The organism is Actinomycetospora rhizophila (assembly GCF_042657905.1).
GTDB lineage: Bacteria > Actinomycetota > Actinomycetes > Mycobacteriales > Pseudonocardiaceae > Actinomycetospora > Actinomycetospora rhizophila.
Genome location: NZ_JBHSKG010000002.1, coordinates 1 through 110,954, shown reverse-complemented (window position 1 = coordinate 110,954; position 110,954 = coordinate 1). Strand labels below are relative to the sequence as shown.

The following is a 110,954-nucleotide window of genomic DNA, read 5'->3' as shown; positions in this document are numbered from 1 at the left end:
CGAGCAGGCAGACCCAGCCCGCGAGGTGGGGCACGGCGGGCGTCAGCGCGCCGCGCAGCCCCTCGGAGACGTAGGTGATCGGGTTGAGCGCACAGATCACCTGGAACCAGCGCAGGTTCTCGAGCTGGAGGAACGGGAACTGCGTCGAGCCCGTGAACAGCAGGGGCGTGACGACCAGCGCGAACACCACGTTGATCTTCCGGGGCGACACCAGCGTGCCGAGGACGAGCCCCGCGGCGCCGCCGGACAGCGAGCCGAGCACGAGCAGCAGTGCCGCGAACGGCAGGCCCGACAGCACCCAGTTGACCTCGTCGAGCACGATGTAGCCGACCGGGATCATGACGAGCGAGCCGAACAGGCCCCGCGACGCCCCGAACACGATCTTCTCGACCGCGACCAGACGGGTGGACAGGGGCGCGAGCAGGCGGTCCTCGATCTCCTTGGTGTACGAGAAGTCGATCACCAAGGGGATCGCGGTGGCCTGCACGGCGACGAAGAACGCGTTGAGCGCCAGCAGCCCGGGCAGCAGCAGCTGCGCGTAGCCCGGAGTGACGTAGCCGAGCTGCCCCAGCACCACCCCGAACACGAACAGCAGGAAGAACGGCTGCATCAGCACCTGGCTGATGAAGCTGCCGAACTCCTTGCCGGTGACCGCGATGTCGCGGCCCAGCACCCCGAGGAAGGCGCGTGCCTGGCCCGGGCCCTTCCCGCTCACCACCGTCGGCGCACTCACCGCAGCCCCCTCCCCGTCAGGTCGATGAACACGTCCTCCAGCGTCGGCTCGCCGAGCTCGACCTGGGACACCGTCGCGCCGGCGTCGGCCACGGCGCCCAGCACCGGCGCGAGCGCCGCGCCGGCCTCGCCGTCGGCACGGACCCGCAGCTGCGTGGCGGACTCGTCGGAACGGTCCTCCACCCCGGCGACGCCGCGGACCTCCTTGATGCGCCCCTGCACCGCGGCGACGTCCGCCCCGCTGAGCACGAGGTCGATGGTGGCCTCGCCGGGCAGGCCCGCGACCAGCCCGGACGGCGAGTCGAGCGCGAGCAGCTTCCCGTGGTCGACGATGCCGACCCGGTCGGCGAGCTTGGCCGCCTCGTCCATGTCGTGGGTGGTGAGCACGACCGTGACCCCGGACGCGGCGAGCTCGACGACGCGGTCGTGCACGAACAGCCGCGCCTGCGGGTCGAGCCCCGTGGAGGGTTCGTCGAGGAAGAGCACCTGCGGGGCGTGCATGAGGCCGCGGGCGATGATCAGGCGCTGGGCCTGCCCGCCGGAGAGCTCGTCGGGGTTGGTGGTGGCCTTGTCGAGCAGGCCCATCCGCTCGAGCAGCTCGTCGGCCAGCGCGCGGCGCCGCGCCCGCGGCACCCCGTGGTACGCGGCGTGCCAGACGAGGTTGCCCCGGGCGTCGAGCGAACGGTCGAGGTTGGGCCGCTGGGGGACGACGCCGAGCACCGCCCGGGCACCGACCGGGTCGGCGGCGACGTCGATGCCCGCGACCGTCGCGCGTCCCGCCGTCTTGCGCACCCGCGTGGTGAGGATGCCGACGGTCGTCGTCTTGCCCGCGCCGTTGGGGCCGAGCAGCCCGAACACCTCGCCGCGCCGGACCGCGAAGCTCAGGCCGTCGACCGCGTTGGTCGTGCTGCGGCCGTAGCGCTTGACCAGATCGGCCACCTCGACCGCCGGGGCGGCCTCGTCGGCCTCCGGCCCGCCCGACGGTCGCGTGGTGGTCTGCGTGCTCACCGATGGTCCTCCCCCGTGCGCCGAACCGTTCGGCGGACGCCATCGCGACGCTACGCCGGGGGTCCGACACGGCTCTTGTCGATTTCGGTGCTCGGTGACCGCCGCCATGGCGACCACGATCGGACCTCGAGGAAGGTCGAGGTCAAGACGACGACGGCGGCACCGGCACGTGCACCAGCCGCGGCCCCGGCCCGGCGAACCCGCGGCGCACGGCCGCGCGCAGCTCCTCGACGCTGCCGACGCTCTCGGCCGGGACGCCGTAGGCCTGCGCGAGCGCGAGGTGGTCGATCGCGGGCAGGTCGAGCCCGGGCACCTTCGGCGTCTGCTCGCGCGACGCGAACCACTTGAGGATCGCGTACTCGCGGTTGTCCAGGACGAGCACGGTGACCGGGACCTGCAGCGCCGCCGCGGTCGCGAGCGCCTGCACGGAGTACTGCAGCGAGCCGTCGCCGATCGCGGCGAGCACCGGGCGCGACGGCTCCGCGAGCCCCACGCCGACCGCGGCCGGGAGCCCGAAGCCCAGCCCGCCCGAGGCGGTGAAGTACGAGCTGCCCGGCCGGCTGACGGGCAGGCGCGCCTGCTGCGTGCCGCGGTGCGACGGCGCCTCGCTGACGAGCACGCCGTCCTCGGGCCACTCCTGCGCGAGGACGCTGAACACCTCCTCGGCGCTGAGCCGCCCGTCGCCGCCCGACCGCGGCGCCGCGAGCGCCGCCGGCCGGGGCGCCGCCGCCCGGTCGGACGGGCCCGGGCCGACGCGCTCGAGCAGCGCCCGCAGCGTGAGCGCGGGGTCGGCCACGACCGCGTCGCCCATCGGCGCCCGGGTGGCCTGGTCGGCGTCGGCGGTGACGTGCAGCAGCCGCGTGCCCGCGGGCAGGAAGGGCCCGGGCACGTACGGGTAGTAGCGGAACACCGCGGCGCCGATCACCAGGACGACGTCGAAGGGCTCGAGCGCCTGCGCGAGCGGGGCGATCGCCATCGGCAGCGCGCCCTGGAACTGCGGGTGGTCGGTGGGGAAGCCGACGCGACCCTCGACCGGCGGGGCGAACACGGCGGCGCCCGTGCGCTCGGCGAGCGCGACCGCGTCGTGGAAGCCGCCGGTGGCGTCGACGTCGCCGCCGACGACCAGCGCCGGCGCGCGGGCGCCGTCGAGGGCCAGGGCGAGGGCGTCGAGTCCGACCGGGTCGGGCGCGGCGCGCTGGTGCACCCGGCGGGCGGTGACGAGGTCGGTCGCCTCGGTGGTCGGGTCGAGCTCGGCGGACCAGTCGTCCATCGGGATCGACACGAACACCGGGCCCCACGGCGGGGTGCTCGCGGCGTGGATCGCACGGGCCAGCACGGCGGGGACGTCCTGCGGGCGGGCCGGTTCGAGGGAGAGCTTCACCGTTGGGCGCGGCAGCGTCGTCGCGTCCGGGTTGGTGAGCAGCGCCTCGAGGTTGAGCATGGGCCGGACCTGCTGTCCGGCGGTGACGACCAGCGGCGCGCCGTTGGCGGCCGCGTTGACCAGGGCCCCGATCGCGTTGCCCACGCCGGGCGCGGTGTGCAGGTTGACCAGTGCGGGACGCCCGGTGGCCTGGGCGTAGCCGTCGGCCATGCCCACGACCGCGGCCTCCTGCAGGCCGAGCACGTAGCGGAAGTCGTCGGGGAGCTCGGAGAGCATGGGGAGCTCGGTGGACCCCGGGTTGCCGAACACGGTCGTCATGCCGTGGGCCCGGAACACCTCGAGCGAGGCCTCCCGAACGGTGCGTCCCGTCGCCATCCGCGTGCTCTCCCGTCCGTCGACACCGGTGTCCGACGGACGTGTACCCCTCAGCGGGGACTGTGGAGCCGCGAGATGCGAATGACCACGTCCGGCAGGCCGTCGCCGTCGAACTCGCTGCGCATCTCCTCCGCCCGGATGGTCGCCTCGACGCCCTCGTACGGTCCGTGCGCGTCGAGCTCACCGGTCTCCGGGTCGAACACCAGCACGACGTAACCGTCGCACTCGTCCAGGTCCGCCGCCGCCGCGAGCAGAGCCGCCGATCGATCGTTCAGCACGCTGATCACCTCCACCTCGTGCATCGCCACCATGGGGCCCCGTGTGACACCTCGACGCGAAGTTGGCTCGTTCGGGTCACGAAGACCAGCCGTCGGCGTGTCGAGTCGCCATGCGTTCGGACCTGTTGATCGGGATCGTTCGGCGGGCCCGCCCGCGGATGGATACGGTGCGGTCTCGTGGCCGCTGACGCACCCGTTCCTGCCGGGAATCCGTCGAACGAGGTCGTGCCGTTCGTCCTCGACGTCCCCGAGGAGCAACTCACTGACCTGCGCGAACGCCTCCGCCGCGTCCGACTGCCGGAGCCGGCCACCGATCCCGGGCAGGGCATCGGGCTGGACGCGGTGACCGAGCTGTGCCGCGCGTGGCTCGAGGAGCACGACTGGCGCCGGGTCGAGGACGAGCTCAACCGACACGGTCAGTTCCGCACCGCGATCGATGGTCTCGGCATCCACTTCCTGCACGTTCGGTCACCGCGAAGTGACGCACAGCCACTGCTCGTCACCCACGGGTGGCCCGGGTCCGTGATCGAGTTCCTGGACGTCCTCGACGCCCTGACCGACCCCGGGGACGACACCCTGCCGGCCTTCCACGTGGTCGCGCCGTCGCTGCCCGGCTACGGGTTCAGCGACAAGCCGACCGAGGCCGGCTGGGGCGTCGACCGCATCGCCGACGCCTGGGCCGCGCTGATGTCACGCCTCGGCTACGACCGCTTCCTCGCCCAGGGCGGCGACTGGGGCGCGATGATCACCACGGCGCTCGCCGTCCGTCACCCCGACCGCGTGGCGATGATGCACACGACGATGCCCCGCGCCGCGCGCCCCGAGGGCTTCGACGACGCGCAGCTCGACGAGACCGAGCGGCGCTGGCTCGCCCAGAGCGAGGAGTTCCGCAAGCTCGGGTCGGGCTACTCGGCCCAGCAGCGCACCCGGCCCCAGACGCTGGGCTACGGGCTCGTCGACTCCCCGGCCGGCCAGCTCGCGTGGGTCGCCGAGAAGTTCGTCGCCTGGACCGACGGCGACGGCTTCGGCGGCGTGCCGCGCGACCGCGTGCTCGACAACGCGACGATCTACTGGCTGACCGGGTCCGGGGCGTCGTCGGCGCGCCTGTACTGGGAGAGCTTCGGCGGCGTCGACGTCACTGCGCCCGTCACCGTCCCGAGTGCCGTGTCGTACTTCCCCGCCGAGATGGTCAAGCTGCCCCGCGCCTGGGTCGAGGCGCGCTACACCGACCTGCGGCACTGGAACGCGCTGCCCAGCGGCGGCCACTTCGCCTCGCTCGAGGTCCCCCGCGACTTCGTCGACGAGCTGCGCGCCGCCTTCGCGCACGCGCCGTCCGGGCTCGCCTGAGTCGCAGCGAACGGGCGGTTCGCTGCTTCTACGCGCGCGAAGTCCCCGTTGATCACGGCACGACGACGATCTTGCCGACGTAGCCCGAGGCCGCGAACTCCTCCTGCGCGGCGTGGATGTCGGCGAGGGCGTAGCGGGCGGCGATGCGCGGGCGGACGCGGCCCGCGACCGCGTCGGCGACGAGCTCGGCGAAGTACGCCGGGGTGTGCATCGACGACCCGACCAGGGCGACGTTGTGCAGGTAGAGCCGGCGCAGGTCGAGGTCCACGGTGTGGCCGCCGATCGCCCCGGCGATCACCCAGCGGCCGCCGTCGCGGATGCGGTCGAGCAGGGCGGGCAGCAGCGGCCCGCCGACGACGTCGACGACGGCGTCGAGGGGGCTGCCGGCGGCGTCCGCCACGGCGTCGGCCACCGCCCGCGGCTCCGCGCCGCGCAGCACCACGTCCGCCGCGCCGGCCTCGCGCAGCGCCTCCTCCTTGCCCGGCGCGGTGAGCGCGACGACGCGCGCTCCCCGGGCCGTGGCGAGCTGCACGGCGGCGAGCCCCACGCCGCCGGAGGCTCCCGTCACCAGCACGGTCTCGCCCGCCCCGATCCGGCCGCGCGCGAGCATCCCGGCCGCCGTGCCGTAGGCGACGGGGAGGCAGGCGAGCTCCTCGTCGGTCAGCGGGGAGGCGCCGACGTCGTGGGCGCGCTCGTCGAGGCAGACGACGTACTGCGCGAAGCCGCCGTCGGCCTCGCTGCCGAGCAGCCCGATCGGGCCGGCGTCGGGGCCGTCGCCGTCGTAGAACGCGTTGTCGACGACGACCCTCCGCCCGGACCGCGCCGCGTCGACACCCTCGCCCAGCGCGACGATCTCGCCGGCGATGTCGCCGCCCTGGATGCGCGGGAAGGTGATCGGGCCCCGCCAGCCGGCGAGGGCGTCCGGGTCGCCGGGCAGCCCGTAGGCGCCGCGACGGGTCCAGAGGTCGGTGTTGTTCAGCGCGGCCGCGGTGACGCGCACCAGCACCTCGCCCCGCTCGGGCCGGGGCACCGGCACGGTCCGCAGTTCGAGCGCCTCCGGCCCGCCGTGCCGGGTCAGCACCGCGGCCTGCATCGCGTCCGGGATGGTCGACATGGCTCCTCCGACTTCACAGGTCTGTGAACTCCGGCGACCGCAGAGTATGTTCACAGACCTGTGAAGGCAAGGGAGGTCCGATGACGGCACTGACCCCCGGGGCGCGGCGCATCCTCGACGTCGCCTCGGAGCTCTTCTACGCGCACGGGATCCACGCGGTCGGGGTGGACACGATCGCCGCGGAGTCCGGCGTCACCAAGCGCACGCTCTACGACCGCTTCGGCTCCAAGGACGCGCTCGTCGCGGCGTACCTGGCGGCGCGCGACGAGCGCTGGCGCGCGCGGGTGACCGCGGCGGTCGAGGCGGAGAACGAGCCGGTGCGCCGCGCGCTGGCGCCGTTCGCGGTGCTGGCGGAGTGGGTCTCCGAGGCCCCGTCCCGGGGCTGCGCGTTCGTCAACGCCTTCGCCGAGCTCGACGAGCCCGACCACCCGGCCCGGGCCGTCATCGAGGACGAGAAGCGCTGGCTGCGCGCACTCTTCGCCGCAGAGCTCGCCCGGGCGGGCGTCGCCGACCCGGACGCGCTGGCGCTGCAGCTGCTCGTCCTGCACGAGGGCGCGCTGGTGACCCACGCCGTCGCCGCGGCGCCCGGGGCACCGGCCGCGACGGAGGGTGCGGCGCGGCTGCTGGTGGCGGCCGCGCTCAGCTGAGGCTGTCCACGGGGTCGGCGCGGGTCAGGGCCGGGTCGTCGGCGCGGAAGGTGCGCGCGCGTCCCGGCCCGCTGCTCGCGGTCTCGAAGCGCACGGTGACCCGGCCGTGCCCGCTGCCCTGCACCCAGCCGTGGCCGTGCTCGGGGTGGGCGACGTCGTCGCCGGTGCGCCACTCGCGGCTCGGGGCCGGCTCGGGGTCGCTCTCGGGCTCGGGTGCCGGCGCCGGCGCGGCGACCGGCGCCGGCGTGCCGGGGAACAGCGCCTCCTGCACCGCGGTCGTGAGCCCGGAGAACGACACGCCGACCAGGCGCACGCCGGCGTCGGGGAGGGCGGCGACGGCGAGGCGCTGGGCGGTGTCGGTGAGCGTGGCGAGGTCGGTGGTGGCGTCGGCGTGGGTCTCGGCGCGGCTCGTGGTGCCGAACGAGGCGCTGCGGATCTTCACGCTGACCGTGCGCGCGGCCCGGTGCGAGGCGACCAGGCGGCGGTGGGCGCCCTCGGCCAGCTCGGCGACCGCGGTGCGGACGGCGTCGAGGTTCGACAGGTCCTCGTCGAACGTGGTCTCCGCGCTGACCTGCTTGGCCTCGCCCCGCTCGACCAGCGGGCGGTCGTCGAGCCCGCGGGCCAGGCGGTGCAGCCCGGTGCCGACGGCGGAGCCGAGCAGCCCGGTGACGTCGGTGGCGTCCATGGCGGCCAGCGCGGCGACGGTCTCGACGCCGCTGCGGTGCAGGGTGGCCTCGGCGACCGGCCCGATCCCCCACAGCGCGCGCACCGGCAAGGGGTCGAGCAGCGCCCGCTCGCCGCCCTGGACCACGACGTGGACGCCGTCCGGCTTGGCCAGCCCGGAGGCGATCTTGGCGACCTGCTTGCCCGACCCCGCGCCGACCGACACCGCGAGCCCCGTGACCGCGCGGACCTCCGCCCGCAGCTTCTCGGCGAAGGCGCGCACGTCGTCGGCGTCCGCGTCGGCGAGGGCCTCGGGCTCGGCGAAGGTCTCGTCGTAGGCGATCTGCTCGAGCACCGGCGCCCACGCCCGCACGACGCCGAAGAAGCGCTCGGAGAGCACGCGGTAGAGCGCGGTGCGCGGGGGCAGCGCGGTGGCGTGCGGGCACAGCCGGCGCGCCTGCCCCATCGGCATCGCCGACCGGGCGCCGGACACCTTCGCCTCGCCGCTCGCGCCGGCCACGATCCCGCGCGGGCCGAGGCCGCCGACGAGCACCGGGCGCCCGCGCAGCGTCGGGCGGGTCAGCTGCTCCGCGGACGCGAAGAACGAGTCGAGGTCGAGGTGCAGGACCCAGCGGGGCACGGGTTCAGGATGCCCCGAGCGCCCACAGCTCGTCCGGGCGATGCAGCACCGCCGTGGCCCCGGCCGCGCGCAGGGCGTCCTCGCGCGCCCCGCTCCAGGCCACGCCGACGGGCACGAGGCCGTGCGCGACCGCCGCCGCCATGTCACCGGGGGCGTCGCCCAGCATCGGGGTGCCGGGCGCCGCGACGGTGAGGCCGAGCCCGAGCAGCGCCTCGCCGACCACCGCCTCCTTGCCCTCGAAGCGTCCGTCGACCCCGCGCCCGGCGACGGCGGCGAAGCACCCGCGGAGGCCGAGGTCGTCGAGGACGCGGCGCGCCACCGCGGTGCTCGCCGACGTGGCCACCGCCAGGTCGACCCCGGCGGCGTGCAGCCCCTCGACCAGCGCGACCACCCCGGGCGCCGGGCGCGAGGTGCCGGGGAGCGTCAGCGTGCCGTCGAGGTCGAACACGACGGCGGGGAACGGGGCCACGAATCGTGAGTGTGTCGGGTGGTTGTCCGGCGGGTCCGGTGGGGACCCGCGACCCATGGGTTACGACGTCACGCAGGTACAGAAGTCGCTCGCCGGTTTCGACTACCCGGGCGGCCCCCAAGAGCTGGCCGACCACGCGAGCTCGAACGGCGCCGACCAGCAGCTGGTCGACACCATCAAGGGCCTCGACAAGGACCAGTTCGACGGCCCGAACGCGGTCATGGCGAAGCTCGGCGAGGCCGGTGTCCTCGGCGGCAGCAGCAGCTGAGGGCCCTCACCCGCACGGCGAAACGAACGGCGCCGTCGCTGCTCGCGAGGCAGCGACGGCGCCGTTCTCTCGTCCCTGGCCGCGTCAGCGCGGCAGCGTCGGCAGCCCCCGCTTGACCATGTCCCGGGCACCCTCGAGCGTCCCGTCGCCGACCCAGGTGTTGGGGTCGAGCTGGGAGAGGTTCCAGCCGCCCGGGCGCACGCGGGTGCCGTAGAGGAACGTGTCCTTGTTCTCGACCCACTGGATCTCGTAGTCGATCGGATCGGGTCCGTGCGAGCTCCAGCGCCACGCGGCGCCGGACCCCCGCGACGTCTCGTGGAGCTCGACGCCGTCCACCTCGATGGCCATGCCCACCCCTTCGCGGCCCGGTGAGGGCCGATCGGAGCAGGAATCTACCGGCCGTCCGGCCCTACCAGCACGCCCGCTCAGGCGGCGGTGGCGGGAGCCCACCCCTCCCGGGTGAGAGCACCGACGATGCGCACGGCCTCGCGCCGGTGCGCGTCGGGACGGTGGGCGGTCCAGCTCCACTGCGCGCACTCGGCGTGCAGGAGGTGACAGACGACAGTGATCGCGTGCTCCCGGGCGTCGGCCGGGACGTCGGCGTGCGGTGGACGCGTGCCCGGCCGCATCAGCTGGGCGACGGGCGAGTGAGCGGGTACGGCGCTCATGACGGACCTCCCTGCGGCGGCCGGAGGTCTCCGGCCGGCCCGGGTCGTGCGCAGCGGCGACGTCGACGCGTGACCTGACCCCACCGAGAGTGACCGACGCCGGACCCCCGGCCAACAGCAGGGGGAGCCAGGCCACACGCTCCGGACGGGGACGTTCGCCACAGCGGCGGAGCCGCCGGTCCCGGCATGATGCTCCGCATGGCCACAGCAGAGCAGCCCACGGCCGGGTGGAGCGTCGAGCTCGACACGACCCCGGGGCGCCGCCAGGCGCAGGAGGAGTTCGTCCTGCACCACCCCGACGGCACCGACGAGCGGATCACGCTGCACGACTACGCCCGGGTGTACGCCGTCCCCGGGCTCTACGAGGAGGTCGTGCAGCGCCGCCTCGAGTGCGCGTCACCCGAGACGCTGGCCGCCGCCCTGGTGGAGGCCGCGTCGACCGAGGGACGCGACCCCGCCGAGCTGCGGACCTTCGACCTCGGCGCGGGCAACGGCGTCGTCGGCGACGAGCTGCGCGCGCGGGGCGTCACCGTCGTCGCGGGCGCCGACGGCATCCCGGAGGCCCGCGACGCCGCGCACCGCGACCGGCCCGGGCTCTACCAGCACTATCTCGTCGGCGAGCGCCTCGACGTCGACCAGGTGACGACGATGGTCGGTGAGGAGCGCCTGACCGCCCTCGTCGCGGCCGGCGCGGTCGGCGAGGGCCACGTGCCCGTCGACTCGCTGGCGCAGCTGTGGGACGCGTTCCCGCCCGGGTCGTTCCTCGCGCTGACCCTGGCCGGCGGCGAGAAGGACCACGACATCACCGACGTCGAGGCGATGCTCGAGGCCACCAGCGAGTCCGCGCACCGGACCCGCACGCTCGTGCGGCGCAGCTTCCGCCATCGCCGGAGCATGGCCGGCCACGACCTGACCTATCTGGTCCTGGTCGCCGTCAAGGACTGACTAGCTCGCGCCGCCGCGCACCAGCACCAGCCGCGGCCGGATCGACGGCGGCGTCACCGCGGGGCGGCTCGGCTGCGGGCCGGGCCGCGTCCCGGGGTGCGGGCTGCGCCGCGGACGGCGGGTCCGCCCGCTGCCGACGAGCCCGACGAGCTCGTTGACGAGGTCGTCGGCGAGCTCCTCGGACAGGACGTCCGCGCACGCTCCTCCGATGGCGTAGTCGTCGAGCACGTCCCGACCGTGGCGCCAGGGCGCGCCACCGGCCGGTGCGTCGTCGAGCGCGCCGTGCTCGTCGCTGATCATCGCCGGCGACGTTAGCCCTGGTGACGCCGCGATCTCGCGCTCGATGAGCCCATGGAGTGACCACTCGACCGAGGCGTGATCGAGCCACGCCCCGACTCGGGATCACCTGTCCGGCGGCGTGTCGCGCCCGGCGTGGCGAGTGGCGACCGTGTTCGGCAGGGCGTGACGGATGGGTGCGGCCTGCGTCCGGGTGGGCCACGATGATCCGGTGGAGAATCACACGACGCGACCCCACCACGTCGCCGTCGTCGGTTCCGGGCCGTCGGGGTTCTACGCCGCGGCCGCGTTGCTCGACGCGGAACCCGACGTCCGGGTGGACATGTTCGACCGGCTGGCCACGCCCTGGGGGCTGGTGCGCGCGGGGGTGGCGCCGGACCACCCGAAGATCAAGTCCGTGTCGTCCCAGTACGACAAGACGGCCGCCCGCGAGGGGTTCCGGTTCTTCGGGCACGTCTGTCTCGGCGAGGACATCACCCGCGACGAGCTGCTCGAGCGGTACGACGCGATCATCTACGCGGTCGGCTCGCAGACCGAGCGCCGCCTGGGCATCCCCGGCGAGGACCTGCCCGGCAGCATCGCCTCGGTCGACTTCGTCGGTTGGTACAACGGCCACCCCGACTACGTCGACCTCGCGCCCGCGCTGGACACCGAGCGTGCCGTCGTGATCGGCGCCGGCAACGTCGCTCTCGACGTCGCCCGCATGCTCCTGCTCCCCGAGGCCGACCTGCGCGCCACCGACACCGCCGACCACGCCCTCGACGCCCTCGTCGGCTCGAGCGTGCGCGAGGCGGTGATCTGCGGGCGGCGCGGTCCGCGCGAGGCCGCCTTCACCACCACCGAGCTGCGCGAGCTCACCGACATCGACGATCTCGCCGTCGTCGCGGACCCCGGGCAGGTCCCCGCCGACATCGCCGACGACGACACCCTCCCCAAGGCCACCCGCCGCAACCTGGAGATCCTGCGCGGGTTCGCCGCGCACGAGCCCGACCCGGGCGCGCGCCACCGCATGGAGTTCCGCTTCTACCGCTCGCCGGTGGAGATCCGCGGCGACGGGCGCGTCGAGGAGATCGTGCTGGGCGTCAACCGCCTCGAGACCGGCGAGGACGGCCGCACACGCGCCGTCGACACCGGCGAGCGCGAGACCGTCCCCACCGGCCTGGTGCTGCGCGCGGTGGGCTACCGCGGACTGGCCCTGCCCGGCGTCCCGTTCGACGACGACACCGGCACCGTCCCGCACACCGAGGGCCGCATCGACGGTGACGACCACCGGCGCGAGTACGTCGTCGGGTGGATCAAGCGCGGGCCCAGCGGGATCATCGGCACCAACAAGAAGGACGCCAACGAGACCGTCCGCCACCTGGTCGCCGACCTCGCCGAGCGGGAGCCGGTCGACCGTCCCGCGGACCACGGCGAGTCCGTCGAGACCTGGCTGCGCGACCGCTGCCCCGACCTCGTCGACCAGGCCGGCTGGCAGGCGATCGACGCCCACGAGCGCGGCCGCGGCGAGCCCGACGGGCGCCCGCGCGTCAAGGTCGTCGACCGCGAGGAGCTGCTGAAGCTCTCCCGCCCCTAGTCACGTGAGCGAACTTCGGGGCCATAGCCCCGAAGTTCGCTCACGTGACGGGCACCTCCGTGATCGCGGCCACACCACTCTCGGGCCGGACATGCTGTTACCGCTACCTTGGGTATCACTTACCTCAGGTAACGGTGACCCGAAGTCCGACTTGGAGGAACCATGACGACCGCGGAGCACAGCACGCACCGTGCGGACGTCGCCACACGGCTGCTCGACTCGTCCGACCAGCTCTCCTACGACCCCCTGCAGGAGGTCGACTGGGACGGCGAGCTCGACCCGCGCCACCACGGCGCGTCCCCGGAGTGGAGCACGCTCTTCGGCACCGCCTACTGGGACGAGATGACCGAGGAGCAGCGCGCGGCGCTGACCCGCCAGGAGGCGGCGTCGGTCGCGAGCACCGGCATCTGGTTCGAGATGATCCTGCAGCAGATGATCATCCGGGACTTCTACGCGAAGGACCCGACCGACCCGGCGTTCCAGTGGGCGCTCACCGAGATCGCCGACGAGTGCCGGCACTCGATCATGTTCGCCCGCGGCGCGAAGAAGCTCGGTGCGCCCGCGTACCGGCCGCCGCGCCACGTCATCGAGGGCGGGCGCGTCTTCAAGACACTCGCGAAGGGCGAGGCCGCCTACGCCGCGATTCTCGTGGCCGAGGAGGTCCTCGACGTCATGCAGCGCGACTGGATGCGCGACGACCGCGTCGCCCCGTTCGCGCGCACGATCAACAACATCCACGTGGTCGAGGAGGCGCGCCACATGCGCTTCGCCCGCGAGGAGACCCTCGAGCGCCTGCAGGGTGCGAGCGCGGCGCGGCGGCAGTTCAACGCGCTGGTCGTCGCCTTCGCCGGCTACTTCATCGTCACGAGCATGTGGAGCGGCAAGGTCTACGAGAACGCGGGCCTCGACCCGAAGCGCGCCCGCCGGGAGGCGCGGCGCAACCAGAACCACCGCGCGCTGCTGCGCTCGAGCTGCGCCGGGCTCATGGAGTTCCTCGACTCCGCGGGGCTGCTGACGCGTCCGGCCCGGGCGCTCTACCGCGCCGCGCACGTGCTCTAGGCGCCCGCCGTGCCGTACGCGATCACCCAGCTGTGCTGCACGGACGCCTCGTGCGTCGCGGCCTGCCCGGTCAACTGCATCCACCCGACGCCCGACGAGCCCGACTTCGGGACGACGGACATGCTCTACGTCGACCCGCGGACGTGCATCGACTGCGGGGCGTGCGCCGAGGCGTGCCCGGTCGACGCGGTGCTGCCCGTCGAGACGCTGACCGGCGCGCTCGCCGACTACCCGGCGATCAACGCCGAGTACTTCGCCGGCACCGAGCCCGCCGCCCCGGCGGCGGGCTCGCCGCTGTTCCACGACTGGGGCCCGGTGCGGTTCGACCGGGTGCTGCCGGCCGACTTCCCGCGCCTCGACGTGGCCGTGGTCGGCAGCGGTCCGGCCGGGATGTACACGGTGCAGGACCTGCTGCTGCACACCACGGCGCGCGTGACGCTCTACGACCGGCTGCCGGTCACCGGCGGGCTGGTCAACTTCGGCGTCGCGCCCGACCACGCCGACACCAAGCGGATCGGCGAGTCGTTCTCCCGCTACCTCGGCCACCACCGCCTGCGGCTGCGTCTCGACACCGAGGTGGGCCAGGACGTGGGCGTCGACGAGCTGGCGGCGCGGCACGACGCGGTGATCTACGCGGTGGGCGCGCCGACCGCGCGCGCCCTGGGCGTGCCCGGCGAGGAGCTGGCCGGTCACCTGCCCTCGACCACCGTGGTCGGCTGGTACAACGGCCACCCCGAGATCGACGCTGACGCCGTCCCGCTCGACACCGAACGGGTCGCGGTCGTCGGCACGGGCAACGTCGCGCTCGACATCGCCCGGATCCTCGCCGCCGACCCGTCGACCCTGTCCGGGTCCGCGATCGCCCCCGGCGCCCTCGAGCGGCTGCGGGTGAGCCGGGTGCGCGAGGTGGTGCTGCTCGGGCGCCGCGGCCCGGAGCACGCCGCCTACACCCGCGGCGAGCTGCACGCGCTGCGGCGCCGCGACGACCTCGAGGTGATCGTCGACGACCACGACCCGCGTGTGGCCGCGGCGATCGACGCGGCGGCGCCCGGCGAGCACGCGGCCCTGCTGCAGGGCGTGCCGCGATCCTCCGACGTGCCGGCGGGCGACGGGCGGCGACGGGTCGTCCTGCGCTTCCACGCGCCCACCGAGGCCCTGCTCGGCGACGACCGCGTGACGGCCGTGCGCGCCGGCGGCGCCGACCTGCCGGCGGGGCTCGTGGTGCGCGCGATCGGGCACCGGGGCCGGCCGACCGACGGGCTGCCGTTCGACGAGGCGACCGGGACGATCCCGCACCACGCCGGGCGCGTGGACGGGCGGCCGGGGACCTACGTGGTGGGCTGGATCAAGCGCGGCCCCGGCGGCGGGATCGGCGTCAACCGCCGCGACGCCGCCGAGACCGTGGCGTCGCTGATCGAGGACGGCAAGGACCACGTCATCGGCGCCCGTCCCCGCCGCGCGAACCTCCTGCGCCGCCTGACCTCCATGTGAGCGAACTTCGGGGCTATAGCCCCGAAGTTCGCTCACATACTCCGGTCAGGCCACCGCGATCCGGCACTCGGCGACGGCCTCGGGCGTCGCGAGCACCGTGGAGACGTAGACGCCGACGTGGTGACGGATCTCGGCATCGAGGTCGCCGAGCCGGCGCAGGAACACGCCGCCGACCCCGCGCGTGCGGACGTCGGCGTCGATGTCCTCGGGCCGCACGGGATCGACGTCGATCTCCACCGCGCCCGCGGCCGCGCGACCGGTGAGCCCGACGCGCACCACGAGGTCGACCTCGGCCGGGATGTGCCGCGAGCCCACCACGACGGTGACGTCGAGCTCCACCGGCACGCACACGACGACCCGCGTGAGCCCGTCGCGCCACGCGGTCAGGCGTCCCACCGACCCGTGCGCCGACGCGGTCGCCATGTCGTGCGGGCCGGCCGGCACGGGGCCGAAGGACACCGTGGGCCCGATGAGCCCGGCGATGACGTCGACCGCGCGCTGCGGCGACGCCACGGCCAGGACCGTGTCGAGGTCGAGCCCGTACGCCGCGGCCTCGCGCTCCGCGACGTCCCGGCCCTCCTCGCCGAGGGCCGCCATCAGCCGGCCGTCTCGAGCTCGCCCGCCGACTCCACGGCGAACGGGGGCGTCGACGTCCCCGCGAGCCGGTAGCGGCCCCAGGGGTCGACGTCGGAGAGCTCGCCGTCGGCCGCGCCCACCGGGGTGGTGACGCGCGCCGGGCGCTTCCTCCCGCCCAGTGCCGCGTGCAGCTCCTCGTGGGCCGCGACGCGCCCGTACCAGTGGTACCGGCCGTCGAGGGGTTCGAAGTGACCGACGAGGGTGACCTCGACGGCGTACTCGACGTCGTCGACCACCAGGGTCGCCGGGCCGGTCCAGCCGTCCTCGTCGTGCTCGTGCTGCGTGCCGTCGTGCTCGGGTGCTGCCACCGGCGTCATCGCTCCGGGCTCCTCACTGCTCGACTGGAACTTCCACCGACACGACCGTCGCCCGACGCGGCCGCCGGACCCCGGTCGCTGCCCGCTCGCAGCTGGACCACCTTGTTGATCTCGAGCGGGACGTTGGGGTCGATCGTGACGCCGTGCTGGCGCGCGAAGCCGTCGATGGCCGCCCACACGAGCGTCGTCAGGTACTCGACGACCGACTCGCGGCTCATGGACTGCCGGTCGAGCCACCACTCCGCGGTGTTCTGGACGAAGCCGACGACGCCGTACGCCCAGGGTTCGGCGGGCCCGGAGTCGAGACCGAAGGCGCGCAGGTAGTCGCCGAGCATCGCCGACAGCGCGGTCGCGATGATCTCCTTGTCCTCGCGCACCACGTCGGGGCCGCGGCCGTCGATCGGCGTGTGCCGCGCCAGCACCCAGTACAGGTTCGGGTAGTCGTCGAGCGTCCCGAAGAACGCGTCGATCGACTTGCGGATGCGCGGGAGCGGCGCCTCCTCGCTGTTCAGCGCCGGGATCAGCCGGTCGAGCAGGATCTCCGTGGCGCGCTCGCCCATCGCCTCGACGAGGTCGGCCTTGTCGGAGAAGTGCCGGTAGAGCACCGGCTTGGTGACGCCGGCCTCGACGGCCACCTGCTCGATCCCGAAGTCGGGACCGACGTCGGCGAGCACCCGCATCGCGGCCTCGACGAACTCCGCGCGGCGCTGCGCCCGGTGCTTCTCCCAGCGCGTGCGACGCCCGTCACGCGAGGGGGCGTTCCCGGGGCGGTTCGGCTTGACATCGTCCGGCACGGGTCCGCACGCTACCACTGGTTACAGTTACCAGCGGTAAGACGTACACCGGGTGCGGGTTACCGGATGTACGGGACACACACAGCGGCGACCGGGAGGACACCCAGCCATGAGCGCGCCCACGGCGGAACCGAAGCACGCCGACCGCCACGCGACGGCCGAGCGGCTCCTCAAGTCGTCCGCGAAGAAGTCGTACGACCCCTCGGTCGACATCGACTGGGACGCCCCGCTGCCCGCCGACAAGATCTGGGTGCCGGAGCACCGGGTGTCGCTCTACGGCACCGAGCTCTGGGAGCGGCTGACCCCCGAGCAGCGCGTCGAGCTGGGCAAGCACGAGGCGTGCAGCGTCGCCTCGGTGGGCCTGTGGTTCGAGGTCCTGCTCATGCAGCGCCTGCTCAAGGACTTCTACGCCGAGGACCCGACGACGCCGCGGGCGCAGTACGCGCTCACCGAGGTCGCCGACGAGTGCCGGCACTCGCAGATGTTCGCCCGCATGGTGCGCACCGCGGGCGTCGAGCCCTACGGGCCGCAGGAGAAGATCCGCCAGCTCGGCAAGCTGTTCTCGGTGATCAGCTGGGGCCCGGCGGCCTACGGCGCGATCCTCGTCGCCGAGGAGGTGCTCGACCGGCTGCAGCGCGAGCAGGCGAACGACGAGCACATCCAGCCGCTCATGCGCCAGGTCAACCGCATCCACATCATGGAGGAGGCGCGCCACGTCTCCTTCGCCCGCGACGAGGTCACGCGCGGGATGGCGGAGCTCTCGGGGCCCGAGAAGGCCTACCAGCGCTTCATCATCGCCTACGTCTCGATGTTCGTGGTCCGCAGCCTGATCAATCCGAAGGTCTACGCGTCGGTCGGCATCGACCCCGCCGAGGGCCGCCGCGCCGCGCTGGGGAACCCCCACCACCGGGAGATGATCCGCTGGGCCGGCGAGAAGATCATGCCGTTCCTCGACGAGGCCGGCCTGGTCGGCCGTCCGGGCATGACCTGGTGGCGCCGGTCGTTCCTCCTGGGGGACTGAGGACAGCGGGGACGAGAGGAGCGCGGCGGTGAGGGAACGGGTCGACCGCTTCACGGCGCCCGACGGCACGCGACTGCGCGTGGCCGACTCGGGTGACGGGCCGGGCCCGACGCTCGTGCTGGTGCACGGGTGGTCGCAGGACCTGCGGACCTGGGACCGGGTCGTCGACGACCTGCGCCGCACCGGCGTGACGTCGCGCGTCCTGCGCTACGACCACCGCGGCCACGGCGGCTCCGACAACGCCGCGCCGGGCACCGCGACGATCGGCACCGCCGCCGACGACCTCGCCGCGCTCCTGCGGGAGCGCGTCCCCGACGGCCCGCTCGTGCTCGCCGGCCACTCCATGGGGGGCATGACGCTCATGGCCCTGGCCGAGCGTCATCCCGAGCTGGTGGCACAGCGGGTCGTCGGGGTCGCCTTCGTCGCCACCGCGAGCGACGACATGGACCGCCTCGACCTCGGGCTGCCGGGGCGGCGCGGCCGGCTCGTGGCCCGCGGCGAGCACCTGCTCGTCCCGCTCACCGCCCGGCTCGGCCACCGCGCGCCGGCCGGCGAGATCGGCGACGTCGGGCGGGCGGGGAGCGCGCGTCCACGGGCCCGGGCGGCGGCGCTGTCCGGGGTGGTGCGCGCGCTGGTCTTCGGGCGCCACCCCCGGCGCGCCGATGTCCTCTCGGTCGCCGAGCAGGCGCTGGCCGCGCACCCGCCGAGCGTGGCGGCGTTCCGGTACTCGATCGGCGAGCACCGGCGCCGCGGCGCCCTGGACGCCCTGCGGGGCACGCCGACCGTCGTCCTCGTCGGCGACCACGACCGGCTGTGCCCGCAGCGCCACGCCCGCGCGATCGCGTCGTCGCTGCCGGACGCGCGGATCGTGCTGCTGCCCGGCGCCGGCCACATGATCAACCTGGAGCGGGCGGACGAGGTCGCGGCGCACATCGCCGGGCTGCTGGACGCGCCCGCGCCCGTCACTGACGTGATCCCGCAGGAGGAGACTGCCCGTGTCGGCGTCTGACCAGGTCCACGAGGTCCTCGTCGTCGGGTCCGGCTTCGCCGGGCTGGGTCAGCTGCTCGCGCTGCGCCGCGCCGGGATCACCGACGTCGTGCTGCTCGAGAAGGCCGACTCGCTCGGGGGCACCTGGCGCGACAACACCTATCCCGGCTGCGCGTGCGACATCCCCTCGCACATGTACTCGCTGTCCAGCGACCCCAACCCCGACTGGTCGCGCTCGTACTCGCCACAGCCGGAGATCCGCGCGTACCTCGAGCGGGTCGCCGACGAGCACGACCTGCGCCGCCACGTCCGCTTCGGCCAGGAGCTGACCGGGACGACGTGGGACGAGGAGCGCCGCACGTGGACCGTGCACACCCGCGGCGGACGCGAGTGGACCGCGCGGTTCCTCGTCTTCGGGGTCGGCGCGCTGCACCTGCCGAAGACCCCCGACCTGCCCGGCGCCGCGTCGTTCGCCGGCCCGTCGTTCCACTCCGCCCGGTGGGACCACGACGTGGACCTGCGCGGCAAGAGGGTCGCGGTGATCGGCACCGGGGCCAGCGCGATCCAGTTCGTGCCGCAGATCGCCGGGGTCGCCGCCGAGGTGCAGCTCTACCAGCGCACGCCGGCGTGGGTGCTGCCGAAGGGCGACAGGCCGCTCTCCTCGCGGCGCCGCGCGTTCTTCGCCCGGCACCCGCGGGCGCACCGCGCGTACCGGGCCGCGGTGTACGCGGCACTCGAGTCGCGCGCGGTCGGCTTCCACACGAACCCGGCGCTGCTGCGGCCCGTCGAGTGGCTCGCGACCCAGCACATCAAGGCCTCGATCGACGACCCCGAGCTCGTCGCGAAGCTGACACCGGACTACTCGATCGGCTGCAAGCGGATCCTCGTCTCCAACGACTACTACCCCGCGCTCGCGCGCCCCGACGTCGACGTGATCACGAGCGGGGTGCGGGAGGTGCGCGGGTCGTCGATCGTCGACGGGGACGGCACCGAGCGCGACGTCGACGTGATCATCTACGGCACCGGCTTCCACGTCACCGACGCCTTCGACGGCCTGGAGGTCACCGGCCGTGGAGGGCGCACGCTGCGCGAGGTCTGGGCCGCCGAGGGCATGGCGACGCACCTGGGGATGACGGTCACCGACTTCCCCAACATGTTCTTCCTGCTCGGGCCCAACACCGGACTCGGGCACAACTCGGTGGTGTTCATGATCGAGTGCCAGACGCGCTACGTCGCGCAGGCGATCTCGACGGTGCACGCCACCGGCATGGGCGGGCTTGACGTGCGCGCCGAGGTGCAGCAGCGCTCCAACGCCGCTGTGCAGCGACGCCTGGACAAGGGCATCTGGACGCGCGGCGGGTGCACGAGCTGGTACCTCGACGCGGCCGGGGTGAACCGGACGATCTGGCCGGGCTTCACGGTGCGGTACTGGTGGGAGACGCGGCGCTTCGACCCCACCGACTTCGAGTTCTTCGGCCGCGCGGCCGACGCCGCGGACACCACGGAGGTCCCCGACGCCCCCGCCGCCACGCCCACCCCGATCCCCGCCCCCGTCGGCTGAGCGTGTTGTCAGCGTGGCGGCCACGCTGACGCTCAACGTCAGTTTCTCCACCAGCTCGATGCGGCGGTGATCGTGGCGGCTTTCCTGACGTCCAACGCCAGCGTGGCCGCCAGGCTGGAACACCCCGTCGAACGCCGGGCGGGCGGCACGTCCCTCGAGCACGGTCTGACGGTCACGCCCGCCGGCGCCGGATGAGCCCTTCCTGCACGACGGAGGCCACGAGCACGCCGTCCTGGGTGTAGAAGCGCCCGCTCGCGAGGCCGCGCCCGCCGCCGGCGCTCGGCGACTCCTGGACGTAGAGCAGCCACTCGTCGGCCCGGAACGGGCGGTGGAACCAGACGGCGTGGTCGAGGCTCGCGAGGCTGACCTCGCCGGAGGTCGCGCCCCCGACCACGTGCGGGAACACCGCCGCCTCGAGCAGCGTGAGGTCGCTCGCGTAGGTCAGGACGCAGACATGCAGCAGCCGCCCGCTCGCCGACTCGGGGTCGGGCAGCTCGCCGTCGGCGCGCACCCAGACACGGTTGGTGGGGTCGCGGTCGGCGGTCTCGTCCCAGGGCGAGTGGTCGACGTAGCGCACGTCGAGCGGCCAGGTCAGCGCCCGGCCCGTGGTGGTGAAGGCCGGCTCGTCGCGCGGCACGGGGGGCATGTCACGGCGGGGGAACCCGTCGGGCGCCGGGGTGTCGGGCATCGGGGCCTGGTGCTCCACGCCCTCCTCGGGGCGCTGGAACGACGCCGACATCGTGAAGATCGTTTCGCCGTGCTGGACGGCGGTGACGCGGCGGGTGGTGAAGGAACGCCCGTCGCGGGTGCGGTCGACCTCGTACACGATCGGGGCGAACGGGTCGCCGGGCCGCAGGAAGTACCCGTGGAGCGAGTGCACGTCGCGGTCCTCGTCGACGGTGCGTCCCGCGGCCACCATCGCCTGGCCGGCCACCTGGCCCCCGAAGACCCGCAGCAGCGACTCCCGAGGGCTGCGACCTCGGAAGATGTCGCGCTCGATGCGCTCGAGGTCGAGCACGTCGTCGACGAGCTCCCGCAGCGCCTGCCCCACGTCGCCTCCCGGTCCGGCCCTTGGACCCGGACATCGTCGCGCACGGACGGACCAGCGCGCGCAGGGGCGGACGGTCACCGTTCGCGTGCATGTCCGTCGCCACATCACGCCCCCCGTTCGAGCGGCGAGATCGGCGCTCCGCGCGCACCGAGACAAATCGTTGGGCCGTCCGAGTTTGCCGAGCACCCCGTTCGGGGCACGGGCACGCTGCTCGGTTCGGCCTCCGTAACCACTGTGCGTGACTGATTCCGGCCGTTTCGATTCTCTGCGTAACCGCGCCGTGACCCCCTCGTTGAGACCTGCGACGTCACCCCCGGGGCCGATCAAGCCCGGGGCGGTGACCGCTCGGGGACACACCGTCCGCGTCCCTGCCCGCCGCAGCGGGCGGACCCAACCGGTGGTCCCGCTCCCCCGACAAAGTTCTTCGAGGAGTCCACGTGATCAAGAAGCTGGGTGTCGTGACCGTCGGTGTGGCCGCCGGTCTCATGGTCGCCGCGCCGTTCGCCTCCGCCTCCGAGGGCCACCACGGCCACGACGGTGACCACAAGAGCTCCGGCTCCTGCAACATCAACGGCGGCAACGCCCAGGCCAACGGCGGCATCGAGGGCGACGCCCTCGCGGACGCCCTGGCCCAGGCCCCGGTGGGCGCCAACGCGCTCAACCTGGTCTGCAGCCAGGTCCTGAACGACAACCTCAGCGGCAACTCGGTCGACGTCGACATCGCGGGCGGGGTCCTCCCCGAGCTGCCCATCGGGCTGCCCTCCTGAAGTCCCTGACCGCGGCGGGTCATCGACGAGGTGACCCGCCGTCGGCGGTCGGTCGTGTCGACACGGACCGCCTCGCACTGACACAGCAGTACTGACTCACCCTCTGGGAGATGCGCGTGTTCAAGAAGGTCGGCATGGTCACCGTGGGCATCACGGCAGGTCTGCTCGCGGCGGCGCCGCTCGCGTCGGCCGGCGAGGCCCCGCACGACAGCGACCACAAGCACAGCCACGGTGACCACCACGGTGACCACCACGGCAAGAAGAAGCACGGCGGCGACGACTGCAACATCAACGGCGGCAACGCCCAGGCCAACGGCGGCATCGGTGGCGACGCCGCCGCCAACGCCCTGGCGCAGGCGCCGGTCGGCTCGAACATCGGCAACATCGTCTGCAGCGACATCCTCAACGACAACCTCAGCGGCAACAGCCTCTCGATCAGCGTCCTGGGTGACGACGACGAGGAGGAGACCGCCGACGAGGTGTCCGTCTCCGACGCGGGCGCGGACGCCGGCGAGGGGGCCGGCGAGGACGCCGACGGCGCGGTCTCCCAGGAGACCTTCGCTCTCTGAGCATCGCTCCACCCATGACGGCCCGGCCATCCGATCGGTGGCCGGGCCGTCGTGTTTCCGCAGGTGGATCGCCCGATCGGGGCCGATCGGCCCGTACCGGGTCACAAGAACATCACAAGCTCGTTGGGCCATCCGAGGCGTCGTGCCGCGCTCCTCGAATTCCCGGCGGCACCGCCCGACCATCCCCCGACATCCTCTGGAGTTCCTCGTGCTGAAGAAGCTGGGTCTCGTCACCATCGGCGTCTCCGCGGCCCTCGTGGCCGCCGCGCCGCTCGCGTCCGCCCACGAGTCGTCCGGCGGCGACTGCAACCTCGACACGGAGGCCGGCGACTACGGCGTCGAGCGCTGCAGCACGGTCGGCGAGGGCAACGGCCAGGGCAACCTGCTCAACGGCGTCGAGCTGCCCGCGCCGGACGCCCCCGAGCTGCCCGCGCTGCCGAACCTGGGCGAGCTCCTCGGCGAGCTCCCCGACCTGTCGAACGTGCCGATCCAGATCTGAGGTCGCACCCACGACGACGGGCCCGGTCCACCGCACGGTGGGCCGGGCCCGTTGCTGTGTCCGGGGGTCAGCGCGCGGCGGGCACCGAGGGCTCGGGAGTGTCAGCGGCGTGGCGTCGCTGACGTCCGGTGTCCGTATCGCCACGCGCTCGATCGGGAGCGGCGCCGTCCGGGACGACGACGACCGGGCAGGGGCCGTCGGTCCAGAGGGCGCGGTCGGCGCTCGGCGAGGTCAGCGCGGCGAGCGCGCCACCCCGCGGGCGCCCCACCACGACCGCGCGGGCGTCGAGGCGCCGGGCGACGGCGACGAGCTCGCCGCCCACGCCGTCGTGGCTCCCGACGGGGACGAGGGTCTCGGTGGTCACCGCCCCCCGCGGGCCGAGCGCCTCGCGGGCCGCGGCGACCGAGCGGTCGAGGTCGAGCCCGCCGACGTCGGAGGCGGCCGCGGCGTCGACCAGCGCGCACTCGGGCACGTGCACGACCACCAGCGGGGCGTCGAGCAGCTTCGCGCAGCGCCCGCCGGCCGCCGCGACCGCCGGGGCGTGCGGGGACTCGTCGACGGCGACGAGCACGGGCCGCGGCGCACCGCTCGGGGCCCCCTCCTCGGCAGCGACCACCACCTCGCCGGTCTCCACGCGGCGCAGCAGCCGGTGGGCGGTGGCGAGGACCAGGATGCCGATAGCGACCACGGCCGCCCCCACCCAGAACGGGGTGTCGGGCAGGAACGCCTCCGCGAGGAGCCCGGCGATCCACGGGGCGAGGCCGCCGCCGAGGAAGCGCACGAAGCTGTAGGACGCCGACGCGACGGGCCGTTCCACGGGCGCCACCGACATGACGGCCTGCGTGACCAGGGTGTTGTTCAGCCCGATCATGGCGCCGGCGACGATCACCGCGCCGATGACCACGCCCGGGGTGTCGTTCCAGAAGGCGATGACGCCCAGGTCGACCGCGAGCAGCCCCAGCACGAAGTACAGCACCCGCACCGTGCCGAACCGCCGCTCGAGCGCCGGCGCCACGAACACCGCGAAGATCGCGACGAGCACGCCCCACGCGGTGAACACGGCGCCGAGCTGCAGCTCGTCGAGCCCGCCCATCGAGTACGGCGAGTAGGCGAGCAGCGTGAAGAAGCCCCAGTTGTAGGCGAAGGCCGTGAGCGCGATCGTCGCGAGGCTGCGGTGGCGCAGCGCCTTGAGCGGGTCGAGCAGGCTGATCTTCTTGGCGGGCTTCGGCGTCCTGTCGAGCAGCACCAGGGTCGCGACCAGCGCGATCGCCATGAGCACCGCGACACCGAAGAACGGGGCGCGCCAGCTCACCGACCCGAGCAGGCCGCCGACGAGCGGGCCGAGCGCGATGCCGACGCCGAGCGCGGTCTCGTAGAGGATGATCGCGCCCGCGAAGCCGCCGCTGGCCGACGCGACGATCACCGCGAGCGAGGTCGCGATGAACAGGGCGTTGCCCAGCCCCCAACCGGCCCGGAAGCCGACGATCTCGCCGATCGACCCGGACGCCCCGGCGAGGGCGGCGAACACGACGATGATCGTCAGACCGGTCAGCAGCGTGGCCTTGGCGCCGATCCGGCTGGAGACCCAGCCGGTCACGAGCATCATCACCGCGGTGATCAGCAGGTAGCTGGTGAACAGCAGCGAGACCTGGGCCGGCGACGCCTGCAGCTGCGTGGCCAGGGCGGGGAGGATGGGATCGACCAGGCCGATGCCCATGAAGCTGATGACGCAGGCGAAGGCCACCGCCCAGACGGCCCTCGGCTGCCGGAACGGGCTGGCGGTGTCAGCGCTGTGTGCGGTGCTCACGACTCTCCTCGGGAGGGGTCGGTCCGGGTCAGGCGGGACAGCGCACCGGCGGCGGCCTCGACCGTGGCCCGGTCCTCGGGCCCGAGCTGGTCGAGCAGCGCGGCGAGGCGCGTCGCGCGGCGGGTCCGCCGGGCGAGCAGGACGTCACGACCCGCGTCGGTCAGCGTCACGATCACGGCGCGGCGGTCGGTGGGGTCGTCGCCGCGGATGGCGAGGCCGTCGCGCTCGAGGCGCGTGACCAGCGCGGTCATGCTCGGCTGGGTCACGCCCTCGCGCACGGCGAGGTCGGAGAGCCGCTGCGGCCCGTCGCGGTCGAGCGTGGCGAGCGTCGACGCCGTGGTCAGGCTGAGCTCACGGTCGGCCGTGGAGCGGATCGCCCACGCCGCGAAGGCGTCCAGCGCAGCGGCGGTGGCCAGGCGCGCGTCGGTCGGTGCGGTCACCCGACCGTTGTATCACCTAACTATATTTGTGGTCGATGTGACGCCGGAGTCAGTCGAACGAGAGCACCGAGGACTCCGACGACTCCCCGAACGAGAGCAGGGACGTCGTCCCCGAGACGGTCTGCGTGAGGCCGCCGACCACACCGCCCACGACGCCGCCGAGCAGGCCACCGTTCGACCCGCCGCCGCCGGAGCCGCCCGACCCCCCGGAGCCCGCGTTCCCGGAACCTCCGGAGCCCCCGGAACCACCGGAACCCCCCGAGCCGCGGTCGTCGCCACCACCGGCGTTCCCACCACCACCGGCGCCACCGCCGCCGACCGAGCCGCCTCCGCCGCCGGACGAGCCGCCGGACGAGCTGCCGGCCGAGCGGGCGGTCGTGGCGCGCGCGGGCCCGTCGTCGTCGGCGCTCGCACGGGCGGCGCGGCGCACGGGCGCGGCGTCGCCGCCGCCACCAGGGCGCACGCTGCCGATGGTGCCGCTGCCCGGCGCACCGGCGGCGGGGGTGACGGAGCCGCCGGTGGCGGCGAGGTCGAGCACCTGGACGGGGGCCGGCGGCACGCCGGGACCGAGGGGCAGGGAGGCCACCGGGCCCGCGCCGCCGGGCGCCGGGAGCTCCAGCGGGGCGTCGGAGCTCACGGGGCTCATCACGACCGAGCCGATGCCGATCGCCCCGACCGTGGCGACCAGCGGGAGCGCGCCGAGCGCGACCCGGGCACGCGCCGAGGACGACGCCATCTGGTGCCTGCCCATGCCGGGATCTCCGTCCGTTCGTACGCTCGCGGAGCGCACCTCCGATCGAGTGAGCACTCCTCCGGAACGCCTAACGGGCGTCACGGCGGGAGGTTACGACGGCCGATCACGCGGGCTTGAGTCCCTCGATGAGGTGACGCCCGCACCCGACGAACGGTCCGGGCACGGTCGGGTTGGCCGTGGTGGCCGTCCGGCCACAGACTGGGCGCCCGCCCGGCCGGGTGTCGACGAGGAGGTCACCACCGTGAAGCAGCTCTCGGGTCTGGACTCGGCGTTCCTGGACCTGGAGGACGACCACCAGTTCCTGCACGTCAGCCAGCTGCTGATCCTCGAGCGACCCGACGACGCCGACATCGAGCCCTACCCGGCCTGGCGCCGGCAGCTCGCCGACCGCATCCACCAGCTCGAGCCGCTGCGGCGCCGGCTGGTGCAGGTGCCGTTCGGGCTCGACCACCCGTACTGGATCGCCGACCCCGACTTCGACCTCGACTTCCACGTCCGGCACAGCGCCGTCCCGCCGCCCGGCACCGACGACCAGTTGGACGAGCTGGTCGCCCGGTTGGTCGCCGCCCCGATGGACCGCGCGCACCCGCTCTGGGTCTCGCACGTCATCGAGGGCCTCGCCCCGGCGGAGGAGGGCGGCGCGGACCGGTTCGCGATCCTCACGATGATCCACCACAGCACCATCGACGGCGCCGCCGGCGCCGACCTGCTCGCGCTCATGCTCGACGACGTCCCCGACGCCGAGCCGCCCAGCCACGCCGGCGAGTGGACCTCCGAGGCGCCGCCGTCGACCGCGGGCGTGCTCGCCCGGGCGGCCGCGAACGGGGTGCGCCGGCCGGCGCGCGGGCTGCTGCTCGCCGCCCGCGCCGGGCAGAGCATGGCGCGCGCGAGCCGCAACCCCGCGGTGATCGACCTCGCCGACCGGGTGCGCGGGAGCCTGCGCGGCACGCTCGGCTCGGTGCTCAACGCCGGGCGCGAGCGCGACCCCGACCAGGACCTGCCGCGGCTGCCCCCGCTGGTCACCCCGCCCACCCCGTTCAACGCACCCGTCAGCCGCTACCGGCGCTTCGCGCACCGCGCGCTGCCCCTGGCGGAGGTCAAGGCGGTCGGCAAGGAGGCCGGCGCGACGATCAACGACGTCGTCGTGGCCCTGTGCGGCGGCGGGCTGCGACGCTGGCTGCTCGAGCGCGGCGAGCTGCCCGAGCAGCCGCTGACCGCGATGATCCCGGTGTCGCTGCGCGAGGGCGACGAGGACGAGCCGTGGACCAACCGCGTCTCGGCGACGGTGGCCGCGCTGCCGACCGACGTCGACGACCCGATCGCGCGCCTGCGCGCCGCCCACGATGCGTTGCGCGTCGCCAAGCAGGTGTTCGCCGCGATGCCGGGACAGCTGACGCCCGACGCGGCCGGCCTCGGCGTGCCGGCCACCGTGACCGCGGTGAGCCGGGCCCTGACCCGGTGGGGCTCGGTGGCCCCCGCCCCGTTCAACACCGTCGTCTCCAACGTGCCGGGCCCGCGGGAGCCGCTCTACCTGGGCAGCGCCACGATGACCCACTACATCCCGGTCTCGGCGATCGCCGACCCCGTCGGGCTCAACATCACGGTGCAGAGCTACGTCGACCAGCTCGACATCGGCCTGCTGGCCTGCGCCGAGCTGGTGCCCGACCTGCACGACCTCGCCGACGCCGTCGTCGCCGACTTCGACGCGCTGCGGGACGCGGTGCGGGGCGGCGGGTGAGCGCGGCCTCGCGCGGGCGCGTCCAGGACCTGTGGGAGTCCCGCGGCGGGGCCGGCTTCTACGACCGGCTGGTCGGGGCGGGCGATCGTGTCCGCGACCACGTCCCCGACCTCGCGCTCGGCGGGCTGTTCCGGGACTTCTACGGCGTCGTGTCGCGCCTGGACCTCGTCGGCGGCGAGACCGTGCTCGACCTCGCGTGCGGCCCCGGGACCCTCACCCGCCACCTCGCCGACGCCGTCGGGCCGGACGGGCTGGTGATCGGCGCGGACCTCTCCCCCGCGATGCTCACCCGCGCGGCCCGGGCGCTCACCGCGCCGAACACGGTGGTCGTCCGCGCCGACGCGATGGCGCTGCCGCTGCGCGACGCGTGCCTCGACGCGGTCTGCGCCTCGCTGCTGCTGCACCTCGTGCCCGACCTCGACACCGCGCTGGCGCAGCTCCGGCGGGTGCTGCGTCCCGGCGGTCGCCTCGCGGTCGCGGTGCCCGCCCACGGGCGCGGACCGTTCCGGCTGCTCACCGAGGTGCTGGCCCGCGGCGGTCAGGCGCGGCTGTTCGGTCGCGGCGAGCTCGCCGACGCCCTGGTGCGCCACGGCTTCGTGCGGGTCGCGACGCGGTGGGACGCGGTCATGCAGGTCGTGGACGCGGCCGCCCCCGGAGCAGCGCCCCCGCGAGGGTGACGGCCCCGGCGGTCGCCACCACGACGCCGACCGCGGCCAGCACGTCGCTGGGGCGGTGCCAGCCGGCGAGCATCGTGGCCACGCCGGCGATGCCGGTGACCGCGACGGCGGCCAGCGCGGCGAGCGGCCGGAGCAGGCGCGGCACCACGAGCACGAGCGCGACGCCGAGGGACGCGACGAGGGTGACGTGGCCGCTGGGCAGCGAGTTGGCGTCGTCGTCGCCGGGCCGGACCAGACCCGCCTTGAGCGCCTGGGTCACCAGCTGCGCGCCGAGGACCAGGGCGACGATTGCCACGGCGCGGTCGAGGCGCCTGCGGGCGAGGGCGAGGCCCCCGAGGACGAGCACCGCCAGCGCGACGCTCGGGATGCCGACGAGCTCGAGCAGCCCGAGCGCGTCACGGCGCAGCCCGAGACCCTCGGCGGCGCGCAGCAGGCGGTCGTCGACGGCGCGGCCGGCGGGGTCGAGCACGGCGAGGACGTAGGAGCCGATCACGGTCGCCGTGCCGACCAGGATTGCGAGCACCGCGGCGACCCGCCCCCTCGACGCGCGGCGCCGCGGCGGCGCGTCGAGCAGGGGGACCGTCGGCGCGGCCGCGAGCGGGATCATGCGCTCCACGCTGCGCGCGGGCGGTGTGGCCGGGCTGACGAGGTGCTGTGCGGAGGCTGAGAACAGCCGGGAACGACGACGGCCGGACCCCGCTGGTGCGGGGCCCGGCCGTCCTCGGGTGCCGGAGAGGCCGGCCGCGCTCAGGCGCGGTAGGCCTCCACGGCGTGGCCGTACACGACGATGTTGTCCTCGTAGCTGCGCACGTCGCTGTCGAACTCGCCGCCGCAGGTGATCAGCCGCAGCTCCGGACCCGTCGTGGGGCCGTAGACCTGCACCGTCGGGAAGGCGTCCTTCGACACCTCGTCGACGCGGTCGACCGCGTAGACGACCGTGACGCCGTCGGTGCGCTCGACGAGCACCTGGTCGCCGGCCCGGACGTCGGCGAGGCGGGCGAAGCCGCCGTCGACGCCGCCGTAGTTGACGTGCGAGGCGTAGACGGCCGGGCCGGTCTCGCCGGGTGCCGCGCCGCCGCGGTAGTGGCCGACGGTCGTGGCGTCCCGCGGGACCTCCAGCCGGCGGTCCTCCGTCTGCCCCAGCTCGACGAGCTGCCGGGTGTCGACGCCGATGGAGGGAATCTGCAGCTTCGCGGTCCCGGCGGCGTCGAGCGGCAGCGTGACCTCCGTGCGCTGGACCGGCAGCTCGACGCTGGCCGGGCCGGTGCGGGCGGAGAAGTCACCGGACAGGTAGGCCGCCGCCGCGAGCAGGGCGAGGACGACGAGGACACCGATGGTCGCGCGGGTGGCGGTCGAGGTGCCGGGCTTCTTCTCGTTCGTGACGGCCATGGTGATCAGCCCTGCCGCGCGTAGCGACGGACGAGGACCAGACCGGTGGCACCCAGGCCACCCAGCGCACCCGCGGCGAGCGCGACCTCGGCGGCCGAGGCGCCGGAGCCGGTGCTGCCGTCGCCGGTCGAGACACCGCCCTCGGGGTAGCTGGCGTAGTCGACCTCGTGCTCGTGGACGTTGCGCTCGCAGGCGATGCCGTCGTCGTCACGGTCGAGACGGAACGGGTCCGAGCGGTCCCAGTCGAGGATGGCGTTGGCCTCGTCGAAGGTGACCTCGTCGCAGTCGACGTCGTAGCGGTGCGTCCAGTAGGCGCCCCACCACTCGTGCGAGATGTTCCAGTTGACGATGTTGATCGTGGTGTTGTACTCGATCACGGTCGGGCAGAGGTGCTTGAGCACGTCACGCAGGTGCTCGAGGCAGACGTCCACGTCGGTCGTGTCCAGGCCGCGGCAGAAGCCCTGCAGCTGGCTGCTGAGGTGCTCGAGACCCGTCGTGCCGGCGGGGAACTCGAGCTTCGAGATGGCGTTCAGGCAGGCGTCGTTGACGTTCTCGAACTTGCCGTCCACGGGCTGCGGGATGGTCGGCAGGTTCGGCAGCCCGATCGGGTTGGCGCCGGCGTCGGGGAGGACCTTGTCGACCTCCTCCTGCAGGTCGGGGAGGGCGATCTCGACCTCCTCCTCGGACGGCGGGGTCGTGTCGTTCTCGACCGGCGGGGTCGTGTCGTTCTCGACCGGCGGGGTCGTGTCGTTCTCGACCGGCGGAGTCGTGTCGTTCTCGACCGGCGGAGTCGTGTCGTTCTCGACCGGCGGAGTCGTGTCGTTGTCGACCGGCGGCGTGGTGTCGTTGTCGACCGGCGGCGTGGTGTCGTTGTCGACCGGCGGCGTGGTGTCGTTCTCGACCGGCGGCGTGGTGTCGTTGTCGACCGGCGGGGTCGTGTCGTTCTCGACCGGCGTCGTGTCCTCGTTCTCGATCGCCGTCGCGCCGTCGTCGCAGACCTCGTTGGTCGCGTCCCAGACGCCGTTCTCGGTGGCGCATTCCTCCGCCGTCGCTACGCCGGGGATCTCCGCCGCGAGCGCGAGCCCTGGGGCGATCACCGCCAGTCCCACGCAGCCGGCCAGCACGACCGCGGCGCTGCGGCTGCTCCGTCGACCCCTCATCGCTACTCCCCTTCGAGCGCTGCTGGCCGAGTGCGTTCGGCCGTTCGCTTGACGCTTCGCACGGAGAGTCACCACCGTTACCGGCTCTTGTGGATCTCATGCCCAGAACCGGAGACACCACCCGATCGGTTGACGTGTCGCGCCGACGATGCCGCTCGTGGGCCGTGACCGAACCGTGACCTGAGCAGATGCGACCGGAGCCGGATCTCCGGCCCGCGGGCGAGAGATCCGGTCGGGGACCACGCCCGCCCGGGACCCGATCCTCCGGCCACCACCGGATCGGGAGGAGCTGTTCACGTTCCGTGGCCAGCTGCTCCGTAAGGCACACGTCCGTTCCGGGTAGGGCGTACCCATCGGTAGCGCGCGGCGTTAGGTCGATCGGGGGAGTCGCCGGTCGACGACCCGGACTCATCGGGCGAGCACGGATCGGATCGGGGACATGGTGCACGGGCGTCGACGCGTCGCAGGCGCGCTGATCGGGCTGGTGGCGGCAGGGATGATCGGCACGGCGGGCGTCGCCGTGGCGGACGACGGCGACTCCGGCGGTGCCGGCGGCCTGAGCGACCTCATCGGCGGTGTCGTCGACACCGTCACCGGGATCATCCCGGGGGCGGACGACCTCCCCGAGATCCCCGAGGTGCCGCTCCCGACCGGCACGACCACGACCAGCCCGACGACGAGCTCCTCCGCGCCCCCGTCGCACTCCTACGACCACCACCACGACCACTACCACCCGTGGGTCCCGCCGGTCGTCTACGGACCGGGCAGCACGTACTACCGCTACGTGCCGCCGGTGGTCTCGGTGTACGACCTGGACTGCGCGGACTTCGCCGACTCCTCCGACGCGCAGGTCGTCCTGATCGCCGACCCCTCCGACCCGAACAACCTCGACGGCGACAACGACGGACGCGCCTGCGAGCGCGGCGGCGGCACCCGCCAGCACAACGGCTACCCGGTCGGCGGCATCGCGGCCGGCGACGGCTCCGACAGCGGCCCCACGATCGGCCAGGTGATCGCCCTGGCGTTCCTCGGCATCGGCGCGGGCGCCGCGGTCACCCGGGGCGGGCAGCTCGTGGCCGCCCGCCGGGAGAACAGCTGACGTGGCCGCCCCGGAGGCCCCGCCCGCGGAACCGTCGGAGAAGGGGAGCGTCCTCGAGCGCATGACCGGGCGGCTGACCGCTCTGGTCCTGGCCGTCCTGGTCATCGGGGTGCTCGTCGCGGTGATGAACGGGGACAGCGAGGAGGAGGGCCCGCGCGCGGTCTCGCTGCCGCCGGCGGAGCGCGCGGCGGTGGCCGTCCCGCTCCCCGCCGCGCAGATCACCGGGGTCGACGCCCCGTCGATCGGGCTCGCCAGCGGGGACACGACGAGCCTCGGCCTGCGCGACGACGACTCCCTCGACGTGCCGCGCAGCGCCTCGACGGTCGGCTGGTACGCGAACAGCGCCAGCCCCGGCACGGTCGGGCCCACGGTGCTCGCTGCGCACGTGAACTTCCGCGGCGAGGAGGGCGCCTTCGCCCGGCTCGGGCAGCTGGCGCCGGGCGCGACCGTCGAGGTGCACCGCGACGACGACACCACGGCGGTCTTCGTCGTGGACCGCGTCGAGCAGGTCGCGAAGGACGCGTTCCCCACCGAGGCCGTCTACGCACCGACCTCGGACAGCGAGATCCGGCTGATCACGTGCGGCGGGGTGTTCAACGAGCAGACCCGCAGCTACGAGGACAACGTCGTCGTCTTCGGTCACCTCACCGAGGCCTACCGGCCCCTCTGACGACGATCTCGGCGCGTGACCGCGCGCCGACGTGAACTCGACAGGCCCGGAGGGGCATGCTCGATCGGGTGACCGGCCGCTTCACCGCCTTCGTCCTCGCCCTGCTGGCGATCGGCGTGCTCGTCGCGGTCGTCGGCGGGCAGGGTGACGCGGCGCCGCCGGCCCCCGCGCTCCAGCCCGGCCAGCGGGTGTCGGTGCCCGCGCCGCTGGCGCCCGCCGACATCACCGGCATCGACATCCCGTCGATCGGGCTGTCGACCGAGGACACCACCGACCTCGGCCTGCGCGCCGACAACTCCCTCGACGTCCCCCGCCGCGCCTCCACGGTCGGCTGGTACGAGGGCAGCGCGAGCCCCGGCGCCGTCGGGCCCGCGGTGCTCGCCGCGCACGTCAACCTCCGCGGTGACCACGGGGCGTTCGCCCGGATCGGGCTGATGACGGCCGGCGAGACCGTCGCGGTCCACCGCGACGACGACACCACCGCCGTCTTCACGGTCGACCGCGTCGAGCAGGTCGCCAAGGACGCCTTCCCCACCGACGCCGTCTACGGCCCCACCCCGGACAGCCAGATCCGGCTGATCACCTGCGGCGGCGAGTTCGACCACCGCGAGATCAGCTACGTCGACAACGTCGTCGTCTACGGCCACCTCACCGACGCCTACCGAGAGGGCAGCGCGGAATAGGCGAAGGCCGCGCGAACCCGGGGGGAGGGTCCGCGCGGCCCTCGCGCGCACCGGCGGAGCCGGTCGTGCGGTGGCGCTCAACGACGAGGTGCGCCCAGGTCGTACACGGTGCGCCCCGCGACGTCGATCGGCGTGAAGTTCGTCTGGATCCAGATACGGATCTCACCGCTCGTCCCCCGTGTGCCGGGACCGCCGTTCCGGGGGAGATCGTCATCGTTCGTGCCGCCGCCCCCTTCCACGTAGTAGCGGACCTCGCCCGACGCGACGGCCGCCTGGAACTGCGCGAGTGTCGGCGCGGGGTCGCTGCCCATGAAGCCGCCCATCGCCATCACCGGCACGCCGCTCGCGAGCTGGAGCGACGCGGCGCTCTGCGCGCCGGTCGTGGCCGCCGCCCACCGCGTACCGGCGCCCTGCAGCAGCGCCACGAGCTGCGGTGACGGGGCCTCACCCTCCGGACCACCCGGGCGCGCGCGGCCGTCGGTCCCGCCCGGTCGCTCCCTCCCGCCGCCGGGGCCGGCGCTGACGATCGAGCCCTGGTGCGGGGTCAGCGCGGTCTGGGCGGCGAACGCCGTCGACCCGCCGAGCGCGGCCACCAGCGCGGCGACGACCCCGACCGTCGCCACCCGCCCGACCCGCGCCGGCGCGACGAGCACCGCGACCGCGCCGAGCACGCCGGCGACGAGCAGCACCCAGCGGGCCCAGGGCAGCCAGTCGTGCTGCGTGAGGACGACCGCGCTCCAGGCGGCGGTGCCCGCGACGACGGCGGCGAGCACGACGCGCGCCCATGCGGCGGCCCGGCGTCGCCACAGCACCGACGCGCCGACCGCCGCGGTGAGCGCGATCCCCGGTGCCAGCGCGACCGCGTAGTAGGGGTGGATGATCCCGCTCATCGCGCTGAACACCACCGCGTGCACGAGCGTCCAGGCGCCGCCGAGGACCAGCAGGCCGCGGGTGCGGTCGGTGCGCGGGGCGCCGCGCAGCGCCCAGAGCCCGGCGACGAGCAGCACCAGCGCGGCCGGGAGCAGCCACGACGCCTGGCCCGAGAACTCCGCGGTGAATAGGCGCTCCACGCCCGGCGCGCCGCCGAAGCCACCTCCAGGGCCGCCCGGGCCGCCCGGGCCGCCCGTACCTCTGGGCGGCGGCCCGCCGGCGGGCACGCCGCCCCGTCCGCCGCCCTCGTCGCCCAGGATGCGACCCAGCCCGTTGTAGCCGAGCGCGAGCTCGAGCAGCGAGTTGGTCGTCGAGCCGCCGATGTAGGGCCGTGACGAAGCGGGCCAGAGCTCGACGAGCGCGACGTACCACCCGGCCGACACGATCATCGCCACGCCGCCGGCGAGGAGGTCGCCGATCCGGCGACGCGGAGACGAGGGCGCGACGACGAGGACCGCGAGCACCAGGGCGGGCACGACGAGGAGCACCTGCAGCTGCTTGGTGAGGAAGCCCAGGCCGACGAGCGCCCCGGTGGCCACGAGCCACCACGTGCCGGCCCGGCGGCCGGCGGCGTCGACGGCGCGGGTGGTCGTGTACGCCGCGGCGACCATGGTCAGCACGAGCAGCGCGTCCGGGTTGTCGAACCGGAACATCAGCACGGCCACCGGCGTCGCCGCGAGCAGCGCCCCGGCCGCCAGTGCGGTGCGCGGGCCCGACCAGCGCCGGACCGTCAGGTAGAGCAGGCCGACCGCGGCGACGCCCATGAGGGCCTGCGGGGCGAGCAGCGACCAACTCGAGAACCCGAAGAGCCGCCCGGACAGCGCCATCACCCACAGCGAGGCCGGTGGCTTGTCGACGGTGATCAGGCCGGGGGCGTCGAGCGCGCCGAAGAGCCACGCCGTCCACGACTGCGTCCCGGCCTGGACCGCGGCGGCGTAGAAGGAGTTCGCCCAGCCCGACGCGCCCAGGTTCCACAGGTACGTGACGGCCGTGGCGGCGAGCAGGCCGAGCAGCGCCGGGCGGACCCAGCGCGGGTCCTCGGCGTGCCCGCGCCACGCCCGCCGCAGCCGTGCCGGGGGCGTCATGGACTCGGTGGCGGCGGGCGGGGCGGCGACGACGTCGGGGTCGGTCGCGGTGCTCATCGAGGCTCCGTGTTCATGATCGACGGAAGATTTCGGACGTTCAGCGTCAGCGACGCGCCGCCGCTGACATCTCGACTCACGCCCGCTGGCGGCGCGGGTGGAAGACCCACGCGCGGTAGGCGACGAAGCGCAGGAGGGTCGCGACGAGGTTCGCGACGATCAGCACGGCGAGCTCCACCGCGTGGCTCGCGGCCGGGGCGAGGGCGCCGAGCAGGGCGAGCGAGCCCGACGTCAGCGCCAGCCCGAGACCGAACACGACGAGGCCCTCGACCTGGCTGCGGCCGGCGTGGCGGCGCCCGCGGATACCGAAGGTCAGCCGGCGGTTGGCCGCCGTGTTGGCGACCGCGGTGATCACCAGCGCGAGCAGGTTCGACGGCTGGGGCCCGAGCACGCCCCGGAAGAGCGTGTAGAGCAGCAGGAACGCGAGGGTCGAGAGCACGCCGATCGCGGCGAAGCGCACCATCTGCCCGGTGAGCCCCGGGGTCACGCCGGCCAGCTCGTCCGGCGAGGGTTCCGCGGCCAGCGGCGCGCGGCCGAACTCCTCGCGCAGCGCGGCGACGGGCAGCGCGCCGGTCGCGAGCGCGCGCCCGACGCGGGCGACGCCCTTGAGGTCGGCGACCGCGGTGGCGACGACGTCGACGCGCGAGTCGGGGTCGTCGACCCAGTCGACCGGCACCTCGTGGATCCGCAGCCCCGAACGCTCGGCGAGCACCAGCAGCTCGGTGTCGAAGAACCACCCGGTGTCCTCGACCAGCGGCAGCAGCCGGCGCGCGACGTCCGCCCGGATCGCCTTGAACCCGCACTGCGCGTCGGAGAACCGCGCCCGCAGCGTCCCGCGCAGCAGCACGTTGTAGCAGCGCGAGATCACCTCTCGCTTCACCCCACGCACGACCCGCGAGGCCGGGGCGAGCCGGGAGCCGATGGCGAGGTCGGAGTGCCCCGAGATCAGCGGGGCGACGAGCGGGAGCAGGGCGTTGAGGTCGGTGGAGAGGTCGACGTCGGTGTAGGCCAGCACGGGCGCGTCGGACGCCGCCCAGACCGCGCGCAGCGCGCGGCCACGGCCCTTCTCGGGGAGGTGCACGACGCCGACCTCGGCGAACTCGTCGGCCAGCGCCTCGGCGACCGCCAGCGTGCCGTCGGTGCTGGCGTTGTCGGCGACGGTGATCCGGAACGGGTAGGGGAAGTCCTCGGTGAGGTGGCGGTGCAGCCGCCGGACGCACGGGCCGAGGTCGCGCTCCTCGTCGAACACGGGCACGACGACGTCGAGCACGACGCGCCCGGTCGCCTCGACGTGGGTGGCGGCGGGGGCGCGGAGCGGGATCGCTGCGGTCATGAGCGCAGCGTCGGCGGCGAGCGTGGACGGGTCGTGTGCCGAAGCTGTGGCTGCGCTGTGCGCGGAGCCGGCCTGACCGGTTGTACTTGACAACCACCCGAGATGTCCGATTCAGTACCGGTAGCGAAACGCAATCGGTGAGGAGGCCCGTCGTGCTGGTCGACGTGGACGAGGACGTGACGCTCGGCGTGGAGTCGCTCGGCGACCCGGACGCCCCGGCGCTGCTGCTCATCGCGGGCGGAGGCTGGTCGATGGACTGGTGGGACGACGAGCTGTGCGCCCGCCTCGTCGACCGCGGGCTGCGGGTGATCCGCTACGACCACCGCGACACCGGCGTCTCGACGACGTGGCCCGCCGGCGCGCCCGGCTACACGGGGCGGGACCTGATGACGGACGCGGTCGCGGTGCTCGACGCCCTGGGCGTGGAGCGGGCCCACGTCGCCGGGCTGTCGATGGGCGGCGGGATCGCCCAGCGTCTCGCGCTGGAGTTCCGCGAGCGCGTCGCCGCCCTGACGCTGCTCGCCACCAGCCCGCTCGATCCCGCCGTCGGCGGCGACCTGCCCGGACCGACCCCGGCGATCGAGGCCGTGTTCGCCGGCGAGGGCCCGGAGGTGGCCGACCCGGTCGAGGCGCTCGTCGAGGGCGAGCGGCCCTTCGCCGGGCCAGAGGCGTTCGACGAGGTGCGCACCCGCGCGATCGCCACGCGGGTCGTGGCGCGCAGCCGCGACGTCGCGGCCGCCGGCAACCACTTCATGGTCGAGGCCGGGCCGATGGGACCGACCGACCTCGGCGCGCTGGCCGGACTGCCGACGCTCGTCGTCCACGGCGGTGCCGACCCGCTGTTCCCGCCCGCGCACGGCCGCGCGCTCGCAGCGGCGATCCCGGGCGCCCGCCTGCTCGAGCTCCCCGCGATGGGCCACCAGCTGCCGCCCCGGGACACCTGGGACGAGCTGGTGGACGCCGTGCTGGACCTGCACGCCCACCACTGAGGACGGAGCACATGGCCAAGGTCATCTACTCGGCGACCGCGTCGCTCGACGGCTTCATCGCCGGACCGGGCGGGGACATGTCGTGGCTGACCGAGCACCTCGGCGGCCCGAACGAGGCCGCCGACCGGCTGCTCGCCCGACTCGGCGCGATCCTCGTCGGGCGGGTCACCTACGGCGGCGACGACCCGAACGCGGGCACCGACGCCGAGGGAGCCTTCGGCGGGCAGTACGACGGCCCCGTCGTCGTGCTCACCCACCGTCCCCCGGACCCGGCGCCCGCCGGCGTCGAGTTCGCCACCGACCTGACCACGGCCGTCGAGCGGGCGAAGGCCCTCGCGGGCGAGCGCGACGTCAACGTCCTCGGCGCGGACATCGCCGCCCAGTGCCTCGACGCGGGCCTGCTCGACGAGGTGCTGCTGTTCTTCGCGCCGGTGTTCCTCGGCGACGGCACGCCGGTGTTCCGGCGGTCGGGCGGGCCGCGCGTGCGCCTGGAGCGCCTCCCCGGGGAGACCGAGCACTGGTACCGCGTGGTGCGCCGACCTGCCCCCTGACCTGCACCGACCGGATCGTCCGGTTCCACCGCAGTTCAGGGCGGACTCTCAGCAATCACGCAGGGACGCCGCAGCTCCGGCACAGTCGGGCGCCCGACCCTGGACCGCGTGAGCGACAACGGCCCCACCTCCCCCTCCCACGCCGCGGACCCCTCGGCGCGTCCCGCGGGCGGTACCGGCACGGGCACCCTGCCCTCCGGTCCCGCCGGGGAGCGTCCCGGCGGCTACCCCACGGCACCGCTCGGCTCGGGTCTCCCGGCGGGCGGCCACCCCGGCGCCCCCTGGACCCGCCACGACGTGCCGGGCGCGCCACCCGGTCCTCCGCCGACCACTCCCGGGTACTCGGCACCCCCGCCCGGACCGCCGCGCCGCCGGCGCCCGGTGGCCCTGGTCGCCGGCGCGCTCGCCGCGGTGCTCCTCGCCGGCGGCGTCGGCGGGGCGGTCGGCTACGAGGCCGCGTCGTCGAACGGTGGCGGCACCTCGGTGCTGTCGTCGGCCCCGAGTGCCGGCGGCGCGCCCGCACAGGCCGCCCCGGCGGGGTCGGTGGAGCAGGTCGCCAGCACCGTGCTCCCGAGCGTCGTCCAGCTCGAGGGCCCGTCGGGCGAGGGCTCCGGTGTGATCATCTCCGCCGACGGCCTCATCCTCACCAACGCGCACGTGCTCGAGGCCGGGCAGGCCGCGCAGCAGCAGTCGCCGCTCGGCGGGCTCGAGCAGGCGCCGGAGGGCGGCGCGCCCGGCGCGGCCGCGCAGGGGCTGACCGCCGTGTTCCAGAACGGGAACCGCGCGCCCGTGCAGGTCGTCGGCACCGACCCGAGCGCCGACCTCGCCGTCGTCCGCGCCCAGGGTGTCTCCGGGCTGCGGCCGGCGACGCTCGGCGACTCGTCGCAGCTGCAGGTCGGCCAGGACGTCGTCGCCGTCGGCTCGCCGCTGGGCCTCTCCGGCACTGTCACCACCGGCATCGTCAGCGCGCTGCAGCGCCCGGTCGCGAGCGGCGGCGCGCAGAGCGGTCAGGCGACGGTGCTCGACGCCATCCAGACCGACGCCGCGATCAACCCCGGCAACTCCGGCGGCGCGCTCGTCGACATGCAGGGCCGCGTCGTGGGCATCACCTCGGCCATCGCGTCCCTCGGCGGCCAGTCCTCGGGCGGCCAGCAGGCGCAGTCCGGCTCGATCGGCCTGGGCTTCGCGATCCCGATCGACCAGGCCGCCCGCATCGGCAACGAGCTGGTGACCCAGGGCTTCGCCACCCGCGCCGTGCTCGGCGTCGGGGTCACCCAGGGCCCCGACGGCGCGGTGCTCGGCCAGATCGCCCCGGGCGGTCCGGCGGCGAACGCCGGCCTGACCGAGGGCGACGTCGTCACCCGCGTCGACGATCGCGTCATCCAGGACGCCGACAGCCTCGTCGCCGCGATCCGCTCGCAGCAGCCCGGCGCGCAGGTGACGCTGACCGTCACCTCGCCCGGCGGCCAGCCCCGCGAGGTCCCGGTGACGCTGGGCTCCGAGCGCGCGAGCTGAGCCCGCCCCTCCCCCGACCGACGAACGGCGCTCTCGCTGCTTCGAGAGCGCCGTTCGTGGCGTCGGGGCCCGGTCGAGCACCTACCCCGGGTCGGGCGGGTCAGTTCACGCAGCCGGGCGCGGCGGCGGTGATCGGCGGGGTCGGCGAGACCGGGGGCGCGCTCGCCCGTTCGTCGTCGCGCGAGGAGCTCTCCTCCTCGTCGTCCCACGAGCTCGCGTCGTCCTCGTCCTCCTCGGAGTAGGAGGAGGTCGACGAGGACGACCTCGTGTCGAGGCGGTCGAGGCCCGCGCTGACCGAGGCGTCGGTGGCCCCGGCCGGGGGCGGCGGGGCGAGCGCGGCCAGCGCGGCGGGGTTGCCGGCGTCGGCGGCGATCGCCGTCGCGACGAACGAGCGGACCTCGCGGGGGTCGATCTGCACGGCCGTCCCGTCGTACGGCGTGCTCAGCTCGGTGGAGCCCGTGGGGATCGTGCGGAAGGTGACCGCGCCGGCCGAGAGCCCCTGCAATTGGCGCGCGAAGCCGAGCACGTCCCACCCGGCGTCGAGCGTCACCGACCGCGACACGGCCTCGGTGATGCGCCCGACCGCGAACGGGTCGGCGAGCGTGTTGGCCGACAGCAGCGTCTCGGTGGCGCCGGCGAGGAACACCTGCTGGCGCGCGATGCGGTCGAGGTCGCCGTTCGGCAGCCCGTGGCGCTGGCGCACGAAGGCGAGCGCCTGGGCGCCGCTGACCTCCTGCGGGCCGGCCGGGAGCGCGAGCCCGGAGTAGGAGTCCTGCACCGGCGCGCGCAGGCAGACCGGCACGCCGCCGATCGCGGTGGAGAGGTCCGCGAAGCCGGCGAGGTTGACCGCCGCGAAGTGCGAGATCGGCAGCCCGGTGAGCTGCTGGACCGCGCCGATCGTGGCCCGAGCGCCGGCGGCGCCGGCGGCGCGGACGACGGCGGGGTCGTTCGGCGAGGGCGGCCCGGGCGACTCGGCGGCGAACAGCGCCGTGGTGCCCGTCGGGCCGGTGCCGGTCATGGCGTCGGTGGCCTGCGCGGCGGCCCGCGACCACGCTGAATTGATCTTGTGTCGGCCGAGGCCCTGCCCCAGGTCGACGTAGGAGTCGCGCGGGACCGAGATCGCGGTCGCCCGGCCCCCGCCCGCGGGGACGTGCACGACGGTCAGCGAGTCGGCCGTGCCGCCGCCGGACTCGCCGTCGCCGGCGTTGAGCGCGGCGAGGACGTTCTCGGGCAGCGGGTTGCCCTGCGCGTCGGTGCGGTTGTCGAGACCGACCAGCAGGATGTTCTGCTCGCCCGTCTCCGCGGGCTCGGGGCCGTCGATGACGGCGGCCGCCGGCGTGGATCGATCCAGTGCTCGCAGCTGCGTCCAGCCCACCGCGGAGAGGGCCAGGATGCCCACCGACACCACGCTCACGACGAGACGCGCGAGGAAGCGCAGACGCCGCGAGCGCAGCACGGGACCGATCACGTCCGTAGCGTTCCCCGTTCTCGCGCCCCCGTCACGTCCTCGTGCAGGGCATCTCTGTGATCGTTACCCGTCCGGGGCTTTCCGATCGTCTCCGGAGTCGTCCGTGCGGCGTGCGTGAAGTTCCGCTCGGTGCGCACAAGCGACGCACAACCTCGCCCCACGATCCGGACACGATCGGCCCGCAGTGTCGCCACCATGACGGTCCACGACGGTCTGACGACCGCACTGCGGGTGCCACGGCGCGCACCCGCCCCCGCCCACGCCGCGCCCCGCCGGCTCCGCGCCCTGGTCGCCGGGCGACGCGACGACCCGCGCTGGGTGCGCCCGTCGCTGATCGCCCTGCTCGTCGGCACGGCCGTGCTGTACCTGTGGGACCTCGGCGCCTCGGGCTTCGCCAACACCTACTACGCGGCCGCGGTCCAGGCCGGGACGCAGTCGTGGAAGGCGTGGCTGTTCGGGTCGATGGACGCGTCGAACTTCATCACCGTCGACAAGCCGCCCGCGGCGCTCTGGGTCATGGGGCTCGCCGGGCGGACCTTCGGCTTCTCGAGCTGGTCGCTGCTCGCGCCGCAGGCGCTGATGGGCGTCGCGGCGGTCGGGCTGCTGTACCTGACGGTGCGGCGCTGGTCGGGACCGGGCGCGGGCCTGCTCGCCGGGGCGACGCTCGCGCTGACGCCGGTGGCGGTGCTGATGTTCCGTTTCGACAACCCCGACGCGCTGCTCGTGCTGTGCCTGGTGGCCGCGGCGTACGCGGTCGTGCGGGCGGTGGACGCCGCGGCGACCCGGGCCGGGACGTGGTGGACGGCCGCGGCGGGCGCGCTGATCGGGCTCGGGTTCCTGACGAAGATGATGCAGGCGTTCCTGGTGCTGCCCGCGCTGGCCGCCGTGCTCCTGCTCGCCCCGGCGGCCCCGCTGCGCCGGCGACTGGTCCGGCTCGGCGCGGGCGCGCTGGCCCTCGTGGCGTCGGTGGGCTGGTACGTGCTGCTCGTCGACCTCTGGCCCACCGCCTCCCGCCCCTACATCGGCGGGTCGACGGACAACACGCTGCTCGACCTCGTCCTCGGCTACAACGGGCTCGGTCGCCTCCTCGGCGGCGAGGGCAACGGGGGCGGTGGTGGCGGTGGCGGCGGCACCGGCTTCGGTGGCTCCACGGGCATCGGCCGGATGTTCAACGACGCCTTCGGCGGCCAGATCAGCTGGCTGCTCCCGGCCGCGCTCGTCGCGCTGGTCGCCGGGCTGTGGCTGACCCGCCGGGCCCCGCGCACCGACCGCACCCGCGCCGCGCTCGTGCTCTGGGGCGGCTGGCTGGTCGTCACCGGGCTGGTCTTCAGCTTCATGAGCGGCACGATCCACGCCTACTACGCGGTGGCGCTGGCGCCCGGTCTCGCCGGCGCCCTGGCCGTCGGCGGACGCGAGGTGTGGCGGCGCCGCGGGCACCTCGCCGCCGATCTCACCCTCGGCCTGACCGTCGCCCTCACCGCCGGCTGGAGCGTGGTGCTCCTACGCCGCACGCCGGAGTTCCTGCCCTGGCTGCGCTGGGTCGTCGCGATCGCCGGGATCGTGGCCGCGATCGGTCTCGTGGTGCCGTGGCGACGCCTCGGCGGCCGGGTCGTCCCGGTCGTGCTGCTCGCCGCGCTGCTCGCCGGGGCCGTCGGCGCGACCGCCTCCGCGGTGCAGACCGCGGCCACCGCGCACCAGGGCTCGATCGTCAGCGCCGGCCCGTCGACGGGCGCGGAGACGGGCGGCCCCGGGGGTGGGGCCGCGCCGGCGGGTCCGGGCGGCCCGCCCGGTGGCGGCCAGGTCCCGGACGGCGGCCGGGCCGGCGGACCCGACGAGGCGAGCACGTCGGAGGAGCTCACGGCGCTGCTGACCTCGGCGGGGACGCGCTGGTCGGCGGCCACCGTCTCGGCACAGGGCGCGTCGGGTCTCGAGCTCGCCAGCGGCACGGCGGTGATGGCGATCGGCGGGTTCACCGGATCGGACGCGGCGCCGAGCCTCGCCCAGTTCCAGGCCTACGTCGCCGCCGGGGACATCCACTGGTTCGTGGCCTCGGGCGGCCAGGGCGGCGGGCCGGGCGGGGGCGAGGACAGCGTCGGCGCCCGAATCAGCGAGTGGGTCGCCGCGCACTACACGACCACCACCGTCGGCGGGACCACGGTCTACGACCTGACGCAGCCTGTCGGCTAGGCGCGCCCCGGGGGCCGGTTACTGGCTGGTATCTCTCGCTGAGCGAGGGATACCAGCCAGTAACGCGTGGGACGGGGCGGGCGGAGGGACGGGGCGGGCGGCGGGACGGGGCGAGCGGAGGGACGGGGCGGGGACCCCCGCTGCTCCGGGCTCCCGCGGAGATCACGAGCACCTCGTCCACCCCGTCCGGGCCGTCGAGGTGCACCAGGTACTCCTGATCTCCCACGCCCGACGCGCCGCCCACCGACCACCCGACCGACCACCCCACCGCGCGGAGATCACGAGCACGCCATCGACCCCGGCACCCGCCGACCACGGCCACCAGGTACTCGTGATCACCCGTCAGGCCGCGCGCGGCGCCCCGGTCTCGGCGTCGTCGTCCACGGCGGCCACGTCGAGGGGGTGCGCGATCTCGTCCGGGCCCAGCCGCCCCAGGACGAGCGCCAGCACCCCGAACGCGAGGGGCACCAGCCCCGCGGCGAGGAACACCGGGGTCAGGCCCGCCACCTCGCTCACCGGCCCGGCCAGCGCCATGGAGACGGGCACGAAGGCGAGCGAGACGAAGAAGTCGAGGCTCGTCACGCGCCCGAGCAGGGCCGGGGGGACACGGCGCTGCAGCAGCGTCCCCCAGATCACCTGCGGGGCGCTGAACAGCGCGCCGACGACGAACCCGGCGACGATCATCGGCCAGAGCGTGTCGACGAGCCCGAACACGACCATCGGGACGCAGGCCGCCGTCCACATGACGATCATGGCCGTGAGATACCGGCGCGGCAGCCGCAGCGAGGCGACGAGGATCGAGGCGATCGCCCCGCCCGCCCCGTGCGCGAGGAGCACGAGCGAGTGCCCGCCGGGCCCGCCGCCCGCCCGCTCGATGATCGCGAACGGGACGAGGACCTCGAGCGGCCCGAGCACCACGAGGACCATCGCCGACGCGAACACCAGCGTCACGAGCAGCCACCGCGTCGCGACCATGTAGCGGAAGCCCTCGACCAGGTCGCGGACCACCGCCCCTGCGCCGCGACCGTCGCCGAGGTCGCGCCGCAGGGCCCGCCGGGGCAGCGACAGGGCCGCGACGAGGCCCGCCACGCAGGTCACCGTCGTGGCCCCGAGCGCCGCCGCCGGCGAGTACGCGGCCACGAGCGCGCCCGCGAGCGCCGGCCCCGCGCCCAGCAGGAGCACCGGGCGCACGACGCCCTCGAGCCCGTTCACGGCGAGCAGCTCGTCGGCGTCGACCATGGCCGGCACCAGCGCGGAGTAGGCGGGGAAGAACAGGCCCATCGACAGGCCGATCACCGCGGCCACGAGCACGAGCAGCGTCACCGACAGCGCACCGAGGGCCGAGAGCGCCGCGACCAGGCCGATCGACACCGCGAGCAGCGCCATGACCCCGACGAGGATCCGCTTCTGCGGCACCCGGTCGGCGAGCACGCCGCCGAGCAGCGCGGTGACGATCAGGCCCAGCGCGAGCGCCCCCGACACCAGCGAGAGCTCGAGCGGACCGCCGCCGAGCTCGACCACCTGCCAGACCACGGCGAGCGTCCAGAGGCCCTCGGCGAGCACCGACAGCGCGAGCGCCGCGGCCAGCCGCCGGTAGGCGGACCGGCGCAGCGGACGCAGGGCGCGCATGGGACTCGACCTCCTGATCGGGGTGGGCAGGCGCGACGGTAGGTGCTCGACCGGGGTCGAGGTCCACCCGTTTCCTTGCCCCGCCCGCGCCAGATCGAGTAGACCCACACCCGTGCGCAAGCAGCAGTGGATCGCCGACGTCGGCACGGAGAACGCGGCGTTCCTCGCGACCCGCAGCCGCACGGCCGTCCTCGCCTCCGAGTACCGGCCGCGCGATCTCGGCGACGGGCGCGTCGGCTACGACGAACGCTCCCTCGGCGCCGCCCGCGAGCTCTCCGAGGAGGAGGAGGGCGCGATCACCGACGACGGCGAGGGCCTGCGCGTCTGGGTCGGCGACGACGCGTTCGACCTCGAGGAGCAGGGGTAGGCGCACGACTTTCGTCGGTCCGGCGCCCGACGTCCGGCGCTGACGGGCGCCCCGGCCGGTTCTCTAGCGTCGGGGACCATGAGCGCCCCGCCCACGGTCGCCGCGCCCGACGTCTCCACCCCTGGCCGCCGGATCACCGAGCTCGACGTCCTGCGCGGCTTCGCGCTGTGCGGGATCCTGGTGGTCAACATCCTGCAGCAGCTCGTCGGTCCCCTGTTCCCGCTCGCGATCGACCTGCTCTTCGTCGAGCGCTTCCTGTCCCTGTTCGCGCTGCTGTTCGGGGTCGGCTTCGGACTGTTCCTCGAGCGGGCGGCGGCGCGGACCGCCCGCCCGCGGGTGGCGCTGGCCCGCCGGCTGGGCGTGCTGCTGCTGATCGGGATCGCGCACCAGTTCCTGCAGCCCGGCGAGGCCCTGGTCCCGTACGCCGTGGTCGGGCTGGCGCTCCTGCTGCCGCTGAGCCTCCTGCCCCGGCGGGCGTGCCTGGTCGTCGCCCTCGTCCTGCTCGTCGTCGCGCCGCAGGTCCAGATGGCGTACGGGCTGACCGTGGCGCTCCTCGCGCTCGGCTTCGCCCTGGCCCGGCTCGGCCTGCCCGCCGCGCTCGGCCGCTCCCCGGGGCGGATCGCCGCGGTCCTCGCCCTCGCCGGCGCGCTCGCCCTGGGGTGGGCGCTCGCGCTCACCGCCGGGTGGACACCGCCGCAGGTGAACGTCCTCGGTGGCGGGCTCGGCGGCACGCAGAGCCTGCTGCCGCCGCTGGCCGCGCTGGCGACGGCCGTCGCGTACGCCGCCGCGCTGCTGCTGGTCCTGCGCACCCCGGTGGGCGGGGTCCTCGGGCGCGTCCTCGCCCCGATGGGCCGGATGGCGCTGACCAACTACCTCACCGCGACCGTCCTCTACCTGGCGCTGGGCCCGCTCCTGGGCATCGACTCGTCCGACGACGTCGCCGCGGTCGCCGGCCTGACCGTCGGCATCCTGCTGGTGCAGGCGGTGTGGAGCAGCTGGTGGCTCCGCGCCTTCCGCTACGGGCCCGTCGAGTGGGTGTGGCGGTGCCTGACGTGGTGGCAGGTCGCCCCCCCTGCGCCGGTGACACGGGCCGAGTGATCACGACTACGGTGCCGGTCATGACCCGCCGGGCGTGGGCGTTCGACATCGCGTTCGCGGCGCTCCTCGGCGTGGTCATGACTGCGGTCGTGACGCTGTTCCCGGGCTCGATCACGGGGACGCTCCTCGGGATCGGACGCGTCGGCGCGGTCGTGTGCGTGGTCGTGTCCGCCGTCGTGCTGGCGTTCCGGCGGGTCGCCCCCCTCGCCGTCACGGTCGGCGTCGCGCTGGTCTCGGTGGTCCTGCCCGGCAGCTGGTTCGCCTACGCCGCGCTCTACGCCGCCGGCGCGTACGCCCGCCGGCGCTGGACGCTCTGGCTGCTCGCCCCGCTGGTCGTCGGCCTGTCGTTCGTCGGGCAGCGGGGCTGGGTGGCCCCCCGGTTCAACGACCACGCCTTCCTGCTGTTCGTCGCGTCGCTGGTGACGCTGGCGGGGCTCTACGTCGGCAGCCGCCGCGAGGCGATCGCGGGGGCCGTCGAGCGCGCCGACCGCGCCGAGCGCGAGCAGGAGCTGCTCGCCGAGCAGGCCCGCGCCGACGAGCGCGTCCGCCTCGCCGGCGAGATGCACGACATCGTCACCCACCGGATCAACCTCATGGTCCTGCAGGCCGGCGCCCTGGCCGTGCGCAGCGACGACCCGGCGGTGCACGACGCGGCCGAGGACCTGCGCGGGGCCGGGGTGCAGGCGCTCGCCGAGCTGCGCGACCTCGTCGGCGTGCTGCGCGCGGGCCGCACCGCGGGCTCGGTGGCCGCGGACGTGCCCGCCGCCGAGCTCGACGGGCTGGTCGAGGAGTCGCGGCGCGTCGGCGTCGACGTCGCCCTGGAGGTGACCGGCGACCCGACCGTCCCCGCCCCCACCGTGCGGCGCACCCTGCACCGCGTGGTCCAGGAGGCGCTGACCAACGCCCGCAAGCACGCGCCGGGCGCCGCGGTCCGGGTGGGGGTGCGCCACGAGGACGGGCGGGTGTCCGCGACGATCACCAACGGGCCGGGCGGCGCCGCGCACGACGCGACCGGCGGCGGGGCGGGCCTCGACGGGCTGCGGCGCCGGGTCGGGCTGGTCGGGGGCACCTTCGAGGCCGGCCGCACCGACGACGGCGGCTTCCGCGTGGCGGCCGTCCTGCCCGACGACGTACCGACGGGGGCCGCATGATCCGGGTGCTGGTCGTCGACGACGAGCCGATGGTGTGCACGCACCTGGCCACGATCCTGGCGACCGACGGGATCACCGTCGTCGGCGAGGCCCACGACGGCGCGGAGGCCGTGGAGCAGGTGGTGCGCCACCGACCCGACGTCGTGCTGCTCGACATCCGCATGCCCGGCGTCGACGGGCTGACCGCGCTCGACCACATCGCCGCGCTCGACGACCGCCCGGCGGTGGTCGTGCTGACCACCTTCGACGTCGACACCTACGTGCTGCGCGCACTGGCCGCCGGCGCCGCCGGGTTCCTGCTCAAGTCCACCCCACCCGCCGACCTGCGCCGTCTCGTCGCGGTCGCCGCCGACGGGCACACGGTGCTCTCGCCCGAGGCGGCCCGGCGCCTCGCGGCCGCGTCGAGCCGCGGGGACCGCGCGCGCGAGAGCGCCCGGGAGCGCGTCCGCGGCCTCCCCGAGCGCGAGACCCAGGTGCTCACCGCCCTCGGGGAGGGCCTGTCGAACGCCGCCATCGGCGCCCGCCTGCACCTCTCGGAGGCGACGGTGAAGGGCTACGTCTCGCGGCTGATGGAGAAGCTCGACTGCGACAACCGCACGCAGGCGGGGCTGCTCGCCTTCGCCGCCGGGCTGGTCGGGCTCGACGGCACGTCGGCCGGCTGATCCCGGCCGGGGAGGTCAGGCGACGGGACGGACCGGCCGGTGCCCCTCGGGACGGGCGACGGGCCGCACCGGGCGGGCGACGACGGGCCCGCGGCGCGGCGCCGTGCGCGGGAGGCGCGGCGGGCCGGCCTGGCCGACCGCGCCGACCGGACGGCCCGAGAGGACGGCGGCGAGGACGGCGACGACCTCGCCCAGCGAGTGGTAGCGGCGCTCCGGGAGGCGCTCGAGCATCGTGCGCGTCACGGTGTCGACCCCGTACATCTCGGCGGTGGTGAGCACCTGCCAGCGGTCGGACGGGAAGGCCAGGTCGGCGAGCACGGCGGCGAGCCGGTCGGGGAGGCCCGAGGCCTCCGCGGCGGGCGTGCCGGGCTGTTCGGGGCGAGCAGTCATCGGGATCCTCCGAGCAGGAGCGCAGGGCGCGCAGACGGAGAAGTTCCCCGAACGCTCGTTCGTCAACCCGGGACGTCACCCCTGAGTGCATGACCGTCGGGGTCCGCACGGTCGCCGCGCGCCCGTACCGCCCGGTAACCTGCGCGGCCGTGAGTACCCCGAGCGTGCTGGGCGCGTGGCGCCGCTTCTCCGGTTCGTGGCCGGGTCGCCTGCTGGTCAGCGGGGCCGTGTGGCTGCGCGCCCCGTACTTCCTCACCGCCGCGCCGATGATCCGCGGTCTCGAGCCGGGGCGGGCCGAGGTGTCGCTGCGCAACTGGTGGCTGGTGCACAACCACCTCGGCACCGTGCACGCCATCGCGTCCTGCAACCTCGCCGAGTACGCGATGGGCGTGCTCGCGGAGGCCACGACGCCGGCGACGCACCGCTGGATCCCGCGCGGCATGACCGTCCAGTACCTGGCGAAGGCCGACACCGACCTCCTCGCCGTCGCGACCTTCCCGCAGCCGCCGGCGTTCTCCGCCGAGCGCGAGGACGTCGACGCCGATGTCACGATCACCGACGCCCGCGGGCAGGAGGTCGTGCACGCGACGATCACCCTGCGCGTCAGCCCACGCCCGGCGCGCGTCCCCGCCGCCGCCTGACACCCGAACCGGCCCCTGGCGGGGGCCGTGACGTGCCACCATCCGCGGCGAGATGCCTCCCCCGACGACGACCTCCGACCAGGTCCACGCCTACCGCTTCGGGCTGCGCCGCCTGCAGTCGGCGCTGGTCCGCCGCCAGGCCGTGCCGGGCACCGACCCGCTGCGCTCGCAGCACCGCGCCACGGTGGCCGGGGTGCTGATCGCCGCGCTCGCGCTGGGCGTCGCCGCGGTGTGGGGGCTGCTCGACCGGCCCGCCGACTGGCGCAGCGCCGGCGTCGTGGTGGCCGAGGGGTCCGGCGCGCTCTACGTGGTCGTCCCCGGGCCCGACCGTCTCGTGCCGGTGCCCAACCTGGCGTCGGCGCGCCTCGTGCTCGCCGCGCTGGCCGCGGCCGGCGGGCAGGCCGGGTCGCCGGAGCCCGTCGAGGTCGCCGACGCCGACATCGCCACCGCGCCCCGCGAGCGCGGCGTGGGCATCGTCGACGCCCCGGCGCTGCCGCCGGCGGGCGCGCCTGTCCCGCCGGTGTGGTCGGTGTGCGACACCGGCAGCCCGCAGCCCGGGGTCGCGCGCCCGTGGGAGCAGCCGCGGGTGTGGACCACCGTGCTCGCCGGGTCGGCACCGCCCGCCCGCCCTCTCGACCCGGGCCGCGGCCTGCTGCTGCGCGACCGCTTCGACGGGACCTGGCTCGTCCACGAGGGCGTCCGCTCGCGCCTGGACCTGCGCGACCGCGCGGTGGTGCTCGCCTTCGGGCTCGCCGGCCAGGTCCCGCGCCCGGTGAGCACGAGCCTGCTCAACACGCTCACCGAGGGGCCGCCGATCGTCGCGCCGGAGATCGCCGGGCGCGGCGAGGTGCCCCCGGCGGGGCTCCTCGCGGGCGAGCCGGTGGGCGGGGTCGTGCGCCTCGTCGGGCCCGGCACCCCGGACCGCTGGTACGTCGTGCAGCGCGACGGCGTGCAGGAGGTCCCCGAGGTCGTCGCGCGCCTCGTGCGTCTCGACGACCCCGACCCGGCGCGCGCCGGCGCCCCGGTGCCGATCGTGTCGCCCGGCCAGCTGCGCGCGCTCGCCACCGCCCGGGGGATCGCCGTCGGCGCCTACCCCGACCCGGTGCCCCGCGCCGTGCCGATGGACGAGGCGCCCACCACCTGCGCCGGCGCGCAGGGCGGCGGCCCGGTCCTGCTCACCGTCGGCGCCGAGCCGCCGGCCTCCGCCACCCCGCCGGCCACGCTGGCCCAGGCCGACGGCTCCGGCGACCGCGTGGACGCCGTCGCGCTGCCCGGCGCCGGGGTCGCGGTCCGCGCCGTTCCGGTCGGCCGCGACGACGCCCCCGGCAGCCCGACGGTGATCTCGGGCTCGGGGCTCGCGTCGGCGGTGCCCGACCCGGAGACGGCGGCGGCGCTCGGGCTGGGCGAGGCCTTCCCGCCGGCGCCGGGCGCGATCGTCGGGCTGCTGCCCGCGGGGCCGGTGCTGTCGGTGGCCGCCGCGCTCGAGCCGCTGCCGGGCGGCGGCTGACGTCCTACGGGGCGTCGTCCGTGGTCGTCGTGGTGGTCGTGGGCGGCTGCACCACCGGCGGCGGCACGATCACGGGCGGGCGCACCGTGGTCGTGGTGGTGGTCGTCGTGGTCGTGGTGGTGGTCGTCGTGCGGCGCGGCGTGGTGGTGCGCCGGGTACGCGGCGCCGTGGCCGCCTCGGTCTCGTCGGTGGTGGTGACCTGCGGCGCGACGGGCAGCGGCGGCGGGGGCGGCGCGAGCGTCGCGGACGGCACCGGCGGCAGCGGCGCCTCGTCGGAGAGCACCGCGTAGGCCACAGCGGAGCCGGCGACCAGCAGCGTCGCGGCCGCGGCGGCCACGGCGGCGGCCAGCCGGCGGCGCCGGCGTCCTCCGGGGGAGGCGAGCGGCGAGGCGCCGGTGGGTTCGGGCTCGGGCGGGGCCGCGGCGACGGCCACCGGGCCCGCGCCGTTCAGGATGCCGGTGGGCGCGGTCATGAGCACCGGCGACAGCACGGTCTCGGCGTCCATCCCGACCTCGCGCGAGACCCCGCGCAGGCCGGCGACGACCTCCTCGGCGCTCGGCCGGTCGACCGCGTCGTCCGCGGTCATCGCCGTCAGCAGCGCCTCGAGGCCGGGCGAGAGGCCGGTGGGCACGACGGGGCGGCGGTGCAGGCGGGCCACGGCCGCCTCGAGCGCGTTGCCCGGGTACTCGCGGCGGCCGGTGAGGCACTCGATGAGCACGAGGCCCAGCGCGTAGATGTCGACGGCGCCGTCGATCGGCTCGCCGCGCACCTGTTCCGGGCTGAGGTACGACGCGGTGCCGATCACCATGCCGGCCGCCGTGACGGGCGCGGCGTCGTGGACCGCGGCGATGCCGAAGTCCGAGAGGTGGGCGCGGCCCTCGGCGTCGAGCAGCACGTTGCCGGGCTTGACGTCGCGGTGCACGACGCCCCGGCGGTGCACGTAGGCCAGGGCGTCGGCGAGCGCGGCGCCCAGGGCGACGACGTCGACGACCGGCAGCGGGCCCGAGCGGATGCGCTGCGCCAGCGTGTCGCCCTCGATGAGCTGCATGACGAAGTACGCGCGGCCGTCCTCGTCGCCCACGTCGTAGACGGTGACGAGGCCGGGGTGGGACAGGCCGGCGAGCGTGAGCACCTCGCGGCGGTGGCGGGCCTCCTGGCCCTCCTCGATGTCGCCGATCTTCTCGGCGGGGTCGGCCGGGTCGCCGGGCTCGACGTCGGCGGCGCCGACGGAGCCCGCCGCGTTGAACATCTTGATGGCCACGTCGCGGCCGAGCAGCTCGTCGCGCGCCCGGAACACGTCGGCGGCGCCGCCGCGCCCGATGAGGTCGCCGAGGACGTAGCGCCCGCCCACCATCGCGGGCGGACCGGTCTCGGTGCTCACTGCCCGCCCCCCTCCCGGTGCGCGGTCGCCCCGATCATCCCGTATGACAGGGTCCCTCGTCTGCGTGACGTCCCGGGCGGCGCGTCGCCCGAACGGCGGGTTGCGGGCGGCTGCTCCGGAGAGCCCAACCGCGGCGCGCCGGCGGCTCACACCGCCCGGGCACGCTTCGCCCCGTGTCCGGTGGTTCGGCGCCGACCGCGTCCGCGTTACCCGATCGGGTGGATCATCACGCCGCGTCGAGGCGACCCAGGACCGTCGGCAGCGCGTCGGGATGCACCACGACCAGCGAACGTGTGGCGCGGGTGAGGGCGACGTAGAGGTCGTTGAGCCCCCGCGGTGAGGCGTCCACCACTCCGGCGGGGTCGACGAGCACCACGGCGTCGAACTCGAGGCCCTTCGCGTCGGCGACCTCGGAGACGACGACCTCGGCGGCGAGGTCGACGGTCGGGTCCGCCGCGCCGGTCGGTCCGGCGGCGACGCCCAGGGCCGCGGCCAGCCCGTCCACCCGCTCCCCCGGCGCCAGGACCGCGACGCGCCCGGCCCCCTCGACGTCGACGACCGCCTCGCGCGCCGCGCGGGCCGCCGCCGCGGCGGCCTCGACCAGCCCGGCCTCGTCGGCGGCCACGGCGCGGGGAGCGACGCCGGACTCGCGCACCGACTCCGGCGGGGTCGCCGTGGGGTCGATGGCTGCGAGCACGTCGGCCGCCACCGCCATGATCTCGGCGGGCGTGCGGTAGTTGACCGTCAGCACCTCGCGGCGCCAGCGCGCGGCGACGTAGGGCGAGAGCACCTCGGCCCACGACGACGCCCCGCCGCGCGCGCCGGTCTGGGCCACGTCGCCGACGAGGGTCATCGAACGGCTGGGGCAGCGGCGCATGAGCACGCGCCACGCCATCGGGGAGAGCTCCTGGGCCTCGTCGACGATGACGTGCCCGAAGGTCCACGTCCGGTCGTCGGCGGCCCGCTCGGCGGCCGAGGCGTAGGTGGCCTCCCGGGTGCGGTCGGCCAGCACGCTGGCGTCGACGACGTCGGTGGGACGCAGGAGCTCGGGGTCCCAGTCCTCCTCCATCGCGAGGATCTCGAGCACGCCGGCGGCGTAGGCCTCGTCGGCCTCGCGCTTGCGCTCCTCGGCCTCGCGGGCGGCGGTGTCGTCCTCGCCGAGCAGCTCGGCGACCTCGTCGAGCAGCACCGCGTCCGCCGAGCTCCACCAGGCGCCGTCGAGGAGGTCGGCCGGCGCCGCGTCGCGGGCCAGCAGGTCGCGGTCGGCGCCGGACCAGCCGCGCGTGGCGGCGCGCAGGCGCTGCGGGCTGGTCCAGAGGTCGGCGAGCAGCCGCGGGGGCGTCAGCGTGGGCCACAGCTCGTCGAGCACCGCGCGGAGATCGGGGTCGGCACGCAGCCCGGCGCGCACGTCGGCGAGGTCGCCGCGGTCGAGCAGGTTGCCGCCGCCCTGCACGTCGCGGCCCACCCGGTCGACCTCGCGGCGCGCGAGCTGGTCGACCACCTCGCGCACGAAGGTCCGCTTGGCGTCGTTGTGGGGCCGGCGGGTGCGCCGCGCGCGGGTGCGGGCCTGGGCGACGACATCGCGGTCGACCACCACCGGCTCGCCGTCGACGTGCAGCCGGATCGGCCGGCGCGGCAGCTCCTGGCGGTCCCGCACCGCGGTGGCGAGCACCTTGGCCATGTCCACGTGGCCCTTGAGCGCGGCGGCGGCCGCCGGCTCGTGCCGGTGGGCGGCCAGCCCCGGGTAGAGCTCGCCGACCGTCGAGAGCAGCACGCTCGTCTCGCCCAGCGAGGGCAGGACCTGCTCGATGTAGCGCAGGAACGTCGGGTTGGGCCCGACGACGAGCACGCCGCGGCGGGCCAGCTGGCGCCGGTGGGTGTAGAGCAGGTAGGCCGCCCGGTGCAGCGCGACGGCGGTCTTGCCCGTGCCGGGCCCGCCCTCGACCACGACGACGCCGTTGGCGCTGGAGCGGATGACGCGGTCCTGCTCGCCCTGGATCGTGGCGACGATGTCGCCCATGCGACCGGTGCGCCCGGCCGACAGGGCCGCGAGCAGCACCGCCTCCCCGGTAAGCCCGGTGCGCTGGGTGGCGGTGGCGCCGACCCGGGCGGCTTCCTCGAGGTCGAGGATCTCGTCGTCGACCGCCGTGACCCGCCGGCTGCGCGAGCGGATGTGCCGGCGGCGGCGCACGCCGTCGGGGGACGCGGCGGTGGCGGTGTAGTACGGCCGCGCGGCGGGCGCGCGCCAGTCGACCAGCAGGGGCTCGTAGTCGTGCTGGTCGTCGAGCAGCCCCAGGCGGCCCACGTAGAGCACGTCCTGGTCGAGGCCCTCGATCGGCCCCGGGTCGCCGTCGATCGACGGGGGCGGCGGGCGGTCCGGGTCGAGATCGAGGCGCCCGAAGCACAGGCCCTGCTCGACCGCGGACAGGGTGGCGAGCTGCTCGGAGTACATCTGGGCGGCCGCGTCGCGCTCGGAGACCGCCTGCGGCGTGCCGGTGGTCTCCTCGCGCAGCACGCGGGCGAGCAGCCCGGCGGTCTCCGCGCGGCGCTCGTCGAGCTTGCCGTAGAGCATGCTCACATAGGGCTGCTCGGCGGCCACGGGATCGTCGGCAGGGGCGTGCGCGCCGCGGTCGGTGTCTGCGGCGGACGGAGACGTACGGGTCACGCAGGCCTTCTCCAGCGGACGGTCCGGCTCCTGTCTGCCGGGACGACCCTCCACGGTAGCGCCGTCCCCCGACCGCGCGCCGCCTCCGAGGCCCCCTTCGGCGCCGAGATCATGTCCGGGCGCCGACGACCTCAGGCCGGGACGTTGCGGAACACGTCGTCCGCGCCGGACGTACGCGCCACCCGGCCCTGGGCGGCGAGGACCTCGAGGTGCGCGTCGGTCTCGAGCACCGCGAGCATCCGGTTGAAGGTCTCCATGTCCTCGAGGCGGTGCTCGCGGCGGGTCCAGCGCAGCGCGCCGGCGATCTCTGCGGCGGTCGGCAGCCCCTTGTCCACCGCGGCGGCGATCTCGTCGAGGCGCGTGTCGTGGTGGACGAGCAGCTCGTCGACGCGCTCGTGCACGCTCGGCGCGACGGGCCCGTGCGCCGGCAGCAGCAGGCGGTCGGGCTCGGCGCGCAGCGTCGCGAGCGACGACAGGTACCGGATCAGCGCCCCGGGCCGCGCCGCCGGCTCGAAGCCGATCGAGGGCGTGATGTGGGGCAGGACGTGGTCGCCGGCGTAGAGCATGGCGCCGTCGGCGGTGGTCTCGTCGACGAACACCATGTGCCCGCGCGTGTGGCCCGGCGTCTCGCGGGCGACGAGCGAGCGCCCGCCGGCGCGCAGCTCCTGCCCGTCGGTGAGCCACTCGTCGGGGTCGGCGAAGTCGTCGACCGGCGGCGCCTCCGCGGCGGCCACCCAGGAGCGGATCTCGGCGGAGAGCTCGGGGGCGCCGGCGCGCTCGAGGCCCACGACCTGCGCCTGCAGGCCGGTGTCGCGCCCGCGCACGGTCTCCAGCGACTCGGCCTCGCCGGCCCCGAGCGCCACGCGGGCGCCGTGCGCCCGGCGCAGCGCGACGGCCTGGCTGTAGTGGTCGCGGTGGACGTGGGTGACGAGGAAGCGGCGCACGTCGCCCGGCTCCGCGCCGATCCCGGCGAGCAGGCGCGCCAGGACGTCGCGCGAGGCGTCGATCGACCAGCCGCCGTCGATCAGCGTCAGCTCCCCGTCGGCGCCCGCCTCGGGGGCGAGCACGTAGACGTTGACCGCGCGCAGCGAGTCGTTCGGCAGCGGCAGCGGCAGGCGGTGGACGCCCGGGACGACGGTCTCGAGCTCGGGCCTGGTCCACGCGTGCCGGTCGGAGATCACTCCCCGGAGGATGCCCCTGCCCCGGCGGGCTCCGCCGTGCGGGGGTCCACCGCGGGCGTCTCGGTCTGCTCGCCCGCGGCCCGCCGCGCCCCGGCCACGCCGAAGTGGTCGCCGCCCTTGCGCTTGACGTCGTCGGTGCCCCAGGAGCGGCGGCGGTCGACCGGCACCATCCGCGGGATGTGCTTGCGGCAGTGGATGTAGGCCTCCTCGACGGTGACCTCGACCCACAGCTCGGCGCGCCGCCCCGGCGCGCCCTCCGCCGGGATGCCGGGATGCTCCGCGCGCAGCGCCTCGTCGTCGACGATGCGCGCGGACCCGTTGACGTGCAGCCCGATGAGCTCGTCGGTGAAGTCGAGCATCAGGAGCCCGACGTGCGGGTTCTCGGTGATGTTGCCGAGGCTCGCCATCACCCCGTTGCCGCGGTACTCCGGCCACGCCACGTGCCGGTCGTCGAGGACCTGCAGGAAGCCGGGCGGCCCGGCCCGCAGCGTCGAGTCGCACTCGCCGTGGGCGTCGGACGTCGCCACGAACGCCATGGTCATCCGCGCCACGAAGTCCTGCATGGCGGGCACCAGGCGGTCGCACATCTGGTCGGCGTGGAAGCGCTCGGCCCGCGCGGACGTGCCGAGCGCGTCCTGCAGGACGTGCTCGCCGACGGAACCGGGACGTTCGGGGTGGGGGTCGGGCTGATCGGGCTGGGGGGTGACCCGGTCGCTCATCGACGCCTCTCCGCGGCCCGGGTGGGGCCGCCGTGTCGGGGGGCGGTGTGTCGGGTGGGTCGCGTGGTGCGCGCCCGCCCGGGGTACCGCTGCCTTCGGGGGACGTCCCGATGGAACCCTTTCGTCCGGACGCTGTCGAGGCGCTGTGTCACCCAACCCTCGCTCGGCGCAGTCGTCGTCCGCAGGTCCGTGGGCCGAACAGCCGCAGTTGGCTGTGATGTACATCACTACGTGATACGGCCGAGACCTGGCCGCCGTTCGGCCGTGACCGAGCGGCGACGGCCTGAGCAGCCGTGACGCTCACCGACACCCAGCGTCCGTGCAACGCTCCACCGGGTGACGGGGCTTCCCCCGCGACCTAGTCTCCGAAGCGTCCGTCACCCGTGACAGCTGGTGCCGGACCCGCGCTCGTCCCGCCCGGGCCTGTCCGGCGGGCGCGGCCCCCGACCCCAGCGGCGACAGGCCGAACGCCGACGCACCGGAGCTCCCCACCGGTCACGCGGCACCTGGTTCGCTCCCCCTCGGCCAGGTCGGACGGCGGCGCGACGGAGACCTCGCATGGCACGACACCGTGCGGCGCCCGCGCGAGCGGCAGCGCCCGACCCCGCAGCATCCACCGGCACCGCGGTCCTGACCGGCGGGCACCGCGCCGCCGACCTCGCCGCCGCGCTGCCCCGCCAGGGCATGACCGAGGCGCACCCGTCGGGGCCGCTGCCCCGGGCGGGCGGCCGTTCCCCGCGCCGACCCGCCCGCGACACGACCCTCGACGCGGACACCGCCGCGCTCGACCTCGCGGCCATCGCGCTGGCGGCGGCGAGCGCGGGCCCGCACACCGGGTCGACGGCGCTCCCGCCGACCTCGGGGCCCGCCTCCGGGCCGCTCTCCGGGCCCCTGTCCGGGCCGCTCGCCGCGCCGACGACCGGCGGCACCCCGCGCCCGTCCTACCCGGCGGCCGTCCCGAGCGCCCTCGCGCCGATCACGCCGTCGCACGCGGTCCCGGCCGTCGGGCGCGGTGGCCGTCCCGGCCGGCGGGTGCCGCTGCCGACCCGCACCGCCGGGGCGCTCGCCCTCGTCGGCGCGCTCGCGGGTGGCGGCGTCGCCGTGGTGGGCGGCAACGCCGTCCTCACCGCCGACCCCACCCCGACGACGGGCGAGCTGCGCACCGGCGACGTCGCGAACGCCGCCGAGAGCGCGGCCGCCGCCGCGCAGCTGCCGGGCGAGCAGGGCGGGCGGCACCGCGCCGACGACGGCGGCGGGTACTAGACACCAGAACGAACGACGGGGCGGTCGGAGGTCCGGAACACCGGACCACCGACCGCCCCGTCGTCGTTCGTGCCGGGTGCGGCGGGCTGGATCAGCCGAGCGCGCTGACCAGGGCCTCGCGCTGGCGGGAGCCGAGGCCGGCGACACGCCGGTCCTCGGGGATCCCGGCCTGCTCGAGCACGGCCGACGCCTTCGCCGGGCCGTAGCCGGGCAGGGCGCGGACGAGCTGGGACACCTTGGTCTTGCCGGCGATCGGGTCGCTCTTGCCGCGGTCGAGGACGGCGGGGATCGACTCCTCGCCGCTCTTGATGCCGGCCAGGAGCGCGGAACGGGCCTGCCGGGCCTCGCGGGACTTGGCCTGGGCGGCCTCGCGCTGCTCGGGGGTCAACGTCGGGAGGGCCATCGCGGTGTCTCCCCTCTCTGTGGTGCGGGTTCGTCGCGGAGGGACCACGACGTCGGTCGGACCGGTCGCAAACAGACGGTCACACGGACGGTCGGTCGAACCCGTTCGCCACGCCGCGACGGTGCCGCGATCCGGACGCCCGGGCCGATGGTTGCGGGACGGTACACCCTCCTGACGGATGCCCTGCCCCTGACCTGGGCGGATCACCACTGCGCCCTCCGCAGCACCCCTCCCGGTGACGTCCGGGCGACCCGCATCACCCACGTGCGCCCCAGGCACACCCGGGCGGGCTCAGCGGCGTGGCGACGCGGCGCGGTGCACGACCGCCGGGGGCAGGTTCCGCCAGATCACCGGCGACGTCCCGACCTCGGCGAAGCACTCGCCCAGCTCCTCGCGCAGCGCTCGCGCCGGCGCCGCCCACGCCGTCGGTGCGTACGCGAACTGCACGAACACACCATCGTCGGCCAGCGCCCGCGCCACGACCGGGAGCAGCGAGTCCTCCCGCCCGGGCCGCGTCGCCGACCAGCCCAGGCCGCTCACCACCACCTGCGCCCCGCGGATGCCGCGCAGCGCCAGGATCGCGCCGAGCTCGGCGACGTCCGCGGGCACCACCTCGACGCCGGGGAAGCGCTCGCCCAGGCGGTGGGCGAGCACCGGGTTGATCTCGACGGCGATCTGGCGCCCGCGCCCGGCGAGGCGGTGCGCGAGCAGGCCCGTGAACGCGCCGCTGCCGGCCCCGAGCTCGACCACCACGGGATCCGGGGGCACGGCGCGCAGGGCGGCGTCGGCCATGGCGCGGGCGAGCGCCGTGCCGCTGGGCCACACCGAGGCGGTGGCGACGGGCGCGCGGACGAACTGGGCGGCGAACACGGCCCGGTCGGCCAGGGACGCCTCGCGGGGGCGGCGGTCCTCGTCAGGCGGCACGGGCGAGCTCCGGGACGGTCGGGAGCACCGGGGTGTCTCCGGGCAGGGCGGCGGCGATCGCCGCCGCGGTGCGCCGGGCGAGCGCGCGGCGGGCGCTCGCCCGGGCCGGGCCGGCGGGCACGACGTAGGGGTCGACGACCGCGCAGGCGGTGACGTCGATGTCGATCCCGCGCGCGGTGAGCACGCGCAGCAGCGAGGAGGCGAGCGTGTCGTCGCCGACGAAGGCCGCGGTGGTGTCGAGGGGTGCGGCGGCGGGGAGGTCGCCGCGGCGCCGGTAGCGCAGCGCCACCGGGACCACCGGAGCGCCGGCGTCGCGGGCGGCCTGGAAGGCGGCGGGCCGGAAGGCACCGAGGTCGCGCCCGCACCGCGTGGTGCCCTCCGCGAACACCCCGATCGGCGTGCCGGCCCGCAGCGCGCCGGCGAGGCCCGCGACGGCGCCGGGCAGGTCGCGCAGGCGGTCGCGGTCGAGGAACACCGTGCCCGCGCGCGCCGCCATGAGACCGAGCAGCGGCCACGCGCGGACCTCGGTCTTCGCGAGCATCCGGACCGGGGCGACGGCGTGCAGGGCGAACACGTCGAGCCAGGACACGTGGTTGGCGACGACCAGGGCGCCGGGCGGGGCGACGGGACCCGTGTGCCGCACGCGCACCCCGCACGCCGCGAGCACCGCGGCCGCCCAGAGGCGCTGCACCCCGGCCACCGCGGACGGGCCGAGCAGCGGCACCACGAGCGTCGCGAGCAGGCCCGCGACCAGCACGACCGCGAGCGCCGCGCCCCGCACCGCGAGCCGCAGCGCGCGCAGCGCCCGGGCCGATGCGTGCGACGGCGGCCGCCCCGGCAGGCAGCCCGGGTCGCACGGCGACGTCGGTGACCAGGGGTTCACCCGTCCTCCCCGGCGAGGTAGCGGCGCCACCGGGGGTCGATGGCGGTGTGGTCGAGCAGGACGAACAGGTCGGCGACGCCGAAGTCGGGGTCGAGGGCGGGGACGCCGCCGATCTCGGCGCCGAGGCGCAGGTAGCCGCGCAGCAGCGGCGGCAGGCCGGCGCGGGCGGCCCGGCGGGCGCCGGGGGCCTCGGGCTCGTGGGCGGCGACCGGGGCCTCGCGCCAGGGACGGACCCGGCGGGCGGCCGGCGCCAGGTGCTGCGAGGCGACGAGCGACCAGGCGCCACCGGGCATCGCGCCGTCGGCCGTCAGCGGGACGCTCGCGCAGCCGACGACCCACCGGCGCCCGGAGAGCACCATGTAGCGCAGAATCCCGGCCCAGACCAGCGAGAGCACGACGCCGTGGCGGTGGTCGGGGTGCACGCAGGAGCGCCCGACCTCGACGATCTCGTCGCGCAGCCCGTCCAGGGCGGAGAGGTCGAACTCGGTGTCGGCGTAGAGGCCCCCGGCGGCGCGGGCCCCCGCGGGCGTGAGCATGCGGTAGGTGCCGACGATCTCGCCTCCTGCGTCGTCGCGGACGACGAGGTGGTCGCAGTGGGCGTCGAAGGCGTCGGCGTCGCGGCCCTGCGCGGCGGCCGCGAGGGCGAGCGCGTCGTCGGGGGCGGGGCGGGCGCCCTGCTCGCCGGCGAACACCCGGTGGCGCAACCGTTGGGCGGCGGCGACGTGCCCGGGCTCGCGGGTGAGCAGCAGGCTGTAGCGGCCGGCGGCGGCTCGGGTGGCGCCGGGGGTGGCGCCGACGGCGGCCGGCGCGGGCCCGGTGGGCGGCGCGGCGACGGCCGTCTCCCCGCGCTCGTCCTGGCTCTCGGCGGCGGGTCCGGCGGACCGCGCCAACACCTGGGATGTGGCCATGGGGCGCTGTCTACGGGCCGAGATCGCCCGGCGGCCCACTCCGGCGTGACGGTCGAGTGTGGTCCCGGTGAACTCGTGTGCGCTCCGCGCAGGTGAGCAGCGCACCTCATGCCGCCGGGGTCGTCGCGACGGGGGCGGCCCGGCCGGTCTCGTCGCCGGCGATCACCGCGGCGTAGTGCCCGAGCAGCTCCTCGCACACCGAGGGCCAGGTGCGCCCGGCGACGCGGCGCCGGCCCGCCGCGCCGGCCGCGCGCCGCGTGGCCGGGTCGTCGCGCCACGCGGCGATCCGCCCGGCGATCTCGGCGCCCGCCGTCGGCGAGGACGGGTCGTAGAGCCAGCCCGTGCGACCGGGGTCGACGAGGTCGGCGACGCCGCCCGCGTCGGGGGCGAGCACCGGCAGCCCGGAGGCCTGGGCCTCCTGGACGGCCTGGCAGAACGTCTCGTGCGGGCCGGTGTGCACGAACGCGTCGAAGGAGGCGTAGGCCCGGGCCAGCTCGGCGCCGCCGCGGAAGCCGAGGAACCGGGCCGACGGCAGCAGCTCGGCCAGCCGCGCCCGCGAGGGCCCGTCGCCGACCACCACGACCCGCACGCCGGGCAGGCCCTCGAGGGCGGCGAGCCGCTCGACCTGCTTCTCCGGGGCCAGGCGGCCCACGTACCCGACGAGCAGCTCGCCGTGCGGGGCGAGCTCGGCACGCAGGCCGTCGTCGCGGCGGTCGGGGTGGAAGCGCGTGGTGTCGACCCCGCGGCCCCAGCGGTGCACGCGCGGCACGCCGTGGGACTCCAGCGCGTCCACCGCCCACCGCGACGGCGCGAGCGTGCGCGCGGCCCCGCTGTGCAGGCGCCGGATCCAGCGCCACGCGGCCCGCGCGGTGAGCCCGACGCCGTACGACGACGCGAAGCCGGCGACGTCGGTCTGGTAGACGGCGACCGCCGGGACCTGGAGGCGCCGGGCGACGGTGAGGGCCCGCGCCCCGAGCACGAACGGCGAGGCGAGGTGCACGACGTCGGGCCGGACTCCGTGAGCGCCGCGCGCACCGCCGGGGTCGGCACGCCGACCGGCAGCGAGTCGACGCCGGGCACGTCGAGCGCCGGGACGCGCACCACCGGGACGTGCGGCGCTCCCGGCACCTCGTCCGGCCCCGCCCCGGGGGCGATGACCATGGCCGTGTGGCCGCGGCGCTGCAGGTGGGCGACGACCTGGAGCACGGAGTTGGTCACGCCGTTGACGGCGGGCAGGAACGACTCGGTCACGACGGCGACGCGCACGCCCGCACCGTGGCCGCCCCGGGGGCCCCGTCGGCCGACGACGACGTGTCCCTCGTCCTAACACCGACCCAACACTGCGGGCGGACTCCTTTCGGAGATCCCTGCTGAGGTCACCGACCGTCAGATCGTGTCCGGACGACGTGCCGTCCCCGGCGTGTCCCCGAGGGCGGGACCGGCGTGTCGGACACGGACGGTGGACGAAGGACTATCCGCTGCGCGTGTCGGGGGATCCTGCCGTGTTGACAGCACCGTGGCGCTGTCGGCTACTGAGCAGCGGGATGTCCCATCGGCGACCTCCCCGGTCATCGGACGAAGCCGTTGGGCCACGGACGAACGAGGGGAGGACCTGATGGACGACCACCGCTGGCCGCTCGGTCCTCCCGGTGCCGCGAACTTCGACATCCCGAGCTCCGCGCGCGTCTACGACTTCCTCCTCGGCGGGACCTCGCACGGCGCCGTCGACCGCGTCATGGGCCGTGACCTCGCCCGCGCCGAGCCGCTGGTCGTGTCGGTGGTGCGGGAGAACCGCTCCTTCCTCCGGCGCGCCGTCACATTCCTGGCGCGCGCCGGGATCGACCAGTTCCTCGACCTCGGCTCGGGCATCCCGACGATGGGCAACACCCACGAGGTCGCGCGGCGCGTGAACCCCGACGCCCGGGTCGCCTACGTCGACATCGACCCGGTCGCGGTCGCCCACGGCGAGCTGCTGCTCGGCGAGGCCGCTCCGGGCGTGTCGGTGACGCACGCCGATCTGCGGGACCCCGAGAAGGTCCTCGCCGCGCCGGCGGTCGCGGGGGTGCTCGACTTCGCGCGGCCGGTCGGGGTGCTGATGTTCTCGGTGCTCCAGCACGTCTCCGCCGCCGACGACCCCGCCGACGTCGTCAACGGCTACGTCTCCGAAGTCGCGCCGGGGAGCGCGCTGGCCGTCTCGCACCTCTCCGCCGACGACCCCCGCATCGACATGGACGCGATCCTCGGGCCGACCAGCGCCTACCGCAGTGGCCGGGCCACGACGCGCTCGGCCGCCGAGCTCGCGGCCCTGATCGCGGGCGTCGAGCTCGTCGAGCCCGGCCTGGTCTTCGCCGCGCAGTGGCGACCCGAGGCGCGGCGGCACCGCGGCCCGCTCGCCGAGCCGTGCTGCGGGCACCGCGCGGCGGTCGGGTTCCTCCCCGCCTGACCACCCCGCCACGCCCCGTTCACCTCGGCCTCCGGCCGCGTGGTCGCACCGAACGGAGCAGCGCTGGACGGCCCGTTGCTACTCCGTTCGCCGCCGAACGCGACATGTCGACCACTCACCGCGACAGCGAACCGAGGGCCGGTCACCCCTTGTCACAAAAGGTCTCGGTTCGGTTACGGTCCCCCACCGCGTCGACCCGCTCCCCAGCACCACCCCGGCGACGCACGGGCCGCCCCTGCGGGCCCGTCCACCCACGAGACGAACCGGAGCCCCGATGTCTGGTCGCCACCACCTGCCGTCCGCCCCGTCCCGTCCGCTGCTCAAGGCCGGTGTCGTCGCCGCGGCCGCCGTGACCGGCCCGCTCGCGATCACCGGCACGGCCATGGCGGCGCCCTCGGCGTCGTCGGGCACCTGGGACGAGCTCGCCATGTGCGAGAGCACCCAGAACTGGGAGGCCGACACCGGCAACGGCTTCAAGGGCGGCCTGCAGTTCACCGACTCGACCTGGAGCGAGTTCGGTGGCGAGCAGTACGCCGACTCGCCCGACGAGGCGAGCCGCGAGGAGCAGATCGCCGTGGCCAAGAAGGTCCAGGACGAGCAGGGCTGGAACGCCTGGCCGACCTGCTCGGAGAAGCTCGGCCTGCAGTAGGGGTCGTCAGCCTGGCGGCCACAGGCGGCACGCAGCGCAGCGGAGCTGCCGCGCCGGAGGCACTGGCACTGACGCTCGACGTCAGGAAATCCGCCCGCTCGGCCGACGCCCTGCCACGATGCCCGGTATGCCCGACGCCGACGTCATCGTGGTGGGGGCCGGACTCGCCGGCCTCGTCGCCACCGCCGAGCTCGCCGACGCCGGACGCCGGGTGATCCTGCTCGACCAGGAGCCCGAGGCGTCCCTCGGCGGGCAGGCCTGGTGGTCGTTCGGCGGGCTCTTCCTCGTCGACAGCCCCGAGCAGCGCCGCCTGCGCGTCCGCGACTCGTTCGACCTCGCCTGGTCCGACTGGACCTCCAGCGCCGGCTTCGACCGCGCCGACGAGGACCGGTGGGGCCGCGAGTGGGCCCGCGCCTACGTCGAGTGGGCGGCCGGCGAGAAGCGGCCCTGGTTGCACGCGATGGGCGTGCGCTTCTTCCCCGTCGTCGGCTGGGCCGAGCGGGGCGGCGCCTCGGCCACCGGCCACGGCAACTCGGTACCCCGCTTCCACATCGTGTGGGGCACCGGCCCCGGCATCCTCGAGCCGTTCCTGCGGCGGGTCCACGCCGCGGTCGCCGACGGCCGGGTGACGATCCGCTGCCGGCACCGCGTCGACGCCCTGGAAACCACCGCCGGCGCCGTCACGGGCGTCTCCGGCACGGTGCTCCAGCCCTCCGAGGTCGCGCGCGGCGAGGCGAGCTCGCGGGAGGCCGTCGGCTCCTTCACGCTGAGCGCCGGGAGCGTCGTCGTCACCTCCGGCGGCATCGGCGGCGACCACGACGCCGTGCGCGCCGCCTGGCCCGCACGTCTCGGCCCGCCACCGCGCCAGATGATCTCCGGGGTGCCCGCGCACGTCGACGGGCGGATGATCGGCATCAGCGAGGCCGCCGGCGCGCGCGTGGTCAACCGCGACCGGATGTGGCACTACACCGAGGGGATCGTCAACCACTCCCCGGTCTGGCCGCTGCACGGCATCCGCATCCTGCCCGGCCCGTCGTCGCTGTGGTTCGACGCCGAGGGCCGGCGGCTACCCGCCCCGCTGTGGCCCGGGTTCGACACCCTCGCCACGCTCGAGCACATCGGGCGCACCGGCCACGACCACACCTGGTTCGTGCTCAACCAGCGGATCCTCGAGAAGGAGTTCGCGCTCTCGGGCTCCGAGCAGAACCCGGACTTCACCGGCCGGGACATCCGGCTGACCCTGCAGCGCGTCCGGCCGGGTCCCACCGACCCGGTCGCCGCCTTCCAGCGCTCCGGCGAGGACTTCGTGGCGGCCGACTCGCTCGGTGAGCTGGTCGGGAAGATGAACGCACTCACCCCGGAGCCTCTGCTCGACGCGGCGAACGTCGAGCGCGAGGTCCTCGCCCGCGACGCCGAGCTCGCCAACCCCTACGGCAAGGACGGCCAGCTCGCGGCGATCCGGGCGGCCCGCGGCTACCTCGGCGACCGGCTGGTGCGCGTCGCCCCGCCGCACCGCATCCTCGACCCCGCCGCCGGGCCGCTGGTCGGCGTCAAGCTGCACGTGCTCACCCGCAAGACGCTCGGCGGGCTCTGGACCGACCTCGACGGGCGGGTCCTGGGCGCCGACGGCACCCCGCGGCCCGGGCTCTACGCCGCCGGCGAGGCCGCGGGCTTCGGCGGCGGCGGCGTGCACGGCTACCGCTCGCTGGAGGGCACGTTCCTGGGCGGCTGCCTCTTCTCGGGGCGCCAGGTGGGCCGCGCGCTGTCCTGAGGACGAGCGACACGCCCCGCGGGTGTCTGCACGGGGTGTCTCAGCGTGGCGGCCACGCCGGCGTTGGACGTCAGGAAAGACGCCACGATCAACGCTCGTCCCTCGTCCGGGCGCGCAGGGCACATCCCCGAGGACGAGTGCGGCTGACCCGTCTCAGCGAGGAGCGAGCCCGTTCCGGTACGCCCACACGACCGTCTGCACGCGGTCCCGCGTCCCGATCTTCGTCATGGCCCGGCCGAGGTGCGACTTCACGGTGCTGACCTCCACCACCAGCTCCGCGGCGATCTCGGCGTTCGACAGCCCGCCCGCGAGGAGCCGCACGATCTCGGTCTCCCGCGCGGTGAGGCCCTCCGCGGGCTCCGCCACCGACGGGGACGCCGGCCGCCGCCGGGCGAACTCGGCGATCACCCGCCGCGTGACGGCGTGGTCGACCAGCCCCTCCCCCGCCGCGAGCCGTCGCACGGCGTCGACGAGGTCGTCGGGCTCGGCGTCCTTGAGGACGAAGCCGCTGGCCCCGGCCTCGAGGGCGCCGAAGACGTACTCGTCGAGGTCGAAGGTGGTCACGACGAGCACCGCGGGGACCGGCGGCTCCCCGGCCACGATCTCCCGGGTGGCCGCCAGCCCGTCGCCGCCGGGCATCCGCACGTCCATGCACACGACGTCGGGGGCGAGGCGCCGGACCAGCCGCACCGCCCCCGGGCCGTCGGCGGCCTCGCCGACGACCTCGATGTCGCCGGCGGTCTCGAGGAACATCCTGAAGCCCGCGCGCACGACGCCCTGGTCGTCGACGAGCACGACCCGGATCACGCGGCGTCCCGCGGGAGCTCGAGACGGACCCGCCACCCGCCGTCGGGGCTCGGCCCGACCTCCAGATCGGCCCCGATCAGCTCCGCCCGCTCCCGCATCCCGATCAGACCGAGCCCGCGACCCGGTGCGTCCTCGACCGCCGGCGCGTCCCCGGGGCCGTTGCCGACCTCCAGCACGGTCGCGGTCTCGCCGTGTCGCACGCGCACGGTGACCCGCGCCCCCGGCGCATGGTCGCGGGCGTTCGACAGCGCCTCCTGCGCCACCCGGTAGACGCTGACGTCCGCGACGGGCGAGAGCTCGCGCGGCGCGCCGACGACCTCGAGCCCGACGAGCGGCCCGGCGTCCGCCACCAGCCGCTCCAGCGTCGCGAGCCCGGGCATCGGGGCGCCCTCCTCGGGCACACCACCACCCCGCTCCCGCAGCGCGCCGACCACCAGCCGCAGGTCGTGCAGCGTGGCCCGGCCCTGGGTGCGGATCTCGGTGATCGTGCGCCGGGCGGCGTCGGGGTCACGGTCGACCAGCCGCTCGGCCACCGACGCCTGGACCACCATCGCCGCGAGGTGGTGCGCGGCGATGTCGTGGAGCTCGCGGGCCACCCGGGTGCGCTCGGCGCCGACCGCCGCGTCCGCGCGGGCCCGCTGCGCCTCGAGCGCCTCCGCGGCCCGCCACCGCGCCAGCTCCGCGACGTGCCGGCGCGTCGCGATCCAGCCGCCGACCACCGACGCCGCGAGGTAGGTGATGACCGAGGACGCGAGCTGGGTCAGCACCGCGCCGACGCCGGTCGCCCCCGTCGGCGCGACGAAGGCGACGGCCTCCACCAGCGCGGCCGCCCCGGTGAGGGTCAGCGCGCGACGCGCCGGCAGCCGCGTCCCGCACGTGTAGGCGGCGACCACCGGCGCCGGCCCGCGCAGGCCGGCGGTCGGCAGGACCACGGCCTGCACCACCTGCAGGGCGATCGTCACCGCGAGGCACAGCACCGGGCGGGTCCGCCGGACGACGAGGACGCCGGACTGCAGGACGAGCAGCATCAGCACCGCGGACACCGTGAGCGGGCCGCCGCCCAGCACGACCGCCAGCGCCGGGTCCGCGAGCCCGACCAGCACCACCGCGACCGACACGACCGCCGTGGCGCCCGCGAGCGCGACGTCCCGGCGCCGCGGCGTGGTCAGGCCGAGCCGGGTGAGCACGGCGTCGGCCCGCACCTCGGCCCCGTCCGGCACCGCGTCCTCGTCAGGCGAGGTGTCGGGCGGGGTCATGGGGTCACCGTGCCTTCGTGATCGCCGAGCGGGAGGGATCGTAGGGGTCAGAAGCCGAGGTCCACCGAGAGCAGGTGGTAGACGCTCGCGACGCCCGCCACCGCCGCGAGGGCGAGCAGCACGAGCGTCCGTCCGGTCACCCCGAGCGCGCCGACGCGGCGCCGGACACCGAGGGCCACCGACGCCGCGGCGGGCAGCACGCCGAGGGCGCCCACGGCCTGCAGGGCGACCAGGCCCGCGAGCACGGCCGTCGGGACCTCACCCAGGCCCACGAGCGTGAGGACCACCGCGACCCAGCCGACGAGCGCGACCACCGCGGCACCGGCACCCAGGCGCGTCCCGAGCAGAGCGAGCCGCTCGGCGCGGGGCACGGCCAGGGGGCGGCCGTAGCGCCGGCGCAGGAACGCCCCGGCCGGCCAGGCCAGGAGGGCCGCCAGGAGGACGGCCACGGAGGCGGCGAGCACCGGCAGGACGACGGCGGCGGTGCGCTCGGGCGGGGCCGGGAGCAGCGTGAACGCGCCCTCGACGCCGAGGGCGGCGACCCGCCCGTTCTCCGGGCGCATCGCGACGATCCGCTGGCCGCCGACCTCCTGCCACACCCAGGGCCGGACCTCGCGGTAGACCGCCGGGTGCACGCCCAGGGGGCCGGGCGTGAACAGCAGGGTGCCGTCGGGGCGGGCCGTGGCCGTGACCTGGCCGGTCAGGTTCATGGCGGACAGGAAGGTGGTGAACGGCGCCCGCGCGGCCTCGTAGGTGCCCTGCGCGAGCGCGGCCCGCTCCGCGCTGCCCGGCACCGGGGGCGCCGGGGCACCGCCCGGGAAGTAGCGGTCGGTGAAGCCGTGCAGCACCGCCTCGCGCAGCTCGAGGCTGTCCGCCGCGCCGCGACCGGACCCGTTCATCGTCACGACGATCCCGGTCCGCTCGTCGGGGTAGAGCTGCAGGTGGGAGTGGAAGAACGCGGTGTCGCCGCCGTGGCCGAGGATGCGCCGGCCGTTGCGGCTCTCGTCGAACAGGCCGAGCCCCATCCGCGGGCCCTCGGCGAGCGCGCCGAGCGTGTCCGCGCCCAGGGCGGGCCGCCGCATCAGGTCCTGGCCGGCGGGCGAGAGCAGGGTCGGTGCTCCCAGCTCGGCGAGCAGGAAGCGCGCCATGTCGTCGATCGACGCCGTCAGGGAGCCCGCCGGTGAGGGCCGCACGGTCTCGAACGGCGCCGGCGGGTCGTCGACGGTCGCGGAGGCCTGCGACAGCCGGTCGCGCAGCGGGGCCGGGAGCGGCTGCGCGAACGTCGACGAGCTCATCCCGGCGGGGTCCAGCACGGAGCGCCGGACGTACTCGGCGAACGGCATCCCGCTGACCCGCGCCACGACGTAGCCGGCGAGGCCGTAGCCGTAGTTGGAGTAGGCGGGCGTGGTGCCCGGGGCGAACACCTGCTCGGGCGGATCGGTGGCCAGGTGCTCCCGCAGGTCCTCGGTGTCCTCGCCGAGGGTCACGAGGCCGCGGATGCGCTCCTCGAACCCCGCGGAGTGGGTCAGCAGGTGCCGCATCGTCACGGGCGGCTCGTGGCGCAGCGGCAGCGGGAAGTCGAGGTAGCCGCGGACGTCGGCGTCGAGGTCGATCCGGCCCTGCTCGACGAGCCGGAGCACGGCGACGGCGGTGAAGACCTTGGACACCGACCCCACCCGGAACAGGGTCCGCGCCGGGTCGACGGGCTCCCCGGCGGCCGTGTCGGCGTGTCCGAAGCCGCGGGAGGTCAGCACCTGCCCGTCCCGGACGACGGTCACCGCGGCACCCGCGATGCCGGCGCGCTCGAGCCCGGCGGGGACGACACCGTCGAGCCAGGCGTCCAGGTCTTCTCGGGTGAGGGCGGCCGTGGCGGTGGGCGCGGGGGGTGTCGGCGCGACGGTCGACGCCCCGCCCGCGCACCCCGCGAGCAGGGCCGCGAGGACCAGGACCAGGCCCAGACCTCTCCGTGACGTACTCAGCATGGCGGCGCTCCTCGGACGACGACGCGGTCGTCGAGGACGCTGCCGCCCGACCGGGGCCGGCCACATCGCGCGCAGGTCGGTGATCGCGTCTCCGACCTCCGTCGGAGGCGCCGGGCGCAGGTCGCAGCGGGAGCCGTCGCCCGAGGGACGGTCGGCTAGCGCGCGGCCGCCCGGCGCCGGCGCTGCAGCAGGACCATCGCCACGACGATCACGAGCAGCACCGCGGCCCCGCCGACGAAGCGCCAGCTCGACCCACTGGTCTCGGCGACGGTGATCGTGGCCTCGAGCGGGCGCCCGCCGCAGGTCGCGGTGACCGTCACCGGGCCCGGGGCGGCGTCGGCGGCCACGGTCACCGCGGAGAAGACCGCCCAGGGCTGGTGGCCGTCGGCGTCGCGCTCCCAGGGACCGCCGGTGACGCCGGGTCCCGTGACCGGCGTCGTCGCCGGCTCCTCGCAGGGCATCTGCGCGCGCAGCGACGTCCCGGGGGCGGCCGGGGCGCCGTCGCCGATCACCAGCCCGGGGTCGGCCAGGGCCGTGCCCGCGCCCAGCCAGAGCAGGGCGGCCACCAGCGTCGTGAGCAGCAGGCGCATGGGGTCACCGTGCCACCCGCGCGGTGTCCGGCGGGTCACCGTGACGGCACACGTTCAGGGCGGCTTGCGCCGGGGCAGCCAGCGGTCATGGAGCAACGCACTCTCGGTGGCCAGGGTCTGCGCGTGTCCGCGCTCGGCCTCGGCTGCATGGGCATGACCTTCGCCTACGGCGGTCAGGACGACACCGAGTCGCGCGCGACGATCGAGCGCGCGCTCGAGCTCGGGGTCACCTTCCTCGACACCGCCGACATGTACGGCCCGCACACCAACGAGGAGCTGCTGGGCTCGGTGCTGTCCGGCCGGCGCGACGAGGTCGTCATCGCGACCAAGTTCGGCAACGAGATCGGGCCCGACGGGTTGGGCACCGGGCGCGTCAACGGGCGTCCGGACTACCTGCGCGGCCAGATCGACGGGTCGCTGACCCGGCTCGGCACCGACCACGTCGACCTCTACTACCAGCACCGCGTCGACCCCGACGTGCCGATCGAGGAGACGTGGGGCGCGCTCGGCGAGCTCGTGGCGGCCGGCAAGGTCCGCTACCTCGGCATCTCCGAGGCCGCGCCCGACACCATCCGCCGCGCCCACGCCACGGCGCCGATGAGCGCGGTGCAGACCGAGTACTCGCTGTTCACCCGTGACGTCGAGGACAACGGCGTGCTCGCGACGTGCCGCGAGCTCGGCATCGGCTTCGTGCCGTACAGCCCGATCGGACGCGGCTTCCTGTCCGGCACGATCCGGCGCACCGAGGACCTGCCCGAGGGCGACTGGCGCCGCAACTCCCCGCGGTTCCAGGGCGAGGCGCTGCAGGCGAACCTGCGGGTGCTCGACGAGGTCAACGCGCTGGCCGAGCGCAAGGGCGTCACACCGACCCAGCTGGCGCTGGCGTGGGTGCTGGCGCAGGGCGACGACGTGGTGCCGATCCCCGGCACCAAGCGGCGCCGCTACCTCGAGGAGAACGCCGGCGCGGCCGACGTGACGTTGAGCGCCGAGGAGCTCGAGACGATCGAGAAGGTGGCCCCGGCCGGCGTCGCCAGCGGCGAGCGGTACCCCGCCGCGGCGATGCGGATGCTGCACCACTGAGCCCCATGTGAGCGGACTTCGGGGCTATGACCCCGAAGTTCGCTCACGTACCGGCGGGCTCCTTCGTCGTCAGGGCGAGGCCCGCGCGCAGGGCGGAGGCGGCGTCGAGGACCGCGTCGCGGGCGGTCGGGACGACGCCCGCCATGCCCGCGTAGCCGTGGATCAGCCCGGGGAAGCGGCGCGCCACGACCGGGACGTCGACGTCGCGCAGCGCCGCGACGAGCTCCTCGCCCTCGTCGCGCAGCGGGTCGAACCCGGCCGTCGAGACGTAGCAGGGCGGCATGATCGCGAGGTCGTCGACCTCCAGCAGCCCCGTCGGTCGGATCGGCTCGATACCGTCGGGCAGGTAGTAGCGCTCGAACACCTCGATGTCGACGGTCCGCAGCCCGAAGCCCTCCGCGAAGAGCTCCCGCGACCCGCCGACCCGCCCCGCGTCGGTGACCGGGTAGAGGGCCAGCACGAACGCGGCCGTCTCGTCGGTCCGCCGGGCGAGCTGGTGCGCCGCCGTGAGGGCGAGGTTCGCGCCGGCCGAGTCGCCGCCCGCGGCGACGGTCGTGGCGCGGAACTCGTCGCGGTGGGTGAGGACGTGGTGCAGCGCCGCCGCGGCGTCGGCCAGGCCCGCCGGGAACGGGTTCTCGGGCGCGAGCCGGTACTCGACCGACAGCACGCGCACGCTCGCCTGGTTCGCGAGCACCCGGCACAGCGGCTCGCTCGACGCGATGCTGCCCAGCGCGAACCCGCCGCCGTGGAAGTGCACGAGCAGCGGCGCCGGCCGGTCGCCGATCTCGGCCGGGGTGTAGAGCCGGGCGACCAGCTCGCCGGCCTCGTCACGGCCGGGACCCGCGGGCACCGGCACGCGAACCGGCAGCGTCGTCACCCCCGGCGTCGCCGACCAGGCCAGCCCGGCCGCGCGGTCGGTGGCACGGCGCTGCTCGACCAGCGACGGCTCCTCGCCGCCGGCGATCAGGCCGAGCGTGCGCAGCACCAGCTGGACGTCGAGGTCGAGGGTCTGCCCGTCCCGGACGACGGCCGGGCCGGCCAGCAGCCGGCGGAGGGGACGGGGCAGTGCGATGAGGGCGCGCAGGATGCGCCGGAGGACTCCGAACAGCACCGGCCGAGCCTAGGTGCGGCCCGATCTCGCGTCCCGCACCGTGCCTCACGTGGGGGATTTCCTGACGTCTGACGTGAGCGTGGCCGCCAGGCTGACACCACCCCGTGCGTCAGTCGTCCCGTTCGTCCCGGTCGGCGGGGTAGCGCAGGCGCACGGGGCCGCGGGCGGTCGCGGGGTCGACGACCTCGCCGCGCTGGGTCATCTCGATCCGCCGGTCGTCCACCATGCCGCTCGCGACGCGGCGGGCGTCGGGCATGAGGTCGCGCCAGGCGTCCGGGGCGACGCGGCGCGCGGCCTCCGACGGGCAGATCGTCTTCCCCGTGGCGCGGTGGTCGAGCAGGTCGACGATCGCGTCGGCGAGCGCCTGGTCCGTGTCGGCCACACCACCGGGTACCCGCGGCCCGCACGGGGTACCGACAGGACGTGAGCGAGCCGGTGATCCGCGAGGTGACCATCGACGCCCCCGCGTCCCGGGTGCTCGAGGTGGTCGCCGACCTCGAGAACACCGACCGGTGGGCCAACGAGGCCAAGTCGGCGAAGGTGCAGGCGCACGACGACCAGGGCCGGCCGACGCGCATCGTCGTCACGCTCGGGGCGCTGAAGTTCACCACCGACGCGACGTACGACGTCACCTACGGCGACCACGCCGTGACGCTGACCTGCGTCGACGCGCGTCTCATCCGCGAGAGCACGATCGACTACCGCGCCCACCCCGAGGGTGATGCCCGCACGCGCCTGGTGATGTCCTCGACGATGGAGGTCACCGTGAAGGGCGTGCCGCGGTGGGGCCTCGAGCGGGCCATGGGCTCCAGCGCCGAGAAGAACCTCGCGTCGATCAAGAAGGACGCGGAGGGCTGACGCCACGCCCCTCAGATCACCTTCTCGTCGGCGAGCTCCGCGACAGCGGAGTCGGACAGCCCCAGCTCCGCGTAGACCTCGGCGTTGTGGTGCCCCGGGACCGGCGGCCCGGCCCAGCGCACCTCGCCCGGGGTGTCGGAGAAGACCGGGACGACCCCGGGGCCCAGCACGTCCTCGCCGAAGCGCTCGTCGAAGTGCGGCGCGAGCATCCCGCGGGCGCGGAACTGCGGGTCGGCGACGACCTCGGCCGCCGTGTTGATCGGCCCGCAGATCACGCCGGCCTCGTCGAGCACCCGGCGCACCTCGTCGGCGGGCAGCGACCCCACCCAGTCGCCGACGATCCCGTCGAGCTCGTCCTGGTGCTCGCCGCGCGCGCGGTGGTCGGCGTAGCGCGGGTCGTCGGCGAGCTCGGGGCGCCCCATCGCCCCGCAGAGCCGGCGGAACACCGTGTCCTGGTTGGCCGCGACGACCAGCCACAGCTCGTCGGCCGTGCGGTAGACGTTCGACGGCGCGATGCCCTCGAGCTTGGTGCCGCCGGGCTGGCGCACGCGGCCCAGCTTGTCGTACTCCGGGATGATCGACTCGAGCACCGACAGGCACGCCTCGGTCAGCGCGACGTCGACGACCTGGCCCACGCCGGTCACCGAGCGGTGGTGCAGCGCGGCCAGCACGCCCTGCACCGCGACCATCCCGGCCAGCGAGTCACCCAGCGAGATCGCCTGCCGCGGCGGCGCCTCGCCCGGGTAGCCGTTGATGTAGCGCAGGCCCGACAGCGCCTCGGCGACCGACGCGTAGCCCGGCTTGTCGGCGTACGGACCGGTCTGCCCGTAGCCCGACACCCGCGCGAGCACGAGGCGCGGGTTCACCGCCGAGAGACGGTCCCACCCGAGGTTCCAGCGCTCCAGCGTCCCGGGCCGGAAGTTCTCGACGATGACGTCGGCGCCCTCGACGAGCTGCAGGAACACCTCCTGGCCCCGCTCGGAGCGCAGGTCGAGGGTGATGCAGCGCTTGTTGCGGGCGTGCACGGTCCACCAGAGCCGGTGGCCCTTGTAGGACTCCTGGCCCCAGTCGCGCATGGGGTCCTGGCCGCCCGGCGGCTCGATCTTGACGACGTCGGCGCCGTAGTCGGCGAGCAGGCGCCCGGCGAACGGGCCGGCGACGATCGTGCCCAGCTCGAGCACCCTTACGTCGGCGAGCGGACCGGGCCCGGCCGGCTCCCCTCCGGTCCGCGGCTCGGTCACTCGGCGGCCGCCGGGCTGGTCCGCGCGTACCCGCCCCGGTGGAACACGAGCGGCGGGCTGCCGGGCGCGCCGAGGTCGTGCACCGCGCCGACGACGATGTGGTGGTCGCCGCCGTCGTGCACGGCGTGCAGCGTGCAGTCGATCCACGCCGTGGCCCCGCCGAGGATCGGCGAGCCCAGCCCCGAGGTGGTCCACTCGACGCCCGCGAACTTGTCGCCGCCCGACACCGCGAACGTCGTCGACAGCTCCTCCTGCTCCGCGGAGAGCACGTTGACGACGAAGCGGCCGGTCGCCTCGATCTTCGGCCAGCTCGACGAGGAGCGGCCGGGCAGGATCAGGACCAGCGGCGGGTCGAGGGACAGCGAGGAGAAGGACTGACACGTGAAGCCGGCGGGCCCCTCGGGGGTCGTGCCGGTGACGATGGTGACGCCGCTGGGGAAGTGCCCCAGCACCTGGCGCATCGTCGAGGCGTCGGTGCCCTCGCTCATTCACTGCCTCCCGGATCACGGTGCCACCGCAGACCGTATTGACCCGGCCACGCCCGTGCACCCTCGCCGCCCGGTACATCACAGCGGCCGCCGTCACCGGGCCATCGAGACGCAGCGCATCTCAGTCGTTCTCGATTCGGCGCTTTCTCGTCACGGATGGCCTGTGTCACGCTCGTCGTCGACCGGTCGTCGGGGAGCGGGAGGCAGCCAGATGGAGACGACACGGGTCGTCGTCGCCGGGGCCGGCATCGGCGGCCTGACCCTCGGCATCGCCCTGGCCCGCGCCGGGGTCGCCGTCGACCTCTACGAGCGGGCCGACGAGCTGCGCGAGGTCGGCGCGGCCGTGGCGCTCTCGGCGAACGGGTCGCGCCAGCTCTACCGCCTCGGGGTGGGCGAGGCCCTCGACGCCGTGTCCACCCAGCCCACCGAGCTGATCTACCGCGACGGGCGCACCGGCGCACGGATCGCCGCCCACCCCGGCGGCGCGAGCTACCGCGCGCGCTACGGCGCCCCCTACTGGGGCGTGCACCGCGTCGACCTGCAGCAGACGCTCGCCGCCGCGTTCGTCGCGGCCGCGGGGGCCGGGCACCTGCACCTGGGCCGCGCGGTCGCGGGCGTCGACGCCGAGCGGGGCGCGCTGCTGCTCGCGGACGGCACCGAGGCGGTCGGCGACGTCGTCGTCGGCGCCGACGGGGTCCGCTCGCTGCTGCGCGACGCCGTCACCGGGCCCGGCACCGGCCCGACCTACTCGGGGACCAGCGGCTTCCGGGGCCTCGTGCCGATCGACGCGCTGCCGAGCCTGCCCGACCCCCGGGCCATCCAGTTCTGGGCGGGCCCCGACGCGCACCTGCTGCACTACGCGCTGGGTCGTGACGACGACACCGTCAACTTCCTCGCCGTGCTCTGCGGGCCGCAGACCTGGGAGGGCCCACAGCGCGACGCGCCCGCCGGGGAGCTCCTCGAGGGGTTCGCGGGCTGGCACCCCGCGGTGCGCGAGATGCTCGCCGCGGTGCCGCAGAGCGCGCGCTGGCCCCTGCTCGCCCAGGAGCCGCTGACCCGCTGGACGCGCGGGCGGCTCGCCCTGCTCGGCGACGCCTGCCACGCGATGCTGCCCCACCACGGCCAGGGCGCGAACCAGGCGATCGAGGACGCCGTCGCGCTCGCCCGCCTGCTCACCGAGCACGACCCCGACACCGCGCTCGCCGCCTACCCGCGCGAGCGGCGCGCCCGCACCCGCGCGATCGCCGCCAGCGCCTGGGACACCGGGACGCTGCTCCACCTCGACGACGACCACCCGCGGATCGCCGAGCGCGACAAGCGCTTCGCGGGCTACCTGCCCGACAACGGCTGGGTCCACGACCACGACGCCGCCACCCCCTCGACGGGTCGAGCTCCGCTCCGCTCCGTCTCCCACCCCAGAGGAGCCCTGTCCGCATGACCACCACCAACGACCAGTCGGTCTCCGACGCCGTCACCGCCGGTTCCCACGCCACCGAGTCCGCCCGCGCCGGGCTGTCCAACCTCCGCGAGGGCGCCGGCGGCACCGTCGACCAGCAGCGGGTGGCCACCGTCGTCGGCGCCGCGCTCGAGGGCATCCGCGCGGCGATCCGCGAGAACAAGGTCACCTACGAGGAGTTCGACGCCTTCAAGCGCTGGCTGATCGCGGTCTCCGACACCGGCGAGTGGCCGCTGTTCCTCGACGTCTACCTGGAGTTCGAGGTCGAGAAGGTCGCCGCCGAGAGCCAGCAGGGCTCGATCGGCACGATCCTCGGCCCGTTCTGGCTCGACGGCCAGGCCCAGCTCGACACCCCCGCGACGCTGCCGATGCGCGACGACGAGCCGGGCACGCCGATGATCCTCGCCGGCCAGGTCACCTCCACCGACGGCACGCCGCTGCGCGGGGCCACCGTCGACATCTGGCACACCGACGACGAGGGCTGGTACTCCGGCTTCGCGTCCAAGCCGCCGGCGGGCAACCTGCGCGGCGTCGTGCGCTGCGACGACGAGGGCCGCTTCGAGATCCACACCCGCAAGCCCGCGCCGTACACGATCCCGCTCGACGGCCCGACCGGACAGATGACCCAGGCCGCCGGCTGGAGCCCGTGGCGCCCCGCCCACATCCACCTGCTCGTCGCCGCGCCCGGGCACCGCACGCTGACCAGCCAGCTGTTCTTCACCGGCGACCCCTACCTGGGCAACGACGTCGCGTCGGCCGACAAGCCCGAGCTCACCCTCGATCCCCAGCCGACCGGGAACGGCGACGAGGTGCGCTCCGACCGCGACTTCGTGCTGGAGCCGGGTGACTGACGGGTGGAGACGCGCCAGCTGCGCTACTTCGTCGCGGTCGCCGAGACGCGGCACTTCGGGCGGGCCGCCGAGCGGCTGCACATCGCCCAGTCGCCGCTGTCCCAGGCGATCCGGCAGCTCGAGGCGCAGCTGGGCGCTCCCCTGTTCGAGCGCACGACCCGGCGGGTCGACCTGACCGCCGCCGGCGAGGAGCTGCTGCCCGAGGCCGTGCGCATCCTCGCCTCGCTCGACGCGGCCCGCGACCAGGTGGGCCGCGTCGCGGCGGGCGCGCTCGGGCGGCTGCGCGTGGGCGCGACGGGGCTGGCCACCTACCGGCACGTCCCCGACCTCGTCCGGCGCCTCGCCGCCGAGCTGCCCGGCCTCGAGCTGGCCTTCACCACCGAGCTGCTCACCCCCGCGCTCGAGACCGCGCTCGCCGACCACCGCATCGACCTCGCGGTCCTGCGCCCGCCGGTGAGCGACCCCGGGCTCGCCCACCACGTGCTCGCCCGCGAACGGCTCGTGCTCGCGGTGCCGGCGGACCACCGGCTCGCCGGGGGCCCGGTCCGGCTCGTCGACCTCGCCGACGAGGACTTCGTCGTCTACGCCGCGGCGGGCTCCGTGGTGGGCGAGGCGGCGGCGCGGGCGTGCCGGGCGGCGGGGTTCACGCCGCGCAGCACCCACCACGCCGACCAGACCTCGATCGTCCTCGCGCTCGTCGCCGCCGGCGTCGGCGTCGCCCTGCTGCCGTCGTCGGTGCTCGCCGTCGCCGTCGAGGGCGTGCGCTACGTGGAGCTCGACGACCACGCGTCCGTCACCACCGACGTCGCCCTGGCCTGGCGGCGCGACGACCCGCAACCGGCCCTGGCGCGCGCGCTCGCCGTCCTGTGCCGACCCGACCCCCGGAGCGTCCCCGCATGAAGATCACCAACGTTGAGGCGATCCCGCTCGCCGTCCCGTTCCGGCGGCCCTTCGCCTTCGCGAGCGGGCAGGCCACCGCCGCCGACCACGTCCTCGTGCGGATCACCACCGACGACGGGCTGGTCGGGTACGGCGAGGCCCCGCCCCGGCCCTACACCTACGGCGAGACCGCCGCGTCGATCGTCGCCGTCGTGCGCGACCTGTTCGCCCCGGTGCTCGTCGGCGCCGACCCGTTCGCCCGCGAGCGCCTGCGCGCCGACCTCGCCCGCACCGTCGCCAACAACGCGGCCAAGGGCGCCGTCGACGTGGCGCTCTGGGACCTCGTGGGCCAGGCCTGCGGGCAGCCCGTGCACGTGCTGCTCGGGCACGCCGCCGACGACGTCGCGGTCGCCCACATGATCGGGCTCGGCACGCCGTCGGAGATGGTCGCCGACGCCGTGGAGATGAACGACCGGTACGGCGTCGAGGCGTTCAAGGTCAAGGTCGGCCGCGACCTCGCCCACGACCTGGCCGCGGTGCGCGAGCTGCGCCGCGAGCTCGGGGACTCCGTCGAGCTCTACGCCGACGCCAACCGCGGCTGGGACGCCGACACCGCGATCGTCGCCGCCCGCCGGCTCGCGGACTTCCACGTCACCTCGCTCGAGGAGCCCAACCCCGCCGACGACGTGCTCGGCCGGCGCCGGATCGTGCGCGAGAGCCCGATCCCGATCGTCGGCGACGAGTCGACGATCACCCTCGGCGGTGTCGCCCGCTCGCTGCTCGACGGCGACTCCCAGGCCACCAGCGTCAAGGTCGCGCGCACCGGGTTCACCGAGTCCGCCAAGATCGTCGGGCTGTGCGAGGGCCTGGGCGTCGCGACGATGGTCGGCAACCAGATCGACGGCATGCTCGGCACCGTCGCGTCCACCGCGCTCGCCTGCGGGCTGCGGTCACTCGCCCGCCACCCCGTCGAGGTCACCAACTTCCTGCTGATGACCGACGACGTCCTCACCGAGCCCCCGACGATCGTCGACGGCCGTGCCGCCGCCCGCCAGGGACCGGGCCTGGGTGTCACGATCGACCCCGACAAGCTCGCCCACTACCGCACCGACCGCTAGGCCGGTCGGCGCAGAAGAAATGTCAGCGGCGGCGCGTCGCTGACACTGAACGTCCGTCACGCCACGCGCTCGATGCGACTGATCGGAGCACATCGTGCAGTTCCTCGTCCGCATGGACGTCCGCCTCCCCCACGACATGCCCGCGGACGTCGCCGACGACCTCCGCGCCCGGGAGAAGGCCCGCGCCCACGAGATCCAGCGCGCCGGCAAGTGGCCGGAGCTCTGGCGCGTCGTCGGGCAGTACGCGAACTACAGCCGCTTCGACGTCGACTCCGCCGACGAGCTCCACCAGCTGCTCACCAGCCTGCCGCTGTTCCCGTACATGCAGGTCGAGGTCACCGCGCTCACCGTGCACCCTTCGAAGCTCGAGTCCTGATGAACGGAAGCACCGGGTTCACCGACCCCCGCCGCCGGGCAGGGTGAGGGCGTGAAGCTCCACCACGCCGCCGAGGGTCCCGCCGACGGGCCGCCGCTGGTCCTGCTGTGCTCGCTGGGCAGCACGATCGACATGTGGGCGCCGCAGCGCGCCGAGCTGGCCGACGAGTTCCGGGTGATCTCGCTCGACACCCGCGGCCACGGCGGCTCCCCGGTGCCCGACGGGCCGTACCGCGTCGAGGACCTCGCGGGCGACGTCCTCGAGACCCTCGACGGACTCGGCGTCCCGCGGGCCTCCTTCGCCGGCGTCTCGCTCGGCGGGGCGATCGCGCAGTGGATCGGCCTGCACGCCCCCGAGCGCGCCGCCTCGCTGGCGATGCTGTGCACCGCGGCCCGCTTCCCCAACGCCGACACCTTCCGCGAGCGCGCGACGACCGTCCGCGCGCAGGGCACGGCGGCCATCGCCGACGCCGTCGTCGCGCGGTGGTTCACCGAGGACTTCGCCGACGCGGAGCCCGACATCGTCGCCCGGATGCGCGACCAGATCGCCTCCACGCCGGCCGAGGGCTACGCGGGGTGCGCCGAGGCGGTCGCCGCGTGGGACGTCGTCGACGAGCTCGGGAGCATCGACGTGCCGACGCTGGTGGTCAGCGGCATCGAGGACCCGGCGACCCCGCCCGAGCACCAGCAGCTGCTCGCCGACGGCATCCCGGGCGCGCGCCTCGAGACCGTCACCAACGCCGCGCACCTCGCCTCGTTCCAACGCCCCGAGATCGTGACCCCGCTGCTGCGCGAGCACGCGAAGGGAGCCTCGTGAGCATCGACAAGACCGTGGCGTCCGCCGACGAGGCGGTCGCCGACATCACCGACGGCGCCTCGCTGGCGGTCGGCGGGTTCGGCCTGTCCGGCGTGCCGATCGTGCTCATCGACGCGCTCTCGCGCGGCACGGCGACCGACCTGCACGTCGCGTCGAACAACTGCGGCACCGACGGCTGGGGCCTGGGCATCCTGCTCGAGCAGCACCGCATCGCCCGCGTCGTCGCCTCCTACATCGGCGAGAACAAGGAGTTCGGCCGCCAGTACCTCGCCGGCGAGCTGGAGGTCGAGCTGACCCCGCAGGGCACGCTCGCCGAGCGCCTGCGCGCCGCCGGCTCGGGGATCCCGGCCTTCTACACCCCCGCCGGGGTCGGCACCTGGGTCGCCGACGGCGAGATGCCCTGGCGCTACCACCCCGACGGGTCGGTCGCGGTCACCTCGCCGCCCAAGGAGGTCCGCGAGTTCGAGATCGACGGCGTGCGCACGCCCTTCGTGCTCGAGGAGTCCCTGGTCTGCGACTTCGGCCTGGTCCGCGCGGCCAAGGGCGACCGGCACGGCAACCTCGTCTTCCACCGCTCCGCGCGGAACTTCAACCCGCTCGCGGCGATGGCCGGACGCACCACGATCGCCGAGGTGGAACAGCTCGTCGAGCCCGGCGAGATCGACCCCGACGACGTCCACGTGCCCGGCATCTTCGTCCACCGCGTGGTCGAGCTGACCGGCGAGCAGGTCACCACCAAGCACATCGAGAAGCGCACCACCCGGGAGACGACGTGAGCCTCACCCGCGAGCAGATGGCCGCCCGCGCCGCGCGCGAGCTCACCAACGGCTCGTACGTCAACCTCGGCATCGGGCTGCCCACCCTCATCCCGAACCACCTGCCCGAGGGCGTCGACGTGCTGCTGCACTCGGAGAACGGGCTGCTCGGCGTCGGCCCCTACCCGACCGAGGACGAGGTCGACCCCGACCTCATCAACGCCGGCAAGGAGACCGTCACCGTCCGCGAGGGCGCCTCGTTCTTCGACTCCGCGCTCTCGTTCGGCATGATCCGCGGCGGGAAGGTCGACACCGCCGTGCTCGGGGCGATGCAGGTCGCGGTCACCGGGGACATCGCCAACTGGGCCGTGCCGGGCGCGATGGTCAAGGGCATGGGCGGCGCGATGGACCTCGTCCACGGCGCGCGCCGGGTGCTCGTCGTCATGGAGCACGTCACCAAGAAGGGCGCGGCCAAGCTCGTCGAGTCGTGCTCGCTGCCCCTGACCGGACGCGGCGTCGTGTCCCGCGTCATCACCGACCTCGCCGTCATCGACGTGACCCCCAGCGGCTTCGTCCTGCGCGAGCTCGCCCCCGGCGTCACCGCCGAGGAGGTGCGCGAGCAGACCGGCGCGCCGCTGGCCGACGCGGAGGACCTCACCGAGATCGCCGCCTGACGTTTGTCCGTCGACCGAGCGCGACGGACCGGCAGCGCACGGATCGCGGCGGCGCCGTTGTCGCCGGGCCGGGCCGGGCGCATAGTGACGGCCTCCCGACGGGGCGTCCACCACCTCCGACCCGCTCCGACGGCCGATTACATGATCACCAACAGCGATCTGTCAGTGGTCCCCCAGGGCGCGGCGCGCACCCTGCTCGACGTCGCGGGCGCCGACACCTGCGAGCGCGTGGCCCATCGGCTCAGCACCGGCTCGCTCGACCGCATCCGGCGGGTGGTGCTGCGGCTGCTGGCGCGGGCCAGCGTCTCCGACCCCGCCACGCGCACCGCACTCCAGGCCGAGGCCGACGAGCTCGACGCCGCCGTCCGGGCCGCGCGCGACATCATCTTCTCGTCGGCGGGCCCGGCCGAGCTCACCGAGCCACGGTGCACGCCCGCCGAACCCCCCGTCGAGACCGCACTGCTCGACGGCACCGGGACGATCGTCTGGGTCGACGAGGCCTGGGACGCGTTCTGCACGGCCAACGGCGGCGACCCCGCGTCCTCGGGCGTCGGGCGGTCCTACCTCGCGCTGTGCGACGCCGCGGCCGCCACCGACGGGCACAGCGCCGCCGTCGCCGCGGCCATCCGGTCGGCGCTGGCCGGCGACCTGCCCGCGCCGACGCGCGTCGAGGTGCCGTGCCACGCGCCGACGCGGCCGCGCTTCTTCGACGTGCTGATCTCGTCGCGCCGCGACGACCACGGCCGCGTCCTCGGCGCGACCGTCACGCTCTCGGAGGTCGTCCCCGCGGCCGTTTAGCCGCGGGCGCGCGCCACCACGTCCTCGAGCGCCTCGGGGTTGCGCAGCGCGTCCTTGCTGACGGCCTTCTCGGGCGCGGTGCCCGCGAGGATCCGCTTGACCGGCACCTCGGACTTCTTGCCGTTCAGCGTGCGCGGGATGTCCTCGACGACGAGGAACCGGTCGGGTACGTGGCGCGGGGAGAGCTGGGAGCGCAGGGCCTTCTTGAGCTGCCCCTCGACGTCGTCGAACGCCACGCCCTGCCCCAGCACCACGAAGCACAGCAGCTCGCCGCCGTCGCGGGCGCCCTCGAGGCCCGAGGTGTCGATGACCAGCGAGTCGAGGACCTCGTCGAAGGACTCGACGACCTCGTAGAACTCGGCGGTGCCCATCCGCACCCCGCCGCGGTTGAGCGTCGAGTCGCTGCGGCCGCGGATGATGCACGAGCCGCGCGGGGTGATGCTGATCCAGTCGCCGTGGCGCCAGATGCCGGGGTAGTCCTCGAAGTACGACTCGTGCATCCGGGCGCCGTCGGGGTCGTTCCACAGCGTCACCGGCATCGAGGGCATCGGGCGGGTGATCACCAGCTCGCCGACCTCGTCGATCACGGGGTTGCCCTGCGGGTCGTACGACTCGACCGAGGCGCCGAGCGCCCGGCACGAGATCTCCCCGCGCCACACCGGCACGGTCGGCGCGACGCCGACGAACGCGGCGCAGACGTCGGTGCCGCCGGACACCGAGGCGATCTGGACCTGCTCGCCGACGGCGTCGCGGACCCAGTCGAAGCCCTCGGAGGACAGCGGCGAACCGGTGGAGCCGACCGACCGGATCGCCGAGAGGTCGAAGGCGTCGCGCGGGCGCAGGCCGGCCTTGAGACACGACTGCACGAACGACGCCGACGTCCCGAACACCGTCACGCCCTCGTCGGCGGCCATGCGCCAGAGCACGTCGAGGTCGGGGTGGCCCGGGCTGCCGTCGTAGGCGACCACCGTCGAGCCCACGAGCAGCCCGGAGATGAGCAGGTTCCACATCATCCAGCCGGTGGTGGTGAACCACGTGAACCGGTCGCCGGGACCGAGGTCGTGCTGGAGGGTCAGCGACTTGAGGTGCTCGACGACGATCCCGCCGTGCGAGTGCACGATCCCCTTGGGCAGCCCGGTGGTGCCCGAGGAGTAGAGGATCCACAGGGGGTGCTCGAACGGCACCGGGTCGACGGCGAGCGGGGCGTCGCCGTCCTCGGTGAACCGCGCCCAGGCCACGACGTCGTCCGCGTCGGACCACGAGGCGACGTAGTCGATCCCGACCACCGCGCGCAGGGTCGGCAGCTGCTCGCGCAGCGAGGCGACCGTGCCGCGGATGTCGTAGGACTTGCCGTTGTAGAGGTAGCCGTCGACGGCGACGAGCACCGACGGCTCGATCTGGGCGAAGCGGTCGACGACGGCGCGCGCCCCGAAGTCCGGCGAGCACGACGACCACGTGGCGCCGAGCGAGGCGGCGGCGAGGAAGGCGACGAGGGTCTCGACGGTGTTCGGGGACAGGGCGACGACCCGGTCGCCGCGGCCGACACCGAGCGCGACCAGCCCGGCCCGGGCGCGGGCGACGTCGGCGCGCAGCTCGCCGTAGGTGCGGGCGACCCGGCGCCCGTCCTCGCGCACGGCGACGATCGCCGGGTCGGCGTCGGCGCCGCCCTCGGCCGGCCACAGCGCGTGCTCGGCGTAGTTCAGCGTCGAGCCCGGGAACCACTCCGCGCCCGGCATCTCCTCGGACCCGAGGACCTCGCGCGGCGCGTCGTGGAAGCGCACGCCGAGGAAGTCGACGGCGCTGCCCCAGAAGGCCCGCAGGTCCGACGTCGACCACTGCCAGAGCTGGTCGTACGTGTCGACGGTCACCCCGTGCTCCCGGGCCACCTGCTGCGCGAACGCCGTGATCCGCGCGTCCCGCACCGTCTTCTCGTCGGGTCGCCAGAGGATCTCGGGCTCGGCACTGGTCGGCTCGGGGCTCATGCCCCCGTTCTATCCCTCAGCGGGCGGTGAGCACCAGCATCCGCGCCTCGACGCCGACCCCTGCCCGGTAGGGCGAGCGCTCCGCGGACACCAGCTCCACCGTGCCCGCGTCGGCGAGGCGGTCGACCTCCGCGCGGTACCCGCCGGACTCCCACACGTCGTCGAGCACCGTCGCGACGATCCAGCCCTGCGGACGGGTCACGCGCGCGAACTCGGCGAGCACCGCCGGCCCGACGTGACCGTGGGTGAGCGTACCGACGCAGACGACGACGTCGTAGGCGTCCGCCTCGGTGGGCAGCGCGCGGGTGAGGTCCACGGGCTGCAGCGAGCGGTAGGCGCCGGTGGCCCGGGCCTGCTCGAGCATGCCCTCGCTGACGTCCATCCCGTCGATCACCCGGACCCCGCGCTCGGCGAGCGCCGCGCCGACGAGCCCGGTGCCGCAGCCGGCGTCGAGCACCGTGACGTCCGGGCCCGCGACACGCACGACTGTCTCGGCGGCGAGCCCCGGCGCGACGTAGCCCTGGCTCTCGCCGGCCAGGTCGGCGTCGTACCGCGCCGCCCACTCGTCGTAGAGCGCGCGGGCGTCGTCGGGCCCGCCGAGGCGGTACGCCCGCTCGACGTACGGGTTGTCGCCGGACGGGGTCGTGGGCTCGTCGGTCATGGGGCCGAGTGTCGTACGTGAGCGAACTTCGGGGCTATGGCACCGAAGTCCGCTCACATAGGATGAGCACGTGCAGAACCTCTTCCGCCGACGCTGACACCCGGCCCCGCGCAGGTCGCGGGTCCCCCGCGGGTTCGGCGCCCGGGTCGTCGCCGTCGAGGCGCTCGGCCAGTTCGTGCCGCTGTACCCGCTCTACGCGCTGCTCTTCGCCGAGCACGGCCTGTCCGACGCGGCGATCTCGGCGCTGTTCGCGCTGTGGTCGGTGACCACGCTGGTCTTCGAGGTGCCGTCGGGCGCCTGGGCCGACGTGACCTCGCGGCGCCGGATGCTCGCGGCCTCGGGCGTGCTGTCGGGCGCCGCGTTCGCGCTGTGGGTCCTGGTCCCGAGCACCCCGGTGTTCGCGGCCGGGTTCGTGCTCTGGGGCGTCGGGATCGCCCTCGGGTCCGGCACGCTCGAGGCGCTGACCTACGACGAGCTCGCCCGCCGCGACGCGACCGAGCACTACGCCACGCTCATAGGCCGCGCCCGCGCCGGCTACCTCGCCGCCACGCTCGGCGCGACCGCGCTCGCCGCGCCGCTGGTGACCGTCGGGGGTTGGGTCTTGCCCGGGCTGGTCGGGGCCGGCGCGTCCCTGGCCGGCGCGGCCCTCGCGCTCACGCTGCCCGAGCAGGAGCGCCCGCGACGGGCGTCCGGGACCACGCGCCACGCCCTGGCCGACTGGTGGGCGACGCTGCGCGAGGGCGTCGGCGAGGTCTCGCGGACCGCGCTGCTGCGCCGCGCCGTCGTCGTCACCGCCCTGCTCACCGGCCTCCTCGCGATCGACGAGTACCTGCCCCTGCTCGCCGCCGCGCACGGGGCGACGCCGGCGGTGGCGGCGCTCGCGCTGGCCGGGGTGGGCGTCGCGGAGTCGGCGTGCGCCGCGCTCGCCGGCCGCGTCGCGCGGGCCCGCGGCCCGGTGCTCGGCGGGCTGCTGGGCCTCGCCGCGGTGGCGGTCGGCACCGGGGCCCTGCTGCCGCTCGGTCCCGGGTTCGCGCTGCTGGGCGCGGGGTGGGGCGTGCTCCAGATGCTCCTGGTCGTGGTCGAGACCCGGGTGCAGGACGCCGTGGCCGGCGACGCCCGCGCCACGGTGACCTCGATGGCCGGGCTTGGCTCGGAGGCGGTCGCGCTCGGGGTGCTCGCCGCCGTCGGCGCGGGGTCGGTGTGGTTCGCGCTCCCGGTGCTGGTCGCCGCCCTGACCGTCCCGTTCCTGGTCGTTGCGGTACTGGTGGGACGACAGTGACCGTCCGGGTCTGGCCGAACCCGGACGGTGCCTGCCATATTCGTCGGACCCGAAAGCGACGAAAGGGGCCCGGTATGCGCATCGCGGACCTGCTCGCACGGAAGGGGACGGCGGTCCTGACCGTCCCGCCCGACGCCCCGATCTCCCAGCTGCTCGCCGTGCTCGCCGAGCGCAACGTCGGCGCCGCCGTCGTCTGCGCCGACGACCGCCTCGTCGGGATCGTCTCCGAGCGCGACGTGGTGCGCCATCTCCACCAGCGCGGCGCCGGGCTCCTCACCGCGCCGGTCGGCGACATCATGACGACGGTCGTGGCGACGTGCCGGCCCGCCGACGACATCCAGACCCTGAGCCGCACGATGACCGAGCGGCGCATCCGCCACATCCCGGTGGTCGACGACCAGGAGCGGCTGGCCGGGATCATCAGCATCGGCGACGTGGTCAAGAGCCGCATCGACCAGCTCGAGGAGCACCGCGACCAGCTCGAGGCGTACATCTCCCGATAGGCGCCGATTCGCTCCCGACCCACCGGGTACGCCGGGCCCCATGGAGACCACGAGGCTGGGCAAGACGGAACTGCAGGTGTCGCGCATCGCCTTCGGGACCTGGCAGGTCTCGGGCGAGTGGGGTTCCTACGACGCCGACCAGGCGCAGCGCGCGATCCGCCACGCGCTCGATCTCGGCGTGAACTTCTTCGACACCGCCCAGGCCTACGGCTTCGGCCAGTCCGAGGAGGTCCTGGCGAACGCGCTGCGCGGCGAGCTGGACCGCGACCGGGACTCGGTCGTCATCGCCACCAAGGGCGGCATCAACCCGGGCACCGACCGCCCCCGCGACTCGCGCCGCGAGTGGCTGCGCTCGGGCGTGGAGTCGTCGCTGAAGGCCATGAAGATCGACCACATCGACCTCTACCAGGTGCACTGGCCCGACACGGACACGCCGTTCGCCGACACCGCGGGCTACCTGCAGGAGCTGGTGGACGAGGGCAAGATCCGCCATGTGGGCGTGTCCAACTACGACGCCGAGCAGATGGCCGCGTTCGACACCCGGCGGCCGGTGGAGACGCTGCAGCCGCCCTACCACCTCTTCCGCCGCCACATCGAGGACGGCGTCCTGCCCTACGTGCGCGAGCACGACATCGGGACGCTGGTCTACAGCCCGCTCGGCTCCGGGCTGCTGACCGGGACGATGGACGAGAGCACGACCTTCGAGGACTCCGACTGGCGCTCGCAGGCCTCGGCGTTCCGGGGCGAGAAGTTCCGGCAGAACCTCGAGGTGATCGAGCGGCTGAAGTCGTTCGCGGCCGACAAGGGCTGCGAGGTCTCCCAGCTCGCGATCGCGTGGGTGCTCGCGCAGGACGGCATCGACGTCGCGATCGTGGGTGCCCGCTCCGAGCGCAACATCGAGCGCTCGCTGGCCGCGGTCGACGTGCGCCTGAGCGCCGACGACCTCGCCGAGATCGAGAAGATCACCGCCGACGGCGTGCAGGTCACCGGCGCCGCACCCGAGGGCGTCGCCTGACGGAGCGGATCGAGCACCGAACGTGGTCCTTGTCCAGGATCACGCGGTCGCTCTATCGTACGGGTCCCGCCCGAAGGAGGCCCGATGACCGCGTCCACCGCCACCACCGTCACGAACATCGGCGTCGCCATGTTCACCGTCGCCGACCAGGACGCGGCCATCGCGTTCTACACCGGCACGCTCGGCTGGGAGCTGCGCGGTGACACCCGCTTCGGCGAGGACGGCAGCGACCGGTGGGTCGAGGTCGCACCGCCGGGCTCCACGGCGCGGCTCGCGCTGAACCCGCCCATGGGGGGCGAGCCCGGCGGTGGCGGCATCGGCGTCGAGACCGCGGACCTGCGCGCCGAGCACGCGCGGCTGCGGGACGCCGGTGTCGACCTCGAGGACATCATGGAGGCGCCGGGCGCGCCGCTGCTGTTCATGCTGCGCGACCCCGATGGCAACCACATCGCGGTCGTGCAGACGTAGGTCAGCAGAGTTCAGCCTCCACCACGTCGGCGGCCCGCGTCGCGCCGCCCCCGCGTCGGATCGCGTCGCGCTGCGCGGCCAGGCGCGCGGCGACGTCGTCCGACGCGGTCAGCGCGAGCAGGGCCTCCCGCAGCGCCGCCGGGGTCGCGTCCCCGGTCGCGACCGTGCGCGCGACACCCAGCGCCTCGAGCAGGGCGGCGTTGCCGAACTGGTCGACGCCCTGCGGGATCGTGATCATCGGTACACCCTGGTAGAGCCCCTCGGAGCACCCGCCCATCCCGGCGTGGGTGACGAACGCGCTCGCGCGCGCGAGCACGCCCAGCTGGGGGACCCAGCGGTGTGCCGTGACGTTCGTCGGCAGCTCGCCCAGCGCGTCAAGGGCCACGTGCGGGCCGATCGCGAGCACCACGTCCCACCCCAGGGGCGCGAACGCCTTGACGCAGGCGCGGAAGGTGTCGGGCCGGTCGTGGTAGGCCGACCCGAACGACACGAGCACCAGCGGGCGCTGCGGGGCGGGCCACCACTCCTGCGCGGCGCGACGGTCGAGGTCCGGCCCGACAAAGGTGTAGACGGACTCGTCGACCCGGTCCGCGAACGGCTGCAGCGCCCGCGGGATCTCGACGATCGAGCGCCGGGGCCGGCCGACGAGCCGCTCGGGGTCGTCGTCGATGCCGAGCTCGGCGAGCCACGCCGCGAACCGCGCCAGGTAGGCCCGGTAGCCCGGGGTGTCCCGGAACGCCAGGTCGTCGGCGAGGTCGGTCTCGTAGCCGTCCCACGCGACCAGCGCCGGCGAGAGCTGGACGACGGGGATGCCGAAGCGGCGGGCCAGCACGATCGCGGGGTAGCCGCCGATGTCGTGCAGGGCGATGTCGGGGACGTCGTCGCCCAGCGCGTCGGCGATCTGCGGCAGGGCCTGCACCGCCTCGTCGAGGAACAGCGCGGTCCCGGCCACCGGGTCGGTCGGCCACTGCTCGCCGCGGGACTGGTCGGGCAGGACCGAGGTGTGGACCAGCGGCGTCGCGCCGGTCGCCGCGACCGTCTCGGCGAACGCGGCCGGGATCGCGTAGGTGACCCGGTGGCCGCGCGCGACGAGCTCGGCGATCAGCGGGAGGTGGGGGTTGGTGTGGCCGTGCGCGGCGACGCCGACCATGAGGACGTGGGCCATGGTGGTCTCCAGGAGCGGGGCGGACGAGGGCAGCGGGGAGTGCGGTCGGCTCTCGTCAGCCGTGGAGCTGCTGGATCACGGCGCGGACGCTAACCCGCGCGGAGCAGCGCGGCGAGCGCATTTCTCCGCGAGCGCGTGGCGATACGGACACTGGGTGTCAGCGACGGCACGCCGCTGACACGGGGATGGTCCGTTCAGTCGCCGTCCGGCAGGGCGAACTGGATGCGGTCGATCGACTCGGCGATCGGGGCGAAGAGCTCGCGCCGGATGCGGTTGTGCTCCGGGTCGGCGTCGTAGATGCGGTAGGCGTCCTCGGACACGAAGTCGGCGGTGAGGGCGAAGTGCGCGTTGCCCTCGCGCAGTCCGCGGTCCCGGCCCCCGACCAGCCGGAACTCGACGCCCTCGACGGTCAGGTCGCGCAGGGCCTGGATCGCCGCCTCCACCTGCTCGGCCGGCACGCCCTCGCGGACACGGCCCACCACCACGTTGCGGATCATCGCCCGATCCTCGCGGACCCCTACGGCAGGCGCTGCCCGGTCTCGGCGTCGAACACGTGCAGGGCCTCGGGGTTCGGGCGCACCGCGATGGGGTCGCCGAAGCGGACGCCCACCCGGCCCGGGCCCCGCACGACGATCGTGGTCCCGGTGTCCTCGGCGAGGTGGGCGTAGAGGTAGGACTCGCTGCCGAGCTCCTCGACGACGTCCACCACGGCCTTGACCACCGAGCCCGCGTCCGCGTCGTTGCTCTCGAGCACCCAGTCCTCGGGCCGGATGCCGACGGTCAGCCTGTCGCGCGAGCCCGCGGCGTCGGAGACGTCGCGCGGCAGCGGGACCTCGACCCCGCCGAGCGTGACCCCGCTCGACGAGCGCGGCAGGTCGAGCAGGTTCATGGCCGGCGAGCCGATGAACCCGGCGACGAAGGAGTTGATCGGCTTGTCGTACAGCTCCGGGGGCGTCGCGTACTGCTGCAGCTTGCCGTCGGCCAGGACGGCGACCTTGTCGCCCATCGTCATGGCCTCGACCTGGTCGTGGGTGACGTAGACGGTCGAGACCTCGAGGCGGTTCTGCATCTCGGCGATCTGGGCGCGGGTCTGTACGCGCATCTTCGCGTCGAGGTTGGACAGCGGCTCGTCCATGAGGAAGACCTGCGGTTCGCGCACGATCGCGCGGCCCATCGCGACGCGCTGGCGCTGCCCGCCCGACAGCGCCTTGGGCTTGCGGTCGAGGTACTCGGTGAGCCCGAGCATGTCGGCGGCCTGGCGCACCCGCTGCGCGCGCTCCTCCTTCTCCATCCCGCGCATCTTGAGCGGGAAGGCCATGTTCTCCGCCACCGTCTTGGACGGGTAGAGCGCGTAGTTCTGGAACACCATCGCGATGTCGCGGTCCTTGGACGGCACGTCGACGACGTCGCGCCCGTCGATGCGCACCGAGCCCGCGTCGATCGGCTCGAGGCCCGCGAGCATCCGCAGCGCCGTCGACTTGCCCGACCCCGAGGGCCCGACGAGGACGACGAGGTCGCCGTCGGCGACCGTCAGGTCGAGGCTGTCGACGGCCGGCTTCGCTCCAGGTGTGTAGATGCGCGAGGCCTTGTCGAACACCACTTCAGCCATGGATCGTGCACTCCCTACTTGACCGCGCCGAACGACAGGCCCTGCACCAGCTTGTTCTGCGCCACCCACCCGGCGATGACCACGGGGAGCGCGGCCAGGGTCGCCGCCGCGGAGAGCTGGGCCCAGTACAGGCCCTCCGAGGTGATGAACCCGACCAGGAAGACCGGCATGGTGCCGGCGTTGGCCGCGGTCAGGTTGACCGCGAAGAAGAACTCGTTCCACGCGAAGATCACGCAGATCAGTGCGGTGGCGAAGATGCCGGGCGAGATGATCGGCAGCACGATCTCGCGCAGCGTGCGCCACAGCGGGGCGCCGTCGATGCTCGCCTGCTCCAGCAGCTCACCGGGGACCTCGAGGAAGAACGACCGCATCATCCACACCGCGATGGGCAGGTTCATGCCGGTGTAGAGGACGACCAGGGTCCAGATGTTGTCGAGCATGCCGATCTGGTTGACCACGACGTAGATCGGCACGATCACCGCGACCACCGGCAGCATCTTCGTGGAGATGAAGAAGAACAGGACGTCCTGCGTCTTCTTCACCGGGCGAAGCGAGACCGCGAACGCGGCCGGGATCCCCAGGAGCAGCACGAGCAGGGTGGAGAAGACCGTGGCGATCACCGAGTTCACCAGGTAGGGCCCGACGCCGGCGGAGAAGACACCCTCGTACTGCTCCAGCGTCGGCTCGAAGATGATCTTCGGCGTGGTGGTGTAGGCGTCGGTCTCCTGCTTGAACGAGGTCAGCACCATCCAGAAGACCGGGAAGAAGAACGCGATGCCCACGACCCAGGCGACGACGCCCAGCCACACGGTGGCGGCGCTGCGCTTCTGACGACGGGGCTCGGGCGGCGCCGCGGGCTCCTGCGTGTCGGGTGGAGTGCTGGTCGTGACCGCCATCAGGCCGCCTCCTGCTCGCCACTGAACGACTTGAAGATCAGGCGCAGCGCGAAGTTCGCCGCGATGAGGGTCAGGATCACCACGACCACGCCCATCGCCGCCGACTGGCCGATGTCGAAGCCCAGGAACGCCCGCTGGTAGATGTAGAAGGGCAGGTTCGCGCTGGCCACGCCCGGACCGCCCTGGGTCATCATGTAGACCTGGTCGAAGATGTTGACCAGGTAGATCGTGCCGAGCACGACACCGAGCTCGATGAACCGCCGCAGGTGCGGCAGCGTCAGCTCCCGGAACGTCGACCACGCGCTCGCCCCGTCGACCCGCGCCGCCTCGAGCTGGTCGGTCGGCATGCTCTGCAGGCCCGCGAGCAGCAGCAGCATCATGAACGGCGTCCACTGCCAGATCAGCGCGGCCATCACCGACGCCAGCGGGTACGTGCTGATCCACTCCGTGCCCGCACCCCCGAACGGCCGCAGCACGAAGTTGATCAGACCCAGCGTCGGGTCGAGCAGCACCGTCTTCCACAGCAGCGCCGCCGCGACCGGCGTGATGAGGAACGGCGTGATGAGCAGCGTGCGCACGATGCCGCGGCCGGCGAACTGCCGGTTGAGCAGCAGCGCCAGCAGCAGGCCCAGGACCACGGCGATCAGCACCGAGCCGAGCGTCATGACCACGGTGTTGAGCGCGACCGTCCGGAACTGGCTGTCGGCGAAGACGTCGCCGTAGTTCGCGAACCAGACGAACTCCTGCGACCCCGGCCGGACGAGGTTCCACGACTGCAGCGAGTAGTAGAGCGTCAGGATGAACGGGATCTGCGTGACGATGATCGTGAAGACCAGCGCCGGGAGCAGGGGTCCGCGGCGGCGCCACCCCTCGGCACGGTCGATCGCCGCCTGGCCGCCGGCCTTCTCGGGCGCGGCGGGGCGTTCTTCCAGGGTTGCTGTCATCGCTGGTAGCTCTCCCCCACCGTCTCGGCGTAGTTCTGCGACTGCTCCAGGGCCTCGTCGACGGTGATCTGTCCGGCGATGGCCGCGCTGACCTGCTGGCTGACCCGGGTGCCGAGGTCCTGGAACTCGGGGATGCGGACGAACTGCACGCCCTGGTAGGGCACCGGCTGCACGGTCGGCTGCTGGGGGTTGGCCCGCTGGAGACCGTCCAGGATCAGCGGCGCGTAGGCGTTCGCGACCTGCTGGTACTCGGGGATCCGGTAGGTCGACTGGCGGGACCCGGGCGGGATCGAGGTCCACCCGATCTCGGGATCGTTGCCGGCCCGCTGGATGTACTGCTGGTCGGTCATCCAGGACATGAACCGCCAGGCGGCGTCCTTGCGCGGGGAGGTCTGCGGGATGCCCAGCGACCAGGAGTAGAGCCAGCCCGAGGACGGCGTCGCCACGACCGGCGCCGGGGCGTAGCCGATGCGGCCGGCGACGGTGGACTCCGCGGGGTCCTCGACGGTGCCGGCGGCCGACGTGGCGTCGTACCACATGGCGACCTGGCCCTGGCCGAACTGCGTGGCGCACTCGGAGAAGCCGGACTGCGAGGCGCCGGGCTGGCCGTGGGTGCGCACGAGGTCGACGTAGAACTGCACGGCCTGCCGCACCTCGGGCGAGGTCAGCTGCGCGTTCCACTGCGGGTCGAACCAGCGCCCGCCGAAGGTGTTGATCACGGTGTCGAGCGGGGCCATGACCTCGCCCCAGCCGGGCTTGCCGCGCAGGCAGATGCCGCGCTGCTGGCCGGGGCCCTGGTCGAGCCGCGCCGCGAACTCGGCGATCTGCGGCCACGTCGGCTGGGCGGGCATCTGGATGCCGGCCTGCTCGAAGAGGTCCCGGCGGTACATGAGGAACGACGACTCGCCGTAGAACGGCACCGAGTACATCCGGCCCTCGTACGACAGCGAGTCGCGCACCGTGGGGATGAAGTCCGCGCGGTCGTAGCCCGGCGTCGCGGCGATGTAGGGCTCGAGGTCGGTGAGCCAGCCGTTCTGCGCCCACTGCGGCGTCTCGTAGTTCGAGATCATGACGATGTCGAACTCGCCGCCGCCGGTCGCCACCGACGCGGTGATCTTGGCGCGGGCCTCGTTCTCCGACAGCGAGACGAAGCGCAGCCGGATGCCCGGGTTCTCCGCCTCGAACTGCGGCGCGAGCGAGATCGCGTCCTCCATCTGCGGGTTGGACACGATGGCGACCGTGACGGTCTCGACGCCCTCCGCGCTCCCGAGCGCCCCGGCGCCGGAGCACCCGGCCAGGAGCCCGAGCGTCGCCACCACCGCTCCGAGTACCGCCGGCAGTCGGGTCCGTCCCCGTCGCGCCGCGCCCCGCATCGCGCCTCCTGCCCCGTGGCCGCCGGTGGTCCGCCGGTGGTCGTGACGTGGGCCACTGACGGTGGAGTGACCGTAAAGCTGCGCTCAGTGAGAGGCAAGCGCTTAACCGCATCAGTTCCACGGGAGGGCGCAGGCGGGGTACAACTCTCCGGTGGACGGGCGGGCGCCGGCGGCGCCCGCCGGAGGACGGGAGCCGGGCATGGTCACGATGGCCGATGTCGCGCGGATGGCCGGTGTCTCCACCGCGACGGTCTCGCACGTCCTCAACGGCACGCGACCGGTGCGTGCGCGGACCCGGGAGCTCGTCCTCTCCGCGGTCGCGGCAACCCACTACACGCCGAACACCGTGGCCCGCTCGCTCGCGACCGCGCGCACCACGACGATGGGCCTGGTCCTCTCGGCGATCTCCAACCCGTACTTCGGCGAGCTGCTCAGCGCCGCCGAGACCGCGGCCGCGGCGGCCGGCTACACGCTGCTGCTGGTCGACCCGCACGAGGACCCGGACTACGAGCTGACCGTCGTCACGCGCCTGCACCACCACCGCGTCGACGGCATGGTGCTCGCGCCGTCGGCGCGCCCGGAGGCGGCGCTCGCCTACCTCGCGCGCCACGAGGTCCCGACGGTGCTGCTCGACCGGCTGATCGACCCGGCCCACGACCAGGTCGGCACCGAGAACCGCGAGGCCACCGCGGCGCTGACCAGCCACCTCGCCGAGCACGGGCACACGCGGATCGGGCTGGTCACCGGGCTGGCCGGGCTCGCCACCACCACCGAGCGCCGCGACGGGCACCGCGACGCCCTCGCCGCGTGCGGGCTGCGCGTCGACCCCGAGCTCGAGGTCGGCGGATCGTCGGCCACCGAGACCGCGCGGGTGGCGGTGCACCAGCTGCTGGCCCTGGACGACCCGCCGACCGCGATCGTCGCCGCGAACAACAGCATGACCATCGGGGTGATGCAGGCGCTGCGCGAGGCCGGGCTGCGCGTCCCGCGCGACGTCGCCGTCGCCGCGTTCGACGACTTCGCCTGGGCGGAGCTGTTCTCGCCGCGCCTGACCGTCGTCGCCCAGCCGTTCCGCGAGATCGCGACGACGGCCGTCGAGCTGCTCCTGCGGCGGATCGCCGACCCGGGCACGCCGCCGGCGACCCGGCGGATCGCGCCGGCGGTGCGGATCCGGGAGTCGTGCGGCTGCCCGCCCTAGGTGAGCGCGGCGAGGTTGTCGAGCGACCGGGTCAGGTGCTCCTCGCCGAACGGCGGGAACGCGATGTGCTCGCGCAGGAACGCCGGGACCGCCGACCAGTCGTAGGTCAGCGTCACCCGGCAGCCGGCACCGTCGGACTCGAGGTCGTAGCGCCACGTCCAGCCGCCGAACCCGAGCTCGCCGTCGGGGCCGTACTGCCCGGGCTGCCAGGCGAGGGCCCGCGGCGGCTCGAAGACCTCGACGCGGTTGTGCATCCGGTAGTCGCCGTCGGGGTGGTTGCTGTGGAACATCCCCATCCCGAAGACCTGTCCGACGCCGGTGATCTCGTCCCGGTCGAGCGGCTCGCGCACCCAGCCGGTGCCGTCGATCGCCGCGTGGTGCGCGGGATCGGTGAGGACCGCGAAGACCGTCTCGGCCGGGGCGTCGATGTGCCGGGTCACGCCCATGACCTCCGTCGTCGTGCTCATCGCCCGTCTCCCGTCGCTCGTGGATGGTCCTCGAACGATATCGCGCAGTAGCGTCGAAGGACAGAGCGGGGCGGGCCGACACGTGGGCGACCCTGATCGCGGGGATACTGCGGGCATGGCGCGTTCTGCGACGTACGTGGCCGGGGTCGACTCCTCGACCCAGGCGACCAAGGTCCTCGTGGTCGACCCCGCGGACGGGAGCGTGGTCCGCGAGGCCCGGCGCCCCCATCCCGACGGGACGGAGGTCGACCCGCGGGCCTGGTGGGACGCGCTGGCCGGCGCGCTCGGCGAGGTCGGCACCGACGACGTCGCGGCGATCGGGGTGGCCGGCCAGCAGCACGGGATGGTGCTGCTCGACGAGTCCGGGCAGCCCGTGCGCGACGCCCTGCTGTGGAACGACACGCGCTCGGCGCCCGACGCGCGGGCGCTGATCGACGAGCTCGGCGGGGCGGCGGCGTGGGCCGAGGCGGTCGGCACGGTCCCGGTCGCCAGCATCACCGCCACCAAGCTGCGCTGGACGTCGCGGGCGGAGCCGGACACCGCCGCGCGGGCGCGCTCGGTGATGCTGCCGCACGACTGGCTGACCTGGCGCCTCGCCGGCGCGCCGGACGAGCCCACCACCGACCGGGGCGACGCCTCGGGCACCGGCTACTGGTCGACGGTCACCGGCGAGTACCGCCACGACCTGCTCGAGATGGCGTTCGGGCGGAGCCTCTCGGTGCCGCGGGTGGCCTCTCCCGGTGAGGTCGTGGGGCGGACACCGGACGGGCTCGCCGTGTCGGCCGGGACGGGCGACAACGCCGGCGCCGCGCTGGCGATCGGGCCGGCGGCGGGCGAGGTCGTCATCTCGATCGGCACCTCGGGCGCGGTGTTCACGGGCCACGACCAGCCCTCCACCGACGCGTCCGGGCTGGTCGCGGGCTTCGCCGACGCGCGCGGGGGCTACCTGCCGCTGGTCTGCACACTCAACGCGGCCCGGGTGCTCGGGGCCGGGGCGGGCCTGCTGGGCGTGGACCCCGAGGGGTTCGACGAGCTCGCGCGGGCGGCGTCCCCCGGAGCGGGCGGCCTGGTGCTCCTGCCCTACCTCGACGGCGAGCGGACCCCCGACCGCCCCGACGCCCAGGGCCGCTACGTGGGGCTGACCACCACCAACGCGACCCGCGAGAACCTGGCGCGCGCGACCGTCGAGGGCATGCTGTGCGGGCTCGCCGACGCCGTCGACGCGCTGGTCGAGCAGGGCGTGCCGGTGCGCCGGGCGCTGCTGATCGGCGGCGGCTCGCGCTCGGGCGCGGTGGCCGACCTCGCCCCCGACATCCTCGGCCTGCCCGTGGAGGTGCTCTCGCCGCAGGAGTACGTGGCCCTCGGCGCCGCCCGCCAGGCCGCCTGGGCGCTGCACGGCGAGGAGCCGGGCTGGACGGTAGCGCGCGAGACCACCCGCGAGGTCACCGACAGCTCCATCTCCGGCGAGGTCCGCGCGCGCTACGCCGACGTCCGCGACGGCCGCGCCCGCTAGAGGTCGGCGTTCGCGTGGTGCCGGGTGTTCCAGCGTGGCGGCCACGCTGGCGTTGAACGTCAGGAAAGCCCCCATCTCGGTGCGAGCGATGCGGCTTTGCTGGCGTCTCGTGCCAGGATCGCCACAGGCTCGATGACGCGACACGCCGGGCCCGGACACGACGACGCCCGCGGGACCGGGTGGTCCCGCGGGCGTCATCGACGGGACCCGCGTCAGGCGGCGCGGTCCTCGGAGGCCTCGCCTGCCTCGGGAGCGGAGTCCGCGGACTCGGTGCTCTCCGTGTTCTCCGGAGCCGGCACGCCGTCGATGGCGATGCGGCGGGCGCCGGGCTCGACGGGCTCGGCGTGGGCGCCGACGACCCGCAGGGTCAGCACCCCGGCGTCGTAGGACGCGGTGACCGCGTCGGCGTCGACGTGCTGTGGCAGCGTGAAGCTCCGGCGGAACGAGCCGCGCCGGCTCTCGCGCCAGCCCTCCCCGGACTGCTCGTCGCGGCGCTCGCCGCGGACGACCAGGCGGTGGCCGTCGACGTCGACGGCGACGTCCTTCGCGACGTCCACACCCGGCAGCTCGAGGCGGACGACGGCGTCGTCGCCGTCGCGCACCACGTCGGTGGTCGGCGCGTAGAAGGCCTGACGGCGGCTCGGCGCCGGGCGGCGGAACAGGGCGTCGGCGACGGCGAACGGATCGACGAAGCGCGGGCCCCAGGGGACGAGAGTGCTCATGGTGGTTCCTCCTCGGGTGACGAAGGCGGCCCGTCCTTGCGGGCCTTCGACTCATGCAACATGAGTCATCTCGACTCAATTCCCGGGACATGGCAAATTCCGTCGTCCGTCGACCTGGGGGATTTCCTGACGTTGGACGTCAGCGTGGCCGCCACGCTGAGACACCCCGTGCCTCGAGCAGGCGGCGGAGCCCCCGCCGGCGTCGGGGCAGGGTGCCGTCGGCGCGGAGGGCGGCGACGAACGCGTCGGCGTCGGCGCGCATCGACGTGCCGACGCGGCGTGGGTGCGCGGCGATCCACGCGTCGAGCCGGGGCCCGACGTCGTCGCCGAGCGCCGCGTGCACGTCGGCGGGCAGGAGGCGCGCCAGGACCCGGCGGCGCTTGGCGCGCAGCGCGTCGGCCTCGAGCGCGACGCGCGCCGGGTCGACGCCGTCCGGGGCGGGGCCGCCGGCGACGAGGGCGGCGAGAAGCTCCGCCTGCCGCCGGGCGAGATCGTCGCGGCTCACGGGGGTGAGTGCACCGCCCGCAGCGCCGCGAGCTCGGCGGCCAGCTCGTCGTCGGGCGGGTAGCGGTCGTCGCGCTCGAGCAGCACGGCCGGCGGGCGGTGCCGCGCGCACAGCGCCGCGAGCAGGTCGAGCACCGGCTCGGTCAGCGCGTGGGCGTGGGTGTCGTGGTAGACGCCGTCGCGCTCGACCCCGCCCGCCGCGTGCACGTACGCGACCCGCTCGAGCGGCAGCTCGTCGAGCACCCGCTCGGGGTCCTGCCCGAGGTTCACCGCGCTCGCGTACAGGTTGGCGACGTCGAGCAGCAGCCAGGCGCCGGTCCGCGCGCAGAGCTCGGCGAGGAACGCGCCCTCGCCCATCTCCGCGTCCGGCCAGGCGAGCAGCGGCGCGATGTTCTCCAGCGCCAGCGGCACCCCGAGCGTCGCCTGCGCGGCGCGCACGTTGTCGACGACGACGTCGAGCGCCTCGCGCGTGCGCGGCACCGGCAGCAGGTGCCCCGACTCGAGCCCGCCGGCCCGCACGAAGGCGACGTGGTCGCTCGCGAGCGGCGCGCCGAGGGCGTCGGCGACGGCCGCGAGGTGCTCGACGCGGTCGTGGCGCAGCGGTTCGGCGCCGCCGAGCGAGAGCGACACCGCGTGCGGCAGCACCGGCATCCCGCGGGCCCGCAGCGCCACCAGCGACGCGGGCAGCTCGTCGGCGTGGAGGTCCTCGGCGACCGCCTCGACGAAGTCGACACCCGCCATCCGCTCGACGGTGAGGTCGATCTCGCGGCGCCAGCCGATGCCGACGCCGCGCGGTCCGGCCGTCAGGACGCTCACGGGCAATCCCCGCCGCCGCGTCGCGGCGCGCGGGCGGCCCACCCCACGGCGGCGAGGGCCGCCAGGGAGACCCCGAGGAACGCGACGCCGAGGACGTCAGGCACCGCTCATCCCCCGCACCCGCCACCGCCGCCGCAGCCGCCCCCACCGCCGCAGGACGAGCCGGAGCCGCACGACGACCCGCCGTCGGAGCCGCCACCGTCCCAGCCGCCCCCGCCCCCGCCCGCCGCCGGCGCGGCGAGCAGGCCCGCGAGCTGGGCGTCGGGGTACATCGCGAACCCGCCGACCGCGACCAGGCCCGCGACGCCGAGCGTCCCCGTCGCGACGGGACCCCACGCCCGGTCGGTCGCGAAGGTGGGGCGATACGTCGTCGCCCGGGCCGCGGCCAGGGTGGCCCGGCCCTTCGGCGTGGGGCGGCGGGTGGGGAGCAGGTTGACCGCGATCGCGACGACGACCGTGAGCACCAGCAGGACCACCAGCAGGACCACGGGGGCGCTGCGCGCGATCCCGGCGGCGAGCCGCGCCAGCCCCAGCACCCCGACGACGCCGACCGCGACCAGCGCGATGTGCTTGCGGCGCCGGACGGCGGCCGGGTCGTGGAGCAGCCCGCGGCCCTGCGCCGCCGCCTCGAGGTCGCGGAACACCGGCGCGCCGCGCATCCGCATGACCGTCCCCGCCGGCGTGACGCCGGTGGGCGACGCGGCCACCGCGTCCACGACGGCCTCGTCGAGCTCGCCGATCGCCGGCCGCCCGGTCGGCGTCAGGTGGCGGTCACGCCCGACGCGCAGCACCCCGCCCTCGACGAGCCGGGCGATCGCGGCCTGCACGAGCCGGACCGGGCCGCCCGCCATCACGGCGAGGTCCTCGACGGTCGCGTCCGGCGCGGGCGCCTCGCCCCCGTCGCGGGCCACGCGGCGGTCGAGCGCCCGCAGCCCGAGCGGCGCGGTCAGGCCCGCGGCGAGGAGGAGCAGGACGTAGATGCCGAGGAACGCCGGGCCGGGGATGCCCCACGTGTCTCCCACGACGACCTCCGGGCGCGACGCACGTGATCGCGCACGGTCGTGCGCACCCGCGATCTTTCGGCGTCACGACCGCGCACAGCAAGCGTGGCCACCCGTTCGGCCCAGCAATCAGCTACACACGGTGAGAACGGGTCAGCGTCGACCGCGACCGCGTCCCGCGCCGGAGCGCGCCGAGTGGGCGGCCGCGGAGTGCTGCGGCGCCGCCGGGGCACCACCGCCCGCCGCGGGCCGACGCCGCGCGCCACCCGAGGAGGACGAGGACGTCGAGTAGGTCGGGGCCTGCTCGCCCCCCGAGCGACCGCCGCCACCGCGGCGGCGCGGACGACCGCTGCCGCCACCGGCGGCACCCTGGTCACCGCCACCCCCACGACCGCCGGCACCACGACCACGGCCACCAGCACCGGACCCACCACCGGACCCACCACCGGACCCGCCGCCGGAGCGCCGGCCACGACCGGACCCGCCCGACGACCCGCCCGCGGGCTGGGGCGCCGGCTTGCGCGACGCGGATTCGGGCCCGTTCTCCGGGTCGACACGGGGGGCGGGGTCGCCGACGAGCTCGGTGATCTCGTGCGCGCCCGGCCCGACGGTCGCGGTGCGCGGCGTGATGCCGGCCTTGCGCGTCATCGAGGCGACCTCGGAGCGCTCGGCCGGCGCCACGAGGGTGACGACGTCCCCGGCCGACCCGGCACGCGCGGTGCGCCCGGAGCGGTGGGTGTACGCCTTGTGCTCGGCGGGCGGGTCGACGTGCACGACCAGCCCGACGTCGTCGACGTGGATGCCGCGCGCCGCGATGTCGGTGGCCACGAGCACGCGCACGTCCCCGGCGGCGAAACCGCCGAGGTTGCGGTCGCGGGCGGGCTGGGACAGGTTGCCGTGCAGCTCGGTGGCCGGGATCCCGGCCGCGGTGAGCTGGCGGGAGAGCTTGCGCGCGGCGTGCTTGGTGCGGGTGAACAGCATGCTGCGCCCGCGACCGGCGGCCAGCTCCTGGACCACGGCCGCCCGGTGCGCGGGGTCGACGGTGAACACGTGGTGGGTCATGTCCGGCACCGGCTCGGACGCGGTGTCGACGCTGTGGGTCACCGGATCGTGCAGGAACTCCCGCACCAGCCGGTCGACCTCGCCGTCGAGCGTCGCGGAGAACAGCAGCCGCTGCCCGTCGCGGGGCGTGCGGCGCAGCAGCCGCCGCACGGCGGGCAGGAAGCCGAGGTCGCTCATGTGGTCGGCCTCGTCGAGCACGGTGACCTCGACGCGGTCGAGGTCGACGAGACCCTGGCCGATCAGGTCCTCGAGGCGCCCGGGGCAGGCGATGAGCAGGTCGACGCCCTGGCGCAGCGCCTCGGCCTGGCGGCCCTGGCCGACGCCGCCGTACACGACGGTCTGGCGCAGGCCCAGGGCCTCGGCGATCGGGGCCAGCGCGTCACGGACCTGGCTGGCGAGCTCGCGCGTGGGCAGCAGCACGAGGGCGCGCGGGCGCTTCGAGACGGTACGGCCGCCGGTGAGGCGCGCGAGCAGCGGCAGCCCGAAGGCCAGCGTCTTGCCGCTGCCGGTGCGGCCGCGGCCCAGCACGTCGCGCCCGGACAGCGCGTCCGGGATCGCGGCCGCCTGGATCGGGGTGGGGTCGGTGATCCCGCGGGCGGCCAGCTCGTCGACGACGGCGGGCGGGAACCCGAGGTCGGAGAACGGTGCCGCGGAACGGGGAGCAGACGTCGTCGAGATGTCGGAGACCTCTCCAGAGGGGGAACGAGGGGCCGCGAGCGTCGGCCCGTCCGTCGTGGAGGGGGACCGCGTGTGTGCGGTGTGCTGACGACCCACGGGCGCCGGTGCGGCGCCCTGTGCGTCCCCAGTCTCCCAGAGATCGTCGGTCCGGGTGCGACCCCGGGGGGTGTCGGTCGTCTCCGGCCGCACGGGCACCCCAGACTGGGACCATGATCGACGATCGGTGGTGGCGCTGGGTCGACCGGCTCGACGCGCGGGGCTGGCACGCGCGGGCGGTGCTGCGTCCGCCGGCGGGCGAGGACGTGATCGCCGCGGCCGGCGAGGTCGTCGGCGGGCTCCCCGACGAGCTCGCCGCGCTCTACCGCCTGGCGGACGGGCAGATTCCGTCGCGCGAGGTGTCGGGGCCCGCGACCAATCTGTTCCCCGGGCACGAGTTCCTCTCGCTCGCAGGCGCGCGCCGGGCGTGGCAGGGCTGGGCGGACATCCGCCGCGACCACCGGCCGGAGGACTTCGACGACGTGATCACCGTGCGCGGCGACGATCCCGTGCACCGCGTCTACACGCGGGCGCCGTGGTGGCCGCTGGCCGAGGACGGCGGCGGCAACCACCTCATGGTCGACCTCGAACCGCCGCCCGGCGGCACGCTCGGCCAGGTGCTGGTCGCGGGCCCGGACGAGGACGAGCGCCGGGTGCTCGCGCCCACCCTCGCGGCCTACCTGCAGGCCCTGCTCGACGCCGAGCTCGACGACCCCGAGCCGGGGGCGATGGGCGAGGGCTTCGCCTGGTGGGACGCGCCGCACCTGCGCTGAGCGGGGTCACCAGTCGCCGAACAGGCCCCCGCCGTCGAACCCGCCGCCGTCGAACCCCGGGTCCATGCCGGGGTCCATCCCGGGGTCCATCCCGGGGTCCATGCCGGGGTCCATGCCGGGGTCCATCCCGCCGGCCATGTCGCCGGCCATGGCGTCGCCGCCCACCGCGGCCGCCCCGAAGCCGGAGAACAGCGCGCTCGCGACCATCATCCCGCCGACGGCGCCCACGCCGCCGAGCAGCATCGGGCGCCACCACGGCTCGGAGTACCAGCCGGCGGGCACGGGGCGACCGCCGACCATGCCGCCCGGGTAGTAGTGGTTGTTCTGCGCGGAGGGCTGCGGCGAGCCGGTGACGCTGCGGCCCTCGACGTCGACCGACTGCTCGGCGTCCAGCGCGCCGGCCCGGGAACGCTCGGCGGAGTCCGGGAGCTCCGGGCCCGGGTCCATGCCCATGGCCGTGCGGGCGGCGCGCACGTAGTAGAGGCCCTCGAGCGCGGTGTCGGTGACCAGGCGGTACTGCGGCGCGCTGGTCGCCTGCTCGAGCTGGGAGCCGGCGGCGGTGTAGCGCTCGGCGGCGTCCGCGAGCGCCTGTTTCGACGGGTCGTCGGAGCCGGTCAGGTTCAGCACCTGGCCCCCGAGGCGTTCGTACCAGCGGCGGGCCTCGGCCTCGGCGTCCCCGAGCTGGTTCTGGGCGGTGGTGCCCCGGCCGCGCCCGCGCGTGGCCACGAGGGCGATCAGACCGCCGACGACGAGCAGGATGAGCAGGATCTCCACGGTCACCACTGTCCGCCCGGCTCCTGAGGAGCGGCTGTGAAGAGGCTGGGACGCCGCCGGGCTCGTCGATGGTGAGGGGCGCCCCTCGCCCGTCTATCCGACCGAAGGTGCCCTTCGCTCAGGAGCCGGCCGCGCGACGTGGCGCCGGTACCGCTCGCCGGAGATCACGGGCACCTGGTGCACGTCGGGCCGGTGCTCGAGGTCGATGACGTGCTCGTGATCCTCCGGGGTCGCCGGCGGCGCCGTGACGCGCGCGTTTCGTTCCGGCGAGGGGCGCCCCTCGCCCGTCTATCCGACCGAAGGTGCCCTTCGCTCGGAACTCCACGGGCCGCTCAGGACCGCCGCATGGGCACGTGCGGGATGCCGTCCTCGTCGTAGCCCGGGCCGTCGACGGCGAAGCCGAACCGTTCGTAGAACCCCTGCGCCCGCACCTGCGCCCCGAGCACGACCGGGCCCTCGATCCCGGCGAGCACCGCGCGGACCAGCGCCGCCCCGGCGCCGGTGCCGCGGTGCTCGGGCGCGGTGACGATGCGCCCGAGCCGCACGACGCCGTCGCCCTCGTCGAGCACGCGCAGATACGCGGTGATCTCGCCGGCCGGTCCGCGGGTCCACACGTGCTCGGCGACGGCGTCGAGGCCGTCGAGCTCCTGGAACGCGCAGTCCTGCTCGACCACGAACACCCGCACGCGCAGGGCGAGCAGGTCGTAGAGGTCGCCGGCGGTCAGCTCGTCGAACCGCGCCCGCCGCACGGTCAGTCGAAGCCCACGACGGCGCCCTGGGCCGCCGAGCCGACCAGGCGCGCGTACTTGCCGAGCACGCCGCTGCGGTGCTTCGGCGGCGGCGTCGTCCAGCCCTCGCGCCGCGTCGCGAGCTCCTCGTCGGAGATCAGCAGGTCGAGGGTGCGGGCGGCGAGGTCGAGCCGGATGCGGTCGCCGTCGCGGACGAACGCGATCGGGCCGCCGTGGTCGGCCTCGGGGGCGACGTGGCCGACGCAGAGCCCGGTCGTACCGCCCGAGAAGCGGCCGTCGGTGAGCAGCAGGACGTCCTTGCCCAGTCCCGCGCCCTTGATCGCGCCGGTGACCGCGAGCATCTCGCGCATCCCGGGGCCGCCGCGCGGGCCCTCGTTGCGGATGACGACGACGTCGCCGGGCTGCAGGCCGTCCGGGCCGGACGACTCGACGGCCGCCATCGCCCCCTGCTCGCCGTCGAACACCCGCGCGGTGCCCTCGAAGGAGGCGGTGTCGAAGCCCGCCGACTTGACCACCGCGCCGTCGGGGGCCAGCGAGCCGCGCAGGATCGTCAGCCCGCCGGTGGGGTGGATGGGGTTCGACAGCGGGCGCAGGATCTCGCCGTCGAGGCCCTCGGGGCGCAGCTCCTCGAGGTTCTCCGCGACCGTCCGCCCGGTGACCGTGAGGCAGTCGCCGTGGACCAGCCCGGCGTCGAGCAGCGCCTTCATGACCACCGGGACGCCGCCGACGCGGTCGACCGTGTTCATCATCCAGCGCCCGAACGGCTTCACGTCCGCGAGGTGCGGGACCTTGTCGCCGATGCGGTTGAAGTCGTCGAGCTCGAGCCCGACGCCGGCCTCCCGGGCGATCGCCAGCAGGTGCAGCACGGCGTTGGTCGAGCCGCCGAACGCCATGATGATCGCGATGGCGTTCTCGAACGCCTCGCGGGTCATGATGTCGCGGGCGGTGTGGCCGCGGGAGAGCATGCCGACCACGGCCTCGCCGGAGGCGCGGGCGAAGCCGTCGCGGCGGCGGTCGGCCGACGGCGGCGACGACGAGCCCGGCAGCGCCATCCCCATCGCCTCGGCGGCGCAGGCCATGGTGTTGGCGGTGTACATCCCGCCGCAGGCGCCCTCACCCGGGCAGATCGCGCGCTCGATCTCGTCGACCTTCTCGCGGCTGATCAGCCCGCGGGCACACGCGCCGACGGCCTCGAAGGCGTCGATGATCGACACCTCCTTGCCGTCCACGGTGCCCGGCATGATCGAGCCGGCGTAGAGGAACACCGACGCGAGGTCGAGGCGCGCGGCCGCCATGAGCATCCCGGGCAGCGACTTGTCGCAGCCCGCGAGCGTGACCGTGCCGTCGAGGCGCTCGGCGGACACCACCGTCTCCACCGAGTCGGCGATGACCTCGCGGCTGACCAGCGAGTAGTGCATGCCCTCGTGGCCCATCGAGATCCCGTCGGACACCGAGATCGTGCCGAACTCCATGGGGAAGCCGCCGGCGCGGTGCACGCCCTCCTTGGCCGCGGTGGCCAGGCGGTCCAGCGACAGGTTGCACGGGGTGATCTCGTTCCACGACGACGCGACGCCGATCTGCGGCTTGGCGAAGTCGTCGTCGCGCATCCCGACCGCCCGCAACATGCCGCGGGCGGCGGCGCGCTCCATCCCGTCGGTGACGTCACGGCTGCGGGGCTTCAGGTCGGCCATGAGGCGAAGGTAACGCTTGTCGACCTCCCGGGCCGGGGGCAGACTCGCGCGCATGACCGGGGAGACGCTCGAGCCGTTCTGGCCGAGCCGTCGCGACGACGCCTTCGACGAGCGCTGTCGCCGGGACACCTGAGCACCCCCGTCACGGCGGGTGCCCCTCTGCGTGCCCCGACCGCGACCCTGCTCTGGAGTCCAGCACCGTGACCCTCGCCCCGCCCCGTGTGGTCGTCCTCGACCCTGTCGACCACGGTCTCGTCACCCCCGCAGGCGGGTCCCGCGACCTCGACGCCCTGCTCGACCGGGCCCGCGCCGCCGAGACGGACGGGGGCGCGGTCGTCGTCGTGCCGTCCGGCGCGCCGGACGCGCCGGCGCGCCACCACTGGCCCGCCACCGCGCAGGCGCTGGCGGTGCTGCTCGCGACGACGTCGGTGCAGGTCGCCGTGGGCGTCGTGCCCGCGGCGTGGGAGCCCGACGCGATCGCCCGCTTCGCCCGCAGCGCCACCGGCCTCGCCGGCGACCGGCTGATCGTGCAGGTGCGCGGCGCCAGCGCCGAGGCCTTCGCCGGGGCCCTGACCGCCCGCTGGGACGGGCCGGTCGTCGTGGGCGACGGGGACCTCGGCGCGCACGCCTGACCTCGGCGTCCGGCGAGACGCCGGTCACAGCACCCCGCAATAGTTGACGTCTCAACCGACAGTGCTAGGCTCTGCCTTGAAAGTTGATGCTTCAAGTCCCACGGAGGACACCATGACCGAGACCGCCGCGCCGACCCTCGAGCTCGCGGGCTCGTACCAGATCGACCCCGCCCACACGCGGATCGGCTTCACCGCCCGCCACGCGATGGTCACCAAGGTCCGCGGCACGTTCGGCGAGTTCCGCGGCACCGCCACGATCGGCGAGGACCCGGCCCGCTCGGGCGTCGAGATCGTCATCGCCGCCAACAGCCTGAACACCGGCCAGGAGCAGCGCGACGGCCACGTCCAGGGCGACGACTTCCTCGCCGTGAACGTCTACCCCGAGATCACCTTCCGGTCGACCTCGGTGGAGCAGGACGGCGACACCTACAACATCACCGGCGACCTCACGATCCGCGACATCACGAAGTCCGTGACCGTCCCGTTCGAGTTCACCGGCCTCGCCAAGGACCCCTTCGGCAACGTCCGCGCCGGCTTCGAGGGCGCCACCACGATCAACCGCAAGGAGTGGGGCATCACCTTCAACGCCGCGCTCGAGACCGGCGGCGTGCTCGTCTCCGAGAAGATCGGCCTCGAGTTCGACGTCTCGGCGGTCAAGCAGGCCTGACGCCGCGCACCCCGCACCGACAACGGCCCGCGCCCCCACCGGGGGACGCGGGCCGTCGTGCGTACGGGCCGGGCTCAGAGCACCGCGTCGAGCAGCTCCCCGACCGGGCCCTCGGCGCCGGAGTCGGCCTCCGAGCCGGACCCCGGGTCCCCGCCGGAGTCCCCACCGGAGCCGCTGTCCGCGTCGCCGCTCGAGTCGCCGTCGGCGTCGGCGTCGGACCGGTCCCTGCCGGAGTCCCCGGCGTCGTCGCGGTCGGCGTCGTCCGACCCCGAGGCGCTCTCGTCGTCCTGCTCGGTGCTGTCGTGACGGTCCTCGGCGCGGTCCTCCGAGCGCTGCTCGGCACGCTGCTCCGACCGGCTCCCGGACCGGTCCTCGGCGCGCTCGCCGACGCCGGACGACGTCGCGCGCATCCCCGGGGACGAGGCGCCGCCCCCACCGGCGCCGCTCTTGGCGGCGGCCGCCGCCGGGGAGTCGCCGCCCGCCTCGACGGGGGCGGCGGGGACCACGAGCGTGTACGCCGGGGACGCGGGGGCCGGGTGGAACAGCGCCGGGCGCCCGACCGCGTCACCGGCGATGGCGGCCGAGGCGTCGCCGCCGGTGACGCCCACGCCGGTGCCGAGCGCCCCGCCGAGGACCACGGCGCCGACGCAGGCGGCGAGCACCGCGCGTCGCGGACGGCTCGAGGCGACCCGGCGGGCCCGGACGCGGCCCGGCGCGGGGGCCCGTCGCGGCGCGTGCGCCGCGAGGCCGTCCCGCAGCCGCTCGCGGGCGGCGACGTCGGCGGCGTCGGCGACCAGCGCGCGCACGGCCGCGACGACGTCGGCGGACGGCGCGGGGACGACCGGGAGCGGGCCCGTCGCCGCGAGGACGGCGACCCCGGCCAGCGCGGTGACGTCGTCGTCCGCCGAGGCGCCGGCGCGGGCCGGGGCGCCGTCGCCGGTCCAGCGCGGGCCGAGCGCGGGATCGAGCAGCACGGCATCGGGTCCGACACCGCCGTGGACGACGCCGCGGCGGTGCAGGCGCCCCAGCCCGGCCGCGAGGCGGGCGACGAGGACGGCGGCCCACGCCGGGTCGCACGGGGTGCTCGCGGCGTCGAGGCTGCCGTCGCGGGCGAGCGGCATGACGACGAAGGGGCCGTCGGCGCCGTCGGGGGCGCCGTCGAGGACCTCCATCGCCCGGCCCGGCCCCAGGCGCTCGCGCAGCAGCGCGTCGCGCTCCCAGCGCTCCCGCCCGTCGGGGCCGGGGAACGTCTTGACCGCGACGTCGCGCTGCAGCAGGACGTCGTGCGCGCGGTGCACCCGGCCGGCGGTGCCCCCGAGACGCTCGTGGAGGCGATAACGATCGGCCGTCACCGGTGGGGACGTACGCACCACACGGGCTCCTTCGGCGAGAGGACGGAACGGGGCGCCGCGGCGGGTGCAGCGAGGTCGCTTACCACCCGTCCGTGGGCCGCACACCTGACGCGTCACGACACGTACGTCGATCGGCGTAGCCAGGTTCGGCAGTGTTCCCGGGTTCACCCCCGATGTCCCGGTGACCAGCCCCGATGACGCTGAAAGGTGTGACCACCAAGCACTGGCGCCACCTGCTCGTGTGGCTGCACGTGATCAGTTCCACGGCCTGGATGAGCGGGGCCGCCGCCCTCGCGATCCTGCTGGGCCTCTCGCGCAGCGACCCGGCCGCCGCCCGCGCGACCGTCGGCGCGGCCCGTCACCTCGACGTGTTCCTGCTCGCCGTCGCCGCCAACGCCTCGACGACCACCGGGTTCGTGCTCGCGTGGACCACGGCGTGGGGCCTGGTGCACCACTGGTGGATCGTGGCCAAGGCGACGATCACGCTCACGCAGCTCGCGGTCGGGATCGCGATCCTCTCGCCGGTGCTCGACGAGCTCGCCGCGGGCGGCACGCCGGCGCCCGCGGCACAGGTGGCGGGCGCCGCGGTGATGGCGTCGGCGGTGGCCTTCCAGGCGTGGCTGTCGGTGGCCAAGCCCTGGTCGCGGACGCCGGTGGCGCGCCGCGACCGGGCGCGGGGCCGGGCGCGGCTCCCGCAGGCCGGGGCGCCGCTGGTGGCCGCCGGGGTCGTCGCCCCGCTCGGCGACGTGGCGCTCACCGCCGTGCTCGGCTTCCCGGCGCCGCTGCTCGAGGTCGTCGTCCTCCTCGTCGTGGGGGTCGCCCGGCGGCGCGCCCTCAGGCATCCCATGGGCTCCAGGGTCAAGCTGCAGATGCCTGACGGTGGGCCCATGCGGTGGTCTCGTCGTAGGGAGTTCGGGTCTTGAGGCAGCCGTGCAGTATGCCCACGAGGCGGTTGCCGAG

113 protein-coding genes (1 of these 113 running past the window's edge) are annotated in these 110,954 nt (G+C 75.1%); 53 read left to right on the top strand and 60 right to left on the bottom strand.

Features of this window, described 5'->3' with window-relative positions:
- From ACFPK1_RS04325 to ACFPK1_RS04310, 4 genes are all read right to left on the bottom strand, one after another.
- Positions 1-733 carry the 5' portion of an ABC transporter permease gene (locus ACFPK1_RS04325; protein ID WP_378019676.1) on the bottom strand. Its footprint begins 71 nt before the window's first position, so only the first 733 of its 804 coding nucleotides appear in the window; it begins with the start codon at positions 731-733; its stop codon lies off the left edge, out of view.
- On the bottom strand, positions 730-1,740 hold the full coding sequence (locus ACFPK1_RS04320) for an ABC transporter ATP-binding protein (protein ID WP_378019675.1): 1,011 nt from the start codon (positions 1,738-1,740) through the stop codon (positions 730-732). The genes ACFPK1_RS04325 and ACFPK1_RS04320 overlap by 4 nt, the downstream gene beginning before the upstream one ends.
- 142 nt (positions 1,741-1,882) lie before the next feature.
- Positions 1,883-3,496, bottom strand: coding sequence for a benzoylformate decarboxylase (gene mdlC / locus ACFPK1_RS04315; protein ID WP_378019674.1), 1,614 nt, complete (start codon positions 3,494-3,496; stop codon positions 1,883-1,885).
- Positions 3,497-3,546: 50 nt separating this feature from the next.
- Positions 3,547-3,807, bottom strand: coding sequence for a hypothetical protein (locus tag ACFPK1_RS04310; RefSeq protein WP_378019673.1), 261 nt, complete (start codon positions 3,805-3,807; stop codon positions 3,547-3,549).
- A gap of 144 nt (positions 3,808-3,951) precedes the next feature.
- Between ACFPK1_RS04310 and ACFPK1_RS04305 the strand changes: the two genes are divergently transcribed.
- Positions 3,952-5,121 (top strand): epoxide hydrolase family protein, encoded by a 1,170-nt coding sequence (locus tag ACFPK1_RS04305; protein WP_378019672.1) that lies wholly within the window; start codon positions 3,952-3,954, stop codon positions 5,119-5,121.
- Between the two features lie 52 nt (positions 5,122-5,173).
- Here ACFPK1_RS04305 and ACFPK1_RS04300 read toward each other — a convergent pair whose 3' ends face one another.
- Positions 5,174-6,235 (bottom strand): zinc-binding dehydrogenase, encoded by a 1,062-nt coding sequence (locus ACFPK1_RS04300; RefSeq protein ID WP_378019671.1) that lies wholly within the window; start codon positions 6,233-6,235, stop codon positions 5,174-5,176.
- Between the two features lie 80 nt (positions 6,236-6,315).
- On the opposite strand from ACFPK1_RS04300, the gene ACFPK1_RS04295 reads away from it, so the two are divergent.
- Positions 6,316-6,882: a TetR/AcrR family transcriptional regulator gene (locus ACFPK1_RS04295; protein WP_378019670.1), complete on the top strand. Its 567-nt coding sequence runs from the start codon at positions 6,316-6,318 to the stop codon at positions 6,880-6,882.
- Here the strand turns inward: ACFPK1_RS04295 and ACFPK1_RS04290 are convergent.
- A complete protein-coding gene (locus ACFPK1_RS04290; protein WP_378019669.1) occupies positions 6,875-8,185 on the bottom strand; it encodes a DNA polymerase IV in 1,311 nt (436 codons plus the stop codon). The genes ACFPK1_RS04295 and ACFPK1_RS04290 overlap by 8 nt on opposite strands.
- A gap of 4 nt (positions 8,186-8,189) precedes the next feature.
- The gene (locus ACFPK1_RS04285; RefSeq protein WP_378019668.1) at positions 8,190-8,654 is read right to left on the bottom strand and encodes an HAD family hydrolase; all 465 of its coding nucleotides are present in this window, start codon (positions 8,652-8,654) and stop codon (positions 8,190-8,192) included.
- 55 nt (positions 8,655-8,709) lie between these two features.
- Here ACFPK1_RS04285 and ACFPK1_RS04280 point away from each other — a divergent pair, with 55 nt between their 5' ends.
- Entirely contained in the window at positions 8,710-8,922 is a 213-nt protein-coding gene (locus tag ACFPK1_RS04280) for a DUF2795 domain-containing protein (RefSeq protein WP_378019667.1), read from the top strand.
- An 84-nt stretch (positions 8,923-9,006) separates the two neighbouring features.
- On the opposite strand, the gene ACFPK1_RS04275 is transcribed toward ACFPK1_RS04280, so the two are convergent.
- Both ACFPK1_RS04275 and ACFPK1_RS04270 read right to left on the bottom strand, forming a co-directional pair.
- Positions 9,007-9,270: a hypothetical protein gene (locus tag ACFPK1_RS04275; protein WP_378019666.1), complete on the bottom strand. Its 264-nt coding sequence runs from the start codon at positions 9,268-9,270 to the stop codon at positions 9,007-9,009.
- Positions 9,271-9,347: 77 nt separating this feature from the next.
- The gene (locus ACFPK1_RS04270; RefSeq protein ID WP_378019665.1) at positions 9,348-9,590 is read right to left on the bottom strand and encodes a hypothetical protein; all 243 of its coding nucleotides are present in this window, start codon (positions 9,588-9,590) and stop codon (positions 9,348-9,350) included.
- Positions 9,591-9,788: 198 nt separating this feature from the next.
- Here ACFPK1_RS04270 and ACFPK1_RS04265 point away from each other — a divergent pair, with 198 nt between their 5' ends.
- Positions 9,789-10,535, top strand: coding sequence for a class I SAM-dependent methyltransferase (locus ACFPK1_RS04265; RefSeq protein WP_378019664.1), 747 nt, complete (start codon positions 9,789-9,791; stop codon positions 10,533-10,535).
- Here ACFPK1_RS04265 and ACFPK1_RS04260 read toward each other — a convergent pair whose 3' ends face one another.
- Positions 10,536-10,835 (bottom strand): hypothetical protein, encoded by a 300-nt coding sequence (locus ACFPK1_RS04260; protein WP_378019663.1) that lies wholly within the window; start codon positions 10,833-10,835, stop codon positions 10,536-10,538.
- 208 nt (positions 10,836-11,043) lie between these two features.
- On the opposite strand from ACFPK1_RS04260, the gene ACFPK1_RS04255 reads away from it, so the two are divergent.
- The 3 genes from ACFPK1_RS04255 to ACFPK1_RS04245 all read left to right on the top strand — a co-directional run bounded on the left by ACFPK1_RS04255 (position 11,044) and on the right by ACFPK1_RS04245 (position 14,958).
- Positions 11,044-12,408: an FAD-dependent oxidoreductase gene (locus ACFPK1_RS04255; RefSeq protein ID WP_378019662.1), complete on the top strand. Its 1,365-nt coding sequence runs from the start codon at positions 11,044-11,046 to the stop codon at positions 12,406-12,408.
- Between the two features lie 162 nt (positions 12,409-12,570).
- On the top strand, positions 12,571-13,467 hold the full coding sequence (locus ACFPK1_RS04250; RefSeq protein WP_378019661.1) for an AurF N-oxygenase family protein: 897 nt from the start codon (positions 12,571-12,573) through the stop codon (positions 13,465-13,467).
- A 9-nt stretch (positions 13,468-13,476) separates the two neighbouring features.
- On the top strand, positions 13,477-14,958 hold the full coding sequence (locus tag ACFPK1_RS04245) for an FAD-dependent oxidoreductase (RefSeq protein WP_378019660.1): 1,482 nt from the start codon (positions 13,477-13,479) through the stop codon (positions 14,956-14,958).
- A gap of 45 nt (positions 14,959-15,003) precedes the next feature.
- Here the strand turns inward: ACFPK1_RS04245 and ACFPK1_RS04240 are convergent, their stop codons facing one another.
- From ACFPK1_RS04240 to ACFPK1_RS04230, 3 genes are read right to left on the bottom strand one after another with little or no spacing between them, the layout of a single operon-like run.
- The gene (locus ACFPK1_RS04240) at positions 15,004-15,555 is read right to left on the bottom strand and encodes a hypothetical protein (RefSeq protein ID WP_378019659.1); all 552 of its coding nucleotides are present in this window, start codon (positions 15,553-15,555) and stop codon (positions 15,004-15,006) included.
- Positions 15,555-15,911 (bottom strand): DUF4873 domain-containing protein, encoded by a 357-nt coding sequence (locus tag ACFPK1_RS04235; protein WP_378019658.1) that lies wholly within the window; start codon positions 15,909-15,911, stop codon positions 15,555-15,557. Before ACFPK1_RS04235 ends, ACFPK1_RS04240 begins: the two co-directional genes overlap by 1 nt.
- Positions 15,908-16,705 carry a TetR family transcriptional regulator gene (locus ACFPK1_RS04230; RefSeq protein WP_378019657.1) on the bottom strand — a complete coding sequence of 266 codons (798 nt, stop codon included), beginning with the start codon at positions 16,703-16,705 and terminating at the stop codon, positions 15,908-15,910. The genes ACFPK1_RS04235 and ACFPK1_RS04230 overlap by 4 nt, the downstream gene beginning before the upstream one ends.
- 109 nt (positions 16,706-16,814) lie before the next feature.
- Here ACFPK1_RS04230 and ACFPK1_RS04225 point away from each other — a divergent pair, with 109 nt between their 5' ends.
- From ACFPK1_RS04225 to ACFPK1_RS04215, 3 genes are read left to right on the top strand one after another with little or no spacing between them, the layout of a single operon-like run.
- The gene (locus ACFPK1_RS04225; RefSeq protein WP_378019656.1) at positions 16,815-17,726 is read left to right on the top strand and encodes an AurF N-oxygenase family protein; all 912 of its coding nucleotides are present in this window, start codon (positions 16,815-16,817) and stop codon (positions 17,724-17,726) included.
- Between the two features lie 28 nt (positions 17,727-17,754).
- Positions 17,755-18,735: an alpha/beta fold hydrolase gene (locus ACFPK1_RS04220; protein ID WP_378019655.1), complete on the top strand. Its 981-nt coding sequence runs from the start codon at positions 17,755-17,757 to the stop codon at positions 18,733-18,735.
- Entirely contained in the window at positions 18,722-20,275 is a 1,554-nt protein-coding gene (locus tag ACFPK1_RS04215) for a flavin-containing monooxygenase (RefSeq protein WP_378019654.1), read from the top strand. The genes ACFPK1_RS04220 and ACFPK1_RS04215 overlap by 14 nt, the downstream gene beginning before the upstream one ends.
- A 172-nt stretch (positions 20,276-20,447) precedes the next feature.
- On the opposite strand, the gene ACFPK1_RS04210 is transcribed toward ACFPK1_RS04215, so the two are convergent.
- A complete protein-coding gene (locus tag ACFPK1_RS04210; protein WP_378019653.1) occupies positions 20,448-21,326 on the bottom strand; it encodes an acyl-CoA thioesterase in 879 nt (292 codons plus the stop codon).
- Between the two features lie 437 nt (positions 21,327-21,763).
- On the opposite strand from ACFPK1_RS04210, the gene ACFPK1_RS04205 reads away from it, so the two are divergent.
- From ACFPK1_RS04205 to ACFPK1_RS04195, 3 genes are all read left to right on the top strand, one after another.
- Positions 21,764-22,093, top strand: a complete 330-nt coding sequence (locus ACFPK1_RS04205) for a hypothetical protein (protein WP_378019652.1) — start codon at positions 21,764-21,766, stop codon at positions 22,091-22,093.
- A 110-nt stretch (positions 22,094-22,203) separates the two neighbouring features.
- Positions 22,204-22,662, top strand: a complete 459-nt coding sequence (locus tag ACFPK1_RS04200) for a hypothetical protein (protein WP_378019651.1) — start codon at positions 22,204-22,206, stop codon at positions 22,660-22,662.
- Positions 22,663-22,870: 208 nt separating this feature from the next.
- Positions 22,871-23,161, top strand: a complete 291-nt coding sequence (locus ACFPK1_RS04195) for a hypothetical protein (RefSeq protein WP_378019650.1) — start codon at positions 22,871-22,873, stop codon at positions 23,159-23,161.
- 67 nt (positions 23,162-23,228) lie between these two features.
- On the opposite strand, the gene ACFPK1_RS04190 is transcribed toward ACFPK1_RS04195, so the two are convergent.
- Genes ACFPK1_RS04190 through ACFPK1_RS04180 form a run of 3 tightly spaced genes read right to left on the bottom strand, consistent with a single transcriptional unit; the run spans position 23,229 to position 26,159 of the window.
- Entirely contained in the window at positions 23,229-24,968 is a 1,740-nt protein-coding gene (locus ACFPK1_RS04190) for an MFS transporter (protein WP_378019649.1), read from the bottom strand.
- Entirely contained in the window at positions 24,965-25,408 is a 444-nt protein-coding gene (locus tag ACFPK1_RS04185) for a MarR family winged helix-turn-helix transcriptional regulator (RefSeq protein WP_378019648.1), read from the bottom strand. The genes ACFPK1_RS04190 and ACFPK1_RS04185 overlap by 4 nt, the downstream gene beginning before the upstream one ends.
- A gap of 49 nt (positions 25,409-25,457) precedes the next feature.
- Positions 25,458-26,159 (bottom strand): hypothetical protein, encoded by a 702-nt coding sequence (locus ACFPK1_RS04180; RefSeq protein WP_378019647.1) that lies wholly within the window; start codon positions 26,157-26,159, stop codon positions 25,458-25,460.
- Between the two features lie 244 nt (positions 26,160-26,403).
- On the opposite strand from ACFPK1_RS04180, the gene ACFPK1_RS04175 reads away from it, so the two are divergent.
- Both ACFPK1_RS04175 and ACFPK1_RS04170 read left to right on the top strand, forming a co-directional pair.
- Complete coding sequence (locus tag ACFPK1_RS04175) at positions 26,404-27,900, top strand: WS/DGAT/MGAT family O-acyltransferase (protein ID WP_378019646.1); 1,497 nt, start codon at positions 26,404-26,406, stop codon at positions 27,898-27,900.
- Entirely contained in the window at positions 27,897-28,577 is a 681-nt protein-coding gene (locus tag ACFPK1_RS04170; protein WP_378019645.1) for a class I SAM-dependent methyltransferase, read from the top strand. Before ACFPK1_RS04175 ends, ACFPK1_RS04170 begins: the two co-directional genes overlap by 4 nt.
- Here the strand turns inward: ACFPK1_RS04170 and ACFPK1_RS04165 are convergent.
- From ACFPK1_RS04165 to ACFPK1_RS04155, 3 genes are all read right to left on the bottom strand, one after another.
- On the bottom strand, positions 28,525-29,184 hold the full coding sequence (locus ACFPK1_RS04165) for a phosphatase PAP2 family protein (RefSeq protein WP_378019644.1): 660 nt from the start codon (positions 29,182-29,184) through the stop codon (positions 28,525-28,527). The two genes, ACFPK1_RS04170 and ACFPK1_RS04165, sit on opposite strands and share 53 nt — an antisense overlap.
- Before the next feature lie 140 nt (positions 29,185-29,324).
- Complete coding sequence (locus tag ACFPK1_RS04160) at positions 29,325-29,966, bottom strand: sortase domain-containing protein (protein WP_378019643.1); 642 nt, start codon at positions 29,964-29,966, stop codon at positions 29,325-29,327.
- A 5-nt stretch (positions 29,967-29,971) separates the two neighbouring features.
- Positions 29,972-31,126 carry an excalibur calcium-binding domain-containing protein gene (locus tag ACFPK1_RS04155; protein WP_378019642.1) on the bottom strand — a complete coding sequence of 385 codons (1,155 nt, stop codon included), beginning with the start codon at positions 31,124-31,126 and terminating at the stop codon, positions 29,972-29,974.
- Positions 31,127-31,565: 439 nt separating this feature from the next.
- Here ACFPK1_RS04155 and ACFPK1_RS04150 point away from each other — a divergent pair, with 439 nt between their 5' ends.
- The 3 genes from ACFPK1_RS04150 to ACFPK1_RS04140 all read left to right on the top strand — a co-directional run bounded on the left by ACFPK1_RS04150 (position 31,566) and on the right by ACFPK1_RS04140 (position 33,578).
- Complete coding sequence (locus ACFPK1_RS04150; RefSeq protein ID WP_378019641.1) at positions 31,566-32,225, top strand: hypothetical protein; 660 nt, start codon at positions 31,566-31,568, stop codon at positions 32,223-32,225.
- A 1-nt stretch (position 32,226) separates the two neighbouring features.
- On the top strand, positions 32,227-32,895 hold the full coding sequence (locus ACFPK1_RS04145; protein ID WP_378019640.1) for a sortase domain-containing protein: 669 nt from the start codon (positions 32,227-32,229) through the stop codon (positions 32,893-32,895).
- 68 nt (positions 32,896-32,963) lie between these two features.
- Positions 32,964-33,578, top strand: a complete 615-nt coding sequence (locus ACFPK1_RS04140; RefSeq protein ID WP_378019639.1) for a class F sortase — start codon at positions 32,964-32,966, stop codon at positions 33,576-33,578.
- A gap of 77 nt (positions 33,579-33,655) precedes the next feature.
- On the opposite strand, the gene ACFPK1_RS04135 is transcribed toward ACFPK1_RS04140, so the two are convergent.
- Positions 33,656-35,650 (bottom strand): ArnT family glycosyltransferase, encoded by a 1,995-nt coding sequence (locus ACFPK1_RS04135; RefSeq protein WP_378019638.1) that lies wholly within the window; start codon positions 35,648-35,650, stop codon positions 33,656-33,658.
- 76 nt (positions 35,651-35,726) lie between these two features.
- Positions 35,727-36,983 carry a bifunctional glycosyltransferase family 2/GtrA family protein gene (locus ACFPK1_RS04130; protein WP_378019637.1) on the bottom strand — a complete coding sequence of 419 codons (1,257 nt, stop codon included), beginning with the start codon at positions 36,981-36,983 and terminating at the stop codon, positions 35,727-35,729.
- A 152-nt stretch (positions 36,984-37,135) separates the two neighbouring features.
- On the opposite strand from ACFPK1_RS04130, the gene ACFPK1_RS04125 reads away from it, so the two are divergent.
- The 3 genes from ACFPK1_RS04125 (at position 37,136) to ACFPK1_RS04115 (ending at position 40,038) form a co-directional block, all read left to right on the top strand.
- Positions 37,136-37,972 (top strand): alpha/beta fold hydrolase, encoded by an 837-nt coding sequence (locus ACFPK1_RS04125; protein WP_378019636.1) that lies wholly within the window; start codon positions 37,136-37,138, stop codon positions 37,970-37,972.
- Positions 37,973-37,983: 11 nt separating this feature from the next.
- Positions 37,984-38,523, top strand: a complete 540-nt coding sequence (locus tag ACFPK1_RS04120; RefSeq protein ID WP_378019635.1) for a dihydrofolate reductase family protein — start codon at positions 37,984-37,986, stop codon at positions 38,521-38,523.
- Between the two features lie 108 nt (positions 38,524-38,631).
- Entirely contained in the window at positions 38,632-40,038 is a 1,407-nt protein-coding gene (locus tag ACFPK1_RS04115; protein ID WP_378019634.1) for a S1C family serine protease, read from the top strand.
- 100 nt (positions 40,039-40,138) lie between these two features.
- Here the strand turns inward: ACFPK1_RS04115 and ACFPK1_RS04110 are convergent, their stop codons facing one another.
- Positions 40,139-41,506, bottom strand: coding sequence for an LCP family protein (locus ACFPK1_RS04110; RefSeq protein WP_378019633.1), 1,368 nt, complete (start codon positions 41,504-41,506; stop codon positions 40,139-40,141).
- Positions 41,507-41,701: 195 nt separating this feature from the next.
- Between ACFPK1_RS04110 and ACFPK1_RS04105 the strand changes: the two genes are divergently transcribed.
- Positions 41,702-43,693, top strand: coding sequence for an ArnT family glycosyltransferase (locus ACFPK1_RS04105; protein ID WP_378019632.1), 1,992 nt, complete (start codon positions 41,702-41,704; stop codon positions 43,691-43,693).
- Between the two features lie 342 nt (positions 43,694-44,035).
- Here ACFPK1_RS04105 and ACFPK1_RS04100 read toward each other — a convergent pair whose 3' ends face one another.
- Complete coding sequence (locus ACFPK1_RS04100; RefSeq protein WP_378019631.1) at positions 44,036-45,322, bottom strand: MFS transporter; 1,287 nt, start codon at positions 45,320-45,322, stop codon at positions 44,036-44,038.
- A 112-nt stretch (positions 45,323-45,434) separates the two neighbouring features.
- On the opposite strand from ACFPK1_RS04100, the gene ACFPK1_RS04095 reads away from it, so the two are divergent.
- From ACFPK1_RS04095 to ACFPK1_RS04080, 4 genes are all read left to right on the top strand, one after another.
- A complete protein-coding gene (locus tag ACFPK1_RS04095) occupies positions 45,435-45,689 on the top strand; it encodes a hypothetical protein (RefSeq protein ID WP_378019630.1) in 255 nt (84 codons plus the stop codon).
- Positions 45,690-45,767: 78 nt separating this feature from the next.
- A complete protein-coding gene (locus ACFPK1_RS04090; RefSeq protein WP_378019629.1) occupies positions 45,768-46,787 on the top strand; it encodes a DUF418 domain-containing protein in 1,020 nt (339 codons plus the stop codon).
- A 20-nt stretch (positions 46,788-46,807) separates the two neighbouring features.
- Positions 46,808-47,938 (top strand): sensor histidine kinase, encoded by a 1,131-nt coding sequence (locus ACFPK1_RS04085; protein ID WP_378019628.1) that lies wholly within the window; start codon positions 46,808-46,810, stop codon positions 47,936-47,938.
- Positions 47,935-48,600, top strand: a complete 666-nt coding sequence (locus ACFPK1_RS04080; protein WP_378019627.1) for a response regulator transcription factor — start codon at positions 47,935-47,937, stop codon at positions 48,598-48,600. The genes ACFPK1_RS04085 and ACFPK1_RS04080 overlap by 4 nt, the downstream gene beginning before the upstream one ends.
- 15 nt (positions 48,601-48,615) lie before the next feature.
- On the opposite strand, the gene ACFPK1_RS04075 is transcribed toward ACFPK1_RS04080, so the two are convergent.
- On the bottom strand, positions 48,616-48,990 hold the full coding sequence (locus ACFPK1_RS04075) for a DUF2795 domain-containing protein (RefSeq protein WP_378019626.1): 375 nt from the start codon (positions 48,988-48,990) through the stop codon (positions 48,616-48,618).
- Between the two features lie 149 nt (positions 48,991-49,139).
- Between ACFPK1_RS04075 and ACFPK1_RS04070 the strand changes: the two genes are divergently transcribed.
- Together ACFPK1_RS04070 and eccB are read left to right on the top strand one after the other, a co-directional pair.
- Entirely contained in the window at positions 49,140-49,631 is a 492-nt protein-coding gene (locus ACFPK1_RS04070; RefSeq protein ID WP_378019625.1) for a hotdog fold domain-containing protein, read from the top strand.
- A gap of 52 nt (positions 49,632-49,683) precedes the next feature.
- Positions 49,684-51,138 (top strand): type VII secretion protein EccB, encoded by a 1,455-nt coding sequence (gene eccB, locus ACFPK1_RS04065; protein ID WP_378019624.1) that lies wholly within the window; start codon positions 49,684-49,686, stop codon positions 51,136-51,138.
- A gap of 4 nt (positions 51,139-51,142) precedes the next feature.
- On the opposite strand, the gene ACFPK1_RS04060 is transcribed toward eccB, so the two are convergent.
- The 4 genes from ACFPK1_RS04060 to ACFPK1_RS04045 all read right to left on the bottom strand — a co-directional run bounded on the left by ACFPK1_RS04060 (position 51,143) and on the right by ACFPK1_RS04045 (position 57,084).
- Positions 51,143-52,519, bottom strand: coding sequence for a serine/threonine-protein kinase (locus ACFPK1_RS04060; protein WP_378019623.1), 1,377 nt, complete (start codon positions 52,517-52,519; stop codon positions 51,143-51,145).
- Positions 52,520-52,745: 226 nt separating this feature from the next.
- Complete coding sequence (locus ACFPK1_RS04055) at positions 52,746-55,091, bottom strand: HelD family protein (RefSeq protein ID WP_378020255.1); 2,346 nt, start codon at positions 55,089-55,091, stop codon at positions 52,746-52,748.
- A gap of 224 nt (positions 55,092-55,315) precedes the next feature.
- Positions 55,316-56,365, bottom strand: a complete 1,050-nt coding sequence (locus tag ACFPK1_RS04050) for an MBL fold metallo-hydrolase (protein ID WP_378019622.1) — start codon at positions 56,363-56,365, stop codon at positions 55,316-55,318.
- On the bottom strand, positions 56,362-57,084 hold the full coding sequence (locus tag ACFPK1_RS04045) for a pyridoxamine 5'-phosphate oxidase family protein (RefSeq protein WP_378019621.1): 723 nt from the start codon (positions 57,082-57,084) through the stop codon (positions 56,362-56,364). The genes ACFPK1_RS04050 and ACFPK1_RS04045 overlap by 4 nt, the downstream gene beginning before the upstream one ends.
- Before the next feature lie 558 nt (positions 57,085-57,642).
- On the opposite strand from ACFPK1_RS04045, the gene ACFPK1_RS04040 reads away from it, so the two are divergent.
- Positions 57,643-58,347 (top strand): hypothetical protein, encoded by a 705-nt coding sequence (locus tag ACFPK1_RS04040; RefSeq protein WP_378019620.1) that lies wholly within the window; start codon positions 57,643-57,645, stop codon positions 58,345-58,347.
- A gap of 91 nt (positions 58,348-58,438) precedes the next feature.
- Here the strand turns inward: ACFPK1_RS04040 and mihF are convergent, their stop codons facing one another.
- The 5 genes from mihF to ACFPK1_RS04015 form a co-directional block, all read right to left on the bottom strand.
- Positions 58,439-58,750 carry an integration host factor, actinobacterial type gene (mihF, locus tag ACFPK1_RS04035; protein ID WP_274284601.1) on the bottom strand — a complete coding sequence of 104 codons (312 nt, stop codon included), beginning with the start codon at positions 58,748-58,750 and terminating at the stop codon, positions 58,439-58,441.
- 291 nt (positions 58,751-59,041) lie between these two features.
- Complete coding sequence (locus ACFPK1_RS04030; protein WP_378019619.1) at positions 59,042-59,674, bottom strand: class I SAM-dependent methyltransferase; 633 nt, start codon at positions 59,672-59,674, stop codon at positions 59,042-59,044.
- Positions 59,664-60,557: a lysophospholipid acyltransferase family protein gene (locus ACFPK1_RS04025; RefSeq protein WP_378019618.1), complete on the bottom strand. Its 894-nt coding sequence runs from the start codon at positions 60,555-60,557 to the stop codon at positions 59,664-59,666. The genes ACFPK1_RS04030 and ACFPK1_RS04025 overlap by 11 nt, the downstream gene beginning before the upstream one ends.
- Entirely contained in the window at positions 60,554-61,465 is a 912-nt protein-coding gene (locus tag ACFPK1_RS04020) for a GNAT family N-acetyltransferase (RefSeq protein WP_378019617.1), read from the bottom strand. Before ACFPK1_RS04020 ends, ACFPK1_RS04025 begins: the two co-directional genes overlap by 4 nt.
- A 106-nt stretch (positions 61,466-61,571) precedes the next feature.
- Positions 61,572-62,795 carry a glycosyltransferase gene (locus ACFPK1_RS04015; RefSeq protein ID WP_378019616.1) on the bottom strand — a complete coding sequence of 408 codons (1,224 nt, stop codon included), beginning with the start codon at positions 62,793-62,795 and terminating at the stop codon, positions 61,572-61,574.
- Between the two features lie 285 nt (positions 62,796-63,080).
- Between ACFPK1_RS04015 and ACFPK1_RS04010 the strand changes: the two genes are divergently transcribed.
- The 3 genes from ACFPK1_RS04010 (at position 63,081) to ACFPK1_RS04000 (ending at position 66,328) form a co-directional block, all read left to right on the top strand.
- Entirely contained in the window at positions 63,081-63,908 is an 828-nt protein-coding gene (locus tag ACFPK1_RS04010) for an SAM-dependent methyltransferase (RefSeq protein ID WP_378019615.1), read from the top strand.
- A 274-nt stretch (positions 63,909-64,182) separates the two neighbouring features.
- Positions 64,183-64,557, top strand: coding sequence for a transglycosylase family protein (locus ACFPK1_RS04005; protein WP_378019614.1), 375 nt, complete (start codon positions 64,183-64,185; stop codon positions 64,555-64,557).
- Between the two features lie 127 nt (positions 64,558-64,684).
- Entirely contained in the window at positions 64,685-66,328 is a 1,644-nt protein-coding gene (locus ACFPK1_RS04000) for an FAD-binding dehydrogenase (protein WP_378019613.1), read from the top strand.
- Between the two features lie 153 nt (positions 66,329-66,481).
- Here ACFPK1_RS04000 and ACFPK1_RS03995 read toward each other — a convergent pair whose 3' ends face one another.
- From ACFPK1_RS03995 to ACFPK1_RS03980, 4 genes are all read right to left on the bottom strand, one after another.
- On the bottom strand, positions 66,482-67,135 hold the full coding sequence (locus ACFPK1_RS03995; protein ID WP_378019612.1) for a response regulator: 654 nt from the start codon (positions 67,133-67,135) through the stop codon (positions 66,482-66,484).
- Positions 67,132-68,391, bottom strand: a complete 1,260-nt coding sequence (locus tag ACFPK1_RS03990) for a sensor histidine kinase (RefSeq protein ID WP_378019611.1) — start codon at positions 68,389-68,391, stop codon at positions 67,132-67,134. The genes ACFPK1_RS03995 and ACFPK1_RS03990 overlap by 4 nt, the downstream gene beginning before the upstream one ends.
- A 47-nt stretch (positions 68,392-68,438) precedes the next feature.
- A complete protein-coding gene (locus ACFPK1_RS03985; RefSeq protein ID WP_378019610.1) occupies positions 68,439-70,373 on the bottom strand; it encodes a serine hydrolase in 1,935 nt (644 codons plus the stop codon).
- 155 nt (positions 70,374-70,528) lie between these two features.
- Entirely contained in the window at positions 70,529-70,963 is a 435-nt protein-coding gene (locus ACFPK1_RS03980) for a hypothetical protein (RefSeq protein WP_378019609.1), read from the bottom strand.
- An 87-nt stretch (positions 70,964-71,050) separates the two neighbouring features.
- Between ACFPK1_RS03980 and ACFPK1_RS03975 the strand changes: the two genes are divergently transcribed.
- A complete protein-coding gene (locus tag ACFPK1_RS03975) occupies positions 71,051-72,043 on the top strand; it encodes an aldo/keto reductase (protein WP_378019608.1) in 993 nt (330 codons plus the stop codon).
- A 43-nt stretch (positions 72,044-72,086) separates the two neighbouring features.
- Here the strand turns inward: ACFPK1_RS03975 and ACFPK1_RS03970 are convergent, their stop codons facing one another.
- Both ACFPK1_RS03970 and ACFPK1_RS03965 read right to left on the bottom strand, forming a co-directional pair.
- Entirely contained in the window at positions 72,087-73,154 is a 1,068-nt protein-coding gene (locus tag ACFPK1_RS03970; RefSeq protein ID WP_378019607.1) for an alpha/beta hydrolase, read from the bottom strand.
- Positions 73,155-73,263: 109 nt separating this feature from the next.
- Positions 73,264-73,536: a DUF3253 domain-containing protein gene (locus ACFPK1_RS03965; protein WP_378019606.1), complete on the bottom strand. Its 273-nt coding sequence runs from the start codon at positions 73,534-73,536 to the stop codon at positions 73,264-73,266.
- Positions 73,537-73,577: 41 nt separating this feature from the next.
- Between ACFPK1_RS03965 and ACFPK1_RS03960 the strand changes: the two genes are divergently transcribed.
- A complete protein-coding gene (locus ACFPK1_RS03960; RefSeq protein WP_378019605.1) occupies positions 73,578-74,012 on the top strand; it encodes an SRPBCC family protein in 435 nt (144 codons plus the stop codon).
- A gap of 11 nt (positions 74,013-74,023) precedes the next feature.
- Here ACFPK1_RS03960 and ACFPK1_RS03955 read toward each other — a convergent pair whose 3' ends face one another.
- On the bottom strand, positions 74,024-75,253 hold the full coding sequence (locus ACFPK1_RS03955; protein ID WP_378019604.1) for a CaiB/BaiF CoA transferase family protein: 1,230 nt from the start codon (positions 75,251-75,253) through the stop codon (positions 74,024-74,026).
- Positions 75,250-75,741: a flavin reductase family protein gene (locus ACFPK1_RS03950; protein WP_378019603.1), complete on the bottom strand. Its 492-nt coding sequence runs from the start codon at positions 75,739-75,741 to the stop codon at positions 75,250-75,252. Before ACFPK1_RS03950 ends, ACFPK1_RS03955 begins: the two co-directional genes overlap by 4 nt.
- A 211-nt stretch (positions 75,742-75,952) precedes the next feature.
- Here ACFPK1_RS03950 and ACFPK1_RS03945 point away from each other — a divergent pair, with 211 nt between their 5' ends.
- The 9 genes from ACFPK1_RS03945 (at position 75,953) to ACFPK1_RS03905 (ending at position 83,464) form a co-directional block, all read left to right on the top strand.
- Positions 75,953-77,179: an FAD-dependent monooxygenase gene (locus tag ACFPK1_RS03945; RefSeq protein ID WP_378019602.1), complete on the top strand. Its 1,227-nt coding sequence runs from the start codon at positions 75,953-75,955 to the stop codon at positions 77,177-77,179.
- On the top strand, positions 77,176-78,048 hold the full coding sequence (locus ACFPK1_RS03940; protein WP_378019601.1) for a dioxygenase family protein: 873 nt from the start codon (positions 77,176-77,178) through the stop codon (positions 78,046-78,048). The genes ACFPK1_RS03945 and ACFPK1_RS03940 overlap by 4 nt, the downstream gene beginning before the upstream one ends.
- Before the next feature lie 3 nt (positions 78,049-78,051).
- Positions 78,052-78,948 (top strand): LysR family transcriptional regulator, encoded by an 897-nt coding sequence (locus ACFPK1_RS03935; protein ID WP_378019600.1) that lies wholly within the window; start codon positions 78,052-78,054, stop codon positions 78,946-78,948.
- Positions 78,945-80,045, top strand: a complete 1,101-nt coding sequence (locus ACFPK1_RS03930) for a mandelate racemase/muconate lactonizing enzyme family protein (RefSeq protein WP_378019599.1) — start codon at positions 78,945-78,947, stop codon at positions 80,043-80,045. Before ACFPK1_RS03935 ends, ACFPK1_RS03930 begins: the two co-directional genes overlap by 4 nt.
- Before the next feature lie 94 nt (positions 80,046-80,139).
- A complete protein-coding gene (catC, locus tag ACFPK1_RS03925; RefSeq protein WP_378019598.1) occupies positions 80,140-80,421 on the top strand; it encodes a muconolactone Delta-isomerase in 282 nt (93 codons plus the stop codon).
- A gap of 51 nt (positions 80,422-80,472) precedes the next feature.
- Positions 80,473-81,237 (top strand): 3-oxoadipate enol-lactonase, encoded by a 765-nt coding sequence (gene pcaD / locus ACFPK1_RS03920; RefSeq protein ID WP_378019597.1) that lies wholly within the window; start codon positions 80,473-80,475, stop codon positions 81,235-81,237.
- Between the two features lie 2 nt (positions 81,238-81,239).
- Positions 81,240-82,013, top strand: a complete 774-nt coding sequence (locus ACFPK1_RS03915; protein ID WP_378020254.1) for a CoA transferase subunit A — start codon at positions 81,240-81,242, stop codon at positions 82,011-82,013.
- A complete protein-coding gene (locus ACFPK1_RS03910) occupies positions 82,010-82,666 on the top strand; it encodes a CoA transferase subunit B (protein WP_378019596.1) in 657 nt (218 codons plus the stop codon). Before ACFPK1_RS03915 ends, ACFPK1_RS03910 begins: the two co-directional genes overlap by 4 nt.
- A gap of 141 nt (positions 82,667-82,807) precedes the next feature.
- Positions 82,808-83,464 (top strand): PAS domain-containing protein, encoded by a 657-nt coding sequence (locus tag ACFPK1_RS03905; protein ID WP_378019595.1) that lies wholly within the window; start codon positions 82,808-82,810, stop codon positions 83,462-83,464.
- Here ACFPK1_RS03905 and ACFPK1_RS03900 read toward each other — a convergent pair.
- Together ACFPK1_RS03900 and ACFPK1_RS03895 are read right to left on the bottom strand one after the other, a co-directional pair.
- Positions 83,461-85,446 (bottom strand): acetoacetate--CoA ligase, encoded by a 1,986-nt coding sequence (locus tag ACFPK1_RS03900; RefSeq protein ID WP_378019594.1) that lies wholly within the window; start codon positions 85,444-85,446, stop codon positions 83,461-83,463. The two genes, ACFPK1_RS03905 and ACFPK1_RS03900, sit on opposite strands and share 4 nt — an antisense overlap.
- 16 nt (positions 85,447-85,462) lie before the next feature.
- Positions 85,463-86,107 (bottom strand): class I SAM-dependent DNA methyltransferase, encoded by a 645-nt coding sequence (locus ACFPK1_RS03895; RefSeq protein WP_378019593.1) that lies wholly within the window; start codon positions 86,105-86,107, stop codon positions 85,463-85,465.
- A gap of 175 nt (positions 86,108-86,282) precedes the next feature.
- Between ACFPK1_RS03895 and ACFPK1_RS03890 the strand changes: the two genes are divergently transcribed.
- From ACFPK1_RS03890 to ACFPK1_RS03875, 4 genes are all read left to right on the top strand, one after another.
- Positions 86,283-87,386, top strand: a complete 1,104-nt coding sequence (locus tag ACFPK1_RS03890; protein WP_378019592.1) for an MFS transporter — start codon at positions 86,283-86,285, stop codon at positions 87,384-87,386.
- Positions 87,387-87,460: 74 nt separating this feature from the next.
- On the top strand, positions 87,461-87,889 hold the full coding sequence (locus ACFPK1_RS03885) for a CBS domain-containing protein (protein WP_378019591.1): 429 nt from the start codon (positions 87,461-87,463) through the stop codon (positions 87,887-87,889).
- Between the two features lie 40 nt (positions 87,890-87,929).
- Positions 87,930-88,904 (top strand): aldo/keto reductase, encoded by a 975-nt coding sequence (locus ACFPK1_RS03880; protein ID WP_378019590.1) that lies wholly within the window; start codon positions 87,930-87,932, stop codon positions 88,902-88,904.
- A gap of 84 nt (positions 88,905-88,988) precedes the next feature.
- On the top strand, positions 88,989-89,372 hold the full coding sequence (locus ACFPK1_RS03875) for a VOC family protein (protein WP_378019589.1): 384 nt from the start codon (positions 88,989-88,991) through the stop codon (positions 89,370-89,372).
- A 1-nt stretch (position 89,373) separates the two neighbouring features.
- Here ACFPK1_RS03875 and ACFPK1_RS03870 read toward each other — a convergent pair whose 3' ends face one another.
- From ACFPK1_RS03870 to ACFPK1_RS03845, 6 genes are all read right to left on the bottom strand, one after another.
- Positions 89,374-90,537 (bottom strand): macrolide family glycosyltransferase, encoded by a 1,164-nt coding sequence (locus ACFPK1_RS03870; RefSeq protein ID WP_378019588.1) that lies wholly within the window; start codon positions 90,535-90,537, stop codon positions 89,374-89,376.
- 194 nt (positions 90,538-90,731) lie between these two features.
- Positions 90,732-91,034, bottom strand: coding sequence for a Dabb family protein (locus tag ACFPK1_RS03865; protein WP_378019587.1), 303 nt, complete (start codon positions 91,032-91,034; stop codon positions 90,732-90,734).
- A gap of 20 nt (positions 91,035-91,054) precedes the next feature.
- Positions 91,055-92,146 (bottom strand): ABC transporter ATP-binding protein, encoded by a 1,092-nt coding sequence (locus ACFPK1_RS03860; RefSeq protein ID WP_378019586.1) that lies wholly within the window; start codon positions 92,144-92,146, stop codon positions 91,055-91,057.
- 14 nt (positions 92,147-92,160) lie between these two features.
- Complete coding sequence (locus tag ACFPK1_RS03855) at positions 92,161-93,042, bottom strand: carbohydrate ABC transporter permease (RefSeq protein ID WP_378019585.1); 882 nt, start codon at positions 93,040-93,042, stop codon at positions 92,161-92,163.
- Complete coding sequence (locus ACFPK1_RS03850) at positions 93,042-93,986, bottom strand: carbohydrate ABC transporter permease (protein WP_378019584.1); 945 nt, start codon at positions 93,984-93,986, stop codon at positions 93,042-93,044. Before ACFPK1_RS03850 ends, ACFPK1_RS03855 begins: the two co-directional genes overlap by 1 nt.
- A complete protein-coding gene (locus ACFPK1_RS03845) occupies positions 93,983-95,359 on the bottom strand; it encodes an ABC transporter substrate-binding protein (RefSeq protein ID WP_378019583.1) in 1,377 nt (458 codons plus the stop codon). Before ACFPK1_RS03845 ends, ACFPK1_RS03850 begins: the two co-directional genes overlap by 4 nt.
- A 199-nt stretch (positions 95,360-95,558) precedes the next feature.
- On the opposite strand from ACFPK1_RS03845, the gene ACFPK1_RS03840 reads away from it, so the two are divergent.
- Complete coding sequence (locus ACFPK1_RS03840; RefSeq protein WP_378019582.1) at positions 95,559-96,557, top strand: LacI family DNA-binding transcriptional regulator; 999 nt, start codon at positions 95,559-95,561, stop codon at positions 96,555-96,557.
- Here ACFPK1_RS03840 and ACFPK1_RS03835 read toward each other — a convergent pair.
- Positions 96,554-97,024: an SRPBCC family protein gene (locus tag ACFPK1_RS03835; RefSeq protein ID WP_378019581.1), complete on the bottom strand. Its 471-nt coding sequence runs from the start codon at positions 97,022-97,024 to the stop codon at positions 96,554-96,556. The two genes, ACFPK1_RS03840 and ACFPK1_RS03835, sit on opposite strands and share 4 nt — an antisense overlap.
- Positions 97,025-97,139: 115 nt before the next feature.
- On the opposite strand from ACFPK1_RS03835, the gene xylB reads away from it, so the two are divergent.
- The gene (gene xylB, locus ACFPK1_RS03830) at positions 97,140-98,537 is read left to right on the top strand and encodes a xylulokinase (RefSeq protein ID WP_378019580.1); all 1,398 of its coding nucleotides are present in this window, start codon (positions 97,140-97,142) and stop codon (positions 98,535-98,537) included.
- A gap of 212 nt (positions 98,538-98,749) precedes the next feature.
- Here the strand turns inward: xylB and ACFPK1_RS03825 are convergent, their stop codons facing one another.
- The 5 genes from ACFPK1_RS03825 to ACFPK1_RS03805 form a co-directional block, all read right to left on the bottom strand.
- Positions 98,750-99,259, bottom strand: a complete 510-nt coding sequence (locus ACFPK1_RS03825) for an Hsp20/alpha crystallin family protein (RefSeq protein WP_378019579.1) — start codon at positions 99,257-99,259, stop codon at positions 98,750-98,752.
- Between the two features lie 139 nt (positions 99,260-99,398).
- Positions 99,399-99,764 (bottom strand): SCO6045 C-terminal-like domain-containing protein, encoded by a 366-nt coding sequence (locus ACFPK1_RS03820; RefSeq protein WP_378019578.1) that lies wholly within the window; start codon positions 99,762-99,764, stop codon positions 99,399-99,401.
- Entirely contained in the window at positions 99,761-100,585 is an 825-nt protein-coding gene (locus ACFPK1_RS03815; protein ID WP_378019577.1) for an MbnB/TglH/ChrH family RiPP precursor modification enzyme, read from the bottom strand. The genes ACFPK1_RS03820 and ACFPK1_RS03815 overlap by 4 nt, the downstream gene beginning before the upstream one ends.
- A gap of 101 nt (positions 100,586-100,686) precedes the next feature.
- Positions 100,687-101,601 carry a TIGR04222 domain-containing membrane protein gene (locus tag ACFPK1_RS03810; protein WP_378019576.1) on the bottom strand — a complete coding sequence of 305 codons (915 nt, stop codon included), beginning with the start codon at positions 101,599-101,601 and terminating at the stop codon, positions 100,687-100,689.
- Between the two features lie 132 nt (positions 101,602-101,733).
- The gene (locus ACFPK1_RS03805; protein ID WP_378019575.1) at positions 101,734-103,416 is read right to left on the bottom strand and encodes a DEAD/DEAH box helicase; all 1,683 of its coding nucleotides are present in this window, start codon (positions 103,414-103,416) and stop codon (positions 101,734-101,736) included.
- Positions 103,417-103,529: 113 nt separating this feature from the next.
- Here ACFPK1_RS03805 and ACFPK1_RS03800 point away from each other — a divergent pair, with 113 nt between their 5' ends.
- On the top strand, positions 103,530-104,129 hold the full coding sequence (locus ACFPK1_RS03800; protein WP_378019574.1) for an SMI1/KNR4 family protein: 600 nt from the start codon (positions 103,530-103,532) through the stop codon (positions 104,127-104,129).
- 6 nt (positions 104,130-104,135) lie between these two features.
- Here ACFPK1_RS03800 and ACFPK1_RS03795 read toward each other — a convergent pair whose 3' ends face one another.
- From ACFPK1_RS03795 to ilvD, 3 genes are all read right to left on the bottom strand, one after another.
- Entirely contained in the window at positions 104,136-104,903 is a 768-nt protein-coding gene (locus ACFPK1_RS03795; protein ID WP_378019573.1) for a hypothetical protein, read from the bottom strand.
- A 332-nt stretch (positions 104,904-105,235) separates the two neighbouring features.
- Positions 105,236-105,652, bottom strand: a complete 417-nt coding sequence (locus ACFPK1_RS03790; protein ID WP_378019572.1) for a GNAT family N-acetyltransferase — start codon at positions 105,650-105,652, stop codon at positions 105,236-105,238.
- A 2-nt stretch (positions 105,653-105,654) separates the two neighbouring features.
- Positions 105,655-107,343 (bottom strand): dihydroxy-acid dehydratase, encoded by a 1,689-nt coding sequence (gene ilvD / locus ACFPK1_RS03785; RefSeq protein ID WP_378019571.1) that lies wholly within the window; start codon positions 107,341-107,343, stop codon positions 105,655-105,657.
- Between the two features lie 200 nt (positions 107,344-107,543).
- Between ilvD and ACFPK1_RS03780 the strand changes: the two genes are divergently transcribed.
- Both ACFPK1_RS03780 and ACFPK1_RS03775 read left to right on the top strand, forming a co-directional pair.
- On the top strand, positions 107,544-107,975 hold the full coding sequence (locus tag ACFPK1_RS03780) for a hypothetical protein (RefSeq protein WP_378019570.1): 432 nt from the start codon (positions 107,544-107,546) through the stop codon (positions 107,973-107,975).
- A 112-nt stretch (positions 107,976-108,087) separates the two neighbouring features.
- A complete protein-coding gene (locus ACFPK1_RS03775; protein WP_378019569.1) occupies positions 108,088-108,642 on the top strand; it encodes a YceI family protein in 555 nt (184 codons plus the stop codon).
- A 74-nt stretch (positions 108,643-108,716) separates the two neighbouring features.
- Here the strand turns inward: ACFPK1_RS03775 and ACFPK1_RS03770 are convergent, their stop codons facing one another.
- On the bottom strand, positions 108,717-110,015 hold the full coding sequence (locus tag ACFPK1_RS03770) for a protein kinase family protein (RefSeq protein WP_378019568.1): 1,299 nt from the start codon (positions 110,013-110,015) through the stop codon (positions 108,717-108,719).
- Positions 110,016-110,203: 188 nt separating this feature from the next.
- Between ACFPK1_RS03770 and ACFPK1_RS03765 the strand changes: the two genes are divergently transcribed.
- Entirely contained in the window at positions 110,204-110,917 is a 714-nt protein-coding gene (locus ACFPK1_RS03765; protein WP_378019567.1) for a hypothetical protein, read from the top strand.
- The last annotated feature ends 37 nt before the right edge of the window (positions 110,918-110,954 follow it).

Bases quoted from the DNA above. Each gene is read 5' to 3' on its own strand.
- ACFPK1_RS04235 (WP_378019658.1), bottom strand. From the start codon at position 15,911: ATGACGCCGGTGGCAGCACCCGAGCACGACGGCACGCAGCACGAGCAC.
- ACFPK1_RS04200 (WP_378019651.1), top strand. From the start codon at position 22,204: ATGCGCGTGTTCAAGAAGGTCGGCATGGTCACCGTGGGCATCACGGCA.
- ACFPK1_RS03895 (WP_378019593.1), bottom strand. From the start codon at position 86,107: ATGACCGACGAGCCCACGACCCCGTCCGGCGACAACCCGTACGTCGAG.
- ACFPK1_RS03900 (WP_378019594.1), bottom strand. From the start codon at position 85,446: ATGAGCCCCGAGCCGACCAGTGCCGAGCCCGAGATCCTCTGGCGACCC.
- ACFPK1_RS04250 (WP_378019661.1), top strand. From the start codon at position 12,571: ATGACGACCGCGGAGCACAGCACGCACCGTGCGGACGTCGCCACACGG.
- ACFPK1_RS04260 (WP_378019663.1), bottom strand. From the start codon at position 10,835: ATGATCAGCGACGAGCACGGCGCGCTCGACGACGCACCGGCCGGTGGC.
- ACFPK1_RS03905 (WP_378019595.1), top strand. From the start codon at position 82,808: ATGATCACCAACAGCGATCTGTCAGTGGTCCCCCAGGGCGCGGCGCGC.
- ACFPK1_RS03845 (WP_378019583.1), bottom strand. From the start codon at position 95,359: ATGCGGGGCGCGGCGCGACGGGGACGGACCCGACTGCCGGCGGTACTC.
- ACFPK1_RS03980 (WP_378019609.1), bottom strand. From the start codon at position 70,963: ATGCGCCTGCTGCTCACGACGCTGGTGGCCGCCCTGCTCTGGCTGGGC.
- mdlC (WP_378019674.1), bottom strand. From the start codon at position 3,496: ATGGCGACGGGACGCACCGTTCGGGAGGCCTCGCTCGAGGTGTTCCGG.
- ACFPK1_RS04180 (WP_378019647.1), bottom strand. From the start codon at position 26,159: ATGGGCAGGCACCAGATGGCGTCGTCCTCGGCGCGTGCCCGGGTCGCG.
- ACFPK1_RS03855 (WP_378019585.1), bottom strand. From the start codon at position 93,042: ATGGCGGTCACGACCAGCACTCCACCCGACACGCAGGAGCCCGCGGCG.
- ACFPK1_RS04120 (WP_378019635.1), top strand. From the start codon at position 37,984: ATGGCCAAGGTCATCTACTCGGCGACCGCGTCGCTCGACGGCTTCATC.
- ACFPK1_RS04040 (WP_378019620.1), top strand. From the start codon at position 57,643: ATGGCACGACACCGTGCGGCGCCCGCGCGAGCGGCAGCGCCCGACCCC.
- ACFPK1_RS04155 (WP_378019642.1), bottom strand. From the start codon at position 31,126: ATGAGGGGTCGACGGAGCAGCCGCAGCGCCGCGGTCGTGCTGGCCGGC.
- ACFPK1_RS04160 (WP_378019643.1), bottom strand. From the start codon at position 29,966: ATGGCCGTCACGAACGAGAAGAAGCCCGGCACCTCGACCGCCACCCGC.
- ACFPK1_RS03850 (WP_378019584.1), bottom strand. From the start codon at position 93,986: ATGACAGCAACCCTGGAAGAACGCCCCGCCGCGCCCGAGAAGGCCGGC.
- ACFPK1_RS03885 (WP_378019591.1), top strand. From the start codon at position 87,461: ATGCGCATCGCGGACCTGCTCGCACGGAAGGGGACGGCGGTCCTGACC.
- ACFPK1_RS03940 (WP_378019601.1), top strand. From the start codon at position 77,176: ATGACCACCACCAACGACCAGTCGGTCTCCGACGCCGTCACCGCCGGT.
- ACFPK1_RS03930 (WP_378019599.1), top strand. From the start codon at position 78,945: ATGAAGATCACCAACGTTGAGGCGATCCCGCTCGCCGTCCCGTTCCGG.
- ACFPK1_RS03950 (WP_378019603.1), bottom strand. From the start codon at position 75,741: ATGAGCGAGGGCACCGACGCCTCGACGATGCGCCAGGTGCTGGGGCAC.
- ACFPK1_RS03800 (WP_378019574.1), top strand. From the start codon at position 103,530: ATGATCGACGATCGGTGGTGGCGCTGGGTCGACCGGCTCGACGCGCGG.
- ACFPK1_RS03975 (WP_378019608.1), top strand. From the start codon at position 71,051: ATGGAGCAACGCACTCTCGGTGGCCAGGGTCTGCGCGTGTCCGCGCTC.
- ACFPK1_RS03880 (WP_378019590.1), top strand. From the start codon at position 87,930: ATGGAGACCACGAGGCTGGGCAAGACGGAACTGCAGGTGTCGCGCATC.
- ACFPK1_RS04075 (WP_378019626.1), bottom strand. From the start codon at position 48,990: ATGACTGCTCGCCCCGAACAGCCCGGCACGCCCGCCGCGGAGGCCTCG.
- ACFPK1_RS04295 (WP_378019670.1), top strand. From the start codon at position 6,316: ATGACGGCACTGACCCCCGGGGCGCGGCGCATCCTCGACGTCGCCTCG.
- ACFPK1_RS04010 (WP_378019615.1), top strand. From the start codon at position 63,081: ATGGACGACCACCGCTGGCCGCTCGGTCCTCCCGGTGCCGCGAACTTC.
- ACFPK1_RS04310 (WP_378019673.1), bottom strand. From the start codon at position 3,807: ATGGTGGCGATGCACGAGGTGGAGGTGATCAGCGTGCTGAACGATCGA.
- ACFPK1_RS04090 (WP_378019629.1), top strand. From the start codon at position 45,768: ATGAGCGCCCCGCCCACGGTCGCCGCGCCCGACGTCTCCACCCCTGGC.
- ACFPK1_RS03840 (WP_378019582.1), top strand. From the start codon at position 95,559: ATGGTCACGATGGCCGATGTCGCGCGGATGGCCGGTGTCTCCACCGCG.
- ACFPK1_RS03870 (WP_378019588.1), bottom strand. From the start codon at position 90,537: ATGGCCCACGTCCTCATGGTCGGCGTCGCCGCGCACGGCCACACCAAC.
- ACFPK1_RS04265 (WP_378019664.1), top strand. From the start codon at position 9,789: ATGGCCACAGCAGAGCAGCCCACGGCCGGGTGGAGCGTCGAGCTCGAC.
- ACFPK1_RS04100 (WP_378019631.1), bottom strand. From the start codon at position 45,322: ATGCGCGCCCTGCGTCCGCTGCGCCGGTCCGCCTACCGGCGGCTGGCC.
- ACFPK1_RS04005 (WP_378019614.1), top strand. From the start codon at position 64,183: ATGTCTGGTCGCCACCACCTGCCGTCCGCCCCGTCCCGTCCGCTGCTC.
- ACFPK1_RS03985 (WP_378019610.1), bottom strand. From the start codon at position 70,373: ATGCTGAGTACGTCACGGAGAGGTCTGGGCCTGGTCCTGGTCCTCGCG.
- ACFPK1_RS03865 (WP_378019587.1), bottom strand. From the start codon at position 91,034: ATGATCCGCAACGTGGTGGTGGGCCGTGTCCGCGAGGGCGTGCCGGCC.
- ACFPK1_RS03945 (WP_378019602.1), top strand. From the start codon at position 75,953: ATGGAGACGACACGGGTCGTCGTCGCCGGGGCCGGCATCGGCGGCCTG.
- ACFPK1_RS04225 (WP_378019656.1), top strand. From the start codon at position 16,815: ATGAGCGCGCCCACGGCGGAACCGAAGCACGCCGACCGCCACGCGACG.
- ACFPK1_RS04150 (WP_378019641.1), top strand. From the start codon at position 31,566: ATGGTGCACGGGCGTCGACGCGTCGCAGGCGCGCTGATCGGGCTGGTG.
- ACFPK1_RS04000 (WP_378019613.1), top strand. From the start codon at position 64,685: ATGCCCGACGCCGACGTCATCGTGGTGGGGGCCGGACTCGCCGGCCTC.
- mihF (WP_274284601.1), bottom strand. From the start codon at position 58,750: ATGGCCCTCCCGACGTTGACCCCCGAGCAGCGCGAGGCCGCCCAGGCC.
- ACFPK1_RS04275 (WP_378019666.1), bottom strand. From the start codon at position 9,270: ATGGCCATCGAGGTGGACGGCGTCGAGCTCCACGAGACGTCGCGGGGG.
- ACFPK1_RS03835 (WP_378019581.1), bottom strand. From the start codon at position 97,024: ATGAGCACGACGACGGAGGTCATGGGCGTGACCCGGCACATCGACGCC.
- ACFPK1_RS03775 (WP_378019569.1), top strand. From the start codon at position 108,088: ATGACCGAGACCGCCGCGCCGACCCTCGAGCTCGCGGGCTCGTACCAG.
- xylB (WP_378019580.1), top strand. From the start codon at position 97,140: ATGGCGCGTTCTGCGACGTACGTGGCCGGGGTCGACTCCTCGACCCAG.
- ACFPK1_RS04130 (WP_378019637.1), bottom strand. From the start codon at position 36,983: ATGACCGCAGCGATCCCGCTCCGCGCCCCCGCCGCCACCCACGTCGAG.
- ACFPK1_RS04080 (WP_378019627.1), top strand. From the start codon at position 47,935: ATGATCCGGGTGCTGGTCGTCGACGACGAGCCGATGGTGTGCACGCAC.
- ACFPK1_RS04270 (WP_378019665.1), bottom strand. From the start codon at position 9,590: ATGAGCGCCGTACCCGCTCACTCGCCCGTCGCCCAGCTGATGCGGCCG.
- ACFPK1_RS03875 (WP_378019589.1), top strand. From the start codon at position 88,989: ATGACCGCGTCCACCGCCACCACCGTCACGAACATCGGCGTCGCCATG.
- ACFPK1_RS03990 (WP_378019611.1), bottom strand. From the start codon at position 68,391: ATGACCCCGCCCGACACCTCGCCTGACGAGGACGCGGTGCCGGACGGG.
- ACFPK1_RS04105 (WP_378019632.1), top strand. From the start codon at position 41,702: ATGACGGTCCACGACGGTCTGACGACCGCACTGCGGGTGCCACGGCGC.
- ACFPK1_RS04300 (WP_378019671.1), bottom strand. From the start codon at position 6,235: ATGTCGACCATCCCGGACGCGATGCAGGCCGCGGTGCTGACCCGGCAC.
- ACFPK1_RS03825 (WP_378019579.1), bottom strand. From the start codon at position 99,259: ATGAGCACTCTCGTCCCCTGGGGCCCGCGCTTCGTCGATCCGTTCGCC.
- ACFPK1_RS04085 (WP_378019628.1), top strand. From the start codon at position 46,808: ATGACCCGCCGGGCGTGGGCGTTCGACATCGCGTTCGCGGCGCTCCTC.
- ACFPK1_RS04165 (WP_378019644.1), bottom strand. From the start codon at position 29,184: ATGATCCCGCTCGCGGCCGCGCCGACGGTCCCCCTGCTCGACGCGCCG.
- ACFPK1_RS04135 (WP_378019638.1), bottom strand. From the start codon at position 35,650: ATGAGCACCGCGACCGACCCCGACGTCGTCGCCGCCCCGCCCGCCGCC.
- eccB (WP_378019624.1), top strand. From the start codon at position 49,684: ATGCCTCCCCCGACGACGACCTCCGACCAGGTCCACGCCTACCGCTTC.
- ACFPK1_RS04020 (WP_378019617.1), bottom strand. From the start codon at position 61,465: ATGGCCACATCCCAGGTGTTGGCGCGGTCCGCCGGACCCGCCGCCGAG.
- ACFPK1_RS04240 (WP_378019659.1), bottom strand. From the start codon at position 15,555: ATGGCGGCCCTCGGCGAGGAGGGCCGGGACGTCGCGGAGCGCGAGGCC.
- ACFPK1_RS04045 (WP_378019621.1), bottom strand. From the start codon at position 57,084: ATGAGCGACCGGGTCACCCCCCAGCCCGATCAGCCCGACCCCCACCCC.
- ACFPK1_RS04280 (WP_378019667.1), top strand. From the start codon at position 8,710: ATGGGTTACGACGTCACGCAGGTACAGAAGTCGCTCGCCGGTTTCGAC.
- ACFPK1_RS04055 (WP_378020255.1), bottom strand. From the start codon at position 55,091: ATGCTCTACGGCAAGCTCGACGAGCGCCGCGCGGAGACCGCCGGGCTG.
- ACFPK1_RS03860 (WP_378019586.1), bottom strand. From the start codon at position 92,146: ATGGCTGAAGTGGTGTTCGACAAGGCCTCGCGCATCTACACACCTGGA.
- ilvD (WP_378019571.1), bottom strand. From the start codon at position 107,343: ATGGCCGACCTGAAGCCCCGCAGCCGTGACGTCACCGACGGGATGGAG.